110 protein-coding genes (2 of these 110 only partly in view) are annotated in these 111,423 nt (G+C 70.1%); 44 read left to right on the top strand and 66 right to left on the bottom strand.

The features are described 5' to 3' along the window. The 3 genes in view from AC1DB1_RS15835 to AC1DB1_RS15825 are tightly spaced (at most 26 nt apart) and all read right to left on the bottom strand, a layout consistent with a single transcriptional unit that may run on beyond the window. A protein-coding gene (locus AC1DB1_RS15835) for a pyridoxal phosphate-dependent decarboxylase family protein (RefSeq protein WP_477201487.1) crosses the window boundary here: on the bottom strand, positions 1-954 show its 5' portion. The gene continues 540 nt to the left of window position 1, outside the view; the window shows 954 of its 1,494 coding nt (coding positions 1-954); the start codon lies at positions 952-954; its stop codon lies off the left edge, out of view. Beyond that, positions 941-2,323 (bottom strand): MFS transporter, encoded by a 1,383-nt coding sequence (locus AC1DB1_RS15830; RefSeq protein WP_477201486.1) that lies wholly within the window; start codon positions 2,321-2,323, stop codon positions 941-943. Before AC1DB1_RS15830 ends, AC1DB1_RS15835 begins: the two co-directional genes overlap by 14 nt. Before the next feature lie 26 nt (positions 2,324-2,349). Further along, on the bottom strand, positions 2,350-2,724 hold the full coding sequence (locus tag AC1DB1_RS15825; protein WP_477201485.1) for a twin-arginine translocase TatA/TatE family subunit: 375 nt from the start codon (positions 2,722-2,724) through the stop codon (positions 2,350-2,352). Positions 2,725-2,805: 81 nt separating this feature from the next. Here AC1DB1_RS15825 and AC1DB1_RS15820 point away from each other — a divergent pair, with 81 nt between their 5' ends. Further along, on the top strand, positions 2,806-3,438 hold the full coding sequence (locus AC1DB1_RS15820; protein WP_477201484.1) for an O-methyltransferase: 633 nt from the start codon (positions 2,806-2,808) through the stop codon (positions 3,436-3,438). A 72-nt stretch (positions 3,439-3,510) separates the two neighbouring features. Here AC1DB1_RS15820 and AC1DB1_RS15815 read toward each other — a convergent pair whose 3' ends face one another. The 3 genes from AC1DB1_RS15815 to dapE all read right to left on the bottom strand — a co-directional run bounded on the left by AC1DB1_RS15815 (position 3,511) and on the right by dapE (position 6,100). Beyond that, the gene (locus AC1DB1_RS15815) at positions 3,511-3,684 is read right to left on the bottom strand and encodes a DUF3117 domain-containing protein (protein ID WP_271178167.1); all 174 of its coding nucleotides are present in this window, start codon (positions 3,682-3,684) and stop codon (positions 3,511-3,513) included. A 93-nt stretch (positions 3,685-3,777) separates the two neighbouring features. Beyond that, positions 3,778-5,049 (bottom strand): hypothetical protein, encoded by a 1,272-nt coding sequence (locus tag AC1DB1_RS15810; RefSeq protein WP_477201483.1) that lies wholly within the window; start codon positions 5,047-5,049, stop codon positions 3,778-3,780. Next, positions 5,018-6,100, bottom strand: coding sequence for a succinyl-diaminopimelate desuccinylase (dapE, locus tag AC1DB1_RS15805; RefSeq protein ID WP_271178165.1), 1,083 nt, complete (start codon positions 6,098-6,100; stop codon positions 5,018-5,020). The genes AC1DB1_RS15810 and dapE overlap by 32 nt, the downstream gene beginning before the upstream one ends. A 17-nt stretch (positions 6,101-6,117) precedes the next feature. Between dapE and dapD the strand changes: the two genes are divergently transcribed. After that, positions 6,118-7,098, top strand: coding sequence for a 2,3,4,5-tetrahydropyridine-2,6-dicarboxylate N-succinyltransferase (gene dapD, locus AC1DB1_RS15800; protein ID WP_477201482.1), 981 nt, complete (start codon positions 6,118-6,120; stop codon positions 7,096-7,098). Positions 7,099-7,116: 18 nt separating this feature from the next. On the opposite strand, the gene AC1DB1_RS15795 is transcribed toward dapD, so the two are convergent. Genes AC1DB1_RS15795 through pdhA form a run of 3 tightly spaced genes read right to left on the bottom strand, consistent with a single transcriptional unit; the run spans position 7,117 to position 10,621 of the window. Next, entirely contained in the window at positions 7,117-8,499 is a 1,383-nt protein-coding gene (locus AC1DB1_RS15795; protein WP_477201481.1) for a dihydrolipoamide acetyltransferase family protein, read from the bottom strand. Beyond that, positions 8,499-9,509: an alpha-ketoacid dehydrogenase subunit beta gene (locus AC1DB1_RS15790; RefSeq protein WP_271178162.1), complete on the bottom strand. Its 1,011-nt coding sequence runs from the start codon at positions 9,507-9,509 to the stop codon at positions 8,499-8,501. Before AC1DB1_RS15790 ends, AC1DB1_RS15795 begins: the two co-directional genes overlap by 1 nt. Beyond that, positions 9,506-10,621: a pyruvate dehydrogenase (acetyl-transferring) E1 component subunit alpha gene (gene pdhA / locus AC1DB1_RS15785; protein WP_477201557.1), complete on the bottom strand. Its 1,116-nt coding sequence runs from the start codon at positions 10,619-10,621 to the stop codon at positions 9,506-9,508. The genes AC1DB1_RS15790 and pdhA overlap by 4 nt, the downstream gene beginning before the upstream one ends. 234 nt (positions 10,622-10,855) lie before the next feature. Here pdhA and AC1DB1_RS15780 point away from each other — a divergent pair, with 234 nt between their 5' ends. Further along, on the top strand, positions 10,856-11,326 hold the full coding sequence (locus AC1DB1_RS15780; protein ID WP_271178161.1) for an Lrp/AsnC family transcriptional regulator: 471 nt from the start codon (positions 10,856-10,858) through the stop codon (positions 11,324-11,326). A 156-nt stretch (positions 11,327-11,482) separates the two neighbouring features. Here the strand turns inward: AC1DB1_RS15780 and AC1DB1_RS15775 are convergent, their stop codons facing one another. From AC1DB1_RS15775 to AC1DB1_RS15755, 5 genes are all read right to left on the bottom strand, one after another. Continuing rightward, on the bottom strand, positions 11,483-13,780 hold the full coding sequence (locus AC1DB1_RS15775; protein ID WP_271178160.1) for a polyribonucleotide nucleotidyltransferase: 2,298 nt from the start codon (positions 13,778-13,780) through the stop codon (positions 11,483-11,485). Between the two features lie 317 nt (positions 13,781-14,097). Then, the gene (locus AC1DB1_RS15770) at positions 14,098-14,874 is read right to left on the bottom strand and encodes a fructosamine kinase family protein (RefSeq protein ID WP_477201480.1); all 777 of its coding nucleotides are present in this window, start codon (positions 14,872-14,874) and stop codon (positions 14,098-14,100) included. A gap of 101 nt (positions 14,875-14,975) precedes the next feature. Next, positions 14,976-15,605, bottom strand: a complete 630-nt coding sequence (locus AC1DB1_RS15765; protein ID WP_477201479.1) for an FMN reductase — start codon at positions 15,603-15,605, stop codon at positions 14,976-14,978. Beyond that, a complete protein-coding gene (locus AC1DB1_RS15760; protein ID WP_477201478.1) occupies positions 15,605-16,741 on the bottom strand; it encodes an LLM class flavin-dependent oxidoreductase in 1,137 nt (378 codons plus the stop codon). Before AC1DB1_RS15760 ends, AC1DB1_RS15765 begins: the two co-directional genes overlap by 1 nt. A 60-nt stretch (positions 16,742-16,801) precedes the next feature. Further along, positions 16,802-17,230, bottom strand: coding sequence for a VanZ family protein (locus tag AC1DB1_RS15755; RefSeq protein WP_477201477.1), 429 nt, complete (start codon positions 17,228-17,230; stop codon positions 16,802-16,804). Positions 17,231-17,273: 43 nt separating this feature from the next. Here AC1DB1_RS15755 and AC1DB1_RS15750 point away from each other — a divergent pair, with 43 nt between their 5' ends. Then, positions 17,274-18,485 (top strand): low temperature requirement protein A, encoded by a 1,212-nt coding sequence (locus AC1DB1_RS15750; RefSeq protein WP_477201476.1) that lies wholly within the window; start codon positions 17,274-17,276, stop codon positions 18,483-18,485. Here AC1DB1_RS15750 and AC1DB1_RS15745 read toward each other — a convergent pair. The 3 genes from AC1DB1_RS15745 to AC1DB1_RS15735 all read right to left on the bottom strand — a co-directional run bounded on the left by AC1DB1_RS15745 (position 18,448) and on the right by AC1DB1_RS15735 (position 20,442). Then, the gene (locus AC1DB1_RS15745; protein ID WP_477201475.1) at positions 18,448-19,140 is read right to left on the bottom strand and encodes a lysoplasmalogenase; all 693 of its coding nucleotides are present in this window, start codon (positions 19,138-19,140) and stop codon (positions 18,448-18,450) included. The two genes, AC1DB1_RS15750 and AC1DB1_RS15745, sit on opposite strands and share 38 nt — an antisense overlap. Positions 19,141-19,274: 134 nt before the next feature. Next, the gene (gene rpsO / locus AC1DB1_RS15740; protein WP_271178153.1) at positions 19,275-19,544 is read right to left on the bottom strand and encodes a 30S ribosomal protein S15; all 270 of its coding nucleotides are present in this window, start codon (positions 19,542-19,544) and stop codon (positions 19,275-19,277) included. 124 nt (positions 19,545-19,668) lie between these two features. Continuing rightward, positions 19,669-20,442: a VOC family protein gene (locus AC1DB1_RS15735; RefSeq protein WP_477201474.1), complete on the bottom strand. Its 774-nt coding sequence runs from the start codon at positions 20,440-20,442 to the stop codon at positions 19,669-19,671. An 81-nt stretch (positions 20,443-20,523) separates the two neighbouring features. Here AC1DB1_RS15735 and AC1DB1_RS15730 point away from each other — a divergent pair, with 81 nt between their 5' ends. Further along, positions 20,524-21,564: an NAD(P)-dependent alcohol dehydrogenase gene (locus tag AC1DB1_RS15730; RefSeq protein WP_477201473.1), complete on the top strand. Its 1,041-nt coding sequence runs from the start codon at positions 20,524-20,526 to the stop codon at positions 21,562-21,564. On the opposite strand, the gene pdxR is transcribed toward AC1DB1_RS15730, so the two are convergent. Next, complete coding sequence (pdxR, locus tag AC1DB1_RS15725) at positions 21,561-23,045, bottom strand: MocR-like pyridoxine biosynthesis transcription factor PdxR (protein ID WP_477201472.1); 1,485 nt, start codon at positions 23,043-23,045, stop codon at positions 21,561-21,563. The two genes, AC1DB1_RS15730 and pdxR, sit on opposite strands and share 4 nt — an antisense overlap. A gap of 79 nt (positions 23,046-23,124) precedes the next feature. Here pdxR and AC1DB1_RS15720 point away from each other — a divergent pair, with 79 nt between their 5' ends. Next, positions 23,125-23,562 (top strand): carboxymuconolactone decarboxylase family protein, encoded by a 438-nt coding sequence (locus AC1DB1_RS15720; RefSeq protein WP_271178149.1) that lies wholly within the window; start codon positions 23,125-23,127, stop codon positions 23,560-23,562. A gap of 66 nt (positions 23,563-23,628) precedes the next feature. On the opposite strand, the gene AC1DB1_RS15715 is transcribed toward AC1DB1_RS15720, so the two are convergent. Beyond that, entirely contained in the window at positions 23,629-24,003 is a 375-nt protein-coding gene (locus tag AC1DB1_RS15715; protein ID WP_477201471.1) for an FKBP-type peptidyl-prolyl cis-trans isomerase, read from the bottom strand. Between the two features lie 217 nt (positions 24,004-24,220). Between AC1DB1_RS15715 and AC1DB1_RS15710 the strand changes: the two genes are divergently transcribed. The 3 genes from AC1DB1_RS15710 (at position 24,221) to AC1DB1_RS15700 (ending at position 28,484) form a co-directional block, all read left to right on the top strand. After that, a complete protein-coding gene (locus tag AC1DB1_RS15710) occupies positions 24,221-25,432 on the top strand; it encodes an ROK family protein (RefSeq protein WP_477201470.1) in 1,212 nt (403 codons plus the stop codon). 160 nt (positions 25,433-25,592) lie between these two features. Next, entirely contained in the window at positions 25,593-26,948 is a 1,356-nt protein-coding gene (locus tag AC1DB1_RS15705; protein WP_477201469.1) for an MFS transporter, read from the top strand. 12 nt (positions 26,949-26,960) lie between these two features. Further along, positions 26,961-28,484 carry a carboxylesterase/lipase family protein gene (locus AC1DB1_RS15700; protein WP_477201468.1) on the top strand — a complete coding sequence of 508 codons (1,524 nt, stop codon included), beginning with the start codon at positions 26,961-26,963 and terminating at the stop codon, positions 28,482-28,484. Positions 28,485-28,556: 72 nt separating this feature from the next. Here the strand turns inward: AC1DB1_RS15700 and AC1DB1_RS15695 are convergent, their stop codons facing one another. Next, on the bottom strand, positions 28,557-29,948 hold the full coding sequence (locus AC1DB1_RS15695) for an FAD-binding oxidoreductase (RefSeq protein ID WP_477201467.1): 1,392 nt from the start codon (positions 29,946-29,948) through the stop codon (positions 28,557-28,559). Between the two features lie 251 nt (positions 29,949-30,199). Here AC1DB1_RS15695 and AC1DB1_RS15690 point away from each other — a divergent pair, with 251 nt between their 5' ends. Then, positions 30,200-31,738, top strand: coding sequence for an AlkA N-terminal domain-containing protein (locus tag AC1DB1_RS15690; RefSeq protein WP_477201466.1), 1,539 nt, complete (start codon positions 30,200-30,202; stop codon positions 31,736-31,738). Positions 31,739-31,782: 44 nt separating this feature from the next. Continuing rightward, positions 31,783-32,547 (top strand): glycosyltransferase family 2 protein, encoded by a 765-nt coding sequence (locus AC1DB1_RS15685; protein WP_477201465.1) that lies wholly within the window; start codon positions 31,783-31,785, stop codon positions 32,545-32,547. A gap of 44 nt (positions 32,548-32,591) precedes the next feature. Here AC1DB1_RS15685 and AC1DB1_RS15680 read toward each other — a convergent pair whose 3' ends face one another. Continuing rightward, entirely contained in the window at positions 32,592-33,467 is an 876-nt protein-coding gene (locus AC1DB1_RS15680; RefSeq protein ID WP_477201464.1) for a fumarylacetoacetate hydrolase family protein, read from the bottom strand. A gap of 85 nt (positions 33,468-33,552) precedes the next feature. Here AC1DB1_RS15680 and AC1DB1_RS15675 point away from each other — a divergent pair, with 85 nt between their 5' ends. Continuing rightward, on the top strand, positions 33,553-34,473 hold the full coding sequence (locus AC1DB1_RS15675) for an alpha/beta fold hydrolase (protein ID WP_477201463.1): 921 nt from the start codon (positions 33,553-33,555) through the stop codon (positions 34,471-34,473). Positions 34,474-34,521: 48 nt separating this feature from the next. Here the strand turns inward: AC1DB1_RS15675 and AC1DB1_RS15670 are convergent, their stop codons facing one another. The 5 genes from AC1DB1_RS15670 to AC1DB1_RS15650 form a co-directional block, all read right to left on the bottom strand. Next, complete coding sequence (locus AC1DB1_RS15670) at positions 34,522-36,042, bottom strand: aspartate ammonia-lyase (protein WP_477201462.1); 1,521 nt, start codon at positions 36,040-36,042, stop codon at positions 34,522-34,524. 136 nt (positions 36,043-36,178) lie between these two features. After that, positions 36,179-37,561: an aldehyde dehydrogenase family protein gene (locus AC1DB1_RS15665; RefSeq protein WP_477201461.1), complete on the bottom strand. Its 1,383-nt coding sequence runs from the start codon at positions 37,559-37,561 to the stop codon at positions 36,179-36,181. A gap of 10 nt (positions 37,562-37,571) precedes the next feature. Then, on the bottom strand, positions 37,572-38,267 hold the full coding sequence (gene trmB, locus AC1DB1_RS15660; RefSeq protein ID WP_477201460.1) for a tRNA (guanosine(46)-N7)-methyltransferase TrmB: 696 nt from the start codon (positions 38,265-38,267) through the stop codon (positions 37,572-37,574). Positions 38,268-38,380: 113 nt separating this feature from the next. Then, positions 38,381-38,710, bottom strand: a complete 330-nt coding sequence (locus AC1DB1_RS15655) for a DUF4190 domain-containing protein (RefSeq protein WP_477201459.1) — start codon at positions 38,708-38,710, stop codon at positions 38,381-38,383. A gap of 117 nt (positions 38,711-38,827) precedes the next feature. Further along, positions 38,828-40,273, bottom strand: a complete 1,446-nt coding sequence (locus tag AC1DB1_RS15650; RefSeq protein WP_477201556.1) for an NCS2 family permease — start codon at positions 40,271-40,273, stop codon at positions 38,828-38,830. Between the two features lie 83 nt (positions 40,274-40,356). Between AC1DB1_RS15650 and AC1DB1_RS15645 the strand changes: the two genes are divergently transcribed. Then, positions 40,357-41,634 carry a uracil-xanthine permease family protein gene (locus tag AC1DB1_RS15645; protein ID WP_271178136.1) on the top strand — a complete coding sequence of 426 codons (1,278 nt, stop codon included), beginning with the start codon at positions 40,357-40,359 and terminating at the stop codon, positions 41,632-41,634. A 99-nt stretch (positions 41,635-41,733) separates the two neighbouring features. On the opposite strand, the gene AC1DB1_RS15640 is transcribed toward AC1DB1_RS15645, so the two are convergent. The 3 genes from AC1DB1_RS15640 to AC1DB1_RS15630 all read right to left on the bottom strand — a co-directional run bounded on the left by AC1DB1_RS15640 (position 41,734) and on the right by AC1DB1_RS15630 (position 46,012). After that, complete coding sequence (locus AC1DB1_RS15640) at positions 41,734-42,066, bottom strand: peptidase (protein WP_477201458.1); 333 nt, start codon at positions 42,064-42,066, stop codon at positions 41,734-41,736. After that, complete coding sequence (locus AC1DB1_RS15635; protein WP_271178134.1) at positions 42,063-43,280, bottom strand: inorganic phosphate transporter; 1,218 nt, start codon at positions 43,278-43,280, stop codon at positions 42,063-42,065. The genes AC1DB1_RS15640 and AC1DB1_RS15635 overlap by 4 nt, the downstream gene beginning before the upstream one ends. 149 nt (positions 43,281-43,429) lie before the next feature. Then, complete coding sequence (locus tag AC1DB1_RS15630) at positions 43,430-46,012, bottom strand: DEAD/DEAH box helicase (protein ID WP_477201457.1); 2,583 nt, start codon at positions 46,010-46,012, stop codon at positions 43,430-43,432. A 64-nt stretch (positions 46,013-46,076) separates the two neighbouring features. On the opposite strand from AC1DB1_RS15630, the gene AC1DB1_RS15625 reads away from it, so the two are divergent. Genes AC1DB1_RS15625 through AC1DB1_RS15585 form a run of 9 tightly spaced genes read left to right on the top strand, consistent with a single transcriptional unit; the run spans position 46,077 to position 54,534 of the window. Continuing rightward, positions 46,077-47,603 carry a molybdopterin-dependent oxidoreductase gene (locus AC1DB1_RS15625; protein WP_477201456.1) on the top strand — a complete coding sequence of 509 codons (1,527 nt, stop codon included), beginning with the start codon at positions 46,077-46,079 and terminating at the stop codon, positions 47,601-47,603. A gap of 31 nt (positions 47,604-47,634) precedes the next feature. Continuing rightward, a complete protein-coding gene (locus tag AC1DB1_RS15620; RefSeq protein ID WP_477201455.1) occupies positions 47,635-48,765 on the top strand; it encodes a ThiF family adenylyltransferase in 1,131 nt (376 codons plus the stop codon). Positions 48,766-48,769: 4 nt separating this feature from the next. Further along, the gene (locus tag AC1DB1_RS15615; RefSeq protein WP_477201454.1) at positions 48,770-49,987 is read left to right on the top strand and encodes a molybdopterin molybdotransferase MoeA; all 1,218 of its coding nucleotides are present in this window, start codon (positions 48,770-48,772) and stop codon (positions 49,985-49,987) included. Beyond that, entirely contained in the window at positions 49,984-51,030 is a 1,047-nt protein-coding gene (moaCB, locus tag AC1DB1_RS15610; protein WP_477201453.1) for a bifunctional molybdenum cofactor biosynthesis protein MoaC/MoaB, read from the top strand. Before AC1DB1_RS15615 ends, moaCB begins: the two co-directional genes overlap by 4 nt. Further along, positions 51,027-51,440, top strand: coding sequence for a molybdenum cofactor biosynthesis protein MoaE (locus AC1DB1_RS15605; protein ID WP_477201452.1), 414 nt, complete (start codon positions 51,027-51,029; stop codon positions 51,438-51,440). The genes moaCB and AC1DB1_RS15605 overlap by 4 nt, the downstream gene beginning before the upstream one ends. Before the next feature lie 42 nt (positions 51,441-51,482). Next, positions 51,483-51,887 (top strand): TOBE domain-containing protein, encoded by a 405-nt coding sequence (locus AC1DB1_RS15600; RefSeq protein ID WP_477201451.1) that lies wholly within the window; start codon positions 51,483-51,485, stop codon positions 51,885-51,887. Further along, positions 51,884-52,684 carry a molybdate ABC transporter substrate-binding protein gene (gene modA / locus AC1DB1_RS15595; RefSeq protein WP_477201555.1) on the top strand — a complete coding sequence of 267 codons (801 nt, stop codon included), beginning with the start codon at positions 51,884-51,886 and terminating at the stop codon, positions 52,682-52,684. Before AC1DB1_RS15600 ends, modA begins: the two co-directional genes overlap by 4 nt. A gap of 3 nt (positions 52,685-52,687) precedes the next feature. After that, entirely contained in the window at positions 52,688-53,485 is a 798-nt protein-coding gene (locus AC1DB1_RS15590) for an ABC transporter permease (RefSeq protein ID WP_477201450.1), read from the top strand. After that, positions 53,482-54,534, top strand: a complete 1,053-nt coding sequence (locus AC1DB1_RS15585; RefSeq protein WP_477201449.1) for a sulfate/molybdate ABC transporter ATP-binding protein — start codon at positions 53,482-53,484, stop codon at positions 54,532-54,534. The genes AC1DB1_RS15590 and AC1DB1_RS15585 overlap by 4 nt, the downstream gene beginning before the upstream one ends. Before the next feature lie 49 nt (positions 54,535-54,583). Here the strand turns inward: AC1DB1_RS15585 and AC1DB1_RS15580 are convergent, their stop codons facing one another. Next, entirely contained in the window at positions 54,584-54,832 is a 249-nt protein-coding gene (locus tag AC1DB1_RS15580; protein WP_271178124.1) for a MoaD/ThiS family protein, read from the bottom strand. Further along, positions 54,825-55,934, bottom strand: a complete 1,110-nt coding sequence (gene moaA, locus AC1DB1_RS15575) for a GTP 3',8-cyclase MoaA (protein ID WP_477201448.1) — start codon at positions 55,932-55,934, stop codon at positions 54,825-54,827. Before moaA ends, AC1DB1_RS15580 begins: the two co-directional genes overlap by 8 nt. A 46-nt stretch (positions 55,935-55,980) precedes the next feature. Here moaA and AC1DB1_RS15570 point away from each other — a divergent pair, with 46 nt between their 5' ends. The 5 genes from AC1DB1_RS15570 to AC1DB1_RS15550 all read left to right on the top strand — a co-directional run bounded on the left by AC1DB1_RS15570 (position 55,981) and on the right by AC1DB1_RS15550 (position 61,254). After that, the gene (locus AC1DB1_RS15570) at positions 55,981-56,574 is read left to right on the top strand and encodes a sulfite oxidase-like oxidoreductase (RefSeq protein ID WP_477201447.1); all 594 of its coding nucleotides are present in this window, start codon (positions 55,981-55,983) and stop codon (positions 56,572-56,574) included. Further along, entirely contained in the window at positions 56,571-57,311 is a 741-nt protein-coding gene (locus tag AC1DB1_RS15565; protein ID WP_271178121.1) for an FAD-binding oxidoreductase, read from the top strand. Before AC1DB1_RS15570 ends, AC1DB1_RS15565 begins: the two co-directional genes overlap by 4 nt. Next, the gene (locus AC1DB1_RS15560; protein WP_271178120.1) at positions 57,308-57,583 is read left to right on the top strand and encodes a DUF6510 family protein; all 276 of its coding nucleotides are present in this window, start codon (positions 57,308-57,310) and stop codon (positions 57,581-57,583) included. Before AC1DB1_RS15565 ends, AC1DB1_RS15560 begins: the two co-directional genes overlap by 4 nt. 67 nt (positions 57,584-57,650) lie before the next feature. Next, complete coding sequence (locus AC1DB1_RS15555) at positions 57,651-59,210, top strand: SDR family NAD(P)-dependent oxidoreductase (RefSeq protein ID WP_477201446.1); 1,560 nt, start codon at positions 57,651-57,653, stop codon at positions 59,208-59,210. A 46-nt stretch (positions 59,211-59,256) separates the two neighbouring features. Further along, positions 59,257-61,254: an APC family permease gene (locus AC1DB1_RS15550; protein ID WP_477201445.1), complete on the top strand. Its 1,998-nt coding sequence runs from the start codon at positions 59,257-59,259 to the stop codon at positions 61,252-61,254. Here AC1DB1_RS15550 and AC1DB1_RS15545 read toward each other — a convergent pair. Further along, positions 61,223-61,954 carry a LysR family substrate-binding domain-containing protein gene (locus AC1DB1_RS15545; RefSeq protein ID WP_477201444.1) on the bottom strand — a complete coding sequence of 244 codons (732 nt, stop codon included), beginning with the start codon at positions 61,952-61,954 and terminating at the stop codon, positions 61,223-61,225. The two genes, AC1DB1_RS15550 and AC1DB1_RS15545, sit on opposite strands and share 32 nt — an antisense overlap. Positions 61,955-61,997: 43 nt before the next feature. Here AC1DB1_RS15545 and AC1DB1_RS15540 point away from each other — a divergent pair, with 43 nt between their 5' ends. Further along, entirely contained in the window at positions 61,998-62,393 is a 396-nt protein-coding gene (locus tag AC1DB1_RS15540) for a DUF5997 family protein (RefSeq protein WP_477201443.1), read from the top strand. Positions 62,394-62,462: 69 nt separating this feature from the next. On the opposite strand, the gene AC1DB1_RS15535 is transcribed toward AC1DB1_RS15540, so the two are convergent. Further along, a complete protein-coding gene (locus AC1DB1_RS15535; protein WP_477201442.1) occupies positions 62,463-62,864 on the bottom strand; it encodes a DUF1622 domain-containing protein in 402 nt (133 codons plus the stop codon). A gap of 41 nt (positions 62,865-62,905) precedes the next feature. Between AC1DB1_RS15535 and AC1DB1_RS15530 the strand changes: the two genes are divergently transcribed. Continuing rightward, on the top strand, positions 62,906-64,249 hold the full coding sequence (locus AC1DB1_RS15530; RefSeq protein ID WP_477201441.1) for an alpha-hydroxy-acid oxidizing protein: 1,344 nt from the start codon (positions 62,906-62,908) through the stop codon (positions 64,247-64,249). Here the strand turns inward: AC1DB1_RS15530 and AC1DB1_RS15525 are convergent. The 5 genes from AC1DB1_RS15525 to AC1DB1_RS15505 form a co-directional block, all read right to left on the bottom strand. Then, on the bottom strand, positions 64,204-64,611 hold the full coding sequence (locus AC1DB1_RS15525; protein ID WP_477201554.1) for a hypothetical protein: 408 nt from the start codon (positions 64,609-64,611) through the stop codon (positions 64,204-64,206). The genes AC1DB1_RS15530 and AC1DB1_RS15525 overlap by 46 nt on opposite strands. Further along, positions 64,608-65,036, bottom strand: coding sequence for a DUF1761 domain-containing protein (locus AC1DB1_RS15520; protein ID WP_271178114.1), 429 nt, complete (start codon positions 65,034-65,036; stop codon positions 64,608-64,610). Before AC1DB1_RS15520 ends, AC1DB1_RS15525 begins: the two co-directional genes overlap by 4 nt. A gap of 51 nt (positions 65,037-65,087) precedes the next feature. Beyond that, on the bottom strand, positions 65,088-66,014 hold the full coding sequence (locus AC1DB1_RS15515) for an NADP-dependent oxidoreductase (protein WP_477201440.1): 927 nt from the start codon (positions 66,012-66,014) through the stop codon (positions 65,088-65,090). Positions 66,015-66,057: 43 nt separating this feature from the next. After that, complete coding sequence (locus AC1DB1_RS15510; protein ID WP_271178112.1) at positions 66,058-67,086, bottom strand: 6-phosphofructokinase; 1,029 nt, start codon at positions 67,084-67,086, stop codon at positions 66,058-66,060. Between the two features lie 77 nt (positions 67,087-67,163). Continuing rightward, positions 67,164-67,784 (bottom strand): CYTH domain-containing protein, encoded by a 621-nt coding sequence (locus tag AC1DB1_RS15505; protein ID WP_477201439.1) that lies wholly within the window; start codon positions 67,782-67,784, stop codon positions 67,164-67,166. 75 nt (positions 67,785-67,859) lie between these two features. Here AC1DB1_RS15505 and AC1DB1_RS15500 point away from each other — a divergent pair, with 75 nt between their 5' ends. Next, positions 67,860-68,252: a DUF3224 domain-containing protein gene (locus tag AC1DB1_RS15500; RefSeq protein WP_477201438.1), complete on the top strand. Its 393-nt coding sequence runs from the start codon at positions 67,860-67,862 to the stop codon at positions 68,250-68,252. A gap of 72 nt (positions 68,253-68,324) precedes the next feature. Beyond that, positions 68,325-68,528: a hypothetical protein gene (locus AC1DB1_RS15495; RefSeq protein WP_271178109.1), complete on the top strand. Its 204-nt coding sequence runs from the start codon at positions 68,325-68,327 to the stop codon at positions 68,526-68,528. 9 nt (positions 68,529-68,537) lie between these two features. On the opposite strand, the gene AC1DB1_RS15490 is transcribed toward AC1DB1_RS15495, so the two are convergent. The 5 genes from AC1DB1_RS15490 to AC1DB1_RS15470 form a co-directional block, all read right to left on the bottom strand. After that, a complete protein-coding gene (locus AC1DB1_RS15490; RefSeq protein ID WP_477201437.1) occupies positions 68,538-70,697 on the bottom strand; it encodes a DEAD/DEAH box helicase in 2,160 nt (719 codons plus the stop codon). 183 nt (positions 70,698-70,880) lie between these two features. Next, complete coding sequence (locus tag AC1DB1_RS15485) at positions 70,881-71,222, bottom strand: DUF6804 family protein (RefSeq protein WP_477201436.1); 342 nt, start codon at positions 71,220-71,222, stop codon at positions 70,881-70,883. Positions 71,223-71,354: 132 nt separating this feature from the next. Next, positions 71,355-71,780: an RbsD/FucU domain-containing protein gene (locus AC1DB1_RS15480; protein ID WP_271178106.1), complete on the bottom strand. Its 426-nt coding sequence runs from the start codon at positions 71,778-71,780 to the stop codon at positions 71,355-71,357. Positions 71,781-72,036: 256 nt separating this feature from the next. Further along, a complete protein-coding gene (locus AC1DB1_RS15475) occupies positions 72,037-74,256 on the bottom strand; it encodes a heavy metal translocating P-type ATPase (RefSeq protein ID WP_477201435.1) in 2,220 nt (739 codons plus the stop codon). Next, a complete protein-coding gene (locus tag AC1DB1_RS15470; protein WP_271178104.1) occupies positions 74,253-74,477 on the bottom strand; it encodes a heavy-metal-associated domain-containing protein in 225 nt (74 codons plus the stop codon). The genes AC1DB1_RS15475 and AC1DB1_RS15470 overlap by 4 nt, the downstream gene beginning before the upstream one ends. 60 nt (positions 74,478-74,537) lie before the next feature. Here AC1DB1_RS15470 and AC1DB1_RS15465 point away from each other — a divergent pair, with 60 nt between their 5' ends. The 3 genes from AC1DB1_RS15465 to AC1DB1_RS15455 are packed head-to-tail and all read left to right on the top strand — an operon-like array spanning position 74,538 to position 76,718. After that, on the top strand, positions 74,538-74,816 hold the full coding sequence (locus AC1DB1_RS15465) for a metal-sensitive transcriptional regulator (protein ID WP_271178103.1): 279 nt from the start codon (positions 74,538-74,540) through the stop codon (positions 74,814-74,816). A gap of 2 nt (positions 74,817-74,818) precedes the next feature. Next, positions 74,819-75,346: an O-acetyl-ADP-ribose deacetylase gene (locus AC1DB1_RS15460; protein ID WP_477201434.1), complete on the top strand. Its 528-nt coding sequence runs from the start codon at positions 74,819-74,821 to the stop codon at positions 75,344-75,346. A gap of 4 nt (positions 75,347-75,350) precedes the next feature. Beyond that, positions 75,351-76,718, top strand: a complete 1,368-nt coding sequence (locus tag AC1DB1_RS15455) for a M20/M25/M40 family metallo-hydrolase (RefSeq protein ID WP_477201433.1) — start codon at positions 75,351-75,353, stop codon at positions 76,716-76,718. 28 nt (positions 76,719-76,746) lie between these two features. Here the strand turns inward: AC1DB1_RS15455 and AC1DB1_RS15450 are convergent, their stop codons facing one another. Further along, entirely contained in the window at positions 76,747-77,325 is a 579-nt protein-coding gene (locus AC1DB1_RS15450; RefSeq protein WP_477201432.1) for a GDSL-type esterase/lipase family protein, read from the bottom strand. 91 nt (positions 77,326-77,416) lie between these two features. Between AC1DB1_RS15450 and AC1DB1_RS15445 the strand changes: the two genes are divergently transcribed. Beyond that, positions 77,417-77,974 (top strand): P-loop nucleotide/nucleoside kinase family protein, encoded by a 558-nt coding sequence (locus AC1DB1_RS15445; RefSeq protein ID WP_271178100.1) that lies wholly within the window; start codon positions 77,417-77,419, stop codon positions 77,972-77,974. On the opposite strand, the gene AC1DB1_RS15440 is transcribed toward AC1DB1_RS15445, so the two are convergent. The 4 genes from AC1DB1_RS15440 to AC1DB1_RS15425 are packed head-to-tail and all read right to left on the bottom strand — an operon-like array spanning position 77,971 to position 82,374. Next, on the bottom strand, positions 77,971-78,831 hold the full coding sequence (locus AC1DB1_RS15440) for an aldehyde dehydrogenase family protein (protein ID WP_271178099.1): 861 nt from the start codon (positions 78,829-78,831) through the stop codon (positions 77,971-77,973). The genes AC1DB1_RS15445 and AC1DB1_RS15440 overlap by 4 nt on opposite strands. Next, positions 78,828-80,327 carry an aldehyde dehydrogenase family protein gene (locus AC1DB1_RS15435; protein ID WP_477201431.1) on the bottom strand — a complete coding sequence of 500 codons (1,500 nt, stop codon included), beginning with the start codon at positions 80,325-80,327 and terminating at the stop codon, positions 78,828-78,830. Before AC1DB1_RS15435 ends, AC1DB1_RS15440 begins: the two co-directional genes overlap by 4 nt. A 14-nt stretch (positions 80,328-80,341) precedes the next feature. Continuing rightward, positions 80,342-81,367 carry a deoxyribose-phosphate aldolase gene (gene deoC / locus AC1DB1_RS15430; RefSeq protein WP_271178097.1) on the bottom strand — a complete coding sequence of 342 codons (1,026 nt, stop codon included), beginning with the start codon at positions 81,365-81,367 and terminating at the stop codon, positions 80,342-80,344. Beyond that, positions 81,364-82,374: a sugar-binding transcriptional regulator gene (locus AC1DB1_RS15425; protein WP_271178096.1), complete on the bottom strand. Its 1,011-nt coding sequence runs from the start codon at positions 82,372-82,374 to the stop codon at positions 81,364-81,366. The genes deoC and AC1DB1_RS15425 overlap by 4 nt, the downstream gene beginning before the upstream one ends. A 91-nt stretch (positions 82,375-82,465) precedes the next feature. Between AC1DB1_RS15425 and AC1DB1_RS15420 the strand changes: the two genes are divergently transcribed. Then, the gene (locus AC1DB1_RS15420; protein WP_477201430.1) at positions 82,466-83,407 is read left to right on the top strand and encodes an ROK family protein; all 942 of its coding nucleotides are present in this window, start codon (positions 82,466-82,468) and stop codon (positions 83,405-83,407) included. Between the two features lie 131 nt (positions 83,408-83,538). Here AC1DB1_RS15420 and AC1DB1_RS15415 read toward each other — a convergent pair whose 3' ends face one another. Genes AC1DB1_RS15415 through AC1DB1_RS15390 form a run of 6 tightly spaced genes read right to left on the bottom strand, consistent with a single transcriptional unit; the run spans position 83,539 to position 88,104 of the window. Beyond that, positions 83,539-84,759, bottom strand: coding sequence for an MFS transporter (locus tag AC1DB1_RS15415; RefSeq protein WP_271178094.1), 1,221 nt, complete (start codon positions 84,757-84,759; stop codon positions 83,539-83,541). Next, positions 84,759-85,700, bottom strand: coding sequence for a bifunctional riboflavin kinase/FAD synthetase (locus tag AC1DB1_RS15410; RefSeq protein ID WP_271178093.1), 942 nt, complete (start codon positions 85,698-85,700; stop codon positions 84,759-84,761). The genes AC1DB1_RS15415 and AC1DB1_RS15410 overlap by 1 nt, the downstream gene beginning before the upstream one ends. Beyond that, entirely contained in the window at positions 85,697-86,194 is a 498-nt protein-coding gene (locus AC1DB1_RS15405; RefSeq protein ID WP_477201429.1) for a hypothetical protein, read from the bottom strand. Before AC1DB1_RS15405 ends, AC1DB1_RS15410 begins: the two co-directional genes overlap by 4 nt. Positions 86,195-86,219: 25 nt before the next feature. After that, complete coding sequence (locus AC1DB1_RS15400) at positions 86,220-86,588, bottom strand: hypothetical protein (protein ID WP_477201428.1); 369 nt, start codon at positions 86,586-86,588, stop codon at positions 86,220-86,222. Continuing rightward, on the bottom strand, positions 86,585-87,493 hold the full coding sequence (gene truB, locus AC1DB1_RS15395; protein ID WP_477201427.1) for a tRNA pseudouridine(55) synthase TruB: 909 nt from the start codon (positions 87,491-87,493) through the stop codon (positions 86,585-86,587). Before truB ends, AC1DB1_RS15400 begins: the two co-directional genes overlap by 4 nt. Continuing rightward, entirely contained in the window at positions 87,490-88,104 is a 615-nt protein-coding gene (locus AC1DB1_RS15390) for a TetR/AcrR family transcriptional regulator (RefSeq protein ID WP_477201426.1), read from the bottom strand. Before AC1DB1_RS15390 ends, truB begins: the two co-directional genes overlap by 4 nt. A 104-nt stretch (positions 88,105-88,208) precedes the next feature. Here AC1DB1_RS15390 and AC1DB1_RS15385 point away from each other — a divergent pair, with 104 nt between their 5' ends. Further along, the gene (locus tag AC1DB1_RS15385) at positions 88,209-89,696 is read left to right on the top strand and encodes an MFS transporter (RefSeq protein WP_477201425.1); all 1,488 of its coding nucleotides are present in this window, start codon (positions 88,209-88,211) and stop codon (positions 89,694-89,696) included. Between the two features lie 48 nt (positions 89,697-89,744). Next, positions 89,745-90,746 carry a ketopantoate reductase family protein gene (locus tag AC1DB1_RS15380; RefSeq protein ID WP_477201424.1) on the top strand — a complete coding sequence of 334 codons (1,002 nt, stop codon included), beginning with the start codon at positions 89,745-89,747 and terminating at the stop codon, positions 90,744-90,746. 50 nt (positions 90,747-90,796) lie between these two features. On the opposite strand, the gene AC1DB1_RS15375 is transcribed toward AC1DB1_RS15380, so the two are convergent. Beyond that, on the bottom strand, positions 90,797-91,384 hold the full coding sequence (locus AC1DB1_RS15375) for a nucleoside/nucleotide kinase family protein (RefSeq protein ID WP_477201423.1): 588 nt from the start codon (positions 91,382-91,384) through the stop codon (positions 90,797-90,799). A 123-nt stretch (positions 91,385-91,507) separates the two neighbouring features. On the opposite strand from AC1DB1_RS15375, the gene AC1DB1_RS15370 reads away from it, so the two are divergent. Further along, the gene (locus AC1DB1_RS15370) at positions 91,508-92,371 is read left to right on the top strand and encodes an HhH-GPD family protein (protein WP_477201422.1); all 864 of its coding nucleotides are present in this window, start codon (positions 91,508-91,510) and stop codon (positions 92,369-92,371) included. Between the two features lie 48 nt (positions 92,372-92,419). Here AC1DB1_RS15370 and AC1DB1_RS15365 read toward each other — a convergent pair whose 3' ends face one another. The 4 genes from AC1DB1_RS15365 to AC1DB1_RS15350 form a co-directional block, all read right to left on the bottom strand. Further along, the gene (locus AC1DB1_RS15365; protein WP_271178084.1) at positions 92,420-92,710 is read right to left on the bottom strand and encodes a YciI family protein; all 291 of its coding nucleotides are present in this window, start codon (positions 92,708-92,710) and stop codon (positions 92,420-92,422) included. A gap of 35 nt (positions 92,711-92,745) precedes the next feature. Continuing rightward, positions 92,746-93,186: a 30S ribosome-binding factor RbfA gene (rbfA, locus tag AC1DB1_RS15360; protein ID WP_271178083.1), complete on the bottom strand. Its 441-nt coding sequence runs from the start codon at positions 93,184-93,186 to the stop codon at positions 92,746-92,748. Between the two features lie 71 nt (positions 93,187-93,257). Next, the gene (gene infB / locus AC1DB1_RS15355) at positions 93,258-96,083 is read right to left on the bottom strand and encodes a translation initiation factor IF-2 (protein ID WP_271178082.1); all 2,826 of its coding nucleotides are present in this window, start codon (positions 96,081-96,083) and stop codon (positions 93,258-93,260) included. 83 nt (positions 96,084-96,166) lie between these two features. Continuing rightward, positions 96,167-96,445: a YlxR family protein gene (locus AC1DB1_RS15350; protein WP_271178906.1), complete on the bottom strand. Its 279-nt coding sequence runs from the start codon at positions 96,443-96,445 to the stop codon at positions 96,167-96,169. A gap of 129 nt (positions 96,446-96,574) precedes the next feature. Between AC1DB1_RS15350 and AC1DB1_RS15345 the strand changes: the two genes are divergently transcribed. Next, positions 96,575-99,058 carry a cell wall-binding repeat-containing protein gene (locus AC1DB1_RS15345; RefSeq protein WP_477201421.1) on the top strand — a complete coding sequence of 828 codons (2,484 nt, stop codon included), beginning with the start codon at positions 96,575-96,577 and terminating at the stop codon, positions 99,056-99,058. Positions 99,059-99,255: 197 nt separating this feature from the next. Here the strand turns inward: AC1DB1_RS15345 and nusA are convergent, their stop codons facing one another. Continuing rightward, entirely contained in the window at positions 99,256-100,263 is a 1,008-nt protein-coding gene (nusA, locus tag AC1DB1_RS15340; RefSeq protein WP_271178080.1) for a transcription termination factor NusA, read from the bottom strand. A 105-nt stretch (positions 100,264-100,368) separates the two neighbouring features. Between nusA and AC1DB1_RS15335 the strand changes: the two genes are divergently transcribed. Further along, the gene (locus AC1DB1_RS15335) at positions 100,369-101,154 is read left to right on the top strand and encodes a DUF1206 domain-containing protein (RefSeq protein WP_271178079.1); all 786 of its coding nucleotides are present in this window, start codon (positions 100,369-100,371) and stop codon (positions 101,152-101,154) included. Between the two features lie 48 nt (positions 101,155-101,202). Here AC1DB1_RS15335 and AC1DB1_RS15330 read toward each other — a convergent pair whose 3' ends face one another. Continuing rightward, the gene (locus AC1DB1_RS15330; RefSeq protein WP_477201420.1) at positions 101,203-102,078 is read right to left on the bottom strand and encodes an endonuclease domain-containing protein; all 876 of its coding nucleotides are present in this window, start codon (positions 102,076-102,078) and stop codon (positions 101,203-101,205) included. Between the two features lie 146 nt (positions 102,079-102,224). Next, positions 102,225-103,988, bottom strand: coding sequence for a proline--tRNA ligase (locus AC1DB1_RS15325; protein ID WP_477201419.1), 1,764 nt, complete (start codon positions 103,986-103,988; stop codon positions 102,225-102,227). Between the two features lie 34 nt (positions 103,989-104,022). On the opposite strand from AC1DB1_RS15325, the gene AC1DB1_RS15320 reads away from it, so the two are divergent. Together AC1DB1_RS15320 and AC1DB1_RS15315 are read left to right on the top strand one after the other, a co-directional pair. Next, on the top strand, positions 104,023-104,724 hold the full coding sequence (locus AC1DB1_RS15320; protein ID WP_477201418.1) for a YoaK family protein: 702 nt from the start codon (positions 104,023-104,025) through the stop codon (positions 104,722-104,724). Between the two features lie 9 nt (positions 104,725-104,733). Further along, the gene (locus AC1DB1_RS15315; protein ID WP_477201417.1) at positions 104,734-106,161 is read left to right on the top strand and encodes an RNB domain-containing ribonuclease; all 1,428 of its coding nucleotides are present in this window, start codon (positions 104,734-104,736) and stop codon (positions 106,159-106,161) included. 48 nt (positions 106,162-106,209) lie between these two features. Here AC1DB1_RS15315 and ispG read toward each other — a convergent pair whose 3' ends face one another. From ispG to AC1DB1_RS15295, 4 genes are all read right to left on the bottom strand, one after another. Next, positions 106,210-107,364, bottom strand: a complete 1,155-nt coding sequence (gene ispG / locus AC1DB1_RS15310; protein ID WP_271178074.1) for a flavodoxin-dependent (E)-4-hydroxy-3-methylbut-2-enyl-diphosphate synthase — start codon at positions 107,362-107,364, stop codon at positions 106,210-106,212. A gap of 109 nt (positions 107,365-107,473) precedes the next feature. Beyond that, on the bottom strand, positions 107,474-108,805 hold the full coding sequence (locus AC1DB1_RS15305; RefSeq protein WP_477201416.1) for a M50 family metallopeptidase: 1,332 nt from the start codon (positions 108,803-108,805) through the stop codon (positions 107,474-107,476). A gap of 96 nt (positions 108,806-108,901) precedes the next feature. After that, positions 108,902-109,981 carry a 1-deoxy-D-xylulose-5-phosphate reductoisomerase gene (gene dxr / locus AC1DB1_RS15300; RefSeq protein WP_477201415.1) on the bottom strand — a complete coding sequence of 360 codons (1,080 nt, stop codon included), beginning with the start codon at positions 109,979-109,981 and terminating at the stop codon, positions 108,902-108,904. A gap of 54 nt (positions 109,982-110,035) precedes the next feature. After that, on the bottom strand, positions 110,036-111,013 hold the full coding sequence (locus AC1DB1_RS15295) for an FKBP-type peptidyl-prolyl cis-trans isomerase (RefSeq protein WP_271178072.1): 978 nt from the start codon (positions 111,011-111,013) through the stop codon (positions 110,036-110,038). A gap of 91 nt (positions 111,014-111,104) precedes the next feature. Here AC1DB1_RS15295 and AC1DB1_RS15290 point away from each other — a divergent pair, with 91 nt between their 5' ends. Next, positions 111,105-111,423, top strand: partial view of an aminotransferase class III-fold pyridoxal phosphate-dependent enzyme gene (locus AC1DB1_RS15290; protein ID WP_271178071.1) — the 5' end (the start) only. It continues 1,019 nt past the right edge of the window; the window shows 319 of its 1,338 coding nt (coding positions 1-319); the start codon lies at positions 111,105-111,107; the stop codon falls past the right edge of the window.

Genomic DNA, 111,423 nt, shown 5'->3' with positions numbered 1-111,423 from the left:
GTCTGCCAGGGCTCTGGTGGCCCGCCCGCACGATTCCGCGAGCTCAGCGAACCCACGGGCGCCGAGGGCCTGAACGATCGCCCACGAGGCGGCAAGGGCTCCCGCCGACTTGGAGCCGAGCATGGTGGGGTTCACCACCGGGTAGCCCGGCCATCCCGTCGTCGCGAAGTACTGGGCGCGCTGACGGTCGCGGCCGCGCTGGAGCAGCACGCTCGCCCCCTTCGGCGCGTAGCCGAACTTGTGCAGGTCGGCCGAGATGCTCGTCACGCCCGCGACGCGGAAGTCCCAGAGCGGCAGCGGCGAGCCGTCCGGCCGCCGCCAGAACGGCAGGATCCAGCCGCCGATGCAGGCGTCGACGTGGCAGGCGATCCCCGCCTCGTCGCAGGCGGCGGCCACCGCGGTCACCGGATCGAGCGTCGCGTACGGATACGACGGCGCCGAGACGACGACCAGTGCGACATCCGGGCCGAGGCGGTCGATGATCGCGGCCGGGTCGACCGCGCCCGTCTCCTGGTCGATGGGCACGAGGTCGAGCGCGAGGTCGAAGTAGTGCGCGGCCTTCTGGAAGGCCGCATGCACCGAGACCGGGGCCACCAGCCGCGCACGGCCCTCGCCCCCTGCGGAGCGCCAGACGTCGCGCGCGGTCTTGACCGCGAGCAGGCACGACTCGGTGCCTCCGGTCGTCACCGTTCCGACGACGTCGTCACCGCCGTTCAACAGCTCGCGTGCGAAGCCGAGCACCTCGCGCTCCATCACGGCGACCGAGGTGAACGTGGTCGGATCGAGGCCGTTGACCGGCTGCACCAGCCGGATCGCGTCCGCCGCGAGCTGGTCGATCGCGGCGACGCCCGAGTCGTAGACATAGCTCAGCACGTGACCGCCGTGCGTCGGGGCATCTGCCGCCCTCAGCGCCGTGAGCCGGGCGAGAATCGCCGTGGAATCAAAGCCGACCATCGATGTCCTCCTTGCGCAGGCGGTACCGGAACAACGGGATGAGGCTCGCGGCGACGATCGCAGCAGGCACGACGCTGAAGCTGAGCACGATACCGGCGACGGCACTGGCGGGCTGGGTCTCGCCGGCCGCCACGACGGCCGGTGTTGCCGTGCGGGCGACGTAGCCGGTGACGGCGAGCACGACGGTGAGCACCGTCGCGCCGAGGGCCATCCCCGTCGTCTCCCCCGCCGTCCACATGCCGCCGAACGTTCCGGCGCGGCCGGAGCCGTTGCGCGCGGCGTCGTGCGAGATCACGTCGGGCAGCATCGCCATCGGCAGCGACTGCATCCCGGCGTATCCGGCGCCCACCAGCGCGACCGGCAGATACACCCAGGCGCCAGGCGCCCAGAGCAGCGCCACCATCGACAGTGCCGCGAGCCCGAACAGGATGCTCGCCGCGGCGAATCCGCGCTCCTTGCCGATGCGGCGCGACACGACCTGCCACAGCGGCGTGACGACGAGCGCCGGCCCGATCAGCGCGACGAAGAGGAACGTGACGGCGTCCTCCGAGTGGAGCACCCACGTCGCGACGTAGTTGGCGCCGGCGAGCATCACGCCGGTCGCGAGGCCCTGGAGCAGGAAGGTCAGCAGCAGCGCCCGGAAGGGCTGGCTGTCGCGCAGCGCCCGGATGCCGGCGGCGTAGTTCGTGCGCAGCGTCGTCGCGACGCTCTCCCGCGGCGGCGCCGGAGCGTCGATCACCGGGATGCGCGGAGCGACGAAGCTCGAGATGAGCATCCCGACCCCGATCACCACCCCCGCCACGACGGCCATCAGGAGGTAGCCGGCGAACTTGTCGTCGCCGCCGAGCGCGCGCAGCGCCGGACCGCCCGCCCCGAAGAGCAGGATGGCGAAGGTCAGCACGACCACCCGCCAGGTCAGCAGCCGCGTGCGCTGGTCGTAGCCCGAGGCGAGTTCGGCCGGCAGCGCGATGTACGGCACCTGGAAGAGGCTGAAGGCGGTGGCGGTGAGAAGGAAGGCGATGAGCACCCAGATCGCGGCGATCGGCTGGATGGTTCCCGGCGGGACGGCGAACGTGACGATGAAGAACACCGGCAGAGCGATCGCGCCGAGCATCATCATGCCCCGGCGGGTGCCCGTGCGCGCCAGCATCCGGTCGGAGCGTGCGCCGATCACGGGGTCGATCACAACGTCCCAGATCTTGGCCACGGTGACGACGACGCCGGCGACGATGGCGGCGACACCGAGCGTGTCTGTCAGGTAGTAGACCAGCACGAGGCCCGGCAACGTTGCGAAGCCGCCGGTCCCGAGGGATCCGATGGCATAACGGGCGATCGTCCTGCGGGAGAGCAGCTGCTCCGTTGCGATCATTCCCGCATGCTATTGGATAAAACGGGTCAGGTGGACTCGCTGTCGAACGGAGGCAGCGCGCCGGCCTGCAGTTTGCGCTGGCGCTGGGCGTAGGCGGACTCGGTGACCGGTTTGATCGCCGTCGCCGTGGCCGTCACGGTCGCCGTGTCATCGTCGAGCAGGGCCTCGCGGATGATGCGGCGCGGGTCGTACTGGCGCGGATCGAGCTTCTTCCAGTCGACCTCGTCGAACTCCGGGCCCATCTCGTCGCGCATCCGGTCTTTGGCCCCGTTGGCGAAATCGCGGAGGGACCGGGTGAACTGACCGAGCTTGGCCGCGTAGAGCGGCAGCCGCTCCGGGCCGAGCAGGAACGCCGCGATCACACCGATGATCAGCAGCTTCTCGAAGGTCAATCCGAACACCGGATAAGCGTAACGCGGAACGCCTGCACGAAAGCTGCGATGGCGGGCCGTATCCTGGTGCCCGAGATCACCGGGAGCGCTGTGTCAGACAAAGAATCGAATTGGAAGTTCGCCGACGAGGTCATCGTCGAGAGCGAGGTCGTCGCGCGGGCGCGTCAGCAGTCGCTCGAACTCGGGATCGACCCGATCGCACCGAGCGTGGGTGCGCAGGCGGCCGTCGTCGTCGCGGCGACCGCTGCCGAGAACATCGTGGAGATCGGCACGGGCGTCGGTGTCTCCGGGCTCTGGCTGCTGACCGGGGGGACGCGGGCGTCCCTGACCTCGATCGACTCGGAGCTCGACCACCAGCAGCACGCCCGCGGCTTCTTCACCGACGCCGGGATCGCCTCGAACCGCGTGCGGCTCATCACCGGGCGCGCACTCGACGTGCTCCCCCGCATGAACGAGAACTCGTACGACATCGTCTTCATCGACGCCGACCCGCAGTCGGTGATCGAGTACGTGGAGCACGGCCTGCGTCTCGCCCGCCCGGGCGGCACCGTGCTGGTCGCGCACTCCCTCTGGAAGGGCCGCGTCTCCGACCCGGCTCAGCGCGACGACGTGGCCACGGGCTTCCGCACGCTCGTCACCGAGACGGCGGCATCCGGTGCTGTCGTCAGCGCGCTCTCGCTCGCCGGCGACGGCCTGCTCCAGATCACCAAGCTGGTTCCGTAGCGGCTGCGCCGCGCAGGCATCGCACGACAGACGAAAGAACGGGCCCCCGCGGGGGCCCGTTCTTCGTCGTGATCAGGATGGGGCGACGACGCTCGCCAGTGCGTCGTGAAGCTCTTTCGCCTCCGCGTCGTTGACAGAGACGACGAGTCGCCCGCCACCTTCGAGCGGCACTCGCACGATGATGAGCCGACCCTCCTTCACAGCCTCCATTGGCCCGTCCCCGGTCCTCGGCTTCATGGCCGCCATGCAGCTCCCCTTTCGTGGATGTCTTCTCATTATCTGTCATCGGCGGTTGCCTGAGGAAATCGTGTGTCTACCCGCGTCGGCGCGTCGCGCCGATCACGGCGGCGACCAGTCCGCTCCGTCGACCCCCCAGCAGACCAGCAGCCACCCCACCTGGAGCGCGAGGAAGAGCACGACGAGAGCCGTGCGGTAGACCCTGCTCTTCGGAATCGCCAGGGCGCCGAGCAGCGGGAACAGCGGCATCAGGAGCCGGAAGGTGCTGGATTGCGGGAAGAACACCGCGAGCAGGTAGACGGAGTAGGCGATGATCCAGAACCGCAGATTGGGCCCGAGTCGTTTCACCGGCGGCGTGAAGAGCGCGATGCCGAACAGCACCAGCACGATCAGCAGGGTCACGACGCCGAGCCAGCCGGGCAGCCCGAGCATGTAGCCGAACCACCAGTCCGCTCCTTGGAACCACGACGAGAACGGCACCAGATGCGTGTACCCGATGTACGGCGCACGCCAGGCGAGCTCGGTGTCGGTGTACGCGGTCCAGGATCCCGTCGCGATGCCGGCGATGGCGGGCCAAGCGAGGCCGGCCAGCCCGCTGAACACCGTGAGCGAGACCCCGAGCACCCGCTCTCGCGGCGGGAACGGATCGCTGTCGCGCTTGACCCAGCGGTAGACCACGTGCATCGCGAGGGCGAGCGCGAAGGCAAGTCCACTCGGGCGGGTGAAGGCCATCACCAGCACCACCGGGAACAGTGCCACGTACCGGCGCTCGACGAGCAGGTCGAGCGCCACCACCAGCAACAGGATGTACAACGACTCCGCGTAGGCCAGCTGGAACAGCGGAGAGACGGGCGAGACGCAGAACAGCGCGACGGCGAACAGAGCGGTCGACGGCGAGAAGCCGAGCGTGCGCAGCAGCCGGTGGAAGACGAGCGCCGCGCCCGCGCCGCACAGGAACGAGACCGTGACGGCGGCGACCGGCCACGGCATCGTGGTCAGGAACTCGACCACGTTCACGACGCCCGGGTACACCGGCATGAAGGCCCAGGCGTTCTCTGTGACGTGCACGCCGTCCACCGTCGGCAGCGCAGCGGGATATCCGCTGATCGACACGATGTTGTACCAGCGGCCGTCCCAGATCGCGGCGAAGTCGAAGTAGCCGGGATGCGCGGCCGTCCACTGGTTCATGCCCTGCGCGTTCGCCAGGATCAGCAGGAACGCGGTCGTGACCGCGCGGGCCGCCAGGTAGACCGCGAGCACACGCACCCACCAGCGCGTCCACCACGGCGCGGCCTCCCGCTGCGCCGGGCGCTCGAGCAGCCGGTGCTGGGGCGCGGCCTCCTCAGGCGCGGCCGGCACCGGTGAGCCAGGCACGGAGACCCGTTTCGACGGCGGTGATCTGCTGCACGGCGACGCGCTCGTCGTCGGCGTGCGCCTTGAGCGGGTCGCCGGGGCCGTAGTTCACCGCCGGGATGCCGAGCGCGCTGAACCGGGCGACATCGGTCCAGCCGTACTTGGGCTTGGCCACGCCGCCGACCGCCGCCAGGAACTCCTGGGCGAGCGGGGCATCCAGACCGGGCCGTGCGCCGTCGGCGCGGTCGACCACGGTGATCTCGTAGTCGCCGAAGAGCTCGTGCATGTGCTCGATCGCCTCGTGCGAGCTGCGGCTCGGAGCGAACCGGTAGTTGATGTGCACCATGCACTCGTCGGGGATGATGTTGCCGGCGACGCCGCCGGTGATGCCGACGGCGTTGAGGCCCTCGCGGTACACCAGGCCGTCGACCTCGACCTCGCGCGGCTCGTACGCAGCGAGGGTGTCGAGGATGGGCGCAACCTTGTGGATGGCGTTCTCGCCGATCCAGCCGCGGGCGGAATGCGCGCGGAGTCCGAAGGCACGCACCTCGACGCGGAGGTTGCCGTTGCAGCCGCCCTCGACCACGCCGTTGCTGGGCTCGCCGAGGATGGCGAAGTCGCCGGTGAACAGGTCGGGCCGGTTGCGCGCGAGCCGGCCGAGGCCGTTGAGCTCGGCGGAGACCTCTTCGTGGTCGTACCACATCCACGTCACGTCGATCGCGGGGTCGGTGAGCTCGGCGGCCAGCTTGAGCTGCACGGCCGTACCCGACTTCATGTCGACGGTGCCGCGGCCCCAGAGGTACTCGATGCCGTCGATCTTCTCGAAGCGCGTCGGAAGGTTGTTGTTGAGGGGCACAGTGTCGATGTGGCCGGCGATGACGGCCCGGCGTTCGCGCCCGAGGTTCGTGCGCGCGACGATGGTGTCGCCGTCGCGGATGATCTCGAGATGGCCGAAAGCGCCGAGCGCCTCCTCGATCTCGTCGGCCAGCCTCTTCTCGTTTCCCGACACCGACTCGATGTCGCAGATCTGGCGGGTGAGGTCGATGGACGAAGCGCTGAGGTCGAGAGGCACCCTACTAATCTAGAGGCATGCCCACCGACGTTTCCTCCGAATCCTCCGCGCCCCGCCACGCCTGGGGATACGGCCTCGCAACGATCGCCGGCGACGGCACCGTTCTCGACACCTGGTTCCCCGAGCCGAAACTCGGCGGCCTTCCCGCGGGGCGCGACCGCTGGATCGCTCCCGCCGAGCTCGAGGAGCTCGCCGGCGACGACGCCCGCCGCAACGTGCGCGTCGACATCGTCACGGTCGAGATCGACCTGGATGCGGCACCCGCGTCGACTCCCGACGCCTACCTGCGCCTGCACGTGCTCTCGCACCTGCTCGCGCGCCCGAACACGGTGAACCTCGACGGGATCTTCGGTCATCTGCCGATCGTGGCCTGGACCAACGCCGGGCCGGTCAACCCGGCCGACCTCGATCGCCTGCGTCCGCGGCTGCAGCGGGCCGGCATCCACGTGACCGGCATCGACAAGTTCCCCCGCCTGCTCGACTACGTCACCCCCGCTCGCGTGCGCATCGCCGACGCGTCGCGGGTGCGCCTCGGCGCGCACCTGGCGCCGGGGACCACGGTCATGCACGAGGGCTTCGTCAACTTCAATGCCGGAACGCTCGGCACCTCGATGGTCGAGGGACGCATCTCGCAGGGTGTCGTCGTCGGCGACGGCTCCGACATCGGCGGCGGCGCCTCCATCATGGGCACGCTCTCGGGCGGCGGCACGCAGCGCGTCGCGATCGGCGAGCGGGCGCTGCTCGGCGCCAACTCGGGCATCGGCATCTCGATCGGAGACGACAGCGTCGTCGAGGCGGGCCTCTACGTCACGGCCGGCACCAAGGTCGTCGTGGTGGGCGGAGCGCCCACGGCCGACGGACGCCCGCAGACCGTCAAGGCCGTCGAGCTCTCCGGCACCCCCGGGCTGCTCTTCCGTCGCAACTCCGTGAGCGGCGCCGTCGAGGTGCTGCAGCGCTCGGGCGGCGGCATCGAGCTCAACGCGGCGCTGCACGCGTAACGCAGCGCCTCGTCGGAGTCAGACCATCGCGAGCACGCTCGCCGGGTCCGCGAGCACCCGGCCGATATCGGCGATGAAGCGTGCTCCCTGCTCGCCGTCGACGACCCGGTGGTCGAACGACACGGCGAGCGTCACGACCTGACGCAGGGCGATCTCTCCGCGGTACTCCCACGGCTGGCGTCGCACCGCCCCGAGGGCCAGGATCGCGGACTCCCCCGGCGTCAGGATCGGCGTCCCCGCATCGACGCCGAAGACGCCGACGTTGGTGATCGAGATCGTGCCGCCGCTCAGCCGCTCCGGTGTCGTGCGGCCTGCCCTGGCCGTCTCCGCCAGCGCCCGGATGCTCGTCGCCAGGCCCGCGAGATCGAGCGCGTCGGCATCCGGGATCGTCGGCACCACGAGCCCGCGCGGCGTCGCGGCCGCGATCCCGAGGTTCACGTAGCCGAACTCGACGATCTCCTGGGTGTCGTCCTCCCAGCGGGCGTTGACCGACGGGGTGCGCCGCACGGCGAGGCACAGGGCCTTCGCCGTCACCGCGAGCAGCCCGGGGCGGCCCTCGGCGAATTCGCGCTGCGAACGCAGGCGCTCGAGCAGCTCCATGGTGGGCGTGACGTCGACGGTGAGGAACACCGTGGCGTGCGGTGCGGTGAACGCGCTGCGCACCATCGCGTCGGCGGTCCACTTGCGCACCCCCTTGATCGGGATGCGCGTCTCGCGCGGCCGGCGTTCGCCTGGCTCGCTCGTTCGTGTCTCGACGACCGAGTCCCGCGCCTGCTCGACCGGCGGCGCGACCGGCGAGGCCTCCGCGAAGTTCTCGACGTCGTGGCGCGTGATGAGGCCGCGGTCCCCGGTGCCGGCGATGGCGGCGAGGTCGATGCCGCGCTCTCTGGCGAGCTTGCGCACCGGCGGGGTCGCCCGCGGGCGTTCGAGCACGGTGATCGCGGTGGCGCCGTTCGACGCGGGTGCCGACGCGCCTGCCGAGCCCGACGAGAACGACGAGACCGACGAGACCGGCACCGCGGCCGTCGCGAGGCCCGGCCGCTCCCGGCGGCGGGGGTGACTCGTCGAGTCCGCCTTCGCGCCGTAACCCACGAGGTTCGGCTCGGGCGCCGCGCTCTCCGCGGAAGGAGTCTCGCCGTCGGCGGGAGCCGACGCGTCCGGGATCTCGAACGCGACGATCGGGTCGCCGACCGAGACCGTCACTCCGGGTTCCACGAACAGGCGCGACACGATGCCCGAGTACGGCGCGGGAAGCTCGACCAGCGCCTTGGCGGTCTCCACCTCGGCGATGATCTGGTTCAGCTGCACGGTGTCGCCGACCGCGACATGCCACGACACGAGTTCCGACTCCGTGAGCCCCTCCCCGAGATCGGGCAGAGCGAACTCCTTGATCGCGCCCATCAGTCCTCCACCCCGGTGAGCGAGTTGGGGCGGTCCATCGCGCGGTCGATGCCGTCGAGCATCCGGTCGAGGTCGGGCAGGTGGGAGCCCTCCAGCTTCGCGGCCGGGTACGGGATGTCGTGGCCGGTGATCCGCACCGGCGCGTGCTCGAGGTAGTAGAAGCAGCGTTCGGTGATCGACGCGGCGACCTCGGCCCCGATCCCTCCGGAGAGCGGCGCCTCGTGCGACACGACCAGGCGTCCGGTCTTGCGCACCGAGGCGATGATCGTGTCCATGTCGAGCGGAGAGAGCGAGCGCAGGTCGATGACCTCGACCGAGACGCCCTCGTCGGCGGCGGCGATCGCCGCATCCCGGGCGACCTGCACGACGCCGCCGTAGGTGACCACCGTGACGTCCGTGCCCGGCACGAGCACGCGCGCCGTGCCCATCGGGCGGGCATCGGCGAGCGGGGCGGTCTCGTCGACCTCACCCTTCACGTGGTACCGCCGCTTGGGCTCGAAGTAGAGCACCGGGTCGTCGGACGCGATCGCCTGCTGGATGAGCGTGTAGGCGTCCTGCGGATCGGACGGGCTCACCACCCGCAGCCCGGCCGCGTGCGCGAAGTAGGCCTCCGGGGAGTCGGAGTGGTGCTCGGCCGCGCCGATGCCGCCCGCGAACGGCACGCGGATCGTGATCGGCATCCGCACCGCTCCGCCCGTGCGGTAGTGCATCCGGGCCACCTGGCTGACGATCTGGTCGAAGGCCGGGTAGATGAAGCCGTCGAACTGGATCTCCACGACCGGGCGGTACCCGCGGTACGCCATCCCGACAGCGGTGCCCAGGATGCCGGACTCCGCCAGCGGCGAGTCCATCACCCGGCGCGGTCCGAACTCGGTCTGCAGTCCGTCGGTGACCCGGTAGACGCCGCCGAGCGTTCCGATGTCCTCGCCCATCAGCACGACGCGGTCGTCGCCGGCCAGGGCGGTGCGCAGCCCCGCGTTGATGGCCTTGGCCAGCGTGAGTGTCGTCATCGTCCGTCGCCTCCCACGAAGGTGCGCAAGTACCGGCTGTAGTGGTCGCGCTGGCGGGTCAGCCCGGTGTGCGCTTCGGCGTACACGTTGTCGAACACGCTCATCGGGTCGGGATCGGGCAGGGCGACGCAGGCGGCACGCAGCTCGGCGGCGACACGGTCGGCGACCGCGGCCACGGCCTCCGCCCGCTCGGGCGTGAGGGCGCCGTGCGCACTGAGCAGGGACTCCACGCGGGCGATCGGGTCCTTCGCCTTCCACGCGTCGAGCTCGGCGGGGTCGCGGTAGCGGGTGGGATCGTCCGCGGTGGTGTGCGGGCCCATCCGGTAGGTGACGGCCTCGATGAAGGTGGGGCCGCCTCCGCTGCGCGCGCGGTCGAGAGCGGCGCGAGTCACCGCCATCACCGCGAGCACATCGTTGCCGTCGACCCGCACGCTCGGGATGCCGAAGCCGGGAGCGCGCTCGGCGATCGGGCGCTGCGCCTGCAGGGCGACGGGCTCCGAGATCGCCCACTGGTTGTTCTGGCAGAAGAAGATGACCGGGGCGGCATAGGTGGCGGCGAAGATCATCGCCTCGTTCACGTCGCCCTCGCTGGTGGCGCCGTCGCCGAAGTACGCGACCGCCACGGCATCCGTGCCGTCGGCCTGGATGCCGAGTGCGTAGCCGGTGGCGTGGAGCGTCTGGGCGCCGATGATGACCTGCGGGGTGGCCATGTTGATGTCGTACGGGTTCCAGCCGCTCTGGGCGACACCGCGCCACACCTTCACCAGGTCGCCCAAGGCAGCGCCGCGGCAGTAGGCGACGCCGTTCTCGCGGTAGCTGGAGAAGACGAAGTCGTCGCGGCGGAGGGCCCGGCCGGAGCCGATCTGCGCCCCCTCCTGCCCGAGCAGCGGGGGCCAGAGGCCGAGCTCGCCCTGGCGCTGCAGAGCGGTCGCCTCGGTGTCGATGCGGCGGATGACCACCATGTCCTCGTACAGCGAGAGAAGCTGGTCGTCGCCGATGTCGGAGATCCAGGCGTCGTAGCGCACGTCGCTCAACCGATCCCCTGCCGAGGTCAGGAGCTGCACGGTGTCGAGTTCGCCGAGGTGGAGTTCACCGAGGTGCACCTCGTCCATCCGGCTTTCGCCGTCGGAGTCCCTCAGGGCTGGCTGATTGTCGATCGTCACGGTTCACGCAACCTTCACTCTCACGCCCGATCCGCGTGCTTGTGGCTCGCAGGATCGGCTTCCGGCCCCATCGCCGGAATTACTTGGAAGGCTACGCCGAGAGGTCAGCCAGCACAATCAACGGCGTGTCGGGTGGGCACGATGCACTATCCTGGCGTGTCGCCCGATGCTAGGTTTCGCACTATGCCCACCATCGACAGCACCGATCGGCGCATCCTCGTGGCGCTCACGGACGACCCGCGCGCGACCAATGTGACCATCGCCGACCGTCTCGGTCTCAGCCGCAACACCGTGCAGGCGCGCGTCGCAGCCCTCGAGCGCTCCGGCGTCTTCCTGTCGTTCGACCGCCGGATCAGCGCGCACGCCGCCGGCTACCCGCTGGCCGCGTTCGTGACGGTGCACGTGCAGCAGCAGAAGCTCGCCGCCATCGTGGAGCAGCTGGCGACCATCCCGGAGATCGTGCAGGCCCACGGCCTGAGCGGCCCCTCGGATCTGCTCGTGCGCGTGGTCTGCGTGGACGCCGAGGACCTGTTCCGCATCACGGGCGCCATCCAGGCCTGCGACGGCGTGGAGCGCGCCGAGACGGCGCTCGACATGGGCGAGCTCATCCCGTTCCGCCTGCACCCGCTGCTCGCCCGCGACGCCGCCCGCTGAGCCCCGGCACTGCGATCGAGTCCGAACTTGTTGCACCCCAGTACGGCGTGTCGCGAGCAACAACTTCGGACTCGATCGCAGTGGATGGGGCGGGCGCAGACGCACGGATGCCCGCGCAGCGAGGCTGCACGGGCATCCGGGTGGTGCGGGTGAGGACTAGCCTTCGGCGGGAGCCTCCGGGCCCTCGCTGGCGGCGTCGCGCCCGTGGGTGTCGGCGTCGTCGGCCTCTGCGAGCACCGGAGCGAGCGACAGCTTTCCACGGTCGTCGATCTTGGTGATCTCGACCAGGATCTTCTGGCCGACGTTGAGCACGTCTTCGACGTTCTCGACGCGCTTGCCACCGGCGAGCTTGCGCACCTCGGAGATGTGCAGCAGGCCGTCCTTGCCGGGCAGGAGCGAGACGAACGCACCGAACGCGGCGATCTTGACGACGGTTCCGAGGAACTGCTCGCCGACCTCCGGGTTGGTGGGGTTCGCGATCGCGTTCACCTGGGCACGGGCAGCCTCGGCCGACGGACCGTCGACGGCGCCGATGTACACGGTGCCGTCTTCCTCGATCGAGATGTCGGCGCCGGTCTCGTCCTGGATCGCGTTGATCGTCTTGCCCTTCGGGCCGATCAGCTCACCGATCTTGTCGACGGGGATCTGCACCGAGATCACGCGGGGCGCGGTCGGAGCCATCTCGTCGGGCTGGTCGATGGCGGCGTTGAGCACGCTCAGGATGGTCGTACGAGCATCCTTCGCCTGCTTGAGCGCACCCGCGAGCACAGCCGAGGGGATGCCGTCGAGCTTCGTGTCGAGCTGGATGGCCGTGACGAACTCGCTGGTGCCGGCGACCTTGAAGTCCATGTCGCCCAGCGCGTCTTCTGCACCGAGGATGTCGGTGAGCGCCGCGTAGCGGGTCTCACCGTCGACGGTGTCGGAGATGAGGCCCATGGCGATGCCGGCGACCGGGGCGCGCAGCGGCACACCGGCGTTCAGCAGGGACAGTGTCGAGGCGCAGACCGAACCCATCGACGTCGAACCGTTGGAGCCGAGAGCCTCGGACACCTGGCGGATCGCGTACGGGAACTCCTCGCGGCTCGGCAGAACCGGAACGAGCGCGCGCTCGGCGAGGAAGCCGTGCCCGATCTCGCGACGCTTCGGCGAACCGACGCGGCCGGTCTCACCGGTCGAGTACGGCGGGAAGTTGTAGTGGTGCAGGTAGCGCTTCTTGGTGACGGGCGACAGCGAGTCGATCTGCTGCTCCATCTTGAGCATGTTCAGCGTGGTGACGCCCAGGATCTGGGTCTCGCCGCGCTGGAAGATCGCCGAGCCGTGGACGCGCGGGATGACCTGCACCTCGGCGTCGAGCGGACGGATGTCGGTGAGGCCACGACCGTCGATACGGATGCCCTCACGCAGCACGCGGCCGCGCATGACGACCTTCGACACCGACTTGTACGCCGCAGAGAACTGCGTGAGCACCTCGGCGTCGAGAACTCCGGCCTCCACCTTCTCGGTGAGAGCCGTCTTGACGCGCTCCTTGAGGGCGTCGTCGGCGTTCTGGCGCTCGATCTTGTCGGCGATCTGGTAGACGTTCACGAGCTCGTCGTAGGCGAGGCCGGCGACGTTGTCGTAGGTCTCCTGCGAGTAAGGCAGGAACACCGGGTACTCGGCGATGTCCTTGGCGGCCTGCTGCGCGAGCACGTTCTGAGCGGCGACGAGCTGCTTCAGGAACGGCTTCGAGGCCTCGAGGCCCTGGGCGACGACCTCTTCGTTCGGCTTGGTGGCGCCGCCCTGGATCAGGTTCCAGCTGCCCTCGGTCGCTTCCGCCTCGACCATCATGATCGCGACGTCTTCGTTGCCGTTGGCGTCGGTGATCACACGACCGGCCACGACGATGTCGAAGACGGCCTCCTCCAGCTGCGACGCCTTCGGGAATGCGATCCACTGGTCTTCAGCAGCACCGTTGCCGGGGATGAGCGCGAGGCGCACCGCACCGATCGGGCCGCTGAACGGCAGGCCGGAGATCTGGGTCGACATGGACGCCGCGTTGATCGCGAGCGCGTCGTAGAACTCGTCCGGAGCGATGCTCAGGACGGTGATGACGATCTGCACCTCGTTGCGGAGGCCGTCGACGAACGACGGGCGCAGGGGGCGGTCGATGAGACGGCAGACGAGGATCGCCTCGGTCGAGGGGCGGCCCTCACGACGGAAGAACGAGCCGGGGATCTTGCCGGCGGCGTACGAACGCTCTTCGACGTCGACGGTTAGCGGGAAGAAGTCGAAGTTGTCCTTCGGGTGCTTGCTGGCGCTCGTCGCGCTCAGCAGCATGGTCTCCTCGTCGAGGTAGGCGGCGACTGCGCCCTGTGCCTGCTGTGCGAGGCGTCCGGCTTCGAACCGGACCGTGCGGGTGCCGAAGCGTCCGTTGTCGAGAACGGCTTCGGCGAATTTGATTTCGGGACCTTCCAAGAGGTCTTTCTCCTTTGTTTTACGTCGCCACCCCGTGTGGGCGGCGACTCATACATCGGAGCAGGGGAACAGGCAGATCGACGCGCTCGGTCGCGCGTACGTGCGGCATCCAGGCGTCGATGTCGACGCCGAGGTTGGTGCCCGTCTGGCCATCAGTAGAAATACACGGTTGCGTCACTGTGTCGATCGCACAGGGCATCCGGATACCACCACCGAGGACCAGCTCCTGCCAGCCTGCTCCGTTTGGTGCTCGTTGTTCAGTTGCACTTCACTGGTCGGCACACAGCCAACCCCGAGAATCCTAGCAGGTGAGCCTGTCAATCCCGCAGAGCGACCGTCGCGCGCGCCGCATCGGCGAGCGCCTGGCCGTACGACGGCCCGTACGAGGCGGCGTGCACGACGAGCGGGTGCAGCTGGTGCAACGGGATGCGGTCGCGCCAGCCGGGTCTCAGTGGCGCCTCGCCGTCGTAGCCGGCAACGATCGCGTCGAGGTACGGCGCACCGAAGAGCTGGAGCATCGCCAGGTCTGTCTCGCGGTGGCCGCCGTGCGCCGCCGGGTCGATCAGGATGCCGCCCCTGGCGTCCCAGAGCAGGTTGCCGTTCCAGAGGTCGCCGTGGATGCGTGCCGGCGGCTCGTCGTCGTCGAGGGCTCCCGACGCGATCCGGTCGACAGCCTCCCGGATGACCGGAAGCTGTTCCGACGTCACTCCGCCGGCATCCACGGCGATGTCGAGGTACGGCAGGATGCGGTCACGGGCATAGAAGCGGCCCCACGACGTCTCGTGGGCGGCGGGCAGCGGACGCCTGCCGATGAACAGCGGGCCGTCCCAGCCGTCGGGCGGGGCACCGAAGGCTGCCGCGCCCGACGCATGCGTGATCGCGAGCGCGGCGCCGAACGCGCGGGCCGCCTCCGGCGTCGGCCGGGTCTCCTCGATGCGCTCCAGCTCGATCCGGCCGGGCGCTACGTCGATCACCTCGACCACGCGGGCTCCGCCCCGGTCGGTCGCTTCGGCGAGCCACTCGAGCCCGGCCGCCTCCCCCTCGAAGAACCTCGTCGGAGCATCCGCCCGCTCCTTCACCACGGTCTCACCCATCCCCCGAATCTACTGCGAACGAGTCCGGGAGAAGTCGCGCCTGATCGCACGATCCGGCCGATTTCTCCCGGACTCGATTCCGGGGGGTATGGGCGCGCGGGCTACTCGATCGAGAAGCCGCCGATCATCGCGCCGAAGTCGCCTTCGAGCGCGAACGGGTCCTTCACCATCGAGCTGCGGTCCGACGCGCTCACCAGGGCGGAGAACTCGCCCGCCGCCCGCTCGATGCGGTCGGGCAGCGCCTTGACCGTGTCAGCGCCGCTCCCCCAGTCGGCCGAGGCCGCATACACCGAGGTCGGCACGACGACGCCGTGCAGGTAGGTGAACATCGGGCGCATCGCGTAGTCGAGCGCGAGCGAGTGCCGCTCCGTTCCGCCGGTGGCGCCGATCAGCACCGGCATCCCGTCGAGCGCGGTGGGGTCGATCACGTCGAAGAACGACTTGAACATCCCGCTGTAACTCGTCGTGAAGATCGGGCTGACGGCGATGAGGCCGTCGGCGCCGGTCACGGTCTCGATCACGTCGGCCAGCGCCGGGCTCGGGAATCCGGCGAGCAGATTGTTCGTGACGTCCTTCGCGGTGTCGCGCAATTCGATCGTCCGCACCTCGACCTCGACGCCCTGCTCGGCGAGGCGACGGACGGTCGCCTCCGCGAGCCGATCGGCGAGCAGCCGGGTGGACGACGGCTGGCTGAGGCCGCCGGAGACGACGGCGATCTTCTTGGCGGTCATCACTTCACCTCCGAGGAGAGCTCGGCGTCGGCGGCGGCGTCGGCGGACGCGACCAGCTCAGCGGCGTCGCGCTCGGCGACCATCGCGGCGTGCGTCGGGCCGTCGGGCACGTGAGCGGGACGCAGGGTGTCGAACTCCTTGCGGAGCACCGGCACGACCTCCGAGCCCAGGATGTCGAGCTGCTCGAGCACGGTCTTCAGGGGCAGGCCGGCGTGGTCCATCAGCCACAGCTGGCGCTGGTAGTCGCCGACGTAGTCGCGGAAGCCGAGCGTGCGGTCGATGACCTCCTGCGGGCTGCCCACGGTGAGCGGGGTCTGCGAGGTGAACTCCTCCAGCGATGGACCGTGTCCGTAGACGGGGGCGTTGTCGAAGTACGGCCGGAACTCGTTCACGGCATCCTGCGAGTTCTTGCGCATGAACACCTGACCGCCCAGTCCGACGATCGCCTGGTCGGCGGTGCCGTGACCGTAGTGCTCGAACCGCTGACGGTAGAGCGCGATCATCTGCTGGGTGTGCGATGCCGGCCAGAAGATGTGGTTCGCGAAGAAGCCGTCGCCGTAGTAGGCGGCCTGCTCGGCGATCTCGGGGCTGCGGATGCTGCCGTGCCACACGAACGGCGGCACGTCGTCGAGGGGGCGGGGCGTCGACTGGAAACCCTGCAGCGGAGTGCGGAACTTGCCCTCCCAGTCGACGAAGTCCTCGCGCCACAGCCGGTGCAGCAGCGCGTACTTCTCGATGGCGAGCGGGATGCCCTGGCGGATGTCCTCGCCGAACCACGGATACACGGGGCCGGTGTTGCCGCGGCCGAGCGTGAGGTCCATGCGGCCGCCGGAGAGGTGCTGCAGCATCGAGTACTCCTCGGCGATGCGCACGGGGTCGTTGGTCGTGATGAGCGTGGTGGCCGTCGACAGGATGATCCGGTTGGTCTTGGCCGCGAGGTAGCTATTGATCGCGACCGGGCTCGACGGGAAGAACGGCGGGTTGTGGTGCTCGCCCATCGCGAACACGTCCAGGCCGACCTCCTCGGCGTGCTGTGCGATCGTCAGGACGTCCTGCAACCGCGACGCGTCGGTCGGGGTCTGACCGGTGGTGGGGTCGGTCGTGATGTCGCCGACGCTGAAGATACCGAACTGCATTTTCGCTGCTCCATTTCAATGCGTTTGCATGTAATCGTCACAACTGCACGGGGGCCCCTGCTATTCCCGCACCGCGAGTGGGCGCCGCGCAGCCGTCGCGGCGCCCACGATCCCGATGCCGATCAGGGTGCCGAGCGAGTTCGCGACCAGGTCGCGCACGTCGCTGAACCGACCGGGGATCACCAGCTGAGCGCCCTCGATGAGACAGGTCGCCGCCACACCGATCACCAGCGCGAGCCACCAGCGGTGCACCCCGAGCAGCAGCGTGAACAGCACCCCCATCGGAACGAACATCACGATGTTCGCCGTGAACTCCGCGCCGTCGTACGTCACCCAGGCGGTCGGCGGGAACCCCCGCAGCGCCGCGACGATCGCACGGGCAACGGCGCTGCCGGTCGAGTCGGGCGACTGCGGCAGCAGCGTGATGAGGCCGACGGCGACGAGATACACGAGAGTCACGGCGGCGAGCACGGGATGACGGCGGATCACGTTCCTATCGTGGCGTACCGCGGCGCGCCCGTCAGAATGAGCTATGACCAACGAGAGTCCCGCCCGGATCCCGATGCTCCGCACGCGCATGACGGCCCGCGACACCACCGAGTCTCATCGGGTGTCGAGCCCGCTCGAGCTCCTGTTCGACCTGACCTTCGTGGTGGCGATCGCCCAGGTTGCCGCGCAACTCGCCGCGGCGGCCGAAGAGGGCGAGATCCTGGCGAGGCTCGGGCCGTACTGCATGGTGTTCTTCGCCATCTGGTGGGCCTGGATGAACTTCACGTGGTTCGCCTCGGCGTACGACACGGACGACGTGCTCTACCGGGTGACGACGCTCGTGCAGATGGCCGGTGTGCTCGTGCTGGCCGCCGGCGTGCCGACGGCGTTCGACCACGGCGATTTCACGGCGATCACGATCGGCTACCTGATCATGCGGATCGGACTCGTGAGCCAGTGGGTGCGGGCCGCGATCGAGCATCCGGATGGCCGGGTGACGGCGCTGCGCTACGCGGCGGGCATCACCCTGGTGCAGGTCGGCTGGCTCTCCCGGCTGGCGCTTCCCGCCGAGTGGGGCTGGTGGACCTTCGTGATCCTCGCGGCCCTCGACCTGTCGGTGCCCCTCTGGGCCGAGCGCACGGGGAAGACGGCGTGGCATCCTCACCACATCGCGGAGCGCTACGGCCTGTTCACGATCATCGTGCTCGGCGAGTCGGTCTCGGCCTCGGCCATCGGCGTGCAGAAGGGCCTGGCGGACAGCGGCGTGACCGCGGCCCTCGTCACGATCGCGGCGGCCGGACTGGTGCTGCTGTTCGGCCTCTGGTGGCTGTACTTCCTCGAACCGGCTGCCGAGGGGCTCGCGAGCCGCCGGGGACGCTCGTTCTACTGGGGCTACGGCCACTACTTCGTCTTCGCGTCGCTCGCCGCCCTCGGCGCCGCACTCGAGGTCGCGGTGCAGGCCGGCGCCGCGCACGACGGCGCCGCACATGGAGAGCTCCCCGACCTGGTCGTCTCGTACGCGATCGCCGTTCCCGTGGCCGTCTATCTGCTGATGCTCTGGGCGCTGCACGCGCCACTGGTGCCGGAGGTGGTCATCCGCCCGCTGAAGACGAGCGGGGCCGTGATCGCGGTGCTGCTCCTGCCGTTGGCCTCGGGGGTGATCGGCCTGGTCGGCGTCGTGGTCGGTATCGCGGTCGTCGCCGCAGCCCTCGTCGCCCTCACCCTGCTCGACCAGGCGCTCGCGGCGCGGCGCTGACCGCGACGGCCTCGCCGGCCGCGCGTCGACCGGTGACCGTGCGAACGATTCCGGCGACCATGAGCCCCTGGCCGGCCAGGTAGGTCAGCATGATCAGGAAGTCGATCTGCCACGGATGGAAGCCGGGCAGGAACAGCCGGAAGCCCAGCAGCGAGTCCGACACCAGGAACGCCGCGGAACCGATCGCGATCCAGCGGTCGCAGGCCGACCCCACGGCGGCGAGCGCCCCGAGCACGAGCCCGTAGAGCGCAAGAGGTGCGAGCATCGCCCCGGCATGCGGCGCCAGGATGCCCACGAGCCCCACCCACCACACCAGGTAGACCGCGGCCCACCAGCGGGGACGCGCTCGCACGCGCATCCGGCGCCAGAACAGGGTGAGGTAGGCGAGATGACCGAGCAGGAAGAAGCCGAGGCCGATCAGGAAGCCAGGGCCTGCGTCCATCAGGGAGACGTCGCCGAGCCAGCCGAACAGGATGGCCAGCGAGGCCAGCAGCGCGACCTCGCCTCGGCGCCGGGGCAGCGCCCAGAGCAGGGCGACCAGCAGCGCCGGCATGAGCAGGGGTTTGGTGATGGCCGTCAGCGCATCGATTCCGAACAGCTGGGAGACCAGATGGAGGATGCCGACGACGATGTACGGCAGGAACGGGAGCGCCACGCCACGAGCGTAGCGGTTCGCCCTCCCCCGGAATGACGAACGGGCCACCACCCGGAGGTGATGGCCCGTTCGCAAGAAGTTCGCGTCAGCAGCGAAGAGCTGCCGCTGTGACTCCCGAAGGGTTCGACAGCGCCTTAGCGGCGCAGACCGAGACGCTCGATGAGCGCGCGGTACCGGTTGATGTCGATGTCCGACAGGTAGCCGAGCAGGCGGCGACGCTGACCGACCAGGAGGAGCAGGCCACGACGCGAGTGGTGGTCGTGCTTGTGCTCCTTGAGGTGCTCGGTGAGGTCCTTGATCCGCTTGGTCAGGATTGCAACCTGGACCTCGGGGGATCCGGTGTCACCGGGGTGGGTCGCGTACTCTTCGATGATCGCCTTCTTGACATCTGCATCAAGTGCCATAGAGGGATCCCCTTTCTCTTCGTTGCGCGGTGCCCGGGGCAGAATGCCTGGGCTCTCTTTATCCGCGGCCGTCAGACGGCAACCTGGAAAGTCTACCAGAGGGATCCTGTGGCGGTCGCCGGACTCAGGCGGCCTCCGGCTCGGGCTCGAGCAGGGCGAACGCCCCTCCGAACGGGTCGACGACCGTGACCCAGCGCCCGACACCGGGGGCGGAACCGCGTTCGCTGAGCAGCGTGCCGCCCAATTCGGTGAGCCGGACGACTGCGGCGTCGAGGTCGGCGACGTTGAAGTACACGAGCCAATGGGGCGGGATGTCGGCGGCAGGCTCGATCGCTCCGGCGACCGAGGTCTCCCCCACGTCGAACAGCGAATAGACGCCGTCGCCCATCGCCATCTGACTCGTGCCGACGCCGAGCACGTTCTCGTAGAAGTCGAACGACGACTCGCAGCCGCCCTCGACCAGCTCGACCCAGTCGACGGCGCCCGGTTCCTCACGCAGCCAGGGCGAGTCCTTCTCCTTCTGCCACAGCCCGAACACCGCACCGGCGGGGTCGGCGACGATGGAGAGCTGAACGCCAGGGGCGAGCTCGCCGGGCGGCTGCAGGACCGCTCCTCCGGCCGCCGTCGACGCGGCCGCGGACGCGTCGATGTCGTCCACTGTGAAGTACGTCGTCCACACCGAACGGCTGCCCTCCGGCATCGTCGGCGGCAGCGGGCCGATCGCCGTCACGGGCACTCCGCGCATCGTCGCCACGGAATAGCCGCCGGTCTCGGCGGACGCGGCCGGCAGCTCCCACTCGAACAGCTGACGGTAGAAGGCGGCGGCGCCGGCCTGGTCGGTGCTCTGCAGATCGACCCAGATCGGCGTGCCCTGCGGGAAGGAGTCGATGATCGGCATGGCCCACACCATACGCCGGTGGTCCGGCGCCGCGCGAGGGCGTCGGCCGCGCACGGACGAAGGCGGAGTACGGTGCGGACCATGAAGGCACTCCAATATCGCGAGATCGGTTCCCGCCCAGAAGTCGTCAGCATCCCGGACCCGCAGGTCGGTCCCGGCCAGGTGCTCCTGAAAGTCACCGCTGCCGGGGTCTGCCATTCCGACGAGTTCATCATGAGCCTGCCGGCCGAGGCGTACGTCTACGGTCTTCCCCTCACCCTCGGTCACGAGGGGGCGGGCATCGTCGAGGCGGTCGGCGAAGGGGTGAGCGGCGTGAAGCCCGGCGACTCCGTCGCGGTCTACGGACCATGGGGCTGCGGCCGCTGCCACATGTGCGCCCAGGGCAAGGAGAACTACTGCCTCAACGCAGAGGCGGAGGGCATCCGGCCGCCCGGACTCGGGGCGCCCGGCTCGATGGCCGAGTACATGATCGTCGACAACGAGCGCCATCTCGTTCCGCTCGGCGATCTCGACCCGGTGAAGAACGTCTCGCTGACGGATGCCGGGCTCACGCCTTACCACGCGATCAAGACCTCACTGCCCAAGCTCGGCGCCGGGACCACCGCCGTCGTGATCGGCGCCGGCGGACTCGGACACGTGGGCATCCAGATCCTGCGGGCGATCAGCGGGGCGACGGTCGTCGCCCTCGACGTCAGCGACGAGAAGCTCGATCTGGCCACCCAGGTAGGCGCGCAGCACACCTTCCTGTCGAATCCGGATGCGGTGGGCGCCGTGCGCGACCTCACCGGCGGCCGCGGGGCGAACGCGGTGTTCGACTTCGTGGGCGTGCAGCCGACGGTCGAACTGGCCTCGGCGATGGCGGGAACGGAAGGGGACGTGACCATCGTCGGCATCGGCGGCGGCGTACTTCCCGTCGGCTTCGGCCGCATCGCCTACGACGTGGCCGTGCGCACGCCGTACTGGGGCTCGCGGGCCGAGCTGATCGAGACCTTCGATCTGGCGCGCGCAGGCTCCGTCGAAGTGGAGATCGAGACCTACAGCCTCGACGAGGCCCCGAAGGCGTACCAGCGGCTGCACGAGGGCAAGATCCGCGGGCGCGCTGTCATCCTGCCGAACGGCTAGCCCGCGGGCTGCGGATGCGCGGAGCGGGCGATCGCGCGCGACAGCAGCCGCAGGCCGTCGGGCACATCCGCCTCGGCGATCGAACCGAACCCGAGCAGCAGACCGTCGGGAGCACCGTGGCCGAGGGTGAACCGGGAGAGCGCCTGCATCGCGACGCCGGAGGCGGCGGCGTCGGCGACGACCCGGGCGGCGTCGAACGGGATCGACGTATCGGCGGCCACGACGCACAGGTGCAGGCCGGCGACCGAAGGGACCACGCGCATGCTCTCGCCGAGAAGACTCTCGACGTGGGCGGCGATGCTCCGCTGGCGGGCTCCGTACGCCTTGGTCGCCTGGCGCACGTGCCGCGCGAAGCCGCCCGAGTCGATGAAACGCGCCATCGCCGCCTGGGTCAGGTAGTCGTTGTGCCAGTCGGTCAAGCGCTTGGCGCTGCGCAGCGCGGGCATCAGCGATGCCGGGGCGATCAGGAAACCGAGCCGGAGCGCCGGCAGCATCGTCTTCGAGAAGGTGCCGACGTAGACCACTCTTCCTTCGCCGTCGAGACTCTGCAGCGGGTCGAGGGGCCGATCGGCGAAACGGTACTCGCTGTCGTAGTCGTCTTCGATGATCACTGCGTCGTTCGCCGAGGCCCAGGACAGCAGTGCCGTGCGGCGCTCCAGCGACAGCACGGCGCCGGTCGGGAACTGATGCGACGGGGTGGTGTACACGAGGCGTGCGCGGGGCGGCACCGAGTCCACCCGGATGCCGTGCTCGTCGACCGGCACCGGCACGACCCGGGCGCCCAGGGTCTCGAACAGCTGTCGCACGGGCGGGTATCCGGGGTCTTCGACGGCCACCAGATCACCGGGATCGACCAGGATGCGGGCGATCAGGTCGAAGGCCTGCTGGGCGCCGCTCGTGATGAGCACGTCGTCGGCGGCGGCATCCACCGATCGTGCGACACCGAGATGCCGGGCGAGAGCCTCGCGCAACCGTTTCAGACCGGCGGGGTCGGCGTAGTGGGCGGAGCGCAGGATGCCGCCCCGCAACTCTCCGGCGACGAGCCGCCGCCACTGCTCGATCGGGAAGAGCGCCGGGTCCGGAGTGCCGACGCTGAAGTCGTAGGCGATCGGCAGCGGTTCCGTCCACAGCGGGTCGTCGATGTCCCGCCAGTGCATACGAGGGAGTGCGCCGGCGTGCCGGCCCGCGTGCGGGGAGTCGCCTCGCCTGGCCGCGCGGCGGGATGCGACCGTCGACGGCGCGCCGGTGGCCGCGACGTACGTTCCTGAGCCCACTTTCGATGTCAGGTAGCCCTCGGCCGTGAGACGTTCGTAGGCGACCGTCACCGTCGTGCGCGAGACCGCGAGCTGCGACGCCAGATCGCGCGAGGCCGGGAGCCGCTCGCCGCGCCGCAGCCGCCCGTCACGGATGGCGTCGCGCAGCTGCCGGTAGATGCGGTCGGCGCGGTCGCCCCTGCCCTCGATCTGAACGTGCACATCCATCCTGGCCTCCCGATTGGTCTGATCAGAACCGTATGAATTGGATCTTACTGCGGGCCAATGGCGCTTCTACTCTCGAGGCATGACAGAACGAATCGACATCTCGTCCCTGGTCCCCGAGGGGTACCGCAAAGTGATCAACCTCGACGGCTACGTCGGCCAGCGCGTGGAGCAGCCGCTCGGCGACCTCGTGCGCCTGCGCGCCTCCCAGCTCAACGGCTGCACCTTCTGCGTCGACATGCACTCGGTCGACCTGCAGACGGCCGGGGTGCCGCTGCGCAAGATCTTCTCGGTCATCACCTGGCGCGAGTCGGAATGGTTCAGCGAGCGGGAGCGCATCGCCCTCGAACTCACCGAGGAGATCACGCTCATCCAGGGCGGCGTCTCCGACGAACTGTTCGCCCGGGCACGTGCCGAGTTCGGCGACGAGGGCCTCAGCGACCTCATCCTCGCCATCGGCACCATCAACATCTGGAACCGCATCGCCATCCCGACCCTGATGGCGCCCCCGGCGCTCTGACGCACGGAGCGCGAGAAGGCCCCCATCCGAAACCGGACGGGGGCCTTCACACTGTTCGCGACGGGATCAGCTGACGCCGAGCAGGTCGATCACGAAGATCAGGGTCTTGCCCGACAGCGGGTGACCGCCACCGGCCGGTCCGTAGGCCTGCGCCGGCGGAACGGTGAGCTTGCGACGGCCGCCGACCTTCATTCCGGGGATGCCGTCCTGCCAGCCCTTGATGAGGTTGTTGAGGGGGAAGTTGATGGACTGCCCGCGGCTCCACGACGAGTCGAACTCCTCGCCCGTCTCGTACTCGACGCCGAGGTAGTGCACGTCGACCTTCGAGCCGGGGGTCGCTTCGGGCCCGCTGCCCTCCACGATGTCGACGATCTCGAGCGTCTCGGGAGCCGGGCCCTCGGGGGCGTCGACCTCGGGCTTCTGGTTGGTGTTTTCTGCCATGCGTCCATCCAAGCCGCTCACGAGCGTCCGCGTCAAAGGCGTTCGCTCAGCGCACATGTCCGAAATCCGCTCTTGCGCTCGTCGCCGATGCGGAGCAGTCTAAAGACAGATCTCATAGATCAACTCGTCGTCCGGGAGAGTCGCAGGCATCGCCGCACCACCGGACGATGAGTCTGTTAACGCCCGTGTCGCATCCGGGCTGTGGCATCCTGACGGAATGAGCGATTCCGGGTCGGCCAGCCTCGTCAGCGGCGACGTCCGCACCCACAATCTGTCGCTGCTCATGCGACGGCTCGTGGATGCCGGCCCGAGCGCACGCAGCGACCTCGCCTCGGCCACAGGGCTCGCCCGCGGCTCGGTGACCGCCCTCGTCGGCGTGCTCATCGAGGCCGGCCTGGTGCGCGAGACAGAGGTGGTGCCCGGCGAGGGCGCCGGCCGTCCCCGGACGCTGCTCAGCATCGCGGCGGACTCCGTCGCGCTGCTCGCCCTGCAGTTGGACGCCGACCGGGCGATCGCCGTCGCTCACGACTTGGACGGCACGGAGCTGCTGCGCGTCGCCGAACATCACGGCCGGCCAATGGGAGACCCGGAGGCCGTGATCGATGTCGCCGCGCGGGTGCTGGGATCCGCCCTCGACGACCTCGAGGCCGGCGGACGACGCGTCGCCGGCCTGACTGTCGTGGTGTTCGCGCCGGTCGGCGAGGAGCCGCGGGTCGTCGTCGCCGACACAGACCTCGGATGGGGGCGCGTCGATGTCCTCGCCGGCCTGCGTGCGCTCGAGCCCCGGCTTCCGCGCTCGGCCACGCTCACCAGCGACGTGATCGCCGCGGCCCTCGCCGAGGCCAGCCTGATCGACGACGTGACCGATCTGCTCTACCTCAAGAGCAACAGCGGTATCGGAGGCGCGATCATCTCGGGAGGCGTCCTGGTCGAGGGGCGCCACCACCTCGCCGGTGCCCTCGGCCACATCGCGGTGGACTACGACGGCGCGCTCTGCGACTGCGGCCAACGCGGGTGCCTGGTCACCGTCGCCGGCCCGGATGTCGTGCTCGAGCGCGCAGGACTCGCCGACGTTCTGCAGCACGACGGCCTGACGCGCGCGCTCGAGCTCCTCGTCGAACGCGTGCACACCGGCGACGAGGAGGCCACCGCCGCGTTCGTCGCCGCTGCCGACTGGGTCGCCCGGGCGATCGCCATCGTGCGCATGACGCTCGACCCGCAGATCATCCTGCTCGGAGGGTACTGGGCCGAACTCAGCGATCTCATCGGCGCTCCCGCCGCGCAGCGGATGCGCTTGGCCGCGTACGGCAACGAGCTCGCTCCCCCTCCGGTCGTCGCGGGCACCCTGGGCGCCGACGCCGCCATCCTCGGCGCGCTCTGGCGGCTCCGCGCCGACCTGCTCGCCGACCCGCTGGCCCTCTCCGCCTGACCGTCCGAGCGACGTCGGCCGATGGCTGACTCCGGCCTAATTGATTCGAGGGTTGAAGTATTTACACCGAGACCTCATACTCATAACCGAGCGACGCACGGTTTCTCCCGCGTCGCACGGCTCCCGAAGGGCCGCAACCCACTCAACGAAGAGGAGTGTTGTGTCTACGCATCCACCCGAGTTCGACGCCGTCGAACCCTTCGCCGCCACAGCGGCTGCAGCATCCCCCGCCCCCACCGACCTCGGCGATGCCGTCGTCGTCGACCGCGCGACCGCCGAAGCCGGTCCCACACCCTATTCGCCCTCGAACCGGCGCCCCCTCCTCCCCTCTCTCGCTATCACCTCGCTGGTGCTGTTCGCCACGTATTCGGGCCTGATCGCGGTGCTCCTCCCCCTTCAGGTCACGGCCATCGATCCGGTGCACAAGATCAACAACCTGGCCATCGTGACGACGACCTCCTTCGTCTTCACGCTCTTCGCGCAGCCGATCGTCGGAGCCTTCAGCGACCGGACCCGCAGCCGGATGGGCCGCCGCGCCCCGTGGATGATCATCGGAGCCGCGGTCGGTGCCGTGTTCCTGGCCGGCCTCGGCAGCCTCAGCTCGATCCTCTGGATCACGATCTTCTGGGTCGTCATCCAGGTGTCGCTGAACGCGCTGCAGGGTCCCCTCACCGCGATCACCCCCGACCGGTTCCCGCGCAGCAAGCGCGGAGTCGCGTCGGCCATGGTCGGCATCGGAACGATGGCGGGCGGCACGATCGGCGTGCTGGTCGCCGGGCAGTTGGCCGCGAACATCGGGGTCGGGTACACGATCTTCGGCGTCGCGGTGCTCGTCGTCACGCTCGCCTTCGTGTTGATCAATCGGGACTACTCGAGCCGCAACGCCGTGCACCCTCCGTTCAGCTGGAAGACCTTCGCCGCCGGCTTCTGGATCAACCCGCGGAGGAACCCCGACTTCGCGTGGGCCTTCGCCGCCCGCTTCCTGTTCATCCTGGGGTACTTCGTCACCTTCGGGTACCAGTTGTTCATCCTCACCGACTACATCCGGATGACCACCGAGCAGGCGACCGGCGCGATCGGTCTGCTCAGCATCGCTTCGCTCGTGACCACCGTGGTTTCGGTGTCCCTCGCCGGATGGCTGAGCGACAAGCTCGGCCGCCGCAAGGTGTTCATCTACGCGGCGAGCGCACTGATGATCGTCGGTCTCGCCATCCCGCTGATCTCCCCCACCCTCACCGGGATGCTGGTGATGAGCGCGATCAACGGATTCGGCTTCGGCCTCTACATGGCGTGCGACACCGCCCTGATGACCGAGGTGCTGCCGGGCGGCGGCACGGCGGCGGCCAAGGATCTCGGCATTCTCAATGTCGCCACGAACATCCCGCAGGCCCTCAGCCCGACGGTCGCGGCGGTGCTGATCGGCGTGGTCGGCGGATTCCCGGCCCTGTTCGTCTTCGGGATGATCGCCGTCGCGCTCGCGGCTTTCGTCCTCATCCCCATCAAGAGCGTTCGTTAGGAGAATGACAGTATGAGCACCCCCACCACCCCGCCCGAGGTCGACACCACCGCCGGACGCGTCCGCGGCACCTGGCGCGACGGGTCGGCCGCCTTCCTCGGCATCCCGTTCGCCGAGCCGCCGGTCGGAGACCTCCGTTTCGCCGCCCCGGTGCCGCACCGATCCTGGCCCGGCGTGCGCGACGCCGTCGAGTACGGCGCCACACCGCAGCGCGCGGCACTCAGCGAGGTCACCCTCATCCCGGAGCCGTCGATCCCCGGGGACTCGACGCTGAACGTCAACGTGTTCACCCCCGCCCCGGCCGACACCGGAGCCGCGCTGCCCGTCCTCGTCTACATCCACGGCGGCGGATTCGTCGCCGGGTCGCCCGCCAGCCCCTGGTACGACGGGGCCGCCTTCAACCGCGACGGCGTCGTGACCGTGTCGGTCTCGTACCGCCTGGGCTTCGACGGCTTCGGCTGGATCGAGGACGCGCCGCAGAACCGCGGCATCCTTGACTGGATTCTCGCCCTCGAGTGGGTGCGGGACAACATCCGGTCGTTCGGCGGCGACCCGTCGCGCGTGACGATCGCCGGGCAGTCCGCCGGCGGCGGCGCGGTGCTCAGCCTGCTCGCGGTGCCGTCGGCGGCGTCGCTCTTCCACGGCGTGATCAGCATCTCGGGGGCGACGAGCGATCTTCCGCTCGCCGAGGCGGAGACGCTGGGCCGGCGCCTCGCCGCGGAGGGAGGCGTCGAGCCGACCCGCGCCGGCCTCGGAACCCTCGATGAGAGCGTCGTCCTCGACCTGCAGGCGAGGATCGCCTCTCCCGTGCCCGAACCGGATGCCACGGGCGACGCCGACCCGCTGGCTCCCCTGGTGGCGCTCGCATCCGGCGGACTGAGCTGGGGGCCCGTCGTCGACGGCGAGCTGCTGCCCGAGCCGATCGCTGCAGCGCTCGCCCGCGGCGTCGGCGCCGACAAGGCGCTGGTGCTCGGCGCGACGGACAACGAGTTCAACATGGCGCTCGCGCCGCAGGCGGACGCCCTCGCCGCCGTGCCGGCCGCGGCGATCCTGTCCCGCTTCGGTCTCGCCGACGACACGGTCGCCGCGTACGCCGAGGAGCACGCTGCGTCGGGGACGGCCGGCGTCATCGGCCAGTACCTGACCGACCGGATGTTCCGCACCACCGCCCTCGCGCTGGCCCGGGAACGCGCGGCGACGGGAGCACCGACCTGGCTCTACCGGTTCGCCTGGGCATCGCCCACGATCGGAGGAGCCTGCCACTGCCTCGACATGCCGTTCTTCTTCGACTGCCTCGGCAGCGACCGTGTCGACTACATCGCCGGCCCGAACCCGCCCCAGGCGCTCGCGGACGACGTGCACGGCGCGGCCGTGGCATTCATCACGACGGGCGACCCCGGCTGGACGCCGTTCGACACGACGGATGAGCCGGGCCGCGTGTTCGATGTACCGTCGCGCACCGAGGCGCGAGCATACGCCGACGTCGAGCTCCTGATGCCGGCCGCCACGGGCGTCGGCGTCGCGGCGAACGCGTAGTCCACTCCCGTCGACCACCCCGCGCGGCCGGACCTTTCACCGGCCGTGCGGGGTCTCGTCATCCAGCGCCGTTCAGCCGAACACCTTGCCCGGGTTCAGGATGCCCAGCGGGTCGAACACCGACTTGAGCTTGACCTGCAGATCGTAGGAGTCCGGCCCGAGCTCGTCGGCCAGCCAGCGGCGCTTGAGCACGCCGACCCCGTGCTCGCCCGTCAGCGTGCCACCGAGCTCGATGGCCGTGCGGAAGAGGTCGTTCGCGGCGTCCCAGACCGCCTCCGGCACGACGTCACCGCTGTAGACGAAGTTCGGGTGCAGGTTGCCGTCGCCGGCGTGCGCCACGGTCGGGATCGCGATGCCGTGCCGCGCGGAGATGCTCTCGATCGCCGCGAACATCTCGGGCATCCGGGAGCGCGGGACCGAGACGTCCTCGATCAGCACCTCGCCCGTGGCGGCGAGCGCCGGATGGAAGGCGCGGCGGATCGCCAGCAGCCGTTCGCCGGCCTCGGCGTCGACGGAGACCTCGACGGTGCCCCCGGCCTCCCGGATGACCTGTGCGGCCGCTTCGGCGTCGTCGGCCGCCGAGAGCCCGTCGAACTGGGTGAGCAGGTAACTGCCGCCGTGGGTGACGCCGAACGCCTCGGCGATGACCTGCTCGCCCAGGTAGGCCGAGATGCGTTCCAGCGAGGGGCCGTCGAGGATCTCCATGACCGCAGGCCGCAGCCGGGACGCGGTGACCCGGGCCGCGGCTCCGGCGGCCGTGCGCACATCCGGGAACAGGGCGCCGATGGTGGTGGGGACACCGGGCGGGATCGGGAGCACCCGCACTGTGGCCCCGACGATCACGCCGAGGGTCCCCTCCGAGCCGACGAACAGGGCGGTGATGTCGAAGCCGGTGACGCCTTTGACGGTGCGGTGGCCGGTGCTGATGAGCCGTCCATCCGGCAGCACGATGTCGAGGGCGAGCACGGCTTCGCGCGTCACGCCGTACTTGGCGCAGAGCAGACCGCCCGCGTTGGTCGCGATGTTTCCGCCGACGGTCGAGATCGCCTTGCTCGCCGGGTCGGGCGCGAACCAGAGGCCGAAGGGCTCCAAGGCGGCGTTGAGGTCGGCGTTGATCACGCCGGGCTCCACCACGGCGAGTTCGTCGTCGGCCGAGATCTCGACGATGCGGTTCATCCCGGCGACGCTGAGCACGATCGAGCCATCGGTGCCGTTCGCGCCGCCGGCGAGGCCAGTGCCGGCGCCGCGGGGCACGACGGGCACGCGGAACTCGCTCGCCGCCCGGAGGGTCGCCTGCACGTGCTCGACGGTGGTGGCGTGCACGACGGCCAGCGGCCGGCCATCGGCGATCCATCCGGAGCGGTCGGTGCGAGCTGCCTCCAGCTCGGCGTCATCCGTGCTGAGCACTCCCGAGGCGACCGCCTCGTCGCCGAGTGCCGCCCTGAGCCAGTCGAGAACATCCATGCCACTCACTCTAGAAGCCGCCCGCCCCGCTTCCGCGCGCACTCCGCCACCACCGGCGATCGAGTCCGAAGTTGTTGCACCGCAGCCTCGGCGTGTCGCCGCAACAAGTTCGGACTCGATTGAAGTGGGCTCGGGGCGGGGCGGGGCGGGGCGGGGCGGGGCGGGGCGGGGGCGGGGCGGGCGGGAGGGGGCGCGCGGGTGATGTCCGAAATCCGCTATCGGATGTCGGCGGGCGGTGGCAGGCTGGGCGCATGAGCAGTGCACACGCAGTCCTGGAGCGGCCGGAGGAGTTCGACGATCCGGTGTTCGCCGAGCGCTACCGCGCCATGAGCGCCCGGGATGCGCGCTTCGACGGCCAGTTCATCACCGGCGTGCACTCCACCGGCATCTACTGCCGCCCGAGCTGTCCGGCGGTCTCGCCGAAGCCGTCGAACGTCACCTTCTACCTGACCGCAGCGGCCGCCCACGAAGCCGGGCTGCGTGCGTGCAAACGATGCCTGCCGGATGCCGTGCCGGGGTCGCCCGAGTGGAACATGCGCGACGACCTGGCCGCCCGCGCCATGCGGCTGATCGCCGACGGCACCGTCGAGCGCGAAGGCGTTCCCGGCCTGGCCCACCGCCTCGGGTACACCCCACGACATCTCGGCCGGGTGCTCGTCGCCGAGCTCGGCGCCGGTCCCCTCGCCCTCGCCCGTGCGCACCGCGCGCAGACCGCCCGCCTGCTGCTGGCCGGCACCGACCTGTCGATCACCGACGTCGCGTTCGCCGCGGGGTTCACGAGCGTTCGCCAGTTCAACGAGACGATGGCCGACATCTACAGAACGACGCCCGGCGACATCCGATCCGCCGCCGCGCGCCGGTCGGGCACGAAGCGTGCGCCGGGCGGCCACCACGACGCGGCGGGCGACGCGACCGGCGACGCGACCCTGTCGCTGCGCCTGCCCGCGCGTGCGCCGTTCGACGGAGCCGCTCTCCTCGGCTTCCTCACAGCACGGTCGATCGCCGGCGCCGAGCTCGGCGGAGACGGCACCTACGCGCGGGCGATCGCGCTGCCGCACGGTCCCGCGACCGTCCGCCTCACGCTCGGCGGCACCGCGTCCGCGCCGCACGTGCTGTGCGACGCGACATTGTCGGACGTCGCCGACCTCGCACCGCTCGTCGCCCGCATCCGGCGCCTGCTCGATCTCGACGCCGACGCGCAGGCCATCGACGACGCCCTGGCCGCCGATCCCGCTCTCGCGGCGAGCGTCGCGGCCGCTCCCGGCCGTCGCGTGCCGGGGGCGGTGGACGCCGACGAGATCCTGTTCCGTGCCCTGATCGGCCAGCAGGTGTCGGTGCCGGCCGCCCGCACGGCACTCACTCGGCTCACCGAGGCACTGGGCGAGCCGATCGCCCTCGGTGGCTTCACCCGTCTGTTCCCGACCGCCGCCGCCATCGCCGAGCACGGTCGTGAGGTGCTCAGGGGGCCGGCGAAGCGCGTCGGCGCCATCGTCGCGACGGCGGAGGCGCTCGCGACGGGCGACCTGGTCATCGACGTCGGCGAGTCGCGCGAGGAGCTCGAGGCCCGTCTGGTCGCGCGGCCGGGCATCGGACCGTGGACGGCCGGCTACGTCGCGATGCGCGTGCTGGGAAGCCCGGACATCCTGCTGACGAGCGACCTGGCCATCCGGCAGGGGGCGGCCAAGCTCGGGCTGCCGTCCGAGGCACGCGCCCTCGCCGCGCACGGCGCGAGCTGGGCGCCGTGGCGCAGCTATGCAGGAATGCACCTGTGGCGCGCGGCTTCGGCGTAGGATTCCAGACGTAACTGCGCGATCCGGTGAGGAGGGAGCCGACGTTGCCCTCGATCACCGTGGTGATCCCGGCTCTCGACGACGCCGAGATGCTCTCGCGTTCTCTGGCAGACCTGGCCAGGCAGCTGCGTACGGCCGATGAGATCGTCGTGGTCGACAACGGCAGCACCGACGAGACCGCGGCCGTGGCCCGCGCCGCGGGAGCCCGGGTCATCGAGGAGCCGGTCCGCGGCATCTGGCCGGCCGCCTCGGCCGGGTACGACGCGGCGACGGGCGACATCATCGCGCGCCTCGACGCCGACTCGCGACCCCCCATCGACTGGCTGCTGCACATCGAGGCCGAGTTCGTCGACTCCCCCGAGATCGGCGTGCTCACCGGCCCCGGCATCTTCTACGACGGGAACACTGTCGTCGCGGGGCTCGGCCAGCTGCTCTACATCGGCGGCTACTTCTGGTCGATGGAGGTCTGGCTCGGGCATCCGCCGATCTTCGGCTCCAACTTCGCCATGCGCCGCGAGGTCTGGATGCGCGTGCGCGGTCGCGTGCACCGCTCGCTGCGCGAGATCCACGACGACCTCGACCTGGCCATCCACCTCGATCCCGACCAGATCGTGCGTTACGACGAGCGCCTCACCGTCGGCATCTCGGCGCGCCCCTTCTCCACCTGGCGCGGCTTCGGTCGCCGGCTGGGCTGGGCGTACAACACCCTCAGGATGCACCTGCCGGAGGAGGCGCCGTGGCGCCGCCGTGCCGCGCGCCGTCGCTGGGAGGAAGAGCACGCCGACGATCTGCCGGGGGCCGTCGCCTGAGCCGACCGGGGCCGCGGGTCGTCAGGTGACGCGGCGGCGGGTCGTCAGGTGACACGGCAGTAGGTCGTGAGGTAGCCGATGCCGCCGATCGACACGGTCACCGTCGAGTGGTCGCGCAGGAACACCGGGGGCGTGCGCGAGTATCCGGCGCCGCCCGGGCTGCCCGTCGAGATGAGCGTTCCGGGCGGGATGGTCGCCGACGTCGACAGGAACGCGATGATCTCGGCGACGGACCGCACCATGTCGGCCGTCGACGAGTCCTGCAGGATCGCGCCGTCGACGTTGGTGGTGAGCCAGAGGTCTTGCGGATCGGAGATCTCGTCGGCGGTCACCACCACCGGTCCGGTCGGTGTGAAGCCGTCGAACGACTTGCAGCGCGACCACTGCGCCTCCGAGAACTGCAGGTCGCGCGCCGTGATGTCGTTGACGACCGTGTAGCCCCAGACGTAGTCGAGGGCATCGCGCACGGCCACGTTGCGGGCGGGCTTGCCCATGATCACTCCGAGCTCCGCCTCGTAGTCCACCTGCGTGGTCAGGTCTTCGGGCCAGCTCGTCGTGCCCCCGTGACCGGAAAGCGAATTGGGCCACAGATTGAAGACCGTGGCCGCCTTCTCGGTGCGCAGCTTCAGCTCCGAGGCGTGGGCGGCGTAGTTGGCGCCGATGGCGATGACGTGCGGCGGACGCAGCACCGCCGAGGCGTGGCGCAGCCCGCGCACCGGTGTGAGCGAGGTGTGCTGGGCGATGGCGTTGTCCACGACGGCCCGCACGTGGGCCAGACCATCGGGCCCCTGCTCGATGAGATCTTGGAGATCGCGCGGCGCCGGGTCCATCACCTCGTCGAGGAACAGGACGCCGTCTCCGATGACGGCTGCCAGACGCGGCTGTGGGTCTGTGGCGGAGCTGAGGTGCGAGAATCTCACCCGTCCAACCTACCGTCCGGCCCTCACCGCCGACGAAAGCGCCGCGCTACCGGCGAACGTCGCCGGCGTCGGCTAGCGTTGGAGCGTGTCCATCGGTGAGAGGCGTCCGGGTGTCGCCGGAGGCGACGACGACGCCGCACGACTCGACGCGGGGCTGCCCGACGTCGACTGGTCGATCGCGCCCGTCGGGGCGACGTTCTCGCGGTTCGCCGCGCCCAGCGGAGAGCTGGCCGTGGTGTCGCTCGGCGATCCGTCCGACCCGCGCGTCGTCCTCATCCCCGGAGTCACCGGCTCCAAAGAAGACTTCTACCTGCTCGCGCCCATCCTCGTCGCCGGCGGTTACTTCGTGCAGAGCTTCGATCTCGCCGGCCAGTACGAATCGGCGCAGGCCGGCCCGGTGCCGGGCGGCCGGTACACCTACGGCCTCCTGGTCAGCGACGTACTGGCGTTTCTGCGGTCGGGTGAGCCCGCGCACGTGCTCGGCTACTCCTTCGCGGGTGTGCTCGCCCAGCTCGCCCTCGTCGAGCAGCCCGGGCTGTTCAGAAGCCTCACCCTGCTCACCACTCCCCCGGAGCCCGGCCAGGCCTTCCGCGGCGTGCGGGTGATCGGCTGGCTCAGCTGGTTCCTGAACGGCCGCCAGGGCGCCGGGCTGATGATCTGGGGCATCGTCACCAACAAGAACAAGGTCCCGCCGAGCCGGCTCGCGTTCGTGCGTTCGCGGTTCGACCTCACCCGCCGTTCGAGCGTCGACGACATCGTCGGCTTGATGAAGCGGGTGCCGGATGTCCGTGGCCAGGTCAACCGCAGCCGCGTGCCGGTGCTGGTCGCGACGGGCACCCACGACCTCTGGCCCACCCATCTGCACGCCGCCAACGCCCAGGTGCTGGGAGCGACCCTCGCGGTGTACACCACGGGCCACAGCCCGTGCGAGACCGCGCCCCACCAGCTCGCCCGCGACATGATCGCGCTCTTCCACCGCGCAGAACGGGCGGAGCAATCGCGCTGACGCGACGGGCACCCCGTCAGGCGCCTGTCGCGGGCGAGCCGGTGCGAATCAGCTCAGGTTGCTCGCCTTGACGATCGGCACGGCCGTCGTGATGGCCTCGAGGCCACTCAGCCGGGCGGGCGAGAGCAGCTTGGTGACGTCTTCGCGGCTCATCAGCTTGGCATCGACGACCATGTCGGCGACGTTGCCGCCCGTGAGCAGGGCGGTCTTCGCCAGGGCGGCAGCGGCAGCGTAGCCGATGTGCGGCATGAGCGCGGTGATCACTCCGACGGACGAGCCGACCATCGCTCCGAGCCGCTCCTCGTTGGCCGTGATGCCGTCGACGCAGTTCACCCGCAGCGTGTGGAAGGCCTGGGTCATCCAGGTGATGCTCTGCAGCAGCGAGTGCGCGATCACCGGCTCGAACGCGTTCAGCTGCAGCTGACCGCCCTCTGCCGCCATGGTGACCGTGACATCGGCGCCGGCCACGGAGAAGGCGACCTGGTTGACGACCTCCGGGATGACCGGGTTGACCTTGCCGGGCATGATGCTCGAACCGGCCTGGCGCGGCGGCAGGTTGATCTCGCCGAGGCCCGCCTGCGGTCCGCTCGAGAGGAGTCGGAGGTCGTTGCAGATCTTGGACAGCTTGATGGCGCTGCGCTTCAGCGAGCCGGAGAACGACATGAACGCGCCGGCGTCGCTGGTCGACTCGATCAGGTCGGGCGCGGTCTCGAGGTTGAGGCCGGTGATCGCGTTGAGGTGCTTGACCGCGGCGGCCGCGTAGCCGGGGTCGGCGGTGATCCCGGTTCCGATGGCGGTCGCGCCGAGGTTGATCTCCGCGAGCAGCCATTTCGTCTCGGTGAGACGCGCGTGGTCCTCGGTGAGGGTGGTGGCGAACCCGTGGAACTCCTGGCCGAGCGTCATCGGCACGGCGTCCTGCAGCTGGGTGCGTCCGACCTTGAGCACGTGACGGAACTCCTCGCCCTTGCGAGCGAAGGAGTCGCGGAGGAGGGCGAGCTCGTCGAGCAGGTGCGCCAGGGCGAAGGTCAGCGCGATCTTGATGGCGGTCGGATACGTGTCGTTCGTGCTCTGGCTGCGGTTGACGTCGTCGATCGGGCTGATGAACTGGTACTCGCCCTTGCCGTGGCCGTCGAGCTCGAGTGCCACGTTGGCGATGACCTCGTTGGCGTTCATGTTGGTCGACGTGCCGGCGCCGCCCTGCATCACGCCGACGACGAACTGGTCGTGGTACTCGCCGTCGATGATGAGCTGGCAGGCGCGATCGATGAGTTCGGCCTTGTGGGCATCCAGCACGCCGATCTCGAGGTTGGCGCGCGCAGCCGCCTGCTTGACGCTGGCGAGCGCGACCACGAGGTCGGGATAGACGGAGATCGGACGCTTGGCGATCTGGAAGTTCTCGAGGGCGCGCGAGGTGTGCACGCCCCAGTAGGCGTCGGCCGGGATGTCCCTGACGCCGAGCGAGTCGCTCTCGGTTCTGACCGGGCCCCCGTCGGCCGTCGGGGTGGGAACGTCGGAGACGTTCTGTCGGGCGTCCACGACCGGAATGGGTCTCGTCACAGGCTCGTCCATGGTGGCTGTGTGTGCGGTGTTCACGGTGGCTCCGTTGCCTCTCGTTGTGCGTTGGCGGTGAAGGATGTCGGCCGTTCGTGGCCGCCGACGCACCGAGCCTACCTCTGTTCCCTGACCGCGAGGAGGGGCGTGCCGGTCACCCCAGCTTGCGCAGCAGGGTGCGCACGAAGCGGTCTTTCGACGCCGTGTACGGCGGGTAGATCAGCTTCAGCGTGTCCGGCTTGAGCGACTTGCTCAGCACCGCTTTCTCGTGACTGAACGTGCGCAGCGAGTTCTCGCCGTGGTAGGCCCCGGAGCCGCTGTCGCCCACCCCGCCGAAGGGCAGGCCGCCGACCGCGAGATGGGCCGCCGGAACCCCGAAACCGATCGCGCCGGAGCTCGTCTCGGTGGTGAAGCGCTTGCGAATCCTCGGGTTCTCGCTGAAGACGTACAGCGCCAGGGGCTTGTCGCCCTCGTTGATGATCCTGATCGCCTCATCCGGCCCGCTCACCGTCACGATCGGCAGGATGGGCCCGAAGATCTCCTCGCGCATCACCGGGGCGTCGCGCGGCACGTCGGCGAGCACGGTCGGCGCGACGTAGCGGGTCGCCGCGTCGGTCTGACCGCCGACGACCGTGCTGCCAGCGCCGAGCAGCGCCGCCAGTCGCTCGAACTGCCGTCCGTTCACGATGCGCCCGTAGTCGGGACTCGTCGCGGGATCGTCGCCGTAGAGCTCGATGACCGCAGCACGGAACGCCTCGGTCAGCCGGGCGGCGACGGCCGGGGTCGCCAGCAGGTAGTCGGGCGCGACGCAGGTCTGCCCGGCGTTCATGAACTTGCCCCACGCGATGCGGAGGGCGGCAGCCACCGGGTCGACGGTGTCGTCGACGTACACGGGCGACTTGCCGCCGAGCTCCAGGGTCACCGGCGTGAGGTTCTCGACCGCGGCCGCGGCGACGATCCGGCCCACCCGGCCGTTGCCGGTGTAGAAGATGTGATCCCAGCGCTGCTCGAGCAGCTCGGTGGTCTCGTCGACCCCGCCCTCCACGACCGCGACGGCGCGCGGGTCGAGGTATTCGGGCACGAGCCGCGCCATGACCGCCGAGGTGGCGGGCGCCAGCTCGCTCGGCTTGAGCACGACGGCGTTGCCGGCGGCCAGCGCGCCCACCACGGGCGCCAGCAACAGCTGCACCGGATAGTTCCACGGTGCGATGACCAGCACGACGCCGACGGGCTCCCGCACGATCGACGCGCGCGCCGGCATCAGGGCGCCGGGAACGGTGACGCGGCGCGGCCGCAGCCAGCGGCGCAGGTGCCTCAGCATGTGATCGATCTCGCCGACGACGAAGCCGATCTCGGCCACCTGCGACTCGGTCGGGTTCTTGGCCAGATCGGCCAGCAGGGCGTCCTCGAACTCCGCGGAGCGTTCGGTGAGCATCCGGCGCAGTGCGGTCAGCTGCGCGACCCGCCAGCCGCGCGGCTTCGTGATGCCGGAATCGAAGGAGTGACGGAGGTCGGCGACGGTCTGGGCCAGGGTCATATGGCTCATCCTACGGATGCGAGGCGGGCCGGTACTCCAGGTCGAAGATCGCGTGTCCGAGCCCTTCGCCGCGGCGCTCGAACTTGGTGACCGGCCGGTCGTCGGGGCGCGGCACGAAGCGCTCGGCTCCGGCGGCGTTCACGAGTCCCAGTTCCGCGTCGAGTACGACGAGCATCTGCTCGGCGTACGGCTCCCAGTCGGTCGCGAGGCGGAGCACGCCCTGCGGACCGAGCGCGCGCGCCACGTACTCGGCGACGTCGGACTGCACGATGCGGCGCCGGTGGTGCTTGTTCTTGGGCCAGGGATCGGGGAAGTAGATCAGCACCTCGTCGAGCGAACCGGGCGCGAACCCCGTGCGGAGCACCTCGACGGCGTCGCCCCGTACGAGGCGCACGTTCTCGAGGCCGCGGAGACTGCTCTCGCCCAGCACGCGCCCGATGCCGGCCCCGTGCACCTCGATTCCGAGGAAGTCGCGGTCGGGATGCCGCTCCGCGAGGGTGAGCAGGTTCTCCCCGTCGCCGAAGCCGATCTCGATGACGCGGGGCGCGCTGCGGCCGAAGACCGCGTCGAGGTCGAGGCGGTCGCCGGTGAACTCCACGCCGTAGACGGGCAGGAGCTCATCGATGGCGCGCGCCTGCGCTTCGGTCTTGCGGCCGCGGGTGACGAAGCTGCGCGGACGGAGGATCGGGGGTGTCGGGTCTTCCACCCGTCCATTGTCCCCGAGATCGCGGCCGGGTCCGGACGCCCGCTGGGCCGCACACGACTCGACGCCCTCCCGGAAGCCGTCGGGAGGGCGTCGAAGTGCGGTCGCCGGTCGGCCTACAGGAAGGCGAACGGCAGGAAGGCGAAGCCGATCCCGACGCCGATCAGCGCGAGCAGGGCGACGATCACGGCGCCTGCCAGCATCACGGCGTTGAGCACGATGCCCCAGACGGCCATCGTCCTGCTCTCCGGTTCGCGGCGCAGCGCCATGACGCCCGTCACGAGACCGGCGATGGGGGCGAAGAACGTCCAGCTGAAGACGATCGATGCGAGCCCGAGCGCGAGGCTCGTGATGCTCAAGGTCCTGGTGGGCGCAGCCGTCGGTGCCGCGTATCCGTACGCGTACGGTGCGGCCTGCGGTGCCTGGTGGCCTGCGGCGTCGGTCATGATGTTCTCTCCTCGGTTGATGGTGACTCCAGTCAACCGTGGAGCCGCCGCGGCCACCATCCGGTTATCCCCCGGTTCTTCGTCAGGGGATCCCCCGATCTTCCAGGAGAGCAGCAGCTAGGACAGCAGCGTCTCGATCGGACCACGCGCGAAGTAGACGAGGAAGCCCGCGGCCACGATCCAGAGCAGCGGGCTGATCTCGCGCGCCTTGCCCGCGAGCGACCGGATGAGCACCCAGCTCACGAAGCCGACGCCGATGCCGTTGGCGATCGAGTAGGTGAGGGGCATCACGATGATCGTGAGGAACACCGGGAGCACGCTGGAGAACTCGCTGAAGTCGATGTACCGGATCTGCACCACCATGAGGGCACCGACGATCACCAGCGCGGCGGCCGCGACCTCGAGCGGCACGACCTGGGTCAGCGGCGTGAAGAACATCGCGAGCAGGAACAGCACGCCGGTGACGACGCTGGCGAAGCCGGTCTTGGCTCCCTCGCCGATGCCCGACGCGGACTCGACGAACACCGTGTTGGACGAGGCAGAGGTCGCGCCGCCGACCACCGCGCCGACGCCCTCGACGATCAGGGCGGACTGCAGCCGCGGGAACGTGCCGTCCTCGTTCGCCACGCCGGCGCTGCGGGCCAGGCCGGTCATCGAGCCCATCGCGTCGAAGAAGTTCGTGAAGACGAGGGTGAAGACGAGCATGACGGCTGCGAGTGCACCGATGCGGCCGAAGGCGCCGAACACGTCGACCTGGCCGACGAGGCTCAGGTCGGGCAGCGAGACCAGGGAGGACGGCAGCTGAGGAACGGTCAGGTTCCAGCCGGCCGGGTTCTTGCCCATCGAGGGGCCGACGTGCCAGATCGCCTCGGCGATGATCGCGACGACTGTGGCTGCGACGATGCCGATCAGCAGGGCGCCCTTGACCTTGCGGGCCATCAGCACGCCCATGATGACCAGCGCGACCAGGAAGGTCAGCGTCGGGATGGTCGCGATCGATCCGGCCTCGCCGAGCTGCACCGGCGGCGACGACATCGTGGTGGTGCGCACGAAGCCGCTGTCCACGAAGCCGATGAACGCGATGAACAGGCCGATGCCGACCGTGATCGCGGTCTTCAGCTGGGCCGGGACGGCGTTGAAGATCAGCCGGCGCAGACCGGTCGCCGCCAGCAGCACGATGATCAGACCGTTGATCACCACGAGTCCCATCGCCTCCGGCCACGTGACGATCTTGACCACGTTCACGGCGAGGAAGGAGTTGATGCCGAGGCCGGCGGCGAACGCGAACGGCAGGCGCGCGATCAGACCGAACAGCACGGTCATCACACCGGCGCTCAGTGCCGTCACAGCGGCGACCTGCGCACCCTGCAGCGAGTTCCCGGCGACATCGGGCGTGCCGCCCAGGATGAGCGGGTTGAGGATGACGATGTAGGTCATCGTCACGAACGTCAGCACGCCACCGCGCACCTCCGTCGCCCAGGTGGTGCCGCGTTTGGTGATCTCGAAGAAGCTGTCCAGGCGCCCCCGCGTGGTAGGTGCGGGCGTGGTCGGTGCGGAAATGATCGTCTCCCGTAGTATCTCGGTGGGCTCTCGCCGCGAATCGCGACCGGATAAGCCTAAAGCCCTCTCGACGCGAAGGATGCCCTATGGCCCTGCCCTGGAAACTGCACGGTGACGGAAAGAACGTCGGAGCGAGGGAGATCGTGCTCCCCGGGGAGCGGCTCACCTGGCCGCGCACGATCGGCCTCGGTCTCCAGCACGTCGTCGCCATGTTCGGCGCGACGTTCCTCGTCCCCGTGCTCACGCACTTCCCGCCGAGCACCACGCTGCTCTTCTCCGGTATCGGCACCATCCTCTTCCTGCTGATCACGGGCAACCGGCTGCCCAGTTACCTGGGGTCGTCGTTCGCCTTCATCGCTCCGATCACGGCGGCGACGGCCAGCAACGGGATGGGCAGCGCCCTGTTCGGGATCGTCGCGGTCGGCATCCTGCTCGCGATCGTCGGCGGCATCGTGATCCTCACCGGCACCGGTTGGATCGATGCACTGATGCCGCCCGTCGTCGCCGGCGCGATCGTCGCCCTGATCGGGTTCAACCTCGCGCCCGCGGCCAAGAACAACTTCGTCCAGGCGCCGTGGACCGCGCTCGTGACCCTGCTGGCGGTCATTCTGTGCACCGTCCTGTTCAAGGGCCTGCTCGGCCGGCTGTCGATCTTCATCGGCGTCATCGTCGGTTACGTCTTCGCGGTGATCGCCGGCCAGGTCGACTTCTCGACGGTGGCGAAAGCGGACTGGATCGGCCTTCCGACCTTCGCCCTGCCGACCAATCCGTTCGCGGACCCCGGTGCGACGTTCGGCATCCTGCCGGCGTTCCTCCCCGTCGTGCTGGTGCTGGTGGCCGAGAACGTCGGGCACATCCGCGGCGTGGCCCAGATGACGGATGCGTCGGTCAACAAGCGCACCGGCCGCGCGTTGTTCGCGGACGGTCTCGCCACGACGATCGCCGGGTTCTTCGGCGGTTCTGGCACGACCACCTATGGCGAGAACATCGGCGTGATGGCCGCGACCCGCGTCTACTCGACGGCCGCGTACTGGGTGGCCGGCATCTTCGCGGTGCTGCTCGGGCTCTCCCCTAAGGTCGGCGCCGTGATCAACACGATCCCGGCCGGAGTGCTCGGCGGCGTGACCACCGCGCTGTACGGCCTCATCGGCATCATCGGTGTGAAGATCTGGCTCGACAACAAGGTCGACTTCTCCAAGCCGGTGAACCAGTTCACCGCGGCGACGGCGCTGATCGTCGGCATCGCCGACTTCACCCTGAACCTCGGCCAGCTCACGTTCAACGGCATCGCCCTCGGAACGATCGCCGCGATCGTCGTGTACCACCTGATGAGCGCCGTCGCACGACTGCGCGGCACTGACTGACACCGCACCGCCCAGGGACGAACCCCTGACGACGGCGAAGCCGCCGGACGCCATTGTCCGGCGGCTTCGTCGTCTCGGGAGGCGCTGCTCGCGCAGAGCCTAGTTGTGGAAGTACGGGATGATCAGGTACAGCCCGTAGAGGACCGCGCAGCCGCACAGCACGAAGCAGGCGTAGGCGCCCGCGAGCGCGGTGCGCTTCTGCCCGTCGGTGAGCGGGCTCTTGCGCTGCGCCTTGTTCGCCTTCTTGAGGGCGCGGGCGGCCTCTTCCGGCGAGATCACCGTGATGGCATCCGTGAACTCGGCCGGCTCGACGAAGAGGGCCCTGCCGGCCACGGCGAGCAGACGCGTGCCGAGCGCATAGAGGGCGACGACGACGCAGGCGCCGATCAGGGAGGCGGCGAAGACGATGAGGAAGGCGATCCAGTCGATCATGCTGACTCCTTCGCTTTGCCGCGCGGCTTCTTCAGCGGCTTGACCTTCTTGATCTTCACCGCGCGACCGGATGCCGCCACCTCGCTGACACCCTGCACGGGCACCGGCGCGACGGCGTTCTCGCTGTCGACACGGTTGCGGTTCGACAGCCAGAAGATGATCACGATCACGATCACGGCCGCCAGAGCGTCGATCGCGACACCCACCGGTCCGAGGTCCACCAGCCACGCGGAGACGCCGCCGACGATCGCCGCCGCCGGCAGGGTCAGCAGCCAGCCGAGCGCGATGCGTCCCGCCGTCCCCCAGCGCACGGACGCGCCGCGCCGGCCGAGACCGGAGCCGATCACGGAACCGGAGGCGACCTGCGTGGTCGAGAGGGCGAAGCCCAGGTGGCTCGAGGCCAGGATGGTCGCGGCGGTGCTGGTCTCGGCGGCGAAGCCCTGAGCCGGCTTGACCTCGGTCAAGCCACGGCCCAGCGTGCGGATGATGCGCCAGCCGCCCGAGTACGTCCCGATCGCGATCGCGAGGGCGCAGGAGATGATGACCCAGGTCTCCGGACCGGATCCGGCCTGCTGCAGCCCGGCCGAGATCAGCGTGAGCGTGATGATGCCCATCGTCTTCTGGGCGTCATTGGTTCCGTGGGCGAGGGCGACGAGCGACGACGAGAAGATCTGTCCGTAACGGAAACCTCCGCGACCATCCGGCCGCCCGTCGTAGCGTCTCGTGATCCAGTACGCGAGTTTCGTGGCGGAGTACGCGACGACGCCGGCTGTGACGGGCGCGATCACCGCAGGCAGGATGACCTTGTCGAGCAGCACCACGAAGTCGACGGCCCCGAACCCGACGCCGACGATCGCCGCGCCGATGAGGCCGCCGAACAGCGCGTGACTGGAGCTCGACGGCAGCCCGAACAGCCAGGTGATCATGTTCCAGAGCACGGCGCCGACGAGACCGGCGAAGATCAGCTCCGGGGTGATCTGGACACCGCCGTCGCCTTCTTTGATGATGCCGCCCGAGATGGTCTTGGCGACCTCCGTCGAGAGGAAAGCGCCGACCAGGTTGAGGATCGCGGCGAGGGCGACGGCCACTTTCGGCCGCATGGCGCCGGTGGCGATGGGGGTCGCCATCGCGTTCGCGGTGTCATGGAAACCGTTGGTGAAGTCGAAGAACAGGGCCAGTGCGATGACCAGCACGACGATGACGGTGAGATCCACCGGTGCCTTTCTCCTGGAGGGGCTCAGTCTCGTGTCGGAACACAGTGCATCCCGAACCAAGATTTCTTCAGGATTTCATGCAAATGACCTGGCGCAGTTTCGCGACCACGACGATACTCACACGGCTCATCGTGGAGGTCAACTCGGCGTCAGAGGCGGTTGACAGACGTAACACGCAGCACCGCGACGCCCTGCTCCGCCGACGCGCCGAGCAGGACATCGGCGCTGATCCCCCAGTCGTGGTCGCCCGCCGGGTCGGCGAGTATCTGACGCACCCGCCACACACCCTCCGCCGCCGCCGGGGACTCGTCGACGACGATCATCGCCGCGGACCGCGCCGCCGCATCCGTGCCGATCGCGTCGTGTTCGTCGTAGTACGCCTCGAGCGACTCGTCCCAGTCGAGGGCGGTGAATGCCGGCGTCGCCTCTCCGGCGAGCGCCGCCGCCTCGTTCTCGAGGGCGCCGAGCTGCTCTACCTGGTCGAGCGCCGCGAGCTGCACGCGGCGGAACAACTCGTTGCGCACCAGCACGAAGAACGCGCGGCGGTTCGTGGTGACATTGCGCGGTGCGGGAGGCGCGATCTCCTCCGACTCGGCGGCGTGCCGCGCGGCATCCGGATGGATGAGCTCCTCCCACTCGTCGAGCAGGCTGGAGTCGACCTGGCGCACCAGCTCCCCCAGCCACTCGATGAGGTCGTTCAGGTCGTCGGTGCGCAGGTCGGACGGCACCGTCTGACCGAGCGCGCGGTAGGCGTCGGAGAGGTAGCGCAGCACCACTCCCTCGGAGCGGGCCAGCTTGTAGAACGCGATGTACTCGCCGAACGTCATCGCACGCTCGTACAGATCGCGCACGACCGACTTGGGGCTGAGCTCGAAGTCGGTCACCCACGGCTGGCTGGCCGCGTAGGTCACGAACGCCTCCTGCAGCAACTCTGCATGCGGTTTCGGATGCTCGATCGTCTCGAGCGCCTCCATGCGCTCGTCGTACTCCACTCCGTCGGCCTTCATGGCAGCGACGGCCTCGCCCCGCGCGGCGTACTGCTGCGCGGAGAGCACCGGCCGGGGATCGTCGAGCGTCGCCTCGACCACCGAGACGATGTCGAGCGCGTACTCGGGCGATTCGATGTCGAACAGCTCGAAGGCGGCGAGCGCGAACGGCGACAGCGGCTGGTTCAGCGCGAAGTTCGGCTGGAGGTCGACCGTGAGGCGGATCCGCCCGTCGACGTTCTCGACGACGCCGGCCGTCACCAGCGTGCGGTAGAGGCCGAGGGCGCGGCGCGCCAGCGCGAGCTGCCGCTTCCACGGCTCGTGGTTGTCGAACACTAGCGAGCGCACGTGCTCGAACACGTCTCCCCCGCGCGCGACGACGTTGATCAGCATCGCGCTCGTGATCTGCATCGACGAGGTCAGGGTCTCCGGCTCCGCCTCGATGAGCTTGCGGAACGACGGCTCGCCCCACGACACGAAGCCGTCCGGAGCCTTCTTGCGCACGATCTTGCGGCGCTTCTTGGGGTCGTCACCCGCCTTCTCGATCGCCTTGAGGTTCTCGGTCTCGTGCTCGGGCGCCTGGGCGGCCACCGTTCCGGCCGTGTCGAAGCCGGCACGACCGGCGCGCCCCGCGATCTGGTGGAACTCGCGGGCGTTGAGCTGACGCATCCGGGTGCCGTCGAACTTCGTGAGCGCCGTGAAGAGCACCGTGCGGATCGGCACGTTGATGCCGACGCCGAGCGTGTCGGTGCCGCAGATGACGCGGAGCACGCCGCGTTGCGCGAGCTGCTCCACGAGACGCCGGTACTTCGGGAGCATTCCGGCGTGGTGGACGCCGATGCCCTGTCGCAGCAGTCGCGACAGCGTCTTGCCGAACGACGTCGTGAACCGGAAGCCGCCGATCAGCTCGGCGATCGCATCCCGTTGCTCCCGGCTGGCGATGCGGGCGCTCGACAGCGCCTGGGCCCGCTCGAGCGCGGCCAGCTGCGAGAAGTGCACGATGTAGACCGGTGCCTGCGCGGTGTTCAGCAGGTCCTCCACGGTCTCGTGCACCGGGGTGAGCTCGTAGAAGTAGTGCAGGGGCACGGGACGCTCGACCCCGGTCACGACCGCCGTCTCGCGGCCGGTGCGCCTGGTGAGGTCGGCGGCCAGCTCGGTCACATCGCCGAGCGTCGCCGACATCAGGATGAACTGCACGCGCGGCAGAGTGAGGAGCGGCACCTGCCACGCCCAGCCGCGGTCGGGGTCGGCGTAGAAGTGGAACTCATCCATCACGACCTGGCCGACCGGCGTATCCGCGCCGTGCCGGAGGGCGAGGTTGGCGAGGATCTCGGCGGTGCAGCAGATGATCGGGGCGTCGGCGTTGACCGCGGAGTCGCCGGTCATCATCCCGACGTTCTCGGCGCCGAAGATCTCGACGAGCGCGAAGAACTTCTCGGAGACCAGGGCCTTGATCGGCGCGGTGTAGAACGTGCGCTCGCCGCGGGCGAGGGCGGCGAAGTGGGCACCGACGGCGACGAGCGACTTACCGGTTCCTGTGGGTGTGCTCAGGATCAGGTTCGCCCCCGCGACGATCTCGATGACGGCTTCGTCCTGCGCCGGGTAGAGCGTGATGCCGCGCCCGGCGACCCAGTCGACGAACGTGTCGTAGACCTCGTCGTCGCCGGCGGTCCCCGGGCCGTCGTAGCCGGGGATGTCCTCGACACGCAGGCGGCGGGCGGGAGTCGACTCATCGGGTGCTGGCATGGTGGGTCAAGCCTCCCACGGCCGCACTCGCCTGGGTCACAGCTTTGCGACCTAACCTCGCGTCATGGTGTCGTTCTGGCGCCCGGCGGCGACCGGGGTCGCAAGCATTCTGGCCGGAGTCGGGGCCGGTGAACTGGTCAGCTCCCTCTTCGCGCAGAACGGCAGTCCGGTGCTCGTGGTGGGCGCGGCCGTGATCGACCTGGTGCCCGGCTGGCTCAAAGAGGCCGTGATCTCTGTCTTCGGCACGCAGGACAAGACCGTCCTCATCGTGAGCCTCGCTCTGGTGCTGCTGATCGCGGGAGCTCTGGCCGGCTGGCTGGAGAGCCTGCGGCCGCCGGTGGGCCGCATCCTGATCGCCCTCGGCGGCGCTCTCGGCGTTCTCGCCGCACTCACGAGGTCGGGCGCGAGCGTGCTCGACGCGGTCCCGTCCGCGGTCGCCGCGATCGTCGCCATCCTGGTGCTCGGCGCACTGGCCCGGATGCTGCGCGGCACCGCCCCGACGCGGGTCGCGCCCTCCGGCGCCGTCAGCCGTCGGCGGTTCCTCGTCGCGACCGGCGCGACGGCGGCGGGCGGAGCGATCGCCGTGGCGATCGGCCAGGTGGTCTCGAGCGGATACCGGGCGGCGGCCGCGGCCCGTGCCGCCTTCCACCTGCCGAAGGCGGCGGTGGCCGCCCCGCCGATCCCGGCCGGCGCCTCGTTCGACATCGCCGGGCTGTCGCCGATCATCACCCCGAATGCGGACTTCTACCGCATCGACACCGCACTGCAGATCCCCGGGATCGATCCCTCGACCTGGCGGCTGCGCATCCACGGTCTCGTCGAGGACGAGATCGAACTGAGCTTCGCGGAGCTGCTGAAGCTGCCGCTGGAGGAGAGCATCACGACGCTCACCTGTGTGTCGAACGAGGTCGGCGGCAACCTGATCAGCAACGCGACCTGGCTGGGCTACCCCATCCGGCACCTGCTGGCGCGCGCGAAGCCGAAATCGAACGCCGACATGGTGCTCTCGAAGAGCCAGGACGGCTGGACGGCGAGCACGCCGATCGAGGCGCTCACCGACGAGCGCAACGCCATCCTCGCGGTCGGGATGAACGGGCAGCCGCTTCCCCTGGAGCACGGCTACCCGGTGCGGATGGTCGTCCCCGGCCTCTACGGCTACGTCTCGGCGACGAAGTGGGTGGTCGACCTGGAGGTCACCCGATTCGATCGCGCCACCTCGTATTGGACCGACAGGGGCTGGTCGCAGCGCGGCCCGGTGAAGCTCGAGTCGCGGATCGACGTGCCCGCCGCCGGGCGGCAGGTGACGGCGGGGACCGTGGCGGTCGCCGGGGTCGCCTGGTCGCAGCATGTCGGGGTGAGTGCGGTGCACGTGCAGATCGACGACGGCCCGTGGGAGCAGGCGGACATCGCCGACGCCATCTCCGTCGACACCTGGCGGCAGTGGAAGTACGCCTGGAACGCAGAGAAGGGCCAGCACACCATCCGGGTGCGCGCCACCGACGCGAAGGGCAGGGTGCAGACCTCCGCCGTCGCCGACGTCGTGCCCAACGGGGCGACGGGGCTGCACCAGATCTCGGTCACGGTCTCGTAGCGCTCCCCCGAGCCGGTCTAGCCTGGTCACCATGACGTTCGCGCCCCTCGTCGGCATCGGCCCGGAACTCCCGCCGGAGCGCGAGGCGCGCTACGCCCGCACCGCCCGGCTCCCCGGTTTCGGGATGGACGCCCAGCGCCGGGTGCGCAACGCGCGTGTGCTCGTGGTCGGCGCAGGCGGCCTGGGCAGCGCGGTGCTCCCCGGCCTCGCCGCGGTCGGCTTCGGCACGATCGGGATCGTCGACGGCGACCGCGTGGAATGGAGCAACCTGCCGCGGCAGACGGTGCACGGCCCGGCGGACGTCGGGCGATCGAAGGCCGCCTCCGCCGCCGAAGCCGTCGCGCTGCTCGACGACGAGACCGCCGTCGTGGTGCACGACACCATGCTGACGTCCGCCAACGCCCGGGAGATCATCGCCGGCTACGACCTGGTGCTCGACGGCAGCGACAACTTCCCGACCCGCTACCTGGTCAACGATGCGGGCGTGCTCGCGGGCGTGCCGGTCGTCTGGGGCGCCGTGCACCGGTTCGGCGGCCAGGTCGGCGTGAGCTGGGCTGCGGAGGGTCCGCAGTACCGCGACCTCTTCCCCGTTCCGCCGGAGCCGGGCAGCGTTCCGAACTGCGCCGAGGCGGGCGTGCTGCCGTCGGTCTGCGCGGTCATCGGCGGCCTGATGGTGAGCGAGGCCGTCAAGCTCGTGACGGGCACCGGCGAGCCGCTCGTCGGCCGTGTCGTCGTGCACGACGCCCTCAGCGGCGGCTTCCGCGAGCTCGCCTACGAGCGCGACGCCGAGGCCGAGCCGGTCACCCGGCTGATCGATTACGACCTGTTCTGCGGAGTGAGTGCGACGATGACGCCAGGAGAGCTCAGCGCCCGTCTCGAGGCGGGCGAGCCGTTCACCCTCATCGACGTGCGCGAACCCTGGGAAGCCGACCTCGCCTCGATCCCCGGTTCGCTGCTGGTGCCTCTCGCGGTGGTGCAGCGCGACCCCGCCGGCGTGGCCGCCCGGCTCGGCGACGACCCCTTGGTCATCGTGTGCCATCACGGCCCGCGCGCCGAGGTCGCGCGGCGGGCTCTGGACGCCGCCGGCGCACCCGGGCTCGTGCTCGCCGGAGGGATCGACGCCTGGGCCAGAGACATCGACGGGTCCCTGGCGCGATACTGAGGTCATGACCTCCCCCGTATCGGTCGACGAGCACGCCGCTCGCATCGGCCGGATGCTCGCTCCGCTGCTCATGGCCCGTGCGTCCGAGGTGGTCCCGCTCACCGACGCGCTCGGCCGCACGACCGCCGACGACGTGCGCTCCGCCGTCGACCTCCCCCTGTTCCGCAACTCGCAGATGGACGGCTACGCCGTGCGCGCGAGCGACATCGAGACCGTTCCGATCGCCCTCGAGGTGTCGGGCGACGTTCCGGCCGGTCACACCGTTCCCGTCGTGTTGACGCCGGGCACGGCCATCCGGATCATGACCGGGGCGCCTGTGCCGGCCGGCGCCGACGCGATCGTCCCGGTGGAAGACGCCGAGCTGGTGCTCGGCCGCGACGACGACCTGGCCGGGTCCATCGTCGAGGTCCGCCGCTCGCGGCGCGCGGGCGAGTACGTGCGCGAGCGCGGCAGCGACCTGCGCCGCGGCGACGTGATCGTTCCACTGGGCACGCGGCTCGCGCCACGGCATCTCGCGGCCCTCGCCGCTGCCGGGGTCGGCGAGGTGAGGGTGCTCGCTCCCCTGCGCGTCGGCATCATCACCACCGGCTCCGAACTGGTGCGCGGCGATCGCCCCGCGCAGTTCGGGCAGATCTTCGACGCCAACGGCATCGCCCTGGCCGCACTCTCCGAGGAATCCGGCGCCGTCGTCGGCTATCGCGGCACGAGCGACGACGACCCCGCGTCGTTCGAGGGCGTTCTCGCCGACGCCATCGCGGCGAGCGACCTGATCCTGACGTCCGGCGGCATCTCCAAGGGCGCCTTCGAGGTCGTGCGCGAGGTGCTCGAACCGCGCGGCGCGCAGGTCTGCACCGTGGCGATGCAGCCGGGCGGCCCGCAGGCGACGGCCATCGTGGACGGCGTGCCGATCATCTGCTTCCCCGGCAATCCGGTCAGCACGCAGGTGTCGTTCACCGTCTTCCTCCGCGGGATCCTGCGCCGTGCGGCGGCGCTGCCCGACATCCCGGTGAGGCAGGTCCCGCTCGCCGACGCCCTGACGTCGGTGGCGGGCAAGCGGCAGTTCCTGCGCGGACGCCTGTTGCCGGACGGCAGGGTCGAGCAGGCCTCCGGCCCGAGCTCGCACCTCGTCGCCGGCATGGCACGCTCCGACGTGCTCATCGACCTCCCCGCCGACGCCGAGCAGGTCGCAGCGGGCGCCGACGTGACAGTGTGGACACTATGAGCGAGCTGACGCATGTCGACAACGACGGACGGGCACGGATGGTCGACGTCGGCCACAAGGCCGCAACGCACCGGATCGCGATCGCCCGTGGCCGGTTGGTGACGACCTCGGAGGTCGTGCGACTGGTGCGGGCAGACGGGCTCCCCAAGGCCGATGTGCTCGCCACCGCCCGCATCGCCGGCATCGCCGGGGCGAAGCGCACCTCGGAGCTGATCCCCCTCTGCCACCCGCTGCCGCTCGACGCCGTGCACGTCGAGTTCTCGCTCGACGCGGAGGCCGGCACGATCGGCATCGAGGTGACCGCCACGACGACAGGCAAGACCGGCGTCGAGATGGAGGCCCTGACGGGATTGTCTGTCGCCGGCCTGACGCTGCACGACATGGTGAAGGCCATCGATCCGGGCGCGATGCTCACCGACCTGCGCCTGGCGTACAAGAGCGGCGGCAAGCGCGGCGAATGGCGCCGAGCGGGCGAGCCGGATGCGGTCCCCGCCGGCGCCGGAACGGGCACGGGTCAGCCCGCGGCCGAACCGGATGCGCCGGAAGCCGCCCACGCCTCCGCACCGCGCCCGACGGCGATCGTGGTCGTCGCGTCCACCCGCGCCGCCTCCGGCGAGCGGCCCGACGCGACCGGGCCGGTGATCGCGGCCTGGCTCGCCGAGCACGGGCACCCGAGCACCGAGCTGCGGGTGGTGGCCGACGCCGACATCGACCACGCGCTGCGCGCCGCCGTCGCCGCGCATCCGGCCGTCATCATCACCACGGGCGGCACCGGCATCTCGCCGACCGACCGCACTCCCGAGGCCACGGCGGCGGTGCTCGACCGAGAGCTGCCCGGCGTCGCGGAGGCCATGCGCGTGCGCGGACTGGCGCACACCCCGCTCGCTGCGCTCAGCCGCGGCCTGGCCGGGGTCGCGGGCGACACCGTGATCGTGAACCTGCCCGGCTCCCGCGGCGGCGTGGCCGACGGACTCGAGGTGCTCGGCGACCTGCTGGCGCACCTGGTCGACCAGGTCCGCGGAGCGGCGGAGCACGGCGCATGAGCGACGTGTTCGCCCGGATCAGCGAGGACCCGCTCGACACGTCGGCGGTCGACGAGTTCGTCTGGCGCGCGGAATCCGGCGCGGTGGTGGCGTTCCAGGGGATCGTGCGCGACCACGACGGGGGACGCGGGGTCGTGTCGCTCGACTACCGCGCGCATCCGGAGGCCCAGCGGTTCTTGCAGGAATGCTGCGACGAGATCGCCGGTCGCACGGGCCTGCGCGTGGCGGCCGAGCACCGCGTCGGCTCCCTGACGATCGGCGACCTGGCGCTCGTGGCGGCGGTGGCGGCCCCGCATCGTGCAGAAGCCTTCGCGGCGTGCGCGGAACTCGTCGAACTGATCAAGGCGCGCGTGCCGATCTGGAAGCGGCAGCACTTCTCCGACGGCGTCTCCGAATGGGTCGGCCTGTAGAAGACGGTTCATTTCCGCGGATTCGGCTCTAGCATGTGATTCATGCCGCAGATTCGGATAAAACAGGCCGCGTTGTACCTCGGGGTGAGCGACGACACGGTTCGGCGCTGGATCGAGTCCGGCGTCATCGAGAGCGGAAGAGACGACGCCGGCCGCACGGTCGTCGACGGCTTCGAGCTCGCTCAGCTCGCCAAGCAGAACGCGGTGCTCCCCGCCGACCCGTCGGACATCGGCCGGTCGGCACGCAACCGCTTCGTCGGCATCGTGACCGACATCGTCGCCGATCGCGTCATGGCGCAGGTCGAGCTGCAGTGCGGCCCGCACCGTGTCGTCTCGTTGATGAGCAGCGAGGCGGTGCGCGAACTGGGCCTGGAACTCGGGTCAGTCGCCATCGCGGTCGTCAAGGCCACCACCGTGATCGTCGAGACCCCTACTGGGAAGGACTGACCGTGCGCCGCCGCATCACCGCCACCGCCGCATTCCTCGCCGCGATCGCGCTGACAGCGACCGGATGCTCGTCCGCCGGTTCATCGCCGGGCGGCACCCCGTCGGCCTCCGCCGATGCGCTCTCGGGTTCCGCGACGGTGTTCGCCGCCGCCTCCCTGACCAAGACCTTCACCGCGCTCGGCACGGACTTCGAAGCGAAGCACCCGGGCACAACGATCACGTTGAGCTTCGCCGGCTCCTCGGACCTGGTGTCCCAGATCACCGAGGGCGCGCCGGCCGACGTGTTCGCCTCCGCCGACGAGAAGAACATGGCGAAGGCGACGGATGCCACGCTCACCGCCGGCCAACCGGTCGACTTCGCGACCAACGTGCTCGCGATCGCCGTCCCCCCGGGCAATCCCGCTCACATCACCTCGTTCGCCGACCTGGCGAAGCCCGGGGTCAAGACGGTGATCTGCGCCCCGCAGGTCCCGTGCGGCGCTGCGACGGCGAAGGTCGAGGCCTCCACCGGTGTCACGCTCAAGCCCGTGAGCCAGGAGTCGGCGGTGACCGATGTGCTCGGCAAGGTGAGCTCCGGAGAGGCCGACGCCGGGATCGTCTACGTGACCGATGTCAAGGGCGCCGGTGACTCGGTGGACTCGGTGCCGTTCCCCGAGGCCTCGTCCGCGGTGAACACCTATCCGATCGTCGCGTTGACGGGCTCGAAGAACCCGAAGCTCGCGAGCGCCTTCGTCGACTACGTGACCGGGCCGGACGGCCAGAAGGTGCTGGCCGACGCCGGCTTCGGAGCGCCGTAGCCGATGCCCCGCCCATCCGGTCTCGGCGTGCCGCGCTGGATCATCGCTGTCGCCGTCCTCGGCGGACTGTTCGTGGTGCTCCCGCTCGTCGCGCTCATCGCGCGGGTGGACTGGGCGCACTTCGTCCCGCTGATCACCTCACCCTCCTCGGTCGACGCCCTGCTGCTGAGCCTGCGCACCTCCGTGGCCGCCACGCTGCTCTGCATCGTGCTCGGGGTGCCGATGGCGACGGTGCTGGCCCGCGGGTCCTTTCCCGGACAGCGCGTGATCCGAGCGCTGGTGCTGCTGCCGCTGGTGCTGCCGCCGGTCGTCGGCGGCCTCGCGCTCCTCTACCTGTTCGGACGACGCGGGATGCTGGGCGGCGTGTTCGACGTCGCCTTCTCGACCAGCGCGGTGATCCTGGCCCAGACCTTCGTCGCCCTGCCGTTCCTGGTGCTGAGCCTCGAGGGCGCCCTCCGCACGGCGGGGACGCGGTACGAGGCGGTCGCCGCCACACTCGGAGCGGGTCCGAGCACGGTGCTGTTCCGCGTGACGCTGCCGCTCGTGCTGCCCGCCCTGGTCTCCGGCGCCATCCTGTCGTTCGCGCGCGCTCTCGGCGAGTTCGGCGCCACGCTGACGTTCGCCGGCAGCCTGCAGGGCGTCACGCGCACGCTCCCGCTCGAGATCTACCTGCAGCGGGAGACGGATCCTGCTGCGGCGGTCGCGCTGTCGCTGGTGCTGATCGCCGTGGCCGTGGTGGTCGTCGCGGTCGCGCAGGGCGCGGGCGAGCCGGCGCGACGCCGGCGGAGGGCGCTCGCGTGAGCCTGACGCTGGAGGCCACGGTCGCCGAACGGGGCGTGGAGGTCGCGCTCGAGCTCGCCGAGGGAGAGACGGTCGCCATTCTCGGGCCCAACGGCGCCGGCAAGTCGACCGTGCTCGGAGTGCTCGCCGGGCTCGTGCGCGCAGACACGGGCCGCGCCGTGCTCGGCGGCGACACGCTCTTCGCGTCACCGGGTGGAGTCTGGACGCCGCCGCATCGCCGCGGCATCGCGCTGCTCGCGCAGGAGCCGTTGCTCTTCCCGCACCTGTCGGTGCGGCGCAACGTCGAGTTCGGGCCGCGCACAGCCCGGGCGTCCAGGCCGGAGGCGCGCGCACGTGCCGAGCACTGGCTCGGCGAGGTGGGGGCGGGCGAATTCGCCGATCGCCATCCGGCCGAGCTCTCGGGCGGCCAGGCGCAGCGCGTCGCCATCGCCAGGGCGCTGGCGGCGGAACCGCGGCTGCTGCTGCTCGACGAGCCGCTCTCCGCGCTCGACGTCGCCGTGACCTCGTCCGTGCGGCAGATGCTCGCTCGCGTGCTCGACGACCGCACGGCCGTGATCGTGAGCCACGATGCGCTCGACGCCTACCTGCTCGCCGATCGGGTCGTCGTGTTGCACGAGGGGACGATCGCCGAGCAGGGAGCCACGCGTTCCGTGCTGGAGCGGCCACGGCATCCGTTCACCGCAGAGCTGACCGGCGTCGCCCTGCTGACCGGGCGGCGCACGCCAGGCGGTCTCGTGACGGACGACGGCCTCGCGGTCGCGGCCCGCGCGGTCGAGACCGTCCGGCAGGATGCGCGGGTGGCGGCGGTCGTGCGGCCGGCCGAGGTGCGGGTGGAGAGCATCCACGCCCCCGGCGTCGCCCTGGCGGATGTGAACCGTGTGCCGGCGACGGTGCTCGACCTGGAGCCGCGCGGCGACCTCGTGCGTGTGCGCACGGACAGCCTGCCGGCGTTGGTCGCTCCGGCCGCGGTCGCCGAGCTCGGACTCGGGCCCGGCGTCGGGGTCGCGCTCGTCTTCCCGGCCGCAGCGGTCACGATGTACAACGCCTGAGGAACAGCGTACGTCGAGCGGCGTGCCTCGTCATCGACCGCCGGTGCGCTCAGCCGCCGGCGAACGGCGGGAGCACGTCGACGGTCGCACCGATGCGGCGGGCCGGATCGCGTGACACCACGCGGTCGACCAGGAACGAACCGGAGCGCAGAACGCGTGCCATGTCCGCGCCGTATCGCGACTCCAGTTCGGTGCGGAGCGCTCCCAGGGTCGATTCGGCCAGCTCGATACGCTCCTCGGGTCGCCCGGCCGCGTCCTCGGCGGCGGCGAAGTACCGCACCAGCACGGTCTCAGCCACCGATCGCCCCCATGCTGCGCACCGGTGGAACGAAACCGGCCGCGTCGATCCCGTGACCGGCCTGCTTGCCCCACATCGCCGCACGCCACCAGCGGGCGATCTCGGCGTCGTCGGCTCCGGTGCGCAGCAGGTGGCGCAGGTCGGTCTCGTCGTCGCCGAAGAGGCACGAGCGCACTGTACCCTCGGCCGTGATCCGGGTGCGATCGCACGCAGAGCAGAAGCTGCGCGTCACCGACGCGATGATCCCGACCGTGGCCGGGCCGCCGTTCACCAGCCACTCCTCCGCCGGCGCCGACGGGTCATCGCGCCCCGGGTCCGTCAGTTCGAAGCGGGTGCCGAGCACGCTCAGCAGCTCTGCGGCAGGCACCATGTTGTCGCGGGCCCAAGCATGGTCGGCGTCGAGCGGCATCTGCTCGATGAAGCGCAGCCGGCAGTCGTTGTCGATCGCCCAGCCGAGCAGGTCGGCGGCGCCGGCCAGGGTGTCGCGCATCAGCACGGCGTTGATCTTGAGTGGACTGAGCCCGGCCTCGTGCGCGGCACGGATGCCGGCGAGAACGGCCGGGAGGCGATCCCGGCGGGTGAGGGCGGCGAAGTGCTCGCGGTCGATCGTGTCGAGCGAGACGTTGACCCGCGTGAGCCCCGCCTCCACCAGCTCGCCGATGCGGTGGTCGAGCCCGATCCCGTTGGTGGTGATCGAGAGGTCGACCCCGGGCGCCGCGTCCGCGGAGCGGCCGATGATCTCGGCGAGGTCCGCCCGCATCAGGGGCTCTCCCCCCGTGAATCGCACTTCGCGCACCCCGAGGTCGCGCGCACCGATGCCGACGAGGCGGGCGATCTCCGCCGCGCTCAGCAGGTTCTCGCGCGGGATGGCAGGCAGTCCCTCCGCCGGCATGCAGTACGTGCAGCGCAGCGAGCACTTCTCGGTCACCGACACCCGCAGGTCGCGCGCCACGCGGCCGAATCGGTCGACGAGTTCGGCGGTCTCCGGTCGGCCCGCCGTGTCCGGCGGTCCGTACGGACTGTCCGGGCCGGCCACACCGGCCGCTCCGGCCGCTCCGGCCGCGCTGGACCGAAGCGGCAGTCCGAGATTCACGGCGGTCATCTGTTCACCATAGACCGGTGCGCCGGCCGAGGAATATGCTGCGGCCATGGGAATCATCTCTTCCGGCTTCTCCGGCCGCCGACGCACCGATGACCCGCGACTTCCTCCGGGTCAGTACAAGACCGACGGGTTCCCCGTGCTCTCCGCCGGTCCGACACCACGGGTCTCCCACGACGAGTGGGCCTTCACGATCACCACCGAGAAGGGGACCGTGCACCGCTGGAGCTGGGACGAGTTCCTCGCCCTCCCCCAGGACGACGTGAGCACCGACATCCACTGTGTCACGAGCTGGTCGAAGCTCGGCACGTCGTGGCGCGGGGTGAAGCTCGACACGCTCTTCGAGGGCGTCGACACCGACTACGAGTACACGATGGCGCACTCGTACGGCGGGTACACGACGAATGTGCCGCTGGCCGACCTGCTCGACGGCAAGGCCTGGGTGGCGCACACCTTCGACGGCTCCGCGCTCGCTCCCGAGCACGGTGGGCCGGCCCGGCTGCTGGTGCCGCACCTGTACTTCTGGAAGAGCGCCAAGTGGGTGAGCGGCCTCGAAATGCTCCCGAGGGACGCTCCCGGCTTCTGGGAGAGCAACGGCTACAACATGTACGGCGACCCCTGGCGCGAAGAGCGCTACTGGTGAGCACGGTCTGGCACGTCGCCGATGTCGTGGGCGCCCACTTCGAGACGCCCACCGCCCGCACCCTGCGGCTGCGCATCCCCGGCCTGCACGGCCACCTCGCGGGTCAGCACGTCGATGTGCGCCTCACCGCGCCCGACGGCTACCAGGCGGTGCGGTCGTACTCGATCGCCTCGGCGCTGGGCGGCGACGAACTCGAGCTCACGGTCGAGGAGCTCGCCGACGGCGAGGTGTCGCCGTACCTCGTGCGCGGTGTTGCCGTCGGCGATCAGCTCGAGGTGCGCGGGCCTGTCGGCGGCTGGTTCGTCTGGCGGCCGGGCGACGAGACCCCCGTTCAGCTCATCGCCGGCGGCTCCGGCGTCGTGCCGCTGATGTCGATGGCGCGCGCACATGCGGCGGCGGCCAGTTCCGCAGACTTCCGCCTGCTGTACTCCGTGCGCACCCCGGAGTCGGTGTACTACCGCGACGAGCTCGGGATGCTCGAGCACGACGAGTCCGCACCGTTGCGGGTCTCGTACGTGTACACCCGCGAGGCGCCGTCCGGCTGGCCGGTCGCCGCCGGGCGCCTGACCGAGCAGACGCTGTCCGACAGCATCCTGCCGGCATCGACAATGCCGACCTTCTTCATCTGCGGGGCCACCGTGTTCGTCGAGACGGTGTCCGACTGGCTCGTGGCCGCCGGGCACGACCCCGCCCGCATCAAGACCGAACGCTACGGCGGAATCGGAGGCGCGCCATGAGCGACCTGACCGACATGGGCTATCTGGACGGCAACGCGGCGGCTGGGCTGCTGTCGGAGCTGTTCGCCGTCGACGTCACGAGCGCGCGCGGCCGGTGCGCGCACTGCGGCGACATCGCGGTGGTGGCGCGGGCGCGCGTGTACCCGAACGACCACGGCCTCGTGCTGCGCTGCTCGATCTGCGGCGACGTCCTGGCGAAGGCCGTCGAAGAGCCCGGCCGGGTGTGCATCGACCTGCGCGGCCTCGAATGGCTCGAGCTCGCGGTGGAGTGAGCCGGCACCACGCCGCCTGATCGCCGCTCACGGACTGCTCCCACCCGCGATCGCCTAGAATTCTCCGGTGCTCCCCGACTCTCCCTCCTCGAACGCCGACGCCTCCGATCTGACCGTCGACGCGCTGACCGCTGCGGCGAACTCCGCGTCCATCGACCCCGATGACCTCGCGACGACCCTCCGCGTGCTGGCCGACCTCCACCTGCTCGACGAGGAGCACCCCGACTTCGTGAGCGTGCGCCACGCCACCGCCCGGATGTTCAAATCCGTCAAGCAGGAGCGCCGTCGTCAGATCCGCGCGGCCGTCGCCGAGAACGACAAGGCCGTCGTGGCGGCGACCGCCACCGGCGCTCCCGACCGCATCGACGACGAGACGCGCGGCGCCGACCTCACCACGAGCGCCAGCGGATCGTCGGCGGGCACCCTGCTCAAGTCCCGCGCCTGCTACATCTGCAAGCAGCACTACACGCTCGTGGACGCGTTCTACCACCAGCTGTGCCCCGACTGCGCAGCGCTCAGCCACGCGAAGCGCACCGCACGCACCGATCTCTCCGGCAAGCGCGCGCTGCTCACGGGCGGCCGCGCCAAGATCGGGATGCACATCGCTCTGCGGCTGCTGCGCGACGGTGCCCACCTGACCATCACCACCCGGTTCCCGCGGGATGCCGTTCGCCGGTTCTCCTCGCTCCCCGACGCGGGCGACTGGCTGCACCGCCTGCGCGTGGTCGGCATCGACCTGCGCGACCCCGCCCAGGTGATCGCCCTCGCCGACTCGGTCGCCGCGCAGGGCACCCTCGACATCCTGATCAACAACGCCGCCCAGACGGTGCGGCGTTCCCCCGGCTCGTACTCGTTGCTCGCCGAGGCGGAGTCGAAGCCCCTGCCCGACGGCCCGCTGCCCGAGATGGAGACCTTCGGTCACACCAACGACCCGCACCCGCAGGCGCTCGAGGCCAGCGTGGCGTCGCATCCGCTGCTGTCCGTGGCGAGCCTCGCGGGTACCATCGCGGAGCAGGCGGCGCCGTCCGCACTCACCGCCGACGACCTCGCCGCCCTTGCGATGGCTCCCGGCTCGTCGTCCCTCGCCCGTCACGCCGACGGCAGCGCGATCGACGCCGGCGGTCTCGTGCCCGACGTCAACCGCGTCAACAGCTGGACGCAGGCCGTTCAGGATGTCGACCCGCTCGAGATGCTCGAGGTGCAGCTCTGCAACACCACAGCGCCCTTCCTGCTGATCAGCCGCTTGCGAGCATCGATGGCCGCGACCGAGGCCGGGCGCGCGTACATCGTGAACGTCTCGGCGATGGAGGGCGTGTTCAGCCGCCGCTACAAGGGTCCGGGTCACCCCCACACCAACATGGCGAAGGCCGCCCTCAACATGCTCACGCGCACGAGCGCCGGCGAGATGTTCGAGACCGACGGCATCCTGATGACGAGCGTCGACACCGGCTGGATCACCGACGAGCGCCCGCACTACACGAAGGTCCGGCTGGCCGAGGAGGGGTTCCACGCGCCCCTCGACCTGGTCGACGGCGCCGCCCGGGTGTACGACCCGGTCGTGCGCGGCGAGGCCGGGGACGACCTCTACGGCGTCTTCCTCAAGGACTACCGCATCTCCCCCTGGTGAACGGGTACGCTGAGGCTCAGTTGTAGGCCGGTCGACGAAGGATCTCATGTCCAGCACTTCCACGGGCCAGCGGCCCGAGGTCCCCGTTCCCGGCCAGGCGCACAATGTGGCCCGGCCGGCCAAGGTCGGCGTGTTCCGGCACTGGCTCCTCTCCGGCCTCATCGACGAACGCGGCGAGCACCAGGGCCCGCACGCCCGGCGTCCTGAACGCACGCACTCGTGGTGGCAGGTCATGTGCCTCACCGGCGTCGACTACTTCTCGACGCTGGGTTACCAGCCGGCCATCGCGGCACTCGCCGCCGGACTGATCTCGCCCTTCGCCACCGTGGTGCTCGTGGCGCTGACGCTGCTCGGCGCCCTCCCGGTGTACCGCCGCGTCGCCCGCGAGAGCTTCAAGGGCTCCGGATCGATCGCGATGCTCGAGCGCCTGCTCCCCTGGTGGGCCGGCAAGCTGTTCGTGCTGGTGCTGCTCGGGTTCGCCGCGACCGACTTCATGATCACGATCACGCTGTCGGCGGCGGACGCCTCGGCGCACGCAATCGAGAACCCGTACACGCCCGAATGGTTCCACGGCAATCAGGTGGGCATCACGCTCTTCCTGCTCGCCCTGCTGGCCGCCGTGTTCCTCAAGGGCTTCCGTGAGGCGATCGGCATCGCCGTCGTGCTCGTCGCGGTCTACCTCGCACTGAACGTCGTCGTCGTGACCACCTCGATCGTGCAGGTGTTCCAACACCCCACGGCGGTCACCGACTGGTGGACGGCGCTCTTCACCCAGCACGGCGACCCGATCATGATCGTGGCCATCGCTCTGCTCGTCTTTCCCAAACTGGCCCTCGGCCTGTCCGGCTTCGAGACCGGCGTCGCCGTCATGCCCCAGATCAAGGGCAAGGCCGACGACGATCCCGCACGCCCGGCCGGCCGCATCCAGGGCGCCCACCGCCTGCTCACCACCTCGGCGCTGATCATGAGCGTCTTCCTGATCACGTCGAGCTTCACGACGACGCTGCTCATCCCGCAGAAGGACTTCCAGCCCGGCGGCCCGGCGAACGGCCGAGCGCTCGCGTACCTCGCCCACGAGTACCTGGGCAACATCTTCGGCTCGGTCTACGACCTGAGCACCATCCTGATCCTGTGGTTCGCCGGCGCCTCGGCGATGGCCGGCCTGCTCAACCTGGTGCCGCGCTACCTGCCCCGCTACGGGATGGCACCCCAGTGGGCGCGGGCCGTGCGACCGCTCGTGCTGGTGTTCACCGCCATCGCGTTCATCATCACCCTGGTGTTCCAGGCCAGCGTAGACGCCCAGGGCGGGGCATACGCGACCGGCGTGCTGGTGCTGATCACGTCGGCGTCGCTCGCGGTCGCCCTGTCGGCCTATCGCAAGAAGCAGCCGAGGCGCACGGTCGTCTACGCGATCATCACCGCGATCTTCGTCTACACGACCATCGTCAACATCTTCGAGCGGCCCGACGGCCTGCGCATCGCGACGCTCTTCATCATCGGCATCCTGGTGATCTCGATCGTCTCGCGCATCGGTCGCTCCTTCCAGCTGCGCGCCACCAGTGTCACCTTCGACGTGACGGCCCTCGACTTCATCCTCGAAGACGCCGAGGAGGGCGAGATCCGCATCATCGCCCACGAGCCCGACGTCGACACGGACAAGGAATACGCGCAGAAGAACAAGGACGAGCGCAAGTTCAGCCACATCCCGCAGCGGGCGCGCACGATCTTCCTCGAGGTCTACCCCTCCGACTCGTCAGACTTCGAAGAAGACCTGGAGGTGCACGGCGTGGTGAAGCACGGCTACCGCGTGCTCCAGGTGAAGAGCGGCAATGTGCCGAACACGATCGCGGCGGTGCTGATGGAGATCCGCGACGTCACCGGGGTCGTACCGACCATCTACTTCGAGTGGGCGAAGGGGAACCCGATCTCCAACATGTTCCGCTTCCTCATCACAGGTGTCGGCGATGTGGCGCCCGTGACCCGCGAAGTGCTGCGCGAGGCGGAGAAGGACGTCAAGCGCCGCCCCGCCGTGCACGTCTCGTGACCTGACCGCGCGGCGAGCCCGGCTTCTTTCCGCCGCGCGCTGCTGCGCCTTTCGTGCCGCCGCTCTTGCCGCCGGCCTTGCCGCCGCCCTTCGGCTGCGCGGCCGCCTTCGCGGCTTTCTTCGCGCCCTTCTTGCCCTGCGCTGCCTCCGTCGCCGCCACCTCCGGATTGCGCGAGCTGTGCGCCGTGCGGCCGCGGACGATCCCGATGAACTCGTCGACGAGCGGATGCTGACCCTCGCGCGGCCACGCCAGACCGACGCTGCTCGGCTCGGCGTCCTCGAGCTTCATCGCGACGACGTCTCTACGCCGGAACACCTTCGCGACGGACTGCGGGAGCACGGCGACCCCGGTGCCTCCCGCGATCGTGCGGAACAGCCCCTCCGAGGCGTCGTCGTCGAGCACCGTCTGGTCGGCGAGGTCGGCACGATGCAGCTTCTTCTCGAGCGTGAGGAGGTGCTCATGGCTCATCGCCACGACGATGTCCTCCGCATACAGCGGGATGAGGTGCAGTCCGTCGGTGTCGAGGGGTTCGCGCACGAATGCCATGTCGGCGTCGCCGCTGACGAGCATCCGGTGCTGATCGGCGAGTTCCATGCGCACGACCCGGAGTTCGACAGAGGGATGCCGCTGCTCGAACACCCTGGTCCATTTGCCGACCGTCACGCCGAGCGGGAAAGCGATCGTGAACGTGGACACCATGCTCGTAAGGGTACCGGCCCCGCCGGACGATACCCTTGGAGTCATGAGCGCGGAGAAGAAGTCCCAGACGATGAAGGCGGCCACGGCGGCCAAGAAGCTCGGGATCTACCTCCCCGCGGCCCCCGAGGAGTTCCGCGACCGCGAGGTGAGCCGCAGCGAGCTCGCCGAACTGACGGCTGCCGCTCCCGCGTGGCTCGCGACCTTGCGCGCCGACGGCCCGCACCCGCGCGAGGTGGTCGCTCAGAAGCTGGGCATCTCGATCAGCGGTCTGGCACGCTCCGGCGTCGACCAGGCGCTGACCACGGCGGAGATCAAAGACCTCCTCGCCGCTCCCCCGGCCTGGCTCGTGCAGGAGCGCGCGACGCAGGCGGCGGTACGCGCGGAGAACGCCCGCGTGAAGGCCCGCAACGCCGAACGCGCGGCTCGCACCGAGAGCTGATATCGGCGCCGGCTGACCTGGGCGCGGGCTGAGCCCGGCGCCGGCCGGCATCGGCGGCGGCCGATCGGTTCAGGCCGTCGCGTCGCCCGACCGCTTCGCGGCCCTGGCCATGACCTCGGGGCCGGTGACGAGCGCGCGCCGCCATGGCGCCACCCCGTCGATCTCGATCTGAAGCGAGAAGCTGAGCACGGTCCTGATCAGCACGATCAACGCGAGCACGAAGGCATCGGTCAGCGAGGGCGTCGACGTGACGGTGCGCACGAGATCGGCGGCCACCAGGATCTCGAGCCCGAGCAGGATGACCCCTCCGAAGCTCTCCCGCAGGGTGCGGAAGCCGATCGCCCCGTCCTTGGTGCGGATCCACGCGCGCAGCGCGATGGCCACGGCGACGACGAACCCGATGACCATCGCGCTGACGCCGACGACCTCGAAGCCGATGGCGATCGCCTGGAAGAACGGTTGAGCGGTCATGGGTTCATGGTGACACATGCGCGGCGGTGCACAATGGTGCCATGACCGCCAGTGCCGGACGCGATGCCCAATCGGAGATCTATCGCGCCGGCGTCACCGGCCGCACCCCGCGCATCCCGACCGGGTTCCGCGAACTCGAGCGCCTCGCACGGCGCCGGATGTCCCGCGCCGCGTTCGCCTACGTGGCGGGCTCGGCCGGCCTCGAGCGCACGGACAGCGCCGACACCGCCGCGTTCGGGCGCCGCCGGATCGTGCCCCGCGTGCTCCGCGACGTGGCCGACCGCGACCTGAGCATCGACCTCTTCGGCCGCCGCCGCGCGACCCCGCTGCTGCTCGCGCCGATCGGCGTGCTCGATCTCGCGCATCCCGGTGCGGATGCCGCCGCCGCCCGCGCTGCGGCCTCGCTCGGCGTGCCGATGGTGCTATCGAACCAGGCGTCGACGCCCATGGAGACGGTCGCCGCCGCGATGGACGAGGTCTCCCCCGGCTCCGCCCGCTGGTTCCAGCTCTACTGGAGCTCGTCGAGCGATCTGGTCGCCAGCCTCGTCGAACGCGCGGAGCGCTCCGGCTGCGAGGCGATCGTCGTCACCCTGGACACGCACGTGCTCGGCTGGCGGCCCCGCGATCTCGATCTCGGCTACCTGCCCTTCAGCCGCGGCCGCGGCATCGCGCAATACACCAGCGATCCGGTGTTCCAGCAGCTCGTGAAGGCGCGCGTCGACGCCGGCTACACCCGCGCGCGCACCGCGATCACACCGGCGACGATCGCCTCGTTCGCGAGCATCCTGCGCCGCCATCCCGGAACCATCAGGCAGAACCTGCGCTCGCCCGAGCCGTTGGCCGCCGTCGAGACCTTCCTCGATGTCTTCGCGAATCCCGCGCTCACCTGGGGCGACCTGGCGTTCCTGCGCGAACGCACCCGCCTGCCGATCGTGCTGAAGGGCATCCTGCATCCGGATGACGCCGAGCGCGCGATCGACGCCGGAATGGACGCCGTGCAGGTGTCGACGCACGGCGGACGGCAGATCGACGGCGAGGTCGCCGCGCTCGACGCCCTGCCCGCGATCGTCGAGCGGGTCGCCGGGCGGCTCCCCGTGCTGTTCGACAGCGGGGTGCGCGGCGGCGCCGATGTGCTCATCGCGCTCGCGCTCGGGGCCACGGCGGTCGCGATCGGCCGGCCGTACGTCTACGCGCTCGCGGTGGCGGGCGAGGCCGGCGTGCGCGAACTGCTGCGCAACCTGATCGCCGAGCTCGACATCACGCTCGGGCTCGCGGGCGGCCGTGCCGTCGCAGAGCTCTCGCCGGCGGTCCTCGCCCCGCCCCGGCATCCCGTTTCCCGTCAGGAGACGGCGGCCCCGATCAGCGAGAGCAGCGCGCGGCCGTAGGCTGTCGCGGCGTCCTCCTCGTCGAAGTACCGATCCTCTCCGGCCAGCAGGATGGTCACCCGATAGCCGTCGGACGTGCGGGCGAGATGACGGAACGATCCGCCCAGCAGCTCCCGCAGCTGGTCCTCGCGCGGGATCCAGAGTGCGTCCTCCAGCGCGAGCGAGTCGAGCGCCCACTCGGTCGTGCCGTTGAAACCGAGGATCGTGCCGGTGTCGAATTCGTGGGGCTCGATGGTCATCTCGCTGACGGTGAAGCGGTCGCCCGCCAGCTCGGAGCGATCGATCGCGAAGGTGTCGCCGGAGACCGGGTGCCAGCTCAGCCCGGCGGCCCGCAGCTCTCGGGCCAGCTCGTCGGCGATCATGCGCCCGCGGGCGGCCACACGCCGATGATGATCGCCATCACGACGACGGTCACCAACTCGTGTGCCAGGTTGAGAACGGTCAGGCTGCTCGGCCTCCGGTCGAACGCGTCATGGGTGACCATCCTGGCCGCGGTGAAGCCGGCCCACAGCACGCCAGCGGTGAGTACCGCATTCCAGAAGAACGAGCCGCCGTAGAAGTGGAAAGAGATGTCGGTCGCACCGGCGAGCACCCACGCCGTGATGAAGCTCACGACCACGGTGATGATGAGCGGGAACGCCGCCCCGCGCCGCATCGACTCCTCGTCGTGGCCGACCAGCCGCATCCAATAGGCGCCGAACACGCCGCGTGCGTACCAGATCGAGCCGACCACCATGCTGGAGGCCGTGGCGATCAGGACCGCCCAGTAGTTGATGGCAGGTACCATTCGTGCTCCCTCTTCGAGACTGCTCGGAGTCTAATGCCGCGCTCCGACGCGCTACTCGGTGACGACGACGATCTTGCCGCGCACGTGGCCCGCCTCGAGTCGGCTGTAGGCCTCGATGACGCGCTCGATCGGGAAGATCGAGTCGATCGGGAGCACCAGTTCGTTCTCGGCGAGGAGCTCGGCGATCTCGCTCATGTCGTCGTTCGTGGCGGAGGACCCCCCGACGGTGTGCGCACCGCGTGCGGCGGGCCCGAACGCGGCGATCGTGTTGATGCGGTCGACGGGGACGCCGAGCTCGATCGCCGTGTCGATCGTGTCGGGGCCGTGGTTGTCGAGCACCGCCGTGACCCGGTCGCCGTCGTCGAGCACCTCGCGCACCCGGTCGGCGAGGCCGTCGCCGTACTCGACGGGGATGATGCCGAGCCCCTCGAGGAACTCGTGGTTCTCGACGCTCGCGGTTCCGATCACGGTCGCTCCGGCGCGCACGGCCAGCTGAGCGGCCAGGATGCCGACCCCGCCTGCCGCCGCACTGACCAGCACGGTGTCGTTCTCGCCCAGTCCGAGCGAGCGCGCACTCGCCACCGCCGTACGCGCGACGACGCCGAGCGAGCCGCCGACCTCGAACGTGACCGGATCGGGCTTCACGACGACCTGGCCGTCCTCCTGCACGATCGCGAAGTCGGCCATCGAGGCGAACGGCGCCGTGCCGAACACGGACTGCCCCACCGTGAAGCGGGACACGCCGTCGCCGAGCTCCTCGACGAAGCCGGCGAAGTCCTGACCCATGCCGCTCGGCACCGTGACACCCATGCGCCCGGCCGCGCGTTCATCCCGGTACGCCTTGGTGTCCATCGGATTGAGACCCGCCGCCATGACCCTCACCAGGATCTGGCCGGGCCCCGGCCACTGTCGCGGCCGGTCGACCACCTTCAGGGCATCGCGCGAACCGAACTCGTCGAACTGAACGACTCTGGGCACAGGAGCTCCTTTCGTCTGTGACGGTGAGCCTAGTCCCCTGCGATCAGCCGAAGAGCAGTGCAGCCTCGTCGTACCGCGCCTGCGGAACGGTCTTCAGGCCGCCGGTCGCGTCGGCGATCGAGACGTTGACCACGTCCGTGCCACGCAACGACACCATCGAACCCCAGCGGCCCTCGTACACGGCGTCGATCGCGGCCATGCCGAGACGCGTCGCGAGCACCCGGTCGTAGGCGCTCGGCACTCCGCCGCGCTGCATGTGGCCGAGCACGGTCGCCCGCGACTCGATGCCGGTGCGCTCCTCGATCATCGGAGCGAGCATCTCGCCGATGCCGCCCAGGCGCGGCCGGTTGAAGGCGTCGAGGCCCTTGTGCGAGTGCGCCTCCTCCATCGTGTCGAGGTGGAAGCCCTCGGAGACGACGATCACCGGAGCACGCCCGCGGTCGCGCACCGATTCGACCCACTCGACGATCTGCTCGATCGACTGCGGCTGCTCCGGGATCAGGATGGCGTGGGCGCCGCCGGCCATGCCGGAGTGCAGCGCGATCCAGCCGACGTGGCGTCCCATGACCTCGACCACCATGCAGCGCTGGTGCGATTCCGCGGTGGTGCGCAGCCGGTCGATCGCCTCGGTCGCGATCTCGACCGCCGTGTCGAAGCCGAACGAGTAGTCGGTGGCCGCCAGGTCGTTGTCGATGGTCTTCGGCACGCCGACGATCTTGAGACCGGCGTCGGTCAGCCGACGCGCGGCGGTGAGAGTCCCCTCGCCGCCGATGGCGATGATGGCGTCGATACCGTGCTGGTCCATCATGCGCTGGATGTTCTCCGGCCCGCCGTTCTCGCCCTCGAAGGGGTTCGTGCGACTCGACCCGAGAATGGTCCCGCCCTGCCGCGAGAGCCCGCGCACGCTGTGACGGTCGAGCGTCATGATGTCGCCGTCGACGACACCGCGCCAGCCGTAACGGAAACCGGCGAACTCCGAGTCGAACACGCGGTCGCCCTTGAGGACCGCTCCGCGGATGACCGCGTTCAGTCCGGGGCAATCGCCGCCGCTGGTGAGGATGCCGATCTTCATGCTGCTCCCTGGGGTGTTATTCCTACGTGTGAATCATGCCCGACGCCTCGCCCCCAGCACAAAAGCGCCGGATGGCGTCAGAGCCCGAGCGCCCGGGCGAGCTTCGACGAGCTGGCCGAGACGACCGCGCCGGCGTCGAGGAGACGCTGCTCGATCTCGTCGAGAAGAACCGTCCTGCCCTCGCGGGTGTCCGGCGCCCCTCCGAGCAGCTCGACCTCCCACTCTCTCCACTGCCGCACCCCGCCCGTACGTAGATTCTCGCTGGCTACGTGGTCGTCGCAGAGTTCTGCGACGGCGAAGCCGGCGGCATCCTGCAGAATCACGGTGGTGCGCAGATTGGTGACGCGGGCGATCGGCTGAAGGCGTGCATCCCCGATCCTGTCGCGGAGCGTGGCCAGCAGTTCCGCCGGCGGATCGTCGCTGTCACCGGCGCCGAGCGGCCAGTGCAGTTCGGTGCGGCCCTCGTCACCGGGGAGCTTGACGTGCCAGCCCTCGTCGCCGCCTCCATGACGCACCCGCACAGCGATGCGATCGCGCGCGAGGGCGAGGTCGGCGGTGTCGATGTAGACCGCGACGAGCTCCGCCGTCGCCGGGTCGCTCTCGATGGCGACGGCGCCTGCGCCCACCAGACGCGGAGGCACGGCCGAGTCGTCGACGTCGTACTTCCGCTCGATTTCGATCTGGCAGTGGTTCGGCATCCTCCTTGTCTAGCCCAGATCGCCGCTGTCGCGAAATTACAAGACGGGCGCTCCCGGCGCTCCTAGGGTGGGCAGATGACCGAGCACGAGATCATCAACGCCCGCTTCGACGTGACCGGATGGGACCCTGCCGCACTCCCCGGCATCGACGGGGACTGGGCCGGTGCGGTGACCATGCGCAAGACCTACACCGATGCACTGGTCGGCGAGTCTGTGGCGCACTTCGTGTCGTCGGGCACGGAGGAGAGCCGCGGGTACCTGGCGGCGGAGCGCATCACCGGCGAGCTGCCGGACGGACGGCGGGGGTCGTTCACCGTGCATCACGGCGCGCTCCAGCACCCCGGCGACGATTCGGCGTTCGGCTACATCGTGCCGGGGACGGGGACCGGCGACTTCGCCGCGTTCGCCGGCACCGCCAGCATCCTGCACGATGAGAACGGGCCGTACTTCGTCTTCACCATCGGGTGACGCCCAGCCGATGCCCGAGCGGCTCGCCACCGTCTCTCGACCGTGGCTGCCGTCAGGCGTACCCTGGGCTGCATGAGCGAGAGCGACCCTCGCCGCGACGGTGACAGCGACGAGCCTGACGAATTCATCGAGTCGCAGGACGGCGACTACGAACCGGCGCCGCGCATCTTCGACGAAGACGACCTTCCGATCGTCGACGACGAATCGGACGACGAGGTCGTGCCGGACGACGAGCGCCGGGTCCCCCTGGATCCCGACGACGCCGAGATCGCCTGACGCGCCCCGCTAGCCCAGCGCCTCTTCGAGCACGTGGATCAGTGCTGCGAGCTGCACCGAGTCCTCCGACCCGAGCTCGACATCCGAACCGTCGAGCGCGCGGGAGGCCAGGCCCGCCTTGGAGTCGATCAGTTCGGCGATCTTGGCGTCGATGGTCTGCGCCGCGATGATCCGCCACGCCGTGACGGGCTCCTCCTGGCCGATGCGGTGCACGCGGTCGATCGCCTGGGTCTGCTCGGCGGCCGTCCACGACAGCTCGGCGAGCACGACGTTCGACGCCGCCTGCAGGTTGAGGCCGACGCCGGCAGCGGTGAGCGAGCACACGGCCACTGCGACATCCGGATCGTTGTTGAACGCGTCGATCTCTTTCTGACGCGCCAGCGCCGACTGGTCGCCGCGGATCGAGATCGTGCGCAGGTCGCGGGCGGCGAAGGCTTCCTCGGCCGCATCCATCACGTCGATGTGCTTGGCGAAGAACACGACCTTGCCGACGGACCGGGCGAGCTGGGCGGCGTAGTCCGAGGCGAGGTTGGCCTTGGCCTGACCGATCTTGCGCACCATGGTGAACACGTTCTCGCCCGACTTCGCCGACTTCGACTCCTCGAGCTCCGACTGGGCGACCAGCCGGATGAGGTGCCTGCGGTGCGCTTCGTCGTCGCCGTCGAACGAATCCGGGCGGCCGGCGGCGGACGCACGCTCGTACTTGGCCACCAGTCGCGCGGCCAACTCCTTCTCCGCCTGGCGGATGGAGCGGCCGAGGTCGTCGTCGAGCTCCACGGGCAGGTCGACGACCCGCCGGCTCGGCAGGTCGGCCGCGACGTCGATCTTGCGGCGGCGGACGATGCCCATGTCGATGACCGCTTCGCGGGCGGCGGCGTAGAAGCCGAAGTCCGCCGGGGTGAGCTCGGTCTCCTCGAGCCTCTCCATCAACGCCGGCGTCGGTTTGTTGCCGTCGATCCAGCCGAGCAGCTGCCAGATCGCCTTGAAGTCGTCGATGTCGTTGATCAGCGGCGTACCGGTGAGCGCCATCATCAGCGGGTCGCCGTTGGCGCGGATCGCCTCCGCGAGTCCGAGAACGTACTTGGAGCGCTGCGAGTGCAGGTTCTTGATGAAGTGCGCCTCGTCGACGACCATCCCCTTGAAGCCGAGCGTGCTCAGCCAGGCGAGGTGGCGATCGAGCACCTCGTAGTTGACGATGACCACGTCGGCGAAGGCATCCAGGCCCTCCCCGTCGCCGTGGATGACGGTCGCGCGGCGGTGCGGCGTCCAGCGCTCCACCTCACGCGCCCAGTTCATCTTGACGACGTTCGGCACGACGGCCAGCAGCGGGTAGGCGCCGGCGACGGAGGCGGCGAGCACGGACTGCGCCGTCTTGCCGAGGCCGGGCTCGTCGGCGAGCAGGAACGACCGGTGGCCGAGGCGCACGCTCTCGACGAACCGCGCCTGGTGGTGCATCAGCTCGAGTCCGGGAGGCGAGTAGCGGTCGATGGCGGGCGCCGGCGGAAGGTCCATGCTCGCCGCCTGGCCGCCCGAGCCGTACTCGAACGACTTGAACAGCGGGCCGAGCAGTTCCCAGGAGTCGAGCCGGCGGCGTGGCGTCGGTGCCGTCGCCGCGCCGCGCGAGAAGTCCGGCGCGAGGAACGGGTTGGAGAGCTGGCGCGCCCGCACCGACTGCGGGATGACCTGCTTCTCCGCCAGCTCGGGCGGGATGACGCTCTCCTGCTTCGGCGCGATGCGCTCGGTGGTGATGATGAGGTCGTCGGGGCTCAGCTCCGTGCCCGACTCCAGCAGCCAGTCGCGGCGCATCTTCTGCGCGGTGGCGGTGGGCGGCGCCTCGCTCTCGAGCAGGGAGATCAGCGACGTGTCTCTGGCGGCCGTCTTCGCCAGGATCGTCGCGATCCCGTCGAGCCGTTTGAGCTGCTCCGCGCGCGCCGCATCGCTGAGTTCGGTGTCGGTCTTCGCCCGGGCGCGCTCCTCGCGCATCAGGAAGGCGATCACCTGGAACTTGGTGCGGTTGGTGGGTCCGAGCTTCTTGCCGTCGACGGCCTTGGCCTCCACCTCGCGCACCTTGCGCGCGAGCACGGGGATGAGCCCGTCGTTGTTCGCGTGCCGGGCGCGACGCTGCTGCTGCGGGCGCGACGAGGCGGTGCGCTGACCGGAACGAGACATGGTCCTCCAGTGGGTGCGTCGCGCGCCTCGACGGGCGGGACGCCGTGTGGCGTGAGAAATCGGACGCGGCGACCGGACACAGAATCCGGATGCGGAACGCCGACGTGCGCGCCACTTCTGAGGTGACGCACCACCAGTTTACGCGAGGATGAGCGCGCGGGCCACGATCAACACAGGGCGCCGCTAGCGACGCTGGTCGGTCGGCACCTTGACGTTGACGGCGACCGCCACGAACAGCACGGCGCCCGCGAGGTGGAGCACCCGCAGCAGGTCGTCGGGCATGGCGATCGGCCACACCGGATTCCAGACGACGGCGATCGGGATGAGGCCGGCGAACCACCACCACGCCTTGGCCTGTCCGGCGAACACGCAGAGGATCAGCGCGAGGATGCTGACGACGTAGCGCACGTAGAGGTACCAGTCGCTGCCGATCAGAGCGAGACCGGCGACGAGCACGATGGCGCCGAGGATTCCCGGCGCGAGCGCTGTGCGATTGAAGGCCGGCTGTGCGGCGGGACGTGACACGACACCGAAGTCTACGTCAGGCTCCTGGCTGCTCCTGCGTTCGGGCGCAGCGCAGCCGTGAGGCCGGCGCGGTTCTGCTGTACCGCCCCGCCCGGACGAGAGATCGTCGGGCGGGGCGGCATTCGGGAATGGTCAGCAGAAGCCCTTCCGCAGCAGGAACGCGCACGGCGGGGCGTCCGACCCCACACGCACGGTCACAACGGAATGGCGGGCAAGCGCGACGAAGTCGTCGAACTCGAGACGTGTCATCGCGACGCGACGAAGTTCGGCATCAGATGCAATGCCGTTCACCGCGAACGCCACGTCCGGTACATCGTCGAGGGACCCGGTGCAATCGAGGAACATGATCGGTGCCGGGATCTCGTTGTCGAGGGGCAGCACACTGAGGATCGCGTCCGCCGCGGCCTCTGTGGTCACCTCTCCGAGATGTATGACGGGTGAAACAATTTCTTCTTCTGGATAGCCGCTGCCGACAAGGGTAAGCATGTCGCCATCGTGCATGGCATCCAGCGCACTTAAAAGCGCACCAGAAAGCAGCGGGCTGAGGTTCTTCAGCAAAGTCGGGCCTTTCCTGTAAAACGAATATTTCTCAACCCCTATGTGGAGGATAGACCCACCGGTATGTCCTCCCCCACCCCCCGTTGTGGGGTAATCCGCGCGGCACGCCGGGAATCCGCGCGTCCACTGGCATCCCGGACTGCTATGCGCTGTATCCCCGCGCGCGTATATGTCGTCCCGTGACGGCCACCCAGCCCCGGCAGCCGCCCGATCGGAGCCCACTTCGGGCGGCGGCCGGAGCCCGCTCGGAGCCCGATCAGACCGCGCGACGCAGACGCAGGCTGTTGAGCACGACGAAGACGCTGGAGAACGCCATCGCCGCCCCCGCGATCATCGGGTTGAGCAGCCCCAGAGCAGCGATCGGGAGTGCGGCCACGTTGTACGCGAACGCCCAGAACAGGTTGCCGCGGATCACCCGCACCGTCGCGCGCGAGAGGCGGATCGCGTCGGCGACGAGAACCGGGTCGGAGCGCAGGAGGGTGAGATCGCCCGCCTCGATCGCGATGTCGGAGCCGGAGCCGATCGCGATCCCGAGATCGGCCTGCGCGAGAGCGGCGGCGTCGTTCACGCCGTCTCCCACCATTGCGACGATCCGACCCTCTCCCTGAAGCCGCACGACCTCCTCCGCCTTGCCGGCCGGTGTCACCCCGCCGATCGCGTTCCGGATCCCCAGCGGGGCGACCACCGCTCGCACCGTGGCAGCATGGTCGCCACTGAGCACCATCGGCTCGAGGCCGAGTGACCGGATGCGCGAGACGGCGAGCACCGCATCCGGCCGCAGCGGGTCGGAGACGCTGAGAGCAGCCACCACACACCCGTCGACACCGACCAGCACCGCAGTCGCACCGGAGGCACGGATCCCTTCGACGGCAGTGGCGAGGTCCGCGTCGAGCGCCGTGCCGAGCATCCGGAGCACGTCGTCGGGGCGGCCGACGACGACCGCGTGCCCGTCGACCAGGCCGGTGACACCGAACCCGGCGATGGCCCGGAAGTCCGTCACGGCCGGGGCGCTCCCTGGCCCACCGGGCGCGTCCTGCGCCGCACGGGCGACGGCCCGGCCGATCGGATGCTCGGAGCCGCGCTCGACCGCCGCCGCCAGCTGCACGACCCCGGCCGCGTCGGCATCGGCCGCGGTCGCCACCGAGTCCACGCTCATCCGGCCCGTCGTGAGCGTGCCCGTCTTGTCGAAGACGACCGTATCGATGCGTCCGACCCGCTCCAGCACCTCGGGGCCCGTGATCAGGATGCCGAGCTGCGACGCGCGTCCCGTGCCGACGAGCAGCGCCGTCGGGGTCGCCAGCCCCAGCGCGCACGGGCAGGCGACGATGAGCACCGCGATCGACGCGCTCAGCGCCGCCGAGGCGCCGCCGCCCGCGAGCATCCAGATCGCGAACGTCGCAACTGCGAGTCCGATGACGATCGGCACGAAGATGCTCGAGATGCGGTCGGCGAGCCGCTGGATGCCCGCCTTGCCGAGCTGGGCCTGCTCGACGATGGCGCCCATCCTGGCCAGCTGCGTGTCGCGGCCGACCCGGGTTGCGCGCACGACGAGGGAGCCGCCGAGCGCGATCGTCCCGCCGGCCACCGCGTCACCCTGCGCCACCTCGACCGGCACCGACTCTCCCGTCATCGCGCTCGCGTCGACGGCCGCCGTCCCGTCGACCACGGTTCCGTCCGTCGCGATCTTCTCCCCCGGTCGCACCACGAACAGGTCCCCGACCGCCAGCGCCTCGATCGGCACCAGGGTCTCGGCTCCATCGGGTTCGAGCCTCGTCACGTGCTTCGCCCCGGCCTCGAGGAGATCGCGCAGGGCGGCGCCCGCCCGGCGCTTCGACCGCTCCTCGATGAACCGTCCCAGCAGGAGGAACGTCGTCACCCCGGCAGCCACCTCGAAATAGACGGCGCCGGATGCCGCGCCCGGCTCGGCGACCAGGGTGAATGCGTGCCGCATCCCGAGCTCGCCGGCCGTCCCGAACACCAGCGCACCGACGGACCAGAGGGAGGCGGCCGCAGTGCCCAGGGTGACGAGGGTGTCCATCGTCGCGGCGCCGTGCCGCAGATTCACCAGCGTCGAGCGGTGGAACGGCCAGCCGCCCCAGAGCACGACGGGGGTCGCCAGCACGAGCGACACCCACTGCCAGCCCCAGAACTGCCAGGCGGGCACCATCGCAAGCAGCACGATGGGCACGGTCAGGGCGGCGCTCACCAGCAGCCGGATGCGCAACCCGCCGCCGCGTGGGACGGCCGGCGCCGGCGCGTCCGGCTCGATCAGCGTGGCGCCGTAGCCCGCCGTCTCGACCGCGGCGATCAGGGCAGCAGGGTCGAGGTCGGCCGGATACGAGACCCGTGCCCGCTCCATCGCGAGGTTGACGCTCGCGGTGACGCCGTCGAGTCGGCCCAGCTTCTTCTCGACCCTGGCGACGCAGCTCGCACACGTCATCCCCTCGATCGCGAGGTCGAGCTCCGCGACGGTCACAGGAGAGGGAGCAGTCCGGGACGGGCGAGCACGTAGCCCGCCTCCTCGATCGCCGCACGCACGGCGTTCTCGTCGAGGATGGACGCGCTGGCCACGGTCGCGGTGCCGGCAGCGACGTCGACCGCCACCGAGGTGACGCCGTCGATCGCGGAGAGCTCCTCGCTGACGGAACGTGCGCAGTGAGCGCAGGTCATGCCCTGGATGTCGTAGCTGGTTTCCATGTCGCCACCGTATCACGTACCCCATAGGGGTATACGGGATCGGCGGGTTATCCTGGAGGGGTGATCGCAGACATCAAGAAACGCGCCATGCACCGCACGCGCATCCTCGAAGGCCAGCTGAGAGGCCTCGAGAAGATGATCGAGAACGAGGACTACTGCGTCGACATCATCACGCAGTCCCTCGCCATCCAGAAGTCGCTCGGCTCGCTCAACAAGCTGCTCGTCGAGAACCACCTCAAGACGCACGTGTCGGAGATGTTCGAGGAGGGCGGCAGCCAGCGCGACGACGCGATCCTCGAACTGCTCAAGGTGTACGAGCTCTCGAACAACCGGGGCTGATGATGAGCGACCCCATCGAGATCGTCCGCGGCGACATCACCGAGCAGCACGTCGACGCGATCGTCAACGCGGCCAACAGCTCCCTGCTGGGCGGTGGCGGCGTCGACGGCGCCATCCACCGCCGCAGCGGACCCGCGATCCTCGACGCCTGCCGCGAGTTGCGTGCGACGACGCTTCCCGACGGTCTGCCGACGGGACAGGCCGTCGCGACCACCGCGGGCGACCTGCCGGCCGAGTGGGTCATCCACACCGTCGGCCCTGTCTGGTCGTCGACCGAGGACCGCACCGAGCTGCTCCAGAACGCCTACCGCTCGTCGCTGCGGGTCGCCCGCGAGCTCGGCGTCACGACCGTGGCGTTCCCCGCGATCTCCGCCGGCGTCTACGGGTGGCCGATGGACGACGCCGCTCGCGTGGCGGTCAGCACCGTGCGCGCCGTACTCGCGGCATCGATCGGTCCCGTCGAGACCGTGCGATTCGTCCTGTTCTCCGACGAGGCGTACGCGGCGTTCCGTTCGGCTGCCGGAGAATAGCCGGGTGCCGATCCCTCCCTCCTCCGCCGCGATCGACGACGACGCGGCCCTCGAACGCTTCCGCTCGCTGCTGCGCGTGCCGACCATGTCGCGCAACGATGTCGACTCCACCGACTGGGAGAGCTTCGACCGCTTCATCGCGCTCCTGCCCGAGCTCTACCCCGCGTTGCACGCCACGCTCGAGCGCGAGCTGCACGGCCGTTCGATGCTCTACCGCTGGGCCGGCCGCTCCCCGGGCGCACCGACGGTGCTCATGGCGCACTACGACGTCGTCCCCGCGACCGATGACGGCTGGGAGCATCCCCCGTTCGCGGCCGATCTCACCGGTGACCTCCACGACGGCGTCGACGGCCGGGTTCTCTGGGGACGCGGCACGCTCGACGACAAGGGAGCCCTCGCGGCCGTGCTGGAGGCGGTCGACGGCCTGGTCGCCGAGGGATTCACTCCGGAGCACGACGTGTACCTGAGCTTCGGCCACGACGAGGAGACGGTCGGCTCCGGCGCGCGGGCCATCGTCGCCGCGCTGCGCGAGCGCGGCGTGCGACCCGCCCTGGTCGTCGACGAGGGCGGCGCGGTGGTCGAGGGCATCTTCCCCGGTGTCGCGAAGCCGATCGCCGTCGTCGGTGTCAGCGAGAAGGGCATCACGAGCATCCGGATGAGCGTCGAGCAGAACGGCGGCCACGCCTCGACGCCGCCGAAGCTCACGGCCACCGTGCGGCTCGCCCGCGCGATCACCCGGCTCAACGCCCGGCCGTTCCCCGCCCGTCTCAGCGAGACCAACCTGCAGATGGTCGAAACGCTCGGCGCGCACGCGACCGGCCCGCTGCGCGCGGTGTTCACCCGCGCCCGCCGGCTGAAGCCGGCACTCGTCGCGGTGCTGGGCCGGGTCAGCGACGAGACGCGTGCGATCGTGCGCACGACCACCGCCGTGACCCAGCTCAGCGGCAGCCTCGCGGCGAACGCGCTCCCCGAGCGCGCGGAGGCGATCGTCAACGTGCGCATCGCGGTCGGCTCCTCCGTGGCCGAGACGATCCGCCACATCCGCCGCGCCGTGCGCGATCCCCTGGTGTCGATCGAGGCGATCGACCCGAGCGAACCGTCGCCGGTGTCACCCACGACCGGACCGGAGTGGTCGGCGGTGGCCGCGGGCATCGGCTCCGCGCATCCGGATGCCGTTGTCACGCCGTACGTGATGCTCGGCGCCAGCGACAGCCGGCACTTCACCGCGATCTGCGACGCGGTCTACCGCTTCACTCCGTTCGAGATGAGCGGGGACGAGCGGGGAACGCTGCACGCCCGCAACGAGCGGATGCACGTGCGCACCTGGCTGCGCGGGATCGGCTTCTACGCCGCCCTGCTGCGTCAGCGCTAGGCGCGGGCTCTCCGCAGTCGCGCTCCGACTAGTAGGTGCCCCCGAGGTCGGGGAGCTGGATCGCACGGCTGCTCGGCGGCAGCTCCCTGGCGCGTTCCAGTCCGGGGATCAGCTCATCGAGCCACGCCTTGTAGCCGTCGACGTTGAGGTGCAGGCGATCGTCGCTGAAGCGCGGGTTGAGTTCGCCGTCGTCGAGCGCGAGCGCCGGCCAGAGGTCGAGCCACTGCGCGTGCACGGTCGGCGCGAACTGCCAGAGGTGGCGGTTGATGTCGCGGATCTGGTCGGCGAACTCGTGCCCGCGCGGCAGTACCGACTGCACCAGGATGTGCGCCTCCGGCAGCTCCCGGCGCAGCGTCACCAGGATGGTCTCGATGTTGCGCACGACGTGCTCGACCGACCGCCGCCAGGCGAGGTCGTTCGTTCCGATCAACAGCGCCACGAGCGTCGGACGCGCGTTGATCACATCCCACAGCCGCGCGATCACGTCATCGGTGGTGTCGCCGCCGACTCCGAAGTTGTAGATGGTCTCATCCGGTAGCCACGCCTGCCAGTCCCCGCCTTGAATGAGACTGTCACCGACGAGGGCCGTCGGTCCATGATCCGACATCGCACCTCCATTCGTCTGTCCCCCCATCCTCCCCCGCGAGAAGGGGACGCGCCAGTCGTTCCCAGCTGCCGTGCACTTCTAGACTGCGGGAATGGCAACACTCGCTCTGATCAACGGCGCTCCGTCGGCAGGCAAGTCGACCATCGCCGAACGGTACGCCGAGGAGCATCCGCTCGCGCTGGTGCTCGACATCGACGTGGTGCGCGGACTGCTCGGGCACTGGCGCGGCTCCCCCACCGAGGCCGGGCTGCACGCCCGCGATCTCGCGATCGGGATGGCGCGCACGCACCTGCTCGCCGGGCACGACGTGGTGGTCCCCCAGCTTCTCGCCCGAATCGACTTCATCGAACGACTGGAGGCGCTCAGCCTCGAGGTGGGCTGCCCGTTCGTCGAGGTCGTGCTGCTGACCGGCCCCGACGAGGCCGAGCGCCGGTTCGAACGCCGCTCGGCCGCGCCGACCGACGACCGGCACCGCGATGCGAGCGCGCTGCAGAGCACGCCCGGCACCCCGAGCATCCGCGAATACTACGAGCGGATGCTCGGGGTGGTGGACCAGCGGCCCGGCACGGTGCGCATCGACGCCGCGGACGGCGATGTCGACGGCACCTACCGCGCGTTCCTGGCCGCGATGGACGCGGCGACCCGCTAGATCAGCGACTTGGTGTGCCAGACCGTCTTGGTCTCGGTGAAGAACGCGATCCGGTCGAGCGACGGCGCCGCGGCATCCGGGCCGTTCTCGGGCTGAAGCACGCGCTTGAGCGTGTCCGCGGCGGCGATCTGCAGATCGACCCACTCGAGGTCGCCCGCGCCGACGAGGTCGAGCGCATTGACGTCGGCGTGCGAGGCGAGCCACGGCGCGATCTCCGCCGGTGAGCCGGTGAGGATGTTGACGACACCGCCGGGGACATCGCTGGTGGCGAGAACCTCGCTCAGGCTGACCGCCGAGAGCGGGAACCGTTCGCTGGCGACCACGACGACCGTGTTGCCGGCGACCAGGGCGGGCGCCACCGCGCTGACGAATCCGAGGAGGCTGTCGCGCTGGGGAGCGATGACGGCCACCACACCCGTCGGCTCGGGCACCGAGATGTTGAAGTACGGTCCGGCCACCGGGTTCGCGTTGCCCGCGACCTGGGCGAACTTGTCGGCCCAGCCGGCGTACCAGACCCAGCGGTCGATCGCCTCGTCGACCTGCGCACCGGCCGCCGCGACGGAGACGCCTTCTGCCTGCACGATCTCGTCGACGAACTGCGCACGGCGGCCCTCGAGCAGCTCCGCGATGCGGTAGAGCACCTGCCCGCGGTTGTACGCCGTCGCTCCGGCCCACCCGCTGAGCGCCGACCGTGCGGCGACGACCGCGTCGCGGGCGTCCTTGCGGGAGGCCTTCGCCGCGTTGGCGAGGAAGGCGCCCTTCGCCGACACGACCTCGTAGGTACGACCCGACTCGCTGCGCGGGAACTTGCCGCCGATGTACAGCTTGTAGGTCTTCGGCACGGTCAGGCGGCTCATTTCTTTGCTCCCTTGCGGGTCGTGGTGGTGGGTGCGCCGGCCAGCGAGGCCTGAGCCGTGCGTCCGGGCTTCAGGTACGCCGCCAGCCCGTGCACGCCGCCTTCGCGGCCGTAGCCCGACTCCTTGTAACCGCCGAACGGGCTGGCCGGGTCGAAGCGGTTGAAGGTGTTGGCCCACACGACGCCGGCCCGCAGCTTGTCGGCCACGGCGAGGATGCGGCTGCCCTTGTCGCTCCAGATGCCGGCCGACAGACCGTAGGGCGTGTTGTTCGCCTTCGCGATGGCCTCGGCCGGGGTGCGGAAGGTCAGGACCGACAGCACGGGGCCGAAGATCTCCTCGCGGGCGATGCGGTCACTGGTCGACACGTTGTCGAAGATGGTCGGCGCGAACCAGAAGCCGCGCTCCGGGATCTCGCACTCGGGGCTCCAGCGGTCGGCGCCCTCGGCCTCGCCGATGTCCGAGAGCTCGCGGATGCGCTGCAGCTGCTCGGCGCTGTTGATCGCGCCGATGTCGGTGTTCTTGTCGAGCGGGTCGCCGAGGCGCAGCGTCGAGAGCCGCGTCTTGAGGCGGTCGACGACCTCCTCGTGGATCGACTCCTGCACGAGCAGCCGGCTGCCGGCGCAGCACACGTGACCCTGGTTGAAGAAGATGCCGTTGACGATGCCCTCGATGGCCTGATCGATCGGCGCGTCGTCGAACACGATGTTCGCCGCCTTGCCGCCGAGCTCGAGCGTGAGCTTCTTGTCGGTGCCGGCGACCGAGCGCGCGATCTCGCGGCCGACCGCCGTCGATCCCGTGAAGGCGACCTTGTTGACATCCGGGTGGTTCACCAGGTCGCGACCCGTCTCACCTGCGCCGGTGACGATGTTCACGACGCCGGCGGGGAGGTCGGCCTGCTGCACGATCTCCGCGAAGAGCAGCGCCGTCAGCGGGGTGGTCTCTGCCGGCTTCAGCACGACCGTGTTGCCGGCCGCGAGCGCGGGGGCGATCTTCCAGGCGAGCATCAGCAGCGGGAAGTTCCACGGGATTACCTGGGCGGCGACGCCGAGCGCGCGCGGCGCCGGACCCATACCGGCGTGGTCGAGCTTGTCGGCCCATCCGGCGTAGTAGAAGAACCAGGCGGCGACCAGGGGGACGTCGACGTCGCGGCTCTCCTTGATCGGCTTGCCGTTGTCGAGGCTCTCGGCCACCGCGAGCTCGCGTGCGCGCTCCTGGACGAGACGGGCGATGCGGAACAGGTACTTGCCGCGGTCGCTTCCGCTCATCCGCGACCAGACGCGGTCGTACGACCGGCGGGCGGCCGCGACGGCGGTGTCGATGTCGGCGGCGTTCGCGGTGGCGATCGTGGCGATGCGCTCCTCGCTGGCCGGCGAGATGGTCTGGAACGGGGTGCCGTTGCCGTCGACGAACTCGCCGTCGATGAAGAGGCCGTACTGGTCGCGCAGGTTCAGGATCGACCGGGACTCGGGCGCTGGTGCGTATTCGAGGAAACTCATGATTCTGCCTTCGTTCAGTCGATCGTGACGTAGTCTGCGCCGGAGTAGTGCCCGGTCGCCAGCTTCTGGCGCTGCAGCAGCACATCGTTCAGCAGGCTCGAGGCGCCGAACCGGAAGAGGTGCGGCTGCAGCCAGTGCTCGCCCGCCACCTCGGCGACGGTCACGAGGTACTTGATGGCGTCTTTCGACGAGCGGATGCCGCCGGCCGGCTTGACGCCGATGTACTCGCCGGTGAGGGCGTGCCAGTCGCGCACGACCTCGAGCATGCTCAGCGTCACCGGGAGCGTCGCAGCCGGCGAGACCTTGCCTGTCGACGTCTTGATGAAGTCGCCGCCCGCGAGGATCGAGAGCCAGGATGCCCGGCGCACGTTGTCGTACGTGTTCAGCTCCCCGGTCTCAAGGATCACCTTGAGGTGCGCGTAGGAGCCGTCGGCACGGCGGCACGCCTCCTTGACCGCGACGATCTCGTCGAAGACGAGTCCGTACCGGCCGGAGAGGAACGCGCCGCGGTCGATCACCATGTCGATCTCGTCGGCGCCGGCCGCGACCGCGTCCGCCGTGTCGGCCAGCTTGACGGCCAGCGAGGCCCGCCCGCTCGGGAACGCGGTCGCGACGGCCGCGACGGCGATGCCGCCCGGGGTCTTCGCCGCGTGGGCGGCGCCGAGGGCCTCGACCGCGTACGGCACCATGTCGCCGTAGACGCACACCGCCGCCGGCCGCGGGGTCGACGGGTCGCCGGCATCCGGGGTGAGGGCCTTGGCCACGAGCGAACGCACCTTGCCGGGGGTGTCCGCACCCTCGAGGGTGGTCAGGTCGATCAGGCTGATGATCGTGTCGAGCGCCCAGGCCTTGCTGGTCGTCTTGATCGAGCGCGTGCCGAGCCCGGCCGCGCGCTGCTCCAGGCCGACGGCGTCGACTCCGGGGATGCCGTTGAGGTAGCGGCGCAGGCTGGCTTCCGTGAGGTCGCCCCCCAGCACATCCACTGCCCTGGCCGCCGGTGCGAGGGTTCGCACGGGCGGGGTCGTCGTTTCGATGGTCACGACACTCCTTCGTTCTGTCGGCTGAGCTGCTCGAGGTCCGGCAGCTCCGTGGTCTGCTGCTCGGTGCGCCCGAGAAGATGGTTTGCGGTCGCCTCGTCGGTGATGAGAGCGGTGCACAGGCCGCTTGACACCACGGCGTGCGCGACACGGTGCTTGGTCTGGCCGGCGATGACGGCGATGCTCGTGCGCGCCGCGCGGAGCTCATCGAGGGAGATGCCGAGCGTGCGGTTGTTCAGCTCCTCGTCGGCGACCTGGCCGTCTTCGGTGATGAAGCGGCCGACCACGTCGCCGACCGCGCCCTTCTCGGCGAGCGAGCGCACGTCATCCGGGGTGAGGTAGCCGCTGTCGACGTGCACGGAGCTCGTGTCGACGACGCCGGCGCTGAAGAGGTACGCGGACGCGTTGCGGGCGAGTTCGAGCACGCTCTGCACCGAGCGGTCGGCCTCGATGGCGCGCCGGGTGGCGGCCTGCTCGAAGATCGCCGGGCTGGGCAGCAGGGTCGCGGTGCCCTGCGCCTTGCGCGCGATCACCACGGCGGTGTCGGCGGCGGCGGTGGCCTGACGTGTGCTCGAGACACTGCCGTTGATCTGCACGGGGTTGACGCCGACCGCCCACCCGGGGCGCAGGCGCGCGGCGACGGCGTGCAGGGTGCGGCCCCAGCTGACGCCGAGCGTCCGCGGTACGGGACGGAGCGTGGTGAGGTAGTCGGCGGCCGCCTGAGCGACCCGGGCCTGCACATCGGAATCGGAGTCGATCGACGGCACCACCACCGCGTCGGTGAGGTCGTAGAAGCCGCACAGCTCGCGCTCGAGCGAGAACCGGCGGGCACTCGGGTGCACGATCTCGATGCGCACGAAGCCATGCTCACGTGCGGCGACGAGGAGCCGCCCGACCTTCCATCTGCTCACGCTGAGTGCGAGACCGATCTCGTCTTGCGTCTTGCCGGCCTCGTAGTAGAGCTCCGCGGCTTTGACGGCGAGGATCTCGTCGTTGTCATTCAGGGCCACGCTTCCAGCTTAGGAAGGCTCGCGCGCCTGAGCAACGCGCGCGCACCTGTTGCTCATATGAGCAGGCCGGCTTTCCTTTAGGGTATTGAGCGTGCCAACTCCCCTCGTAGTCGCCGTCGATTTCGGCGGAACCAAGGTCGAAGCCGCGCTCGTCGATACCGACGGACGCCTGATCGAAGGCTCGCGCCACCGGCGTCCGACAGGACGCACTGCGACGATCCCCGACCTCGAGGCCTCGGTGGGCGGAGTCGTGCGCGACACCATCGCGGCACTTCCCGCCGGCGCGGAGCTGGTCGGTGTCGGCATCGGCTGCGCGGGACCGATCGACCGCATCCTCGGCCTGGTGTCACCCCTGAACGTGCCCCACTGGCGCGACTACCCGCTGCGCGACTTCATCGCGGGCGTGATCGCGGATGCCGGACTCGACATCCCCGTGACGCTCGAGATGGACGGCGTGGCGATCACCATGGCGGAGCACTGGGTGGGAGCCGCCCAGGGCGTCGACAACGTGATGGGCATGGTCATCTCGACCGGGATCGGCGGCGGCCTCATCGTCGGCGGCCGTGTGATCACCGGGCCGACGGGCAACGCCGGCCACATCGGCCACGTCGAGGTGGGCGACATCATCGGGGACGACACGTTCGGCAACCCCAGCGCGCTCGAGGCGATGGCATCGGGACCGCACACCGTGTCGTGGGCGCGTCGCCAGGGCTTCACGGGCACGACCGGCGAGGACCTCGCGGCGGCCTACGCTGCCGGCGACCCGGTCGCGCGCGCGGCGATCGGCCGCACCGGCGAGGCCGTCGGCCGGGCGATCGCGTCGGCGACCGCGCTGCTCGACCTCGAGCTGGTGGCGATCGGCGGCGGCTTCTCGCACGCGACGCCGGACCTCTTCGACCACATGCGCGCGGTCATCGCGGCGCACTACTTCCCGTACGTGCGCAAGGTGCGCATCGTGCCGAGCGCCCTCTCGTCCGAGGGCCCGCTCATCGGAGCGGCCGCCCTCGTGCACCGCGCGCACCTGCTCCCCTAGCGCTCCGCGCCCCGCACCAGCGCCCCGCACTCCGCACCCCGCACCCCGCACCCCGCAATCGAGTCCGAACCTGTTGCGCTGAACCGCGGCGTGTCGTCGCAGCAACTTCGGACTCGATCGCATGCGGGCGGTCAGGGGTGGGTGGTGTCCTCGAGGAAGCGCGGGCGCGCGACGATCGTGCCGGCGGCCGCAGCCGCCAGGGCGGTCGCGGTGAGCACGATCAGGGCGATCGTCCAGCCGCCGGTCGCCTGGTGCAGCAGGCCGACGACGAGCGGCCCGAGGGCCCCGAGCGTGTAACCGACGCCCTGAGTGAACCCGCTCAGGGCGACCGAGCCCTCGTGCGTGCGGGTGCGGACATTGATCAGCACCAGGCAGAGCGGGAACAGCAGCGGGCCGAGACCGGCGAAGGCGACCCACAGCCAGGTGGCCGTGCCCGGCACGAGGATGAGCCCGAGGTAGCCGATCACGAAGCTTGCGACGCCCGCGTAGATGAGCAGGGCGACGTTCTTCATGCGCGCGGCGAGCAGCGGCACGAGCAACCCGGCCGGGATGCCCATGCCGGCGTACAGCGAAAGCAGCGCGCCGGCCTGCACCGGCGTCGATCCGGCGATGTCGGTCAGGATCTCGGGCAGCCAGGCGAACATGGCGTACGCGTTCAGCGACGACGCCGCGAAGACCACGGCCAGCGCCCAGGCGATCGGCGCGTGCCAGACCCGCCGCAGCGCTTGCGGCCGCGCCTCGTCGACCTCGACGTCATGATCGGGGTGCGCCGGTTTGTGCCGGATGAGGATGGCCAGCCACGGCAGGATCGCCAGCACAGTGACGGCAGCCCACATCCCGACCGAGACGTGCCAGCTCGTCGCGTCGGCGACCGGCACCGCGAGCAGCGGGGGCAGCAGCGTGCTGACCGACATGACCGTGGCGTAGAGCGACGTGACCAGGCCGATGCGGTCGGGGAAGTACCTCTTGACCAACGGCGGCAGCAGGACGTTCCCGACGCCCATGGCGGCGAAGGTGATCGCCGAGCCGATCGCGAGCGCCGCGAACGATCCGGCCGTCGCACGCACCAGATGACCGGCGAGCATCACGCCGAGCGCGATCACCAGCACCGACTCGAGGCTCGCCTTGCGGGTGAACGCGGGAGCGATCAGTCCGAACAGCGCGAAGCAGACCGGCGGGAGCATCCCGAGCAGTCCGACCCCGACGCTGGACACATCGAACTCGAGACGGATCTCGGCGAAGATCGGCGACAGCGCGGCCACCGCGGTGCGGAGGTTGGAGGCGACCAGCAGGATTCCGAGCAGCGCGATCGTGCGGCCGCGCCAGAGCGGGCGGCTGGGGGCGTCGGTCATCAGGCAGGCTCGACAGCGAGGATGCGGCGGGCCTGCGCCACGTCGTCGCCGATCTGCGCGATCAGCGGGTCGATGCCGGCGTACGCCACCATGCCCCTGATCCGTTCGACGAACGCGATCTCGACGTGATGGTCGTAGAGGTCGAGGTCGCGGTCGAGCACGTACGCCTCCACCTGCTTCTGCGGCACACCCTCGAACGTCGGGTTGTTGCCCACCGAGATAGCGGCCGGATAGCGCTCGCCCCCGTCGGTGAGCCAGCCGGCGTACACGCCGTCGGACGGGATGAGCCCCTCGGAATCCGGCGACAGATTCGCCGTCGGGAACCCGAGCTCGCGGCCGCGCTTGGCGCCGTGCACGACGACCCCGCGGAGGGTCGGAACGTGGCCGAGCAGGGTCGCGGCGTGCGCGACGTCCCCCTGCGCCAGCAGCTCCCTGATCCAGGTGGACGACACGCGCCGACCATGCTCCGGCCGCACGTCGTCGATCAGGTGCACGACGAAGCCGTACTCGCCACCCAGCTCGCGCAGCATCGCCACATCACCGGCGCCACGGTGCCCGAACCGGAAGTCGCTGCCGACCAGCACAGCGGACGCATGCAGCCGATCGACCAGGATCTGGCGCACGAAGTCACGCGGCGCGAGGTCGGCGAGCTCGCGATCGAACGCGATCATCAGCGTGGCGTCGACACCGGTCCCGGCCAGCAGATCGAGCTTCTGCTCGATGCTCACCAGCGACGGCGGGCATTTCTCGGGCGCGAGCACCTCGAGCGGATTGCGGTCGAACGTGATCACCGTGGAGACCAGCCCGCCCTCGGCCGCCACCTCGCAGAGCCGCTGGATCACGGCACGGTGCCCGGAGTGCACGCCGTCGAACTTGCCGATCGTGACAGCGCTCGGCCCGAAGCCGTCGGGGACCTCGGCGAGCCCGCGGAAGACCCTCACGCTCGATCTCCATCCGCCACGGTCTCGGCGGCGCTCCGCGGCCGGAGCACCCGCAGGTAGAGGAGCCCGAGGATCGGGAGGGCGAGCGGAATGAACAGGTAGCCCATGCCGTAGACCGACCACACGGTCGCGTCACGGCCGAACGGGTCGACGTCGTGCAGTCCGAGCACGGCGGGAGCGAAGAGGCTCAGGGAGCCGATCACCAGCACGCCGACGAGCTCGAACGAGATCGTGATCCACGCCACGCGGTACCAGGCGCGCCCCGGCGCCACGAGGGCGATGGTCGCCACGATGTAGACGACGGCGGCGACCGCCGAGAGGGTGAAGGCGATGGGCGCCTCGTCGAACCGGTCGATGATCTGGAAGACGCTGCGTCCGGTCGCGGCAAGCGCCAGGACGCCGTAGACGAAGACCAGCAGCCGCCCGATACCGGTGACGCGTCTCCGACTGTCGGTGGTGCCTCGCTCGCGCGCGGACATGGTGTGGTGTGACATCACCTTCGATTCTATTCGCGCGCGCTCAGACGCCCTGCACGAACCAGATCTGCCCCATCCGGTAGACCATCACGGCGATGGCGAGGCAGACGGCGCCCAGGATGACCGTGCTCCAGCGGTTGCGCTCGATCAGGGCCCAGAACCCGCCGGCGAGCGGCAGGATCAGGGCGGAGATCAGGTAGATGTAGAACTCGGCGAGGCTGCCGGAGGGGCCGTTCCCCACCAGCGGCGCGATGATCGCGATCACGAGCTGCACCACCAGGAGCAGTTCGACCAGGGCGACCGCGCCCATGCTGACGTCGCCGGGCACCCGCTTGGCGAGTCCGAGCACGATGCAGAGCACGCCCGCAAGGCAGGCGACGGTCACCTGGACCGTCGTGAACCACTCGATCATGCGGTCGCGATCTCGTCTGTCGGGAAGTTCACGAGACTCCTGGCTTCCTTTCCACGGAATTCGATGAGGCCGACCAGATGCCCGGTCGGCGAGACGGCCGCGACGGGCACGCCGCCTCCATTCTCCCTGTCGGGAACGTGGATGCGCTTGCCGTGCATGAGGTCGATCGCCTGCTGGTCGCTCAGTTCGAACCGCTCGAACAGGATGCTCGCCGCCTCCGCCGCCGGAATCAGCCGGTCGGCGGGGTCGATGTCGTCGATCGGGCGCGCGTCCTCGACCGAGAACGGACCGACGCGCGTGCGGCGCAGAGCGGTGAGGTGTCCCCCGACGCCGAGCCCGGCCCCCAGGTCGCGCGCGAGCGACCGGATGTACGTCCCCGACGAGCACACGACCCGCACGTCGAGGTCGACGGCGCCGTCGAGCCGCGTCGTGCCGAGCAGCTCGAACTCCGAGATCGTCACCGGCCGCGCGGCGAGCACGACCTCCTCGCCGGCGCGGACCCGAGCGTATGCGCGCTTGCCGTCGACCTTGATGGCGCTGACCGCGCTCGGGATCTGCTCGATCTCGCCCGTGAGCGCTGCGATGCCGTCGGCCACCGCGTCGTCGCTGATCGCGACGACCGCAGCCGTCGGTGCCTGCACCAGGATGTCGCCCTCGGCATCATCGGTCGTCGTGGTCGCGCCGAGCCGGATGGTCGCCCGGTACTCCTTGTCGGTGCCGACGATGTAGGTCAGCAGCCGGGTCGACGAGTTGAGGCCGAGGATGAGCAGCCCCGTCGCCATCGGGTCGAGCGTGCCGGCGTGCCCGACCTTGCGGGTGCCCGCGAGGCGGCGCGTGCGCGCGACAACGTCGTGGCTCGTCCAGCCGCCCTGCTTGTCGACCAGGAGGATGCCGCTGCCCGTCATGCGCTCTTCTCGCCGACGACGTCGAGCACCATCTGGAGCTTGGTCTGGAAGGTGCACTCGAGCAGTTCGGTCGCCGCCTCGTCCAGGCCGTACTCCTCCGGCAGCCGCAGCCCCAGCAGCGTGTTCAGCAGCATGCCCTCGGCCAGGAAGGTGCGCACGCGCTCCGGTTCGAAGCGCGCATCGTCGCGCAGCAGCGTGTAGATCGCGATGAAGCCCTTCCGGGCCTGCGCCCCGATGACCGGGTCGTGCCCCATGCTGAACGCCTGCATCAGCGACAGCAGGATGCCGCGGTCCTCGATCAGGTTGACGTAGGCGGTTCCGAGCAGCCGGCCGATCTGGTCCGCCGGGGAGCCGTCGGCCTTCCAGCCGTCGATCGTGGCGTTGAAGGTGACCAGCAGCTTGTCGAGGGCGCGTGCGAGGACCTCGACGAAGAGGTTCTCCTTGCTCCCGAACATGCGCACGACGTAGGGCTGGCTGATCCCCGCCGCCTTCGCGATCTGGTCGGTCGTGGCGCCGAAGTAGCCGCGCTCCCCGAACACCAGGCTCGCTGCCGCGAGGATCTGTTCGCGCCGCTCTCCCGACGGGATGCGGTCGCTGATTTTCTCGGTCACGCTTGACAGGTTATCAGTTGATTACTAATGTCGCCCTCGTAGTAATCATTCAATTACCAATCTGTGACCCGATCCTCTCCGAATCCACGACAGAAACGGCTTCCATGTCCTCCAGCACCCGGCGCGTGCCCGTCTGGCTCGCGATCATCGCCGCATCCCTCCCGATGTTCATGGCGACCCTCGACAACCTCGTCGTCACCAGCGCCCTCCCGGTGATCTCCCGCGACCTCGGCGCCTCCATCGAAGAACTGCAGTGGGTGGTCAACGCCTACACGCTGAGCTTCGCAACGTTCATGCTCATGGCCGTCGCCCTCGGCGACCGCTTCGGCCGGCGCTCGGTCTTCCTCGCCGGCATCGTCATCTTCACCCTCGCCTCCGCGGCGAGCGCCCTTGCGACCGAACCCTGGATTCTCATCCTGGCCCGCGCCGTGCAGGGCGTCGGCGCCGCCGCGTTGATGCCGCTCTCCCTCACACTGCTCGCCGGCAGCGTCAGCGAACGCCTGCGCCCGGCCGCCATCGGCATCTGGGGCGGCATCTCCGGCCTCGGCGTCGCGACCGGCCCGCTGATCGGCGGCGCGGTCGTCGAGGGCTGGAACTGGCAGGCCATCTTCTGGCTCAACGTGCCGCTCGGCGTCATCGCCGTCCCGCTGGTGCTCGCGGCCCTCCCGAACAGCTTCGGCAAGCGGGTCCGTGCCGACGTCGTCGGCCTGGTGCTGGTCGGTCTCGGCGTGCTCGGCGTCGTCTTCGGGATCGTGCGCGGCAATCCCGCCGGATGGGACAGCTTCGAGGTGGTCGGCTCGCTGGTCGCCGGCGCCGTGCTGCTCGGGGCCTTCATCGTCTGGGAGCAGCGCACACCGACACCGCTGCTTCCGCTCCGGCTGTTCCGCGACCGCAGCTTCACCGTCGCCAACCTCGTCGGCATGACCTTCAGCTTCGGGATCTTCGGGGCGATCTTCATCCTGATCCAGTTCCTGCAGGTCGTGCAGGGCCACACTCCGCTCGAAGCGGGCGTGATGACGATGCCGTGGACCTTGGCGCCGATGGTCATCGCCCCGCTCACGGGACTCGTCTCCCCGCGCACCGGCACCCGGCTCCCGATCCTCGTCGGGCTCAGCATGCTCGCCGTCGCCATGGGATGGATCGCCGCCACGCTGTCGGCCACGCTCCCCTACTCGGCGATGTGGCCCCCGTTCCTGCTGGCGGGCATCGGCATGGGGCTGGTGTTCGCTCCGAGCTCGACCGCCGTGCTCGTGAACATGAAGCCGGAGGACCACGCCAAGGCATCGGGCACCAACTCGACGCTGCGCGAGATCGGCGTCGCACTCGGCGTCGCGGTGCTCACCGCGGTGTTCACGGGAGCGGGCGGAACGCTCACCCCCACCGGCTACGTGGACGCGGCCATCCCCGCCGTCTGGGTCGGAGCGGGCGTCCTCGCCCTCGCGGCCGTCATCTCGGTCGCGCTCCCGTCGGGCATCCGGCGGATGCGTCGCGCGGCAGCCGGCCCCGACGCCGCCGAACTGATCGCACAGGCCGAAGCCGGCGAGGGATCGGCGGAAGCGGTCGCTCTGGCGGAGGGCGAGCGGATCCGCTAGCCCCGGCCGCGAATTGGCCTGACCCGGTCGCCCCCGTACGCTGAGACAATGCGTATCGGGGTGATCGGGGCGGGAGCCGTCGGCGGCACGATCGCAGCGCTCCTCGACCGCGTCGGGCACCTCGTCGAGGTCACGGCGCGCGGCGAGCACCTCGAGACCATCCGTCGCGACGGTCTGCGGCTGAGCGGCGCCTGGGGCGAGCACGTCGCCCAGGTCGAAGCCGCCGAGACGCTCCAGGCCGCGCCGGAGCTCGTCTTCCTCTGCACCAAGGCGCAGGATGCGGCGGCGGCGATCCGCGAGAACCAGCACCTGCTGGCCGGTCGCACCGTGGTCGTGGTGCAGAACGGCCTCAACGGTCTCCGCCAGGCGGCGCTCCTCCTCCCCGACTCCGAGTGCGTCGGGGCTCTCGCGCTCTACGCAGCGAGCTTCCTCTCCCCCGGCCGGGTCAGCGTCACGACCGCGGCCAACACCTACCTCGGCGCCGGCGACGGCGAGCCGCCGGCGGCAGTTGTCGCGGCCACGAAGGTCCTCGACGCCGCCATGCCCGCCTTCGCGGTCGCGAACTTCACCGGCAGCCAGTGGACCAAGCTCATCGTGAACCAGATCAACGCGATGCCGGCCATCACAGGTCTGAGCGCGCAGGACACCCTCGGCGACCGCCGGCTGCGCCGCATCGTCACGGCGAGCATGCGGGAGGCCGTGCGGGTCGGGTTCGATGCCGGCGTGCGCTACGGGTCCCTCCAGGGCCTGACGAACGGAATCCTGCGGTTCGTGTCCATCGCCCCGCTGTGGGCCGGGCAGCTCGTTCCGCTCATGATGAAGCGGCGGATGGGCGCGACGCCGAATCCGGGATCGACCCTGCAGAGCATCCGGCGCGGCCAGGCGACAGAGATCGACTATCTCAACGGAGCCGTGGTCGGCGAGGCGCACGAACTCGGCCGCGAGGCGCCGATCAACGCCGCCATCGTCGACCTCGTGCACGAGGTCGAGCGCACCCGCGCCTTCCTGCCGATGGATGCCGTGGTCGAGCGGATGCGCGCCGTCAGGTAGCAGCCCGGTGGCCCGCCCTCAGTAGCTGTCGGCCTCAGCAGCTGTCGGACTCAGCAGCTGTCGGCGAAGACCCGACGGGGACGCTCGGGATCGGCGTCGGACACGAGGGCGCTCGCCCAGAGCCGCGGACTCGCGTCGGCTTCGTAGATCGGGTTCTCCTCGCGATCGACGAGCTCGATCGAGAAGTTCCAGCTGCCGCGGAGCTCCGGGCGCAGCAGGAACTCGCCGTCGATGATCAGGATCGCGTCGGCCTGCGCCGTCTCCCACCTGCTCTCGATGGGAGCGTCTCGTCGTTCGTCGAACGCAGCGGTCTGGAAGCCGGTGCTGCCGGCCATCCGGAATGGGTCGATGAGCACGCGGCGCAGTGTTCCGTAGTCGTAGGCGCCCTCGTAGTAGCGCTGCGCCGTCTCCTCGCCGAGCCGGGTGCGTTCGGCGCGCGACCGGTGGAAGTCGACGATCGACGCGCGGAACGCGTCGTGTCCGGCCTCCTGGAACACGGCGGCGAGGTCGTCGGCGAAAACGGCCGTGTGCGACGGGCCGTCGACGGCCACGATGGTGCGCCCATGACCGTAGTTGTGGGCGATCTCGCCCGCCAGTTCTCGCAGGAACAGCACGCGCGGTGTGGGAGGCAGCTTCATGCCACGAGCCTAGGCCGCGGCGCGGTCGCCGTCACGCGCTCGTCGAGCGCTCACGTGCGTTCGCAGCGATTACGCTGGGATCATGCTCGACGGCCCGGTCTTCCGCGACACCGCGGCGCACGCGTGACGGTCGCCACCGCCGTCGTCGACTGGTACCACGCCAACCGTCGCGACCTCCCCTGGCGGCGCGACGGCTTCACGGCCTGGGGCACCCTGGTCAGCGAGTTCATGCTGCAGCAGACGCCGGTCTCGCGCGTCATCCCGCGGCTCGAGGAGTGGCTCACGCGGTGGCCGACCCCGGCCGACCTCGCGGCCGTCCCTCCCGGCGAGGCTGTGCGCGCCTGGCAGTCGCTCGGATACCCCCGCCGCGCCCTCTGGCTGCACGCCTGCGCGGTGGCGATCACCGAACGGCACAGGGGCGTCGTCCCGGATGACGTGGATGCGCTGCTCGCCCTCCCCGGGATCGGGGACTACACGGCGCGAGCCGTCGCCGTGTTCGCGTACGGTGAGCGCCACCCGGTGGTCGACACGAACATCCGGCGGGTGATCGCTCGCGCCGTCGACGGCCAGGGCGAGCCGGGTCCGCCCAGCGCCAAGCGCGACCTCACGGCGATGGAGGCCCTGCTCCCGCACGAGCGCTCTGCCGCTGCCGCGTTCAACGCCGGCATGATGGAACTCGGCGCGCTGGTGTGCGTCGCCAGGACCCCGCGCTGCGAGGAGTGCCCGGTTCGCGACGCCTGCGCGTGGCGGCTGGCCGGCTATCCGGTGTACGAGGGCCCGCGCAAGGCGGTGCAGAAGAAGTACGAGGGATCCGACCGGCAGGTGCGCGGACTGATCCTCGCGGAGTTGCGCGCGTCGCACATCCCGGTGACGCAGGCCGAGATCGACGCCCTCTGGCCGGATGCAGCGCAGCGCGATCGCGCGCTGGCGGGGCTGCTCACCGACGGGCTGGCGATCGCGGTCGAAGGCGGCTACGTGCTCCCCTGACGAGGCCGCACGGCCCAGGCCCGGCGGCTGCTGCCCGACGCCCGGCGGTTACTGCTCGGCGAACACCAGCGGGTCCCAGTCGAGGATGCGCGACCGGTGCACCAGCCCCTCCGTCCAGAACGGATCGCCCTCGCGGAAGCGCTCGGCGGCCTCCCTGGACCGGAAGATCGCCATCGAGCCCTGCGTCGCGGGCTCGCCGAAGGTGCCGATCATGAGCACCTCACCACCGGCGGCGAACTCGTCGAGGTAGGCGCGGTGCCGGGGGTAGGTGTCGACCAGCTTCTGGAAGTGCTCCGGCCCGGCATCCGGATCGGCGTCATAGAACGAGACGGCGTACATGCCCCTCATTCTGGCCCTTCGATGAGGGCAGCGGGCTAGTCTTCGTCGTCCTCGAACTCGCGCGGCTTGACGTAGGGGTCCTCGTCGCCCGCGTACTGCGCACTCGCGGCGAGGCCGGCCACCTCCGTGTCGCGTTCCCGCGCCTCGCGGAGCAGGTCTTCGATGTGCGCGGCGTTCTCGGGGATCGCGTCGGGGATGAACTCCAGCGTCGGGGTCAGGCGGGCGGTGATGTTCTTGCCCACCTCGGTCCGCAGCATCCCGGTCGCCGCTGTGAGGGCCGCGGCCGTGTCGGTGCGCTCCTCGTCGGTGCCGTACACCGTGTAGAAGACCGATGCGTGCTGCAGGTCCCCGGTCACCTGGACATCGGTGATCGTGACGAAGCCGAGGCGGGGATCACGCATTCCGCGCTCCAGGCGCTTGGCGATGATCACCTTGATTCTGTCGGCGAGCTTTCTCGCGCGTGCCGGATCAGCCATGTTGTCTCTCCTTCACCTGCCGTGATGGGAGGAGGCCCGGAAGGCTGAGCTTCCGGACCTCCTGTTCACGCCTAGACGCGGGGCTTCTCCCGCATCTCGGTCGTCTCGATCTCGTCGCCGATCTGGATGTCGTTGTACTTTCCGAGGCCGATACCGGCTTCGAAGTCGGTACGGACCTCGGTGACGTCGTCCTTGAAGCGACGCAGCGACTCGATGGCAAGGCCATCGGCGATGACCACGCCGTCGCGGATGACGCGAGCCTTGGCGTTTCGCGTGATCGTTCCCGACCGCACGATGACACCGGCGATGTTTCCGAACTTGGAGGAACGGAACACCTCGCGGATCTCGGCGACACCCGACTGGATCTCTTCGAACTCCGGCTTGAGCATGCCCTTGAGCGAGCTCTCGATGTCGTCGATCGCGTTGTAGATGACCGAGTAGAACCGCACATCCACACCCTCGCGGGCCGCACGCTCACGGGCCTTGACGTCCGGACGGACGTTGAAGCCGATCACGATCGCGTTGTCGATGGTCGCCAGGTCGATGTCCGACTCGGTGATCGCGCCGACACCGCGGTGCAGGATGCGCAGCTGAACCGAGTCGTCGACCTCGATCTTCATGAGCGACTCCTCCAGCGCCTCCACGGCACCGGACACGTCGCCCTTGATGATGAGGTTGAGCGCCTCGACCTTGCCCTCTTCCAGAGCACGGGTGAAGTCCTCGAGCGAGATGCGCTTGCGGGCCTTGGCCAGCTGTGCGTTGCGCTCGGCGGCTTCACGCTTCTCAGCGATCTGACGTGCCGTGCGGTCCTCCTCGGTGACGAGGAAGGTGTCGCCGGCTCGCGGAACACTCGACAGACCCTGGACCTGCACCGGACGCGAGGGGTAGGCCTCGTGCACGGTGTCGCCGTTCTCGTCGACCATCGCACGGACACGGCCGTAAGCCGTGCCGGCCACGATCGGGTCTCCGACGCGCAGCGTTCCCGACTGGATGAGCACGGTCGCGACAGCACCACGGCCCTTGTCGAGCTTGGCCTCGATCGCGATACCGCGAGCATCCTTGTTGGGGTTGGAGCGCAGGTCGAGACCGGCGTCGGCGGTGAGCAGCACCGCATCCAGGAGGTCCTGGATGCCGATGTCGTTGCGCGCCGACACGTCGACGAACATCACGTCGCCACCGTATTCCTCGGCAACGAGGCCGAACTCGGTGAGCTGCTGACGCACCTTGGCGGGGTTCGCATCCGGCTTGTCGATCTTGTTGACCGCGACCACGATCGGCACGTTGGCCGCCTGGGCGTGGTTCAGCGCCTCGATGGTCTGCGGCATGATGCCGTCGTCCGCCGCGACCACGAGGATCGCGATGTCGGTGACCTGGGCACCACGGGCACGCATGGCGGTGAACGCCTCGTGACCAGGGGTGTCGATGAAGGTGATGGCGCGCTCGATGTTCTCGTGCTCGGTCCACACCTGGTAGGCACCGATGTGCTGGGTGATGCCGCCGGCCTCGCCCGCAACGACGTTCGCGTTGCGGATCGCGTCGAGAAGACGCGTCTTACCGTGGTCGACGTGACCCATGACGGTGACGACCGGGGGACGGATCTCGAGGTCTTCGTCGGTCTCGTCCTCGAGCTCCTGCTCCAGGTCGATGTCGAAGCCTTCGAGCAGCTCCTTGTCCTCGTCCTCCGGCGAGACGATCTGCACCTTGTAGCCGAGCTCGTCGCCCAGGATGCCGAACGTCGCCTCGTCGAGGGACTCGGTCGCCGTCGCCATCTCACCGAGGTGGAACAGCACGGTGACGAGGTTTCCAGGGCTGGCGTCGATCTTGTCGGCGAAGTCGGAGATCGAGGCTCCACGACGCAGGCGGACGATCGTGTTGCCGTCGCCGCGGGGTACGCTCACGCCGCCCAGCGACGGAGCTTCTCTGAGCTCGAATTCCTGCCTCTTGGCGCGCTTCGACTTGCGGGCCTTGCTCTTGCCGCCACCGCGACCGAACGCACCGGCGGTACCACCACCGGGACCACGGCCACGACCGCCACCACCTGCGGGACGGGGGCCGCCGAAGCCGCCACCGGGACGCTGGAAGCCGCCGCCTGCGCCGGCGCCTGCACCAGCACCGCCGCCGCTACCGGGACGCTGCTGGAAGCCGGGACGCGCGCCGCCACCCTGGCCGGGACGACCAGGACGGTTGCCGCCGCCGGCACCGGGGGCGCCGGGACGGGGCGAACCCGGACGCGGAGGCGTCGGGCGCGGGATGTTGCCGGGCGACGGGCGCTGGCCCATGCCCTGCGAGCTGGCGAACGGGTTGTTGCCCGGACGCGGGGTGGTCGGGCGCTGGCCCATGCCCTGGTTGGAGGCGAACGGGTTGTTGCCCGGACGCGGCGCACCGGGGCGCGGGATGCTGCTGGCCGCGTTGTCACCGCTCGCTGCACGCGGGGTCGCGGGCTTGGCAGCGGCGTCACCGGCAGCCGGGCGCGACGGAGCGGCCTCGGCGGGCTTCTCCGACGCGGCCTTCTCGGCCTCGGCCTTCTTCTCGGCGGCCTCAGCGGCGGCCTTCTGCTCGGCGAGAGCCTGACGCTCCGCCACCGACATCGGCGCGCTGGGCACCGGTGCGCCGGCGGGGCGCGGAGCAGCGGGCGCTGCAGCGGGGGTGGACGGACGCGCGGCGGCGGGGGCCGGAGCCGACGCCTTCTGCTCGCTCGCACCGGCCGACGCTGCGGCCTTGTCGGCCGTGAAGCCTTCCGCCTCGAGCGCAGCACGGAGCTTGCGCGCGACGGGCGGTTCGATGCTGGAGGACGGTCCCTTGACGAACTCGCCCATTTCCTTCAATTTCGCAAGGGCTACCTTGCTGTCGACTCCGAGTTCGCTAGCGACCTCGTGTACGCGTGGTTTTGCAGCCACAATTCTCCTGTCTAGGGGGCCTACCCCTAGCAGGGCAGACCGTTAGTTACGGACGGGTCTCATTTCGAGCCGCTCATTAGTTGTCACTCATTTGAGTTCACTGTGCCGTTCAGCCTGTTCTCTCGTAGTGCGTCCTGGATGGCCTGGGTTCCGAGCATCCCGTCGACCCGCAATGCCCGCCCGAAGGCGCGCCTCTGCAGGGCTTTGTCGAGACACTCGCCAGTCGGATGAAGCCACGCGCCCCGCCCGGGCAGAGTGGCGGACGAGTCCACCACGAGTTCTGAATCTTGGGCGACGACCCTCAGAAGTGAGGATCGGGGAGCGCGAGAACGGCAACCGACGCACGTTCTAACAGGTTCCATCTTACCCCTCCTGAGGTGTCACCGCCGAACCAGGCGGCGCGAGTCCATCCTCCAGGCTATCCCGCGCGCAGAGCCGACGAGGATTGCGCACCGCTTCGGGAGGGTGGAAACTGCGCCTGGGGAGGACTCATGGACGAGACACGGACCGGAATGGCACCGACCGAGGGACTCGCGGAGCGGAGGTGGAGGGGAACGGCCTCGCGCACGGCGGTGTGGGCCGTCGTCACGGCGCTGGCGCTGGTCGCGGCCGGCATCCCGTCGGCGGCGGTGGCGGCATCGACGTCCTGGCTCCAGTACGGCAATGGCCCGACGCACTCCGGTGTGAACGCCGCTGAGACGGTGCTCACCCCCTCGACCATCGGCGGCCTGCAGAAGCAGTACACGGCGACGCTGCCCGGGATCGCCGACAGCCCGCCGGTCTACCTGGCCGCGGCATCCACCCCGGCCGGCATCAAAGACCTGCTGTTCCTCACCACGAAGGACGGCTGGACCGTCGCGGTCGACGCGGCCACCGGCTCGACGCTGTGGAAGCATCAATACGGTCCAGGCAGCTGCCGCATCAACAACGGCACCCAGCCGTGCTACACGACCTCCTCGCCCGCGGTGGACCCGAACGGGACGTCCGTGTACTCCTACGGGCTCGACGGGCGCGTGCACAAATACGCCGTCGGCACGGGAGCGGAGACCACCGGGGGCGGCTGGCCCGAGCTCGCGACGGCCAAGCCGTACGACGAGAAGAGCTCCCCCGCGCTCACGACGGCGAGCGCGGGCGGCCACACCTACCTGTACGCCGCAAACGGCGGCTATCCGGGCGATCGCGGCGACTATCAGGGCCACGTCACGACGATCGACCTCGCCACGGGGACCCAGAAGGTGTTCAACACGCTCTGCAGCGACAAGACGGTCCACTTCACGCCCGCGAACGACTGCCCGCAGGTGCAGTCGGCGGTGTGGGCGCGCCCCAGCGTGAACTACGACCCGGCGACGAACCTGATCTACTTCGCCACGGGCAACTCGGTCTTCGACGGCACGCACAACTGGGGCGACACGGTGCTGGCGCTGAAGCCCGACGGCTCCGGCATCGGCGGCGGTCCCGTCGACAGCTACACGCCCTCGAATCAGGCGGCGCTCAATTCCTCCGACCAGGATCTGGGCAGTTCCTCGCCCGAGATCGTCGCGGCACCATCCGGTTCGGCCGTCAAGAACCTGGGCGTGCAGGGCGGTAAGGACGCCAAGCTTCGCCTGCTCGATCTGAGCGACCTCAGTTCGCAGGGCGGCCCCGGCCACCTCGGCGGCGAACTGCAGCTCATCGCGGTGCCGCAGGGCGGCCAGGTGCTGACGCAGCCGGCCGCGTGGGTGGACCCGGCGAGTGCGACGCCGTGGGTCCTCGTCGCGAACAACAGCGGGATCTCCGGGCTGAAGGTCGTGACCGGTGCCGGTGGACGTCCTCAGCTCACCCCGGTGTGGAAGACAGCCGTGGCGGGCACGTCCCCGATCGTCGCGAACGGCATCGGCTACTACCTGACCAACGGAGGGGCGCGTGCGTTCGACCCCACGACCGGGCGGGTGCTCTGGAGCGACACCTCCGGCACGGTCGGGCTGCACTGGCAGAGCCCGATCGTGGTGAACGGGCACCTGTACTACGCCGACGGGTCTGCGAGACTCCGGGCCTTCGGGCTGCCGGGCGCCGCCCATCCGGTGACGCGCGTGGGCGGCGCCGACCGCTACGCCGTGAGCGCCGCACTCTCGGCGGCCACCTTCTCCCCCGGCGTCGGCAGGGTCTACGTGGCGTCGGGCGCCCTGTTCCCGGACGCGCTCTCGGGCGGCCCGGCTGCCGGTCGCGCCGGCGGCCCGCTGCTGCTGGTGCAGCCGAAAGCCATCCCGTCGACGATCGCCACAGAGCTCAGGCGGCTGCATCCGGCGAAGATCGTCGTGCTCGGCGGGGCGGGGAGTGTCAGCGATGGGGTGAAGACGTCGCTGGGGGCGTTCGTCGCCGGTGGCGCGGCCGCGGTCTCACGGATCGGCGGCTCCGACCGGTACGCGGTGAGCGCCGGCGTCTCGCGGCTGACGACTCCGGTGGCCAATCCCGTGCTCTACGTCGCGTCCGGCGAGAACTACCCGGATGCCGTGAGCGGCGGGGCGATCGCCGCCGGCTCGGCGAAGGGTCCGCTCCTCCTCGTTCACCCGACGAGCATCCCGTCGGTCATCCGCGCTGAGCTCGGCCGCGTGCACCCCGCACGGATCGTCGTGTTCGGGGGGACCGGCTCCGTGAGTGCGTCCGTCGCGACTGCGCTGAAGGCCTACACGACCGGGGCGGTGACGCGGCTCGGCGGTGCTGACAGGTACGCGGCCAGCGCGCAGATCTCAGTATCGGTCGTCACGCCGGCAGCCAGGGTCTACGTGGCGACGGGCACGGTCTTCGCGGATGCTCTCTCGGCCGACCCCGCCGCCGGCACGGCGAAAGGTCCGACGCTGTTGGTGACTCCGCACGGCATCCCGTCGTCGGTCGCGCAGGCGTTGACTCGACTGCGGCCGTCATCGATCGTGATCGTGGGCGGCACGGGATCGGTGGACAACGCAGTGCAGGCGGCGCTGCAGGCGTACATCCGGTGAGCGGGTGAGGAGCTGCGCCACCGGGTCGTCACCGCTGCGCGGCGCCGGCCCGGCGCGAAGATCGCCAWCCAGCCCCGAGGCCTACTCTCTGTCGAGAATGGAGTCGGGCTGGATGCTGCGCTGACGGGCTGCGCCACCGGGTCGTCACCGCTGCGCGGCGCCGGCCCGGCGCGAAGATCGCCATCCAGCCCCGAGGCCTACTCTCTGTCGAGAATGGAGTCGGGCTGGATGTCGATCTTCGCGCCCGTCAGCTTCGCGGCGAGGCGGGCGTTCTGGCCCTCCTTGCCGATCGCGAGCGACAGCTGATAGTCGGGCACCAGTGCGCGCACCGCCTTGAGCGACTCGTCGATCACGAAAGCACTCGTCACCTTCGCCGGCGAGAGCGCGCTCGAGACGAACGTTGCCAGATCGGGCGAGTAGTCGACGATGTCGATCTTCTCGTTGTTCAGTTCGGCCGTGACCGCACGGACACGCTGGCCCAGCTCTCCGATGCACGCGCCCTTGGCGTTGACGCCCGGCTCGGTCGCGCGAACGGCGATCTTCGTGCGGTGTCCGGCCTCGCGGGCCAGCGACACGATCTCGACGACGCCGCTCGCGATCTCGGGGACCTCGAGCGCGAACAGCTTGCGTACCAGCGCGGGGTGCGTGCGCGAGACCGTGATCGACGGGCCCTTCAGCCCCTTTGACACGCTCGTCACGTACACCCGGATGCGCGACCCGTGCGTGTACTCCTCGCCAGGAACCTGCTCCTCCGGCGGGAGGATCGCTTCGACGCTGCCGAGGTCGATGTGGATCATTCGGGGGTTGGGACCCTGCTGGATGATGCCGGCGACGATGTCGCCCTCGCGTCCCCGGAACTCGCCGAGCACCGCGTCGTCCGCGATGTCGCGGAGCCGCTGGTTGATGACCTGCTTGGCCGCGAACGCCGCAATGCGGCCGAAGTCGCTCGGGCTGTCCTCGGCCTCGCCGATGATGTTGCCTTCGTCGTCCTTCTCCGGGACGTACACCGTGACATGACCGGTCTTGCGGTCGAGGTGCACGCGGGCGGCCGGCGGCTCGTCGGTGTGGCCGTGGCGGTGATCCGCCTGATTGGTGTGCTTCAGGTAGGCGGTCAGAATCGCCTGCTCGATAATCTGCACCAGTTCGTCGAACGGGATCTCCCGTTCGCGCTCCATGAGACGTAAGACGCTGAGGTCGATGTCCATGCCGGCCTCCTCTATTCAGATCTTGCCGCCGCGAACTGCGCGACGGACTCAGCTACCTACGGTACCCGATCCTGACCTGCCCGGGAACGGGGTACCGTGAGCGCCATGCCCGACTCCGAAGTCCTCGCGCGCCGAGCCGAGAACAATCCGATCGTCCGCACCCTCGCGCGCGTGGGGAACGCCGCGATCGGCCTGCTGCACATCCTGATCGGCGTGATCGCGATCGCGATCGCCCTGCGCACCGGCGGCGGCAACGCCGACCAGTCCGGCGCCCTGCAGGCGCTCGTGAAGGTGCCTGGCGGTCTCTTCGTCGTCTGGGCCGTGATCGTCGGCCTGATCGCGCTGACGCTCTGGCAGATCCTGCAGACCGTGGTCGCGCGCAAGGCATGGAAACGCGTCTCGGAGATCGCGAAGGGAGTCGTCTACCTCGTGCTGGCGATCACCGCGATCACGGTCGCGTTCGGCGGCGGATCGAACTCGTCCGCATCAGAGAAGTCGGCGAGCGCGAAGCTGCTCGGCACGCCCGGCGGCGTGTTCGTGCTCGCGCTGATCGGTCTGATCGTCGTCGCGGTCGGGATCGGCTTCCTGGTCAGCGGCATCCGCAAGACCTTCGAGCGCGGGATGCGGCTCCCCCCGAACGCGCTCGCGCCGGCGACCGTCACGCTCGGCCGCGTCGGCTACATCGCCAAGGGCATCGCGCTGGGCATCGTCGGCGGCCTGATCGTGGCGGGCGCCGTCACGTATGACCCGGGCAAGGCATCCGGACTCGACGGCGCCCTCAAGTCGCTCACGCAACTCCCGTATGGTGTCTTCCTGCTGCTCGCGATCGGCCTCGGCCTCATCGCGTACGGCGTCTTCTGGTGCGTGCGCGCCGTCGCCATCCGCCTCTGACGCCCGCCGGTTGCTCCGCCTCGCCGAGAGGTGCCGAATGTCGGTCATTCAGGTCGTTTGACGCACATTTCGCACCCGTCGCGCCAGGCCTTCGGGGTCGTCGAAGAGTTGGCGCGAGGTCACTCTCATCACGCGCCAGCCCGCCGCAGCGAAAGCGTCGTATCTCGCCAGATCGTGATTCCATTGGTCGCGCTCCACGCGATGATGGTCGCCCTCGTACTCGAGGATCAGCGACCTCGACGGAACCAGCAGATCGGGATGCAGCGTGCGGCCGCCGACCGTCAGAGGATGGTTGATCAGGACATCGCCGACCTCGAGGTCTTCCACGAGCAGGCGCAGCAACGACTCCGGCCGTGAGTCGCTCCCCCACCGCGCCCGAGCCATCGCGTCGCGACGCGCACGGGCGCCGCGACCGCGGGCGTGCCGGCGTGCAGCGAGGTCGAGTTCATCGACCGTCGCGATCGCCGGTCGGCCTCTGGCGCCGAGAAGATGGTCGGCCGCCGCAACCAGGTCCGATGTGCTGAGCGCAACAGCCAGCTGACACCAGGTGTCCGCCGCTGAGCACACGGGGGTTCCGTCGGGCAACGTCACCACCTCGACGTCGGCCGAAACCCGGTGGCCGACGACGCCCGACGCGCGGGGCGGGGTTCGCGGCGCCACGACCGCGACGTGGACTGCGCGCCCCGTCCGCGGAAGGGGAATCCCGTGAACGATCGCGGCCGTGTGATGGCTGAAGAACTGCCCTGGCAGCATCCGGTGCCGATACGCCTCGACGGCGCTGACGTCGCCGATGGCGTTCACCCCGTGGAACGGGTGCTGCACATCCAGGGCACGAAGCCGCCGGGGTGCGACGCCGTGCTCAGAGGCGACGCTCGTCGCGAAAGCCCTCGGAAGGGTTGCGGGGAGTGGAACGGTGCGGCGCATCCCGCCATCCTCGCCGCGCGCCTCCCCTCAGAACGACCCTCCGCGCGAATCTGTGGAAAACCAATCGCGCGAGAGGTGCCGAATGTCTGTCATTCGGGGTGAATGAGCGACATTCGGCACCTCTCGCGCGAAACGGAGCGCGCGCGTCAGCGCAGCGCGGCGACGGCGTCGGCGACCGGGAGCTGGGTGCGCTCGCCGGTGCGGCGGTCCCACAGCTCGACCACGCCGTCGGCGGCGCTGCGGCCGACGATGACGATCTTCGGCACGCCGATCAGCTCCGCGTCCCCGAACTTCACACCCGGCGACACCTTGGGGCGGTCGTCGAGCAGCACGTCGAGCCCTGCGCCCTCGAGCGCGGCCGTGAGCTCCTCCGCGACCTCGAACACCACCGGCTCGCGACCGGCCGCGACCACGTGAACATCGAACGGCGAGACCGACGCCGGCCAGATCAGGCCCTTGTCGTCGTTGTTGTTCTCGGCGATGATCGCCAGGATGCGCGTCACGCCGATGCCGTACGAGCCCATCGTGACCGTGACGAGCTTGCCGTTCTCGTCGAGCACCTTGAGGCCGAGCGCGTCCGCGTACTTGCGGCCGAGCTGGAAGACATGCCCGATCTCCATGCCGCGGGCCAGCTCCACGGGGCCGGAGCCGTCGGGCGCTGGATCCCCGGGCAGAACCTCGGCGACCTCGACCGTGCCGTCCCAGCCGAAGTCGCGCCCGGCGACCAGGCCGAAGACGTGCTTGCCGTGGATGTTCGCGCCGGTGATCCAGCCGGAACCGTCGACGACGCGCGGGTCGACGACGTACCGGATGCCCGTCGCTCCGTCTTCGCCGAGAACCTGTCCCTCGGCAGACCAGGGACCGATGTAGCCCTTGACGAGACCGGGGTGGCGCGCAAAGTCCGCCTCCGTCGCAGGCTCGATCTCGGCCGGGGCGAACGCCACCTCGGCGCGCTTGAGGTCGACCTCGCGGTCGCCGGGCAGGCCGACGACGACGATCTCGCGGGATCCGTCGAGGTGCGTCAGCGCGAGCACCACGTTCTTGAGGGTGTCCGCCGCCGTCCAGGCGCGGCCGTCGGGTCGCGGGTGCTTCGTGTTGGCCACCTCGACGAGCGTCTGGATCGTCGGCGTGTCCGGCGTGTCCAGCACCTCGAGCGGGGTGAGGTGCTCGTACGAGCGGGTGGGCGGCGCGAGGGTCGTGAACGCCTCGACGTTAGCCGCGTAGCCGCCGGCCGAGCGCACGAACGTGTCCTCGCCGACGGGAGTGGGGTGCAGGAACTCCTCGCTGCGGGAGCCGCCCATTGCGCCCGCATCCGCCTGCACGATCACGTACTCGAGCCCGAGACGGGTGAAGATGCGCTCGTAGGCGTCGCGCTGCGACTGGTAGCTCGCATCCAGCCCAGCGTCCGTGTAGTCGAACGTGTAGGCGTCCTTCATCGTGAACTCGCGCCCGCGCAGCAGGCCGGCACGCGGGCGGGCCTCGTCGCGGTACTTGTCCTGGATCTGGTAGATCGCCAGGGGCAGGTCTTTGTAGCTCGAGTACAGGTCCTTCACGAGCAGCGTGAAGGCCTCCTCGTGCGTCGGCGCGAGCAGCATGTCGGCGCCCTTGCGGTCCTTCAGACGGAACAGGCCGTCGCCGTACTCCTCCCAGCGGCCCGTGACTTCGTAGGGCTCACGCGGCAGCAGCGCGGGGAAGTGCACCTCGTGGGCGCCGGCCGCGGTCATCTCGTCGCGGATGATCGCCTCGATCTTGCCCTTCACGCGCAGCCCCAGCGGCAGCCAGGCGAAGATCCCCGGCGCCTGCCGCCGGATGTATCCGGCGCGGACCAGCAGCCGGTGGCTGATGACCTCGGCGTCGGAGGGGTCTTCTCGAAGGGTCCGCAGGAAATAGTTCGTCAGGCGTGTAGGCACCGTTCCATGTTAGAGGGCACGGCACACTGGGTTCATGCCCCGCAGAGACCCCGCTCGCCTCCACCTGTTCATCATGCTCGGACTCACGTTCACGACCGGCATCATCGACGCCGTCGGCTATCTCGGTCTCGACAAGGTCTTCACGGCCAACATGACCGGCAACGTCGTCATCCTCGGCATGGGTCTCGCCGGCGCCGACGGGCTCCCGATCGTCGGGCCCGCGCTGGCGCTCGGCGGCTTTCTGCTCGGCGCCGCCATCGGCGGGCGCGCCCTCTCGACCTCCCGCACCGGATGGGGACGCGCGACGACCGCCGCGCTGGTCGTCTCCGCCTCGGTCACCCTGGCTCTCGGCGTGATCTCCATCGTCGTGCCCCCGACGCACGGGACGGCGTGGGGCTTCACCCTCACCACGATCCTGGCGACGACGATGGGCCTCCAGGCCGCGACCGCCCGGCGGCTCGCGGTCGCCGACGTCACCACCGTCGTCGTGACATCCACCATCACGGGGCTCGCCGCCGACTCCCGGCTCGCGGGCGGCAGCGGAACACGGTGGCCACGACGGGTGCTGGCCGTCGTGCTCATCCTTGCCGGCGCGGCGGTGGGCGCCCTCCTCCTGCGCGGGAGCGTCGCGCTCGGCCTCACGGTGGCCGGCGCCATCGCCCTCGCGCTGGCGCTCTTCGGCCACGCCCTGCGTGAGAGCCGCCTCTCCCCCGACGAGGCGACAGCGGCCGATTAGGCTTTCGGCATGCCGGACCGCCGCACGCATGTCACCGCATCCGTCGCCCAGAGCGAGCTCGCCGAGTCGCTCGCCGCGCTCCGTTCCGAACTCGGCCTCCCCGGGGACTATCCGCCCGACGCCGTGCGCGAAGCCGAGCGCGCCGCCGCAGAGCTGACGCTTCCGTCCGTCGACCTGACCGCGATCGCGTTCCTCACGGTCGACCCCGCCGGCTCCACCGATCTCGACCAGGCCGTGCACATCGAACGGGATGGCGGCGGCTTCCGCGTGCGATACGCGATCGCCGACGTGCCCGCGCTCGTGCGACCGGACGGCGCCGTCGACGCCGAGACCCGCCGCCGTGGGCAGACCATCTACGCCGCCGACGGGCGCGTACCGCTGCACCCGGACGCCATCGGTGAGCGCGCAGGCTCCCTTCTGCCCGGCGTCGACCGCGGCGCGTTCGTCTGGGACATCCTGCTGGACGCCGAGGGCCGCGAGCAATCGGTCTCCGTGACGAGGGCGCACATCCGGTCGCGGCGGCAATGGAGCTACCCGGAGGCGCAGGCCGCGATCGACGACGGGACCGCGCCGGAGACGCTCGCCCTCCTCGAATCGGTCGGTCTGGCCCGGATCGAGCGCGAGCGCGAGCGGGGCGGCGCCAGCCTCAACGCCCCGGATGAGGAGATCGTGCTCCGTGACGGGGCGTACACCCTCGAGCGGCGTGCACCGCTGCCGATCGAGGACTGGAACGCGCAGATCTCGTTGCTGACCGGGATGGCGGCCGCCGAGCTGATGCTCGGAGCGCGCGTGGGCATCCTGCGCACGATGCCGCCGCCGACCGACGACGCGATCACGGCCTTCCGGGCGCAGACCGCGGCGCTCGGACTCCCCTGGCCCGACGACGAGCCGTACGGCGAGTACCTGCGGCGGCTGGATCACCACGACCCCCGCGCACTCGCGGTCATGCAGGCGGCGACGGGGTTGTTCCGCGGCGCCGGCTACGTCGTGATGGACGGCGAGGTTCCCCGCGACCCGCTTCAGTCCGCCGTCGCGGCCCCGTATGCGCACACCACGGCCCCGTTGCGCAGGCTGGTCGACCGCTGGGTGCTCGTGATCTGCGAGGCGATCTGCGCCGGGACGGAGATCCCGGCCTGGGCGCGCGCGTCGCTCGGCGACCTGCCGTCGATCATGGGCGCATCGTCGCGGCTCGGGTCGCAGCTGAACGCGGCGTCCATCGACCGCGTCGAGGCCGCGCTGCTCGTCGATCGCGTCGGCGACGCCTTCGACGCCACGGTCCTGGCGGTCCGCGGCGACACCATGACGGTGCAGCTCGCCGATCCGGCAGTCGTCGCCTCGGCCCCGCGCCCGGATGACGTGCAGCCGGGCACCGTCGTGCGCGTGCGTCTCACGGCCGCGGACATCCCGACCGGTCGCGTGACCTTCGCCGCCGCCTGACGCACCCGGAGTCGGAGTCGGCAGTCCGAGCCGGCAGCCCGCGTCGGCTCAGTGCGCGCCGACGGTGACGACCGGCTCGCCCGACTCGACCGGCGGCATCTCCGCGGCGAGCCGGTTCGCCTCGGCGATCAGCGTCTGCACGATCTCCGCCTCGGGAACGGTCTTGATGACCTCGCCCTTCACGAAGATCTGGCCCTTGCCGTTGCCGGACGCCACACCGAGGTCGGCCTCGCGGGCCTCGCCCGGTCCATTGACGACGCAGCCCATCACGGCGACGCGCAGCGGGACGCTCATGCCCTCGAGTCCGCTCGTCACGTCGTTGGCCAGCTTGTAGACGTCGACCTGGGCACGGCCACAGCTCGGGCACGAGACGATCTCGAGCTTGCGCTCACGGAGGTTGAGCGATTGCAGGATCTGCAGTCCCACCTTGACCTCCTGCGCCGGCGGAGCCGACAGGGAGACGCGGATCGTGTCGCCGATGCCCTCGGAGAGCAGGATGCCGAAAGCGGTCGCCGACTTGATGGTGCCCTGGAACTCGGGGCCGGCCTCGGTGACACCGAGGTGCAGGGGCCAGTCGCCGCGCTCGGCGAGCAGCCGGTAGGCCTTCACCATGACGATGGGGTCGTTGTGCTTGACCGAGATCTTGAAGTCGTGGAAGTCGTGCTCCTCGAACAGGCTGGCCTCCCAGACCGCGCTCTCCACGAGCGCCTCCGGGGTCGCCTTGCCGTACTTCTGGAGGAGGCTCGGCTCGAGGGAGCCCGCGTTGACGCCGATGCGGAGCGAGACGCCCGCGGCCTTGGCCGCCGCCGCGATCTTGCCGACCTGGTCGTCGAACTTGCGGATGTTGCCGGGGTTCACGCGCACCGCCGCGCATCCGGCGTCGATGGCCGCATACACGTAGTTCGGCTGGAAGTGGATGTCGGCGATCACCGGGATCTGGCTCTTCTTGGCGATGATCGGCAACGCCTCTGCGTCGTCACGGCTCGGCACCGCGACACGCACGATGTCGCATCCGGATGCCGTCAGCTCGGCGATCTGCTGCAGGGTCGCGTTGATGTTCGTCGTCGGCGTCGTCGTCATGGACTGGACGCTGATCGGAGCGTCGCCGCCGACGAGCACTTTGCCGACCTTGATCTGACGGGACTTGCGTCGCGGTGCGAGGGTCTCTGGAACCTTGGGCATTCCCAAATTGATTGCTGCCACGGATGCAATCCTACGCGGCCGGGTGAGAGGTGGCTGGGTCCCCGGTGTGCGCGGACCGACCGGATGCCCGGGCGCCCCGTCGACGCCCCGCCGAAGCCCGGCCGCGCGGCTAGCCGAAGAGGTTGACCGGCTTGACGATGTCGGCGTACACGAGCAGCACGCTCATTCCGCCGAGCACGATCACGACCGCGAAGGTGAGCGGCATCAGCTTGGCCATGTCCACGGGACCGGGATCGCGCTTCTTGAACAGCTTGGCCCACGTGCGCCGGATGCCCTCCCAGAGCGCCCCCGCGATGTGTCCGCCGTCGAGCGGGAGCAGCGGGATGAGGTTGAAGACGAAGAGCGCGATGTTCAGCGAGGCGAGCATCCCGATCATCGTGTAGACCTTGTCGACCACCGGCACCCCGTTGAGCGCGGTGAGCTCGCCGGCAGCGCGGCCGATGCCGACGACGCTGATGGGGCCGTTGGGGTCGCGCTCGCCCGAGCCGAAGGCGGCGTTCCACACGTCGACCATGCGCTGCGGCAGGTGGATGATCACGCCGACGACGGCGCCCGTCTGCGCGCCGACGGCCGGGAGCACCGAGGTGACCGGCTGCGGGACCAGCTCCTGCACGGTTCCGATCCCGACGAAGCCGACGCTCTGCGTGAGCACCGTGCCCGACGAGTCCTTGAGCACCGCACCGCTCGCGTCGGTCTTGGCGACCGTGTTCGCCCGGGGGGTGATCGTGAGCGTCTGCTCCGTCCCGTCGCGCTTGACGACGACGGTGAGCGGGCGATCGACCGACTGCCGGATGATGCCCGTCGACTGCGCCCAGGTGGTGATCGGCGTGCCGTCGATGCTCACGATCGTGTCGCCGGGCTCGAGCCCTGCGGCGGCGGCCGGGCCCTCCGGGTCCCCGGACTGGCACGTCTGGCGGGCGCTGGTCGACGGCAGCACGCACTGGCTGACCGTACCGACCGTGGTGGACGCCTGCGGCGTTCCGAAGCCCATCAGCAGCACCCCGAAGAGCAGGACGCCGATGAGCAGGTTCATGAACGGGCCGCCGAACATGATGATGATGCGCTTCCACACCGGGAGCTTGTAGAAGGTGCGCTCCTCCTCGCCGACCGCGACGGTCTCCATGCTGGCGACGCGCGCGTCCTGCGCCATCGACTGCATGAAGCCGGTGGTGGCGTTGCGACCGGCCGTGCCGTCTTTGCCGGGAGGGAACATGCCGATCATCGAGATGTACCCGCCGAGCGGGATCGCCTTGAAGCCGTACTCGGTCTCCCCGCGCCTGAACGAGAACAGCGTCTTGCCGAACCCGATCATGTACTGCGTGACCTTGACACCGAACAGCTTGGCGGGGACGAGGTGGCCGACCTCGTGCAGGCCGATCGACAGCGCGAGGCCCACCAGAATGATGAGCACGCCCAGGATGAACAGCAGCACGGAATCCACGGGTCAAGGCTAGCCGTGGTCAGCTTGGAACGAGCCGCACAAAGGCTCGGTGCGAGCTATCAGCCGGATGTCCGCCCGGCGTCCGTGGGAGCCGGTTCAGCGCGCGATCAGGCGATCGGCCTCGCCGCGGGCCCAGCGCTCGGCGGCGTGCAGCGTCTCACGGCTGAGCTCGTCGTCCGGTTCGTGCTCGTCGACCACCCGTTCGACCGTGTCGACGATGTCGAGGTAGCCGATCGCGCCGGCGTGGAACGCTGTCACGGCCTGCTCGTTCGCCGCGTTGAACACCGCGGGATACGTGCCACCGGCCCGCCCGACGCGCTTGGCGAGCGCGACCGCGGGGAACGCCTCGGCGTCCAGCGGCTCGAACGTCCAGGTGTGCGCCGTCGTCCAATCCAATGGCACGCCGACGCCGGCCACACGGTTCGGCCAGTCGAGGCCGAGAGAGATCGGCAGGCGCATGTCGGGCGGCGAGGCCTGGGCGATGGTCGATCCGTCGACGAACTCCACCATCGAATGGATGACGGACTGCGGATGCACGGTGACCTCGATGTCGTCGTACGGCACGTCGAACAGCAGGTGCGCCTCGATGATCTCGAGCCCCTTGTTCACGAGGGTCGACGAGTTGGTCGTGACGACGAGCCCCATGTCCCAGGTCGGATGCGCGAGCGCCTCGCGCGGCGTCACGTCAGTGAGCGAGGCGCGACTGCGCCCGCGGAACGGCCCGCCGGACGCCGTGAGGACGAGGCGACGCACCTCCTGGGCGGTGCCGGACCGCAGCGCCTGCGCGATCGCCGAGTGCTCCGAGTCGACCGGCACGATCTGCCCGGGCGCCGCGGCCCGCTTCACGAGCTCGCCGCCGACGATGAGCGACTCCTTGTTGGCCAGCGCGAGCGTCGCGCCCGTCTCGAGGGCGGCCAGGGTCGGGCCGAGGCCGACCGAACCCGTGATGCCGTTGAGCACCACGTCGGCCTCGACGGAACGCACCAGCCGTTCGGCATCGTCGGCGCCGAGCGCCGTCTCGGTCACGCCGAACCGCTCCGCCTGTTCGGCGAGCTGCTCCGCAGCGGTGCCCGCGGTGAGCCCGACCACGGTGAAGCGGTCGCGGTTCGCCGCGATCACGTCGAGGGCCTGCGTACCGATCGAGCCGGTGGAACCGAGGATGACTACTCTGCGCACGCCTTCATCGTACGCAGGCGGCGACCGGCGGGGATCAGCGGCGGCCGGCGGGGATCAGCGCGTGGTCTTGAGGATGTCGATCACGAAGACCATCGTGTCGGTGGCCTTGATGTCGCCCTGGCCGGTCTTACCGTAGCCGTCGGCCGGCGGGATGACCGCGATGACCTGGGTTCCGACCTTCTGCCCTTCGAGCGCCTTCTGGAAGCCCTTGACGACACCGGTGGTCTGCAGAGGGGTGGGGGCGCCGCGGCTCCAGCTGGAGTCGAACATCTGCCCGTTGCGCCACAGGACGCCCTTGTACTGCACGGTGACGGTGTCGCCCGACTGCACGACCTCGCCGTCGCCCTGCTTGAGCACGGCGATCTGGGTGGTCGTGGGCGGGTCGGCCTTCGGGATGGTGATCGTGGGCTCGCCGGTCTTGGAGAGCGTGACCGTCGGGAATCCGGCCTTCGGCGCGACGGGCGTGCCGTCGGCGCGCGTCGGAGCCTTGTCGATGCTGTCGACGACGAAGACGACCGGGTCCGTCGCCTTGATCGAGAGCTGGCTGATGTCGGCCGCGCCGAACATCTCCTTGGCGCTGCCCGCGATCACGACACGCGATTTGAGCGGGAGGCATTCGACGGCGCGCACGAGCCCGGGGGCGTACTTGGTGGCGTCGACGGGGATCGCCTGGGCGCCCGTGCCGCCGAACCCGGTCGCCGGGATGAGCTCCTTGCCGGTCGTGCCGTTGTAGGCCGCGATCGCGATGTCGACGGAGTCGCCGCCCTTGACCTCGGAGCCGTCGCCCGTGATCGCGACGCTGCGCTCCAGCGACGATGCCTTGAGCGGCGTCTTGATCGTCACCTTCGGAGTTGCTCCGAATGCGCCGGAGACGGTGACCGCCTTCGACGCGTCTCCCTCCTTCACGTTGATGCACGCGGTGGACGCCGCGGATGCCGATGGCGACGACGACGCCGTCGGGCTCCCGGAGCTGCACGCCGCCAGGCCGGCGACGACGAGGCCGGCGGCCAGGATGGAGAGGGTTTTACGCACGGTTGACACCTTCGTGATCGGGGGGATGCCGTAACAGTCTGCCGCATGCGGCTTTGCTGAAGCTGACAGCGAGGCGACCTACGATGGAACAATGACTCGCGACTTCTCCGTTCCGCAGACCCGTAAGCTCGTCACCGCCCTCCCCGGTCCCCGCTCCGTCGAACTGCAGGAGCGCCGCGTCGCCAGCGTGAGCCGCGGCGCGGGAACGCTCGCGAACATCTACATGGAGTCCGGCTCCGGCGCCATTCTGGTCGACGTCGACGGCAACCGGCTGATCGACCTGGGCTGCGGCATCGGCGTGACCACCATCGGTCACGCGCATCCCGCAGTCGCAGCGGCCGCGGCCGAGCAGGCGTCGAAGCTCACCCACACCCTCTTCACCGTCACCCCGTACGAGAACTACGTGCGGG

The sequence above is a fragment of the Leifsonia sp. 10N434 genome, assembly GCF_056394405.1.
This window is presented reverse-complemented; position numbering and strand designations above follow the sequence as displayed.

What these genes read in the sequence shown, in the direction of transcription:
- AC1DB1_RS15830 (WP_477201486.1), bottom strand. Translation starts at nt 2,323, where the DNA reads ATGATCGCAACGGAGCAGCTGCTCTCCCGCAGGACGATCGCCCGTTAT.
- AC1DB1_RS15815 (WP_271178167.1), bottom strand. Translation starts at nt 3,684, where the DNA reads ATGGCGGCCATGAAGCCGAGGACCGGGGACGGGCCAATGGAGGCTGTG.
- dapD (WP_477201482.1), top strand. Translation starts at nt 6,118, where the DNA reads ATGCCCACCGACGTTTCCTCCGAATCCTCCGCGCCCCGCCACGCCTGG.
- AC1DB1_RS15795 (WP_477201481.1), bottom strand. Translation starts at nt 8,499, where the DNA reads ATGGGCGCGATCAAGGAGTTCGCTCTGCCCGATCTCGGGGAGGGGCTC.
- AC1DB1_RS15790 (WP_271178162.1), bottom strand. Translation starts at nt 9,509, where the DNA reads ATGACGACACTCACGCTGGCCAAGGCCATCAACGCGGGGCTGCGCACC.
- pdhA (WP_477201557.1), bottom strand. Translation starts at nt 10,621, where the DNA reads ATGGACGAGGTGCACCTCGGTGAACTCCACCTCGGCGAACTCGACACC.
- AC1DB1_RS15780 (WP_271178161.1), top strand. Translation starts at nt 10,856, where the DNA reads ATGCCCACCATCGACAGCACCGATCGGCGCATCCTCGTGGCGCTCACG.
- AC1DB1_RS15770 (WP_477201480.1), bottom strand. Translation starts at nt 14,874, where the DNA reads ATGGGTGAGACCGTGGTGAAGGAGCGGGCGGATGCTCCGACGAGGTTC.
- AC1DB1_RS15765 (WP_477201479.1), bottom strand. Translation starts at nt 15,605, where the DNA reads ATGACCGCCAAGAAGATCGCCGTCGTCTCCGGCGGCCTCAGCCAGCCG.
- AC1DB1_RS15760 (WP_477201478.1), bottom strand. Translation starts at nt 16,741, where the DNA reads ATGCAGTTCGGTATCTTCAGCGTCGGCGACATCACGACCGACCCCACC.
- AC1DB1_RS15750 (WP_477201476.1), top strand. Translation starts at nt 17,274, where the DNA reads ATGACCAACGAGAGTCCCGCCCGGATCCCGATGCTCCGCACGCGCATG.
- rpsO (WP_271178153.1), bottom strand. Translation starts at nt 19,544, where the DNA reads ATGGCACTTGATGCAGATGTCAAGAAGGCGATCATCGAAGAGTACGCG.
- AC1DB1_RS15735 (WP_477201474.1), bottom strand. Translation starts at nt 20,442, where the DNA reads ATGCCGATCATCGACTCCTTCCCGCAGGGCACGCCGATCTGGGTCGAT.
- AC1DB1_RS15730 (WP_477201473.1), top strand. Translation starts at nt 20,524, where the DNA reads ATGAAGGCACTCCAATATCGCGAGATCGGTTCCCGCCCAGAAGTCGTC.
- pdxR (WP_477201472.1), bottom strand. Translation starts at nt 23,045, where the DNA reads ATGGATGTGCACGTTCAGATCGAGGGCAGGGGCGACCGCGCCGACCGC.
- AC1DB1_RS15720 (WP_271178149.1), top strand. Translation starts at nt 23,125, where the DNA reads ATGACAGAACGAATCGACATCTCGTCCCTGGTCCCCGAGGGGTACCGC.
- AC1DB1_RS15715 (WP_477201471.1), bottom strand. Translation starts at nt 24,003, where the DNA reads ATGGCAGAAAACACCAACCAGAAGCCCGAGGTCGACGCCCCCGAGGGC.
- AC1DB1_RS15710 (WP_477201470.1), top strand. Translation starts at nt 24,221, where the DNA reads ATGAGCGATTCCGGGTCGGCCAGCCTCGTCAGCGGCGACGTCCGCACC.
- AC1DB1_RS15700 (WP_477201468.1), top strand. Translation starts at nt 26,961, where the DNA reads ATGAGCACCCCCACCACCCCGCCCGAGGTCGACACCACCGCCGGACGC.
- AC1DB1_RS15695 (WP_477201467.1), bottom strand. Translation starts at nt 29,948, where the DNA reads ATGGATGTTCTCGACTGGCTCAGGGCGGCACTCGGCGACGAGGCGGTC.
- AC1DB1_RS15690 (WP_477201466.1), top strand. Translation starts at nt 30,200, where the DNA reads ATGAGCAGTGCACACGCAGTCCTGGAGCGGCCGGAGGAGTTCGACGAT.
- AC1DB1_RS15670 (WP_477201462.1), bottom strand. Translation starts at nt 36,042, where the DNA reads ATGGACGAGCCTGTGACGAGACCCATTCCGGTCGTGGACGCCCGACAG.
- AC1DB1_RS15665 (WP_477201461.1), bottom strand. Translation starts at nt 37,561, where the DNA reads ATGACCCTGGCCCAGACCGTCGCCGACCTCCGTCACTCCTTCGATTCC.
- AC1DB1_RS15655 (WP_477201459.1), bottom strand. Translation starts at nt 38,710, where the DNA reads ATGACCGACGCCGCAGGCCACCAGGCACCGCAGGCCGCACCGTACGCG.
- AC1DB1_RS15645 (WP_271178136.1), top strand. Translation starts at nt 40,357, where the DNA reads ATGGCCCTGCCCTGGAAACTGCACGGTGACGGAAAGAACGTCGGAGCG.
- AC1DB1_RS15640 (WP_477201458.1), bottom strand. Translation starts at nt 42,066, where the DNA reads ATGATCGACTGGATCGCCTTCCTCATCGTCTTCGCCGCCTCCCTGATC.
- AC1DB1_RS15630 (WP_477201457.1), bottom strand. Translation starts at nt 46,012, where the DNA reads ATGCCAGCACCCGATGAGTCGACTCCCGCCCGCCGCCTGCGTGTCGAG.
- AC1DB1_RS15625 (WP_477201456.1), top strand. Translation starts at nt 46,077, where the DNA reads ATGGTGTCGTTCTGGCGCCCGGCGGCGACCGGGGTCGCAAGCATTCTG.
- AC1DB1_RS15620 (WP_477201455.1), top strand. Translation starts at nt 47,635, where the DNA reads ATGACGTTCGCGCCCCTCGTCGGCATCGGCCCGGAACTCCCGCCGGAG.
- AC1DB1_RS15615 (WP_477201454.1), top strand. Translation starts at nt 48,770, where the DNA reads ATGACCTCCCCCGTATCGGTCGACGAGCACGCCGCTCGCATCGGCCGG.
- moaCB (WP_477201453.1), top strand. Translation starts at nt 49,984, where the DNA reads ATGAGCGAGCTGACGCATGTCGACAACGACGGACGGGCACGGATGGTC.
- AC1DB1_RS15605 (WP_477201452.1), top strand. Translation starts at nt 51,027, where the DNA reads ATGAGCGACGTGTTCGCCCGGATCAGCGAGGACCCGCTCGACACGTCG.
- AC1DB1_RS15600 (WP_477201451.1), top strand. Translation starts at nt 51,483, where the DNA reads ATGCCGCAGATTCGGATAAAACAGGCCGCGTTGTACCTCGGGGTGAGC.
- AC1DB1_RS15590 (WP_477201450.1), top strand. Translation starts at nt 52,688, where the DNA reads ATGCCCCGCCCATCCGGTCTCGGCGTGCCGCGCTGGATCATCGCTGTC.
- moaA (WP_477201448.1), bottom strand. Translation starts at nt 55,934, where the DNA reads ATGACCGCCGTGAATCTCGGACTGCCGCTTCGGTCCAGCGCGGCCGGA.
- AC1DB1_RS15570 (WP_477201447.1), top strand. Translation starts at nt 55,981, where the DNA reads ATGGGAATCATCTCTTCCGGCTTCTCCGGCCGCCGACGCACCGATGAC.
- AC1DB1_RS15560 (WP_271178120.1), top strand. Translation starts at nt 57,308, where the DNA reads ATGAGCGACCTGACCGACATGGGCTATCTGGACGGCAACGCGGCGGCT.
- AC1DB1_RS15550 (WP_477201445.1), top strand. Translation starts at nt 59,257, where the DNA reads ATGTCCAGCACTTCCACGGGCCAGCGGCCCGAGGTCCCCGTTCCCGGC.
- AC1DB1_RS15545 (WP_477201444.1), bottom strand. Translation starts at nt 61,954, where the DNA reads ATGGTGTCCACGTTCACGATCGCTTTCCCGCTCGGCGTGACGGTCGGC.
- AC1DB1_RS15540 (WP_477201443.1), top strand. Translation starts at nt 61,998, where the DNA reads ATGAGCGCGGAGAAGAAGTCCCAGACGATGAAGGCGGCCACGGCGGCC.
- AC1DB1_RS15535 (WP_477201442.1), bottom strand. Translation starts at nt 62,864, where the DNA reads ATGACCGCTCAACCGTTCTTCCAGGCGATCGCCATCGGCTTCGAGGTC.
- AC1DB1_RS15530 (WP_477201441.1), top strand. Translation starts at nt 62,906, where the DNA reads ATGACCGCCAGTGCCGGACGCGATGCCCAATCGGAGATCTATCGCGCC.
- AC1DB1_RS15525 (WP_477201554.1), bottom strand. Translation starts at nt 64,611, where the DNA reads ATGATCGCCGACGAGCTGGCCCGAGAGCTGCGGGCCGCCGGGCTGAGC.
- AC1DB1_RS15520 (WP_271178114.1), bottom strand. Translation starts at nt 65,036, where the DNA reads ATGGTACCTGCCATCAACTACTGGGCGGTCCTGATCGCCACGGCCTCC.
- AC1DB1_RS15510 (WP_271178112.1), bottom strand. Translation starts at nt 67,086, where the DNA reads ATGAAGATCGGCATCCTCACCAGCGGCGGCGATTGCCCCGGACTGAAC.
- AC1DB1_RS15505 (WP_477201439.1), bottom strand. Translation starts at nt 67,784, where the DNA reads ATGCCGAACCACTGCCAGATCGAAATCGAGCGGAAGTACGACGTCGAC.
- AC1DB1_RS15500 (WP_477201438.1), top strand. Translation starts at nt 67,860, where the DNA reads ATGACCGAGCACGAGATCATCAACGCCCGCTTCGACGTGACCGGATGG.
- AC1DB1_RS15495 (WP_271178109.1), top strand. Translation starts at nt 68,325, where the DNA reads ATGAGCGAGAGCGACCCTCGCCGCGACGGTGACAGCGACGAGCCTGAC.
- AC1DB1_RS15490 (WP_477201437.1), bottom strand. Translation starts at nt 70,697, where the DNA reads ATGTCTCGTTCCGGTCAGCGCACCGCCTCGTCGCGCCCGCAGCAGCAG.
- AC1DB1_RS15470 (WP_271178104.1), bottom strand. Translation starts at nt 74,477, where the DNA reads ATGGAAACCAGCTACGACATCCAGGGCATGACCTGCGCTCACTGCGCA.
- AC1DB1_RS15460 (WP_477201434.1), top strand. Translation starts at nt 74,819, where the DNA reads ATGAGCGACCCCATCGAGATCGTCCGCGGCGACATCACCGAGCAGCAC.
- AC1DB1_RS15450 (WP_477201432.1), bottom strand. Translation starts at nt 77,325, where the DNA reads ATGTCGGATCATGGACCGACGGCCCTCGTCGGTGACAGTCTCATTCAA.
- AC1DB1_RS15445 (WP_271178100.1), top strand. Translation starts at nt 77,417, where the DNA reads ATGGCAACACTCGCTCTGATCAACGGCGCTCCGTCGGCAGGCAAGTCG.
- AC1DB1_RS15440 (WP_271178099.1), bottom strand. Translation starts at nt 78,831, where the DNA reads ATGAGCCGCCTGACCGTGCCGAAGACCTACAAGCTGTACATCGGCGGC.
- AC1DB1_RS15435 (WP_477201431.1), bottom strand. Translation starts at nt 80,327, where the DNA reads ATGAGTTTCCTCGAATACGCACCAGCGCCCGAGTCCCGGTCGATCCTG.
- AC1DB1_RS15415 (WP_271178094.1), bottom strand. Translation starts at nt 84,759, where the DNA reads ATGACCGACGCCCCCAGCCGCCCGCTCTGGCGCGGCCGCACGATCGCG.
- AC1DB1_RS15405 (WP_477201429.1), bottom strand. Translation starts at nt 86,194, where the DNA reads ATGTCACACCACACCATGTCCGCGCGCGAGCGAGGCACCACCGACAGT.
- AC1DB1_RS15400 (WP_477201428.1), bottom strand. Translation starts at nt 86,588, where the DNA reads ATGATCGAGTGGTTCACGACGGTCCAGGTGACCGTCGCCTGCCTTGCG.
- truB (WP_477201427.1), bottom strand. Translation starts at nt 87,493, where the DNA reads ATGACGGGCAGCGGCATCCTCCTGGTCGACAAGCAGGGCGGCTGGACG.
- AC1DB1_RS15385 (WP_477201425.1), top strand. Translation starts at nt 88,209, where the DNA reads ATGTCCTCCAGCACCCGGCGCGTGCCCGTCTGGCTCGCGATCATCGCC.
- AC1DB1_RS15380 (WP_477201424.1), top strand. Translation starts at nt 89,745, where the DNA reads ATGCGTATCGGGGTGATCGGGGCGGGAGCCGTCGGCGGCACGATCGCA.
- AC1DB1_RS15375 (WP_477201423.1), bottom strand. Translation starts at nt 91,384, where the DNA reads ATGAAGCTGCCTCCCACACCGCGCGTGCTGTTCCTGCGAGAACTGGCG.
- AC1DB1_RS15365 (WP_271178084.1), bottom strand. Translation starts at nt 92,710, where the DNA reads ATGTACGCCGTCTCGTTCTATGACGCCGATCCGGATGCCGGGCCGGAG.
- rbfA (WP_271178083.1), bottom strand. Translation starts at nt 93,186, where the DNA reads ATGGCTGATCCGGCACGCGCGAGAAAGCTCGCCGACAGAATCAAGGTG.
- AC1DB1_RS15350 (WP_271178906.1), bottom strand. Translation starts at nt 96,445, where the DNA reads ATGGAACCTGTTAGAACGTGCGTCGGTTGCCGTTCTCGCGCTCCCCGA.
- AC1DB1_RS15345 (WP_477201421.1), top strand. Translation starts at nt 96,575, where the DNA reads ATGGACGAGACACGGACCGGAATGGCACCGACCGAGGGACTCGCGGAG.
- nusA (WP_271178080.1), bottom strand. Translation starts at nt 100,263, where the DNA reads ATGGACATCGACCTCAGCGTCTTACGTCTCATGGAGCGCGAACGGGAG.
- AC1DB1_RS15335 (WP_271178079.1), top strand. Translation starts at nt 100,369, where the DNA reads ATGCCCGACTCCGAAGTCCTCGCGCGCCGAGCCGAGAACAATCCGATC.
- AC1DB1_RS15330 (WP_477201420.1), bottom strand. Translation starts at nt 102,078, where the DNA reads ATGCGCCGCACCGTTCCACTCCCCGCAACCCTTCCGAGGGCTTTCGCG.
- AC1DB1_RS15320 (WP_477201418.1), top strand. Translation starts at nt 104,023, where the DNA reads ATGCCCCGCAGAGACCCCGCTCGCCTCCACCTGTTCATCATGCTCGGA.
- AC1DB1_RS15315 (WP_477201417.1), top strand. Translation starts at nt 104,734, where the DNA reads ATGCCGGACCGCCGCACGCATGTCACCGCATCCGTCGCCCAGAGCGAG.